This is a genomic window from Paenibacillus sp. MMO-58, from assembly GCF_037146255.1.
Classification (GTDB): domain Bacteria; phylum Bacillota; class Bacilli; order Paenibacillales; family Paenibacillaceae; genus Pristimantibacillus.
Genome location: NZ_JBBCVY010000004.1, coordinates 1 through 115,343, shown reverse-complemented (window position 1 = coordinate 115,343; position 115,343 = coordinate 1). Strand labels below are relative to the sequence as shown.

Here is a 115,343-nt window from a genome sequence, read left to right as displayed (position 1 = left end):
GCCGTGATCATCGATCAGGGAACGGATAATCATACACGTAAATGTAATGATCAGACCGATACCGCCTACAACGAATCCTGCTTCAATACCTGCGATTTTACCCCATTCGCCATGCGAGTACATGAGACCAAGACCTGTAATAAACAAGCCGATCGCCATAAACAATGGCAGAATAGACGGGGATGGCATATGGATCGAACCGATCGGTTCAGCCGGTGTCATTTCTTTATGACCATCCATTTTTTCTTTCCAATATGCATCATAACCGCGTACAAGCGGAGTTTGCTTGAAGTTGTATTCCGGAGCCGGCGAAGGGATCGTCCACTCCAATGTACGGCCGTCTTCCCATGGATCATTTGCTGCATTTTTGGGTTTGAACGCCGTAATGACAACATTCAGAAGGAAGAAGATCGTACCCAGACCCATCAGCATTGCTCCGATTGTACTGATCAAGTTCAGTTCGTTAAAGCCCAGACCGTCCAGATAAGTCCAGATCCGGCGTGGCATACCCATGAGACCAAGGAAATGCTGTACGAAGAATGTCAGATGGAAGCCGATAAAGAATGTCCAGAACGTCAGCTTTGCCAATCCTTCGTTCAGCATGCGGCCAAACATCTTAGGCCACCAGTAATGAAGACCGGCAAAGAGACCCAATACAAGACCGCCAACGATAACGTAGTGGAAATGCGCTACGACGAAGTAGGAATCGTGGTACTGGAAGTCGGCAGGAGCCGCAGCCAGCATGACACCGGTTACACCGCCCATAACGAACGTTGGTATAAATCCTACGGCAAACAGGTTTGCTGCCGTGAATTTAATCGAACCGCCCCACAGCGTGAACAGCCAGTTAAAGATTTTGATACCTGTCGGTACCGCGATCAGCATCGTTGCGATGGAGAACAAACCGTTCGCAACCGGTCCAAGACCTGTCGTGAACATGTGATGCGCCCATACCATGAAGCCCAAGAAACCGATCAAGATCGTAGCGAAGACCATTGAGCTGTAACCGAACAACCGTTTACGCGAGAACGTGCTGACAACCTCGGAGATAACACCGAATGCCGGCAGGATCAGGATATAAACTTCAGGATGCCCGAAGATCCAGAAAATATGCTCCCAGAGAACGGCATTACCGCCGCCGGAAGGATCAAAGAAGTTAGCGTCGAATATGCGGTCGAACATGAGGGCCGCAAGGCCAACCGTCAGTGCAGGGAATGCGAACAGGATCAGTGCCGAAGTAATGAATACGGACCAAGTAAACATCGGCATGCGCATGAAGGTCATTCCCGGAGCGCGCATATTAATAATTGTTACCAAGAAGTTGATACCGCCGACCAGCGTACCGATACCCGCAATCTGCAAGCCAAGCACATAGTAGTCAAAACCGTGGTCGCCGTTAAATGTAGTGCCCGAAAGCGGTGCGTAAGCCGTCCAGCCGCCATCCGGTGCAGCGCCAGTAAACCAGCTGACATTCAGCAGGACTGCGCCAAAGAAGAAAGTCCAGAAACCAATTGCGTTTACGAATGGGTACGCAACGTCGCGTGCGCCAATCTGCAGCGGTACAATCGCGTTCATCAATGCGAAGATGACTGGCATCGCTGCAAGGAAGATCATTGTAGTACCGTGCATCGTAAGCAGCTCGTTATATGTATCCGCGCTAACGAAATCGTTAAGCGGTTTCCACAGCTGAATCCGAATGAGAAGTGCTTCCAACCCGCCGACCAGGAAGAAAAAACCGCCGGCGATTAAATACAAAATACCGATTTTTTTGTGGTCAACCGTTGTCAGCCAGTCCATCAGGCCGGAATAACGTTTAACCGCATGTCCATGAGCCAAGGTAGGTACCTCCTTTAATCACCGATGATTATTGTTGATAGTCGAGAGTCAATTCCGATAAATATTTAGAAATTCCGTCAAGCTCTTGTTGAGTAAGATCAACCTTAGGCATCAGCGTGCCAGGTTTTACAGCCGACGGATCTTCAATCCAGCGATGCAGGTTGTCGTAAGTCGAACCTTCGTTGGAATATTTCGGATCATCAGTGTTAACGAGAATACCACCGACAGTCTCACGGCTGCCGATACCAGTCAGGTTAGGGAATGCCGGACCGCCTTGATCGCCTACAGCGTGGCAAGTCAGACATTTGCTGACAAATGCTTCTTTAATAGCTGGGTCGCTTGGAAGCGCAACCGGAGCTTGCAAAGCAGCAGTCCAACGGTCAAACGAAGCCTCGTCCACCGATTTCACTTTAAAGTCCATTAAGCCGTGCGAAGGTCCGCAAAGCTCGGCGCATTTACCTAAGTAAACGCCTTCTTTTGGAGCCGAGAAGTACATGATGTTTACGTTAGCTCCAGGGTTAGCATCGATTTTACCGGCAAGAGACGGAATCCAGAACGAGTGAAGAACGTCTGCTGATTTCGCTTCGATGGAGATCGTCTTGCCTTTAGGAATTACCAATTCCTGTGCAGTCTTAATTCCGAGTTCAGGATACTCGAATTCCCACCAATATTGGTGAGCGGTTACAACAACCTTAACCGCCTCCGGATCTTTTGTGTGATCCTTTGAGAGGTTAAATACCGATTGGATAGTTGGTACGCCCAGGATGATCAACAGGATAATCGGAATGACTGTCCAGATAATCTCCAGCTTATGGTTACCTTCCACTTGTTTCGGAATGGTGTTGTCGCCGGGACGTCTGCGGAAACGAATAATTACATAGAAAGAAATCGCAAACACGACCACAATCACGATGAGCATGATTGAAATCGCCAGCTTCATCAGTCCGAACTGCTCTTCCGCTACAGGACCTTGGGGCCTCAGCGTGGACAAGTCACTTCGTCCGCATGCCGACAGCACGAGCACCATCAAGGCCAGAAGCGGTGCAAGCTTTCTAAAAAACTGCCACCGATTCATCAATAATCAACCCCACTTTTGACGTTTTCGCAGATGCTAACATCTTAGTAATAATGCGGCAAACTGCGTGTTTCACAGATGTTATGACAACTACTGGAACTAAATCACTTAATTAAATATAAAGTTGCTGTACTTATTTGTCAATGTTCCACAGAGAGTTCACAAATTGTTCTCAAAGCTGTCAAAAACTCAGGTTTTTCACGGTTTCGCGGCTTTGACAAAGTGATTATAAACGTGCTACCAAACACGGTTTCCCTACCCTACATTGTGCACCAAACCCATGGTCAATTATGTATGGAGGCCAAAGTGTATATTTCATCGTTCCCTACAAACCCTATTCCTATAACTGCCCGAATGGAGGCTGATTACCCATGAACAAACGAGTATCCGGATTATTGATGATTTCTTGTTTATTGATAAGCATGACTGCAGCCTGCGGTTACCAGAAGAACATCCAAAGCAGCGACCACGATTATGGAAGCCGGAAAACCGGCGACGCCAAAATGCTCGGCGGCAAAATGTACGGCACTTCTTCCGCCAACAATCCGCGCCAGCACGACAATGCCTTTTTCGAATACAGCAACAAACTCTCTAATGAAGTATCCAAGCTTGGGGGGGTCGGCTCGGCGATCGTCATGCTGACCGACAAGAACGCTTATGTAGGCCTTGCTCTCGATTGGTCGGCCGTTGGCACCAAAAGCGCTGGGCATACCGACGAACAGGACCGCAGCGGTTCAAGCGAGGGCGTATACAATCATGACACCGGCAGTCAACGCTGGGATAACCGGCACCTGGTGACGCCGTATAACTCCCTCTTCACCGTTAATGACCACAGCATGCTGTCAGAAGAACTGAAGCAGACCGTAGCCGTGAAGGTCAGGGAGCTTGCTCCGGCTGTCCAGGAAGTGCATATCTCGGCCAACATGGACTTTGTGAATGAGCTTAACGAATACGCAAAAGAAGCCTGGATGAATCATTCCCTTACTCCATGGCTGCAGGACTTCAACACTCTGGTGAAATACCAGTTTGCGGGCGGAGATATCATGCCGCAGAAGATTAAGGATTACGACAATATGCGCGCCAAACAAAAAAACGGACAATCCATTATTCCTACCCATTAAAGGATTTCCAAAAAAATCTCTTCTATTATATATGCAAAAAGGATCAGGTTACCCTGATCCTTTTCATTTGATTCACATTCCGCTGGATAAGCAGTCCGCAGCAAGCCCCGATAAACGACAAAGCCGACATGCACGCGTATAAAGCAGGCCCCCCTATCCAGTCAAAGAGCCAGCCCCCCACCGTCGAGGAAATAATACTCGATATCCCAAACAGCAGCATTGCGAGTATAGTTTGTCCGGTCGCTTTCCACTGCTCCGGAATTAAGGTGTACAGATATTGAATGGATGCCGCATAGAACAGGACAAACGAAACGCCTTGCAGAAGCTGCAGCCACACAATCGCAACCGGATTATCCCACCAAGCCGATAGGGCAAACCGCAGCACATAAAAAAACGCCGCTATGGAGATGACCTGCAGCTCCTTGCCCGGCTTGATGAACCGGTTGATTAGAGCGAAGAATACGACTTCAGCCAGTGTCATAATAAACCAGGCTAATCCAACCATCCCTACCCCGCCGCCAAGGCTTTGCACGTACAACCCGACGTAACTGTCATTCATGCGGTGCGGAATAGCGATCAGAAGCACAAGCAGCAGAAACTGTACGGTGCGCTTGTCCTTTAAGAAGGGCTTCATATCCCGCCAAGCCACCGGTTTAACGGCTGCCGGAGTTTCGGGCAGCATGGCGCAAAGCACAAAGGCAAGAACGCCATAGGCGGCAAACAAGTACTTAAAGCTGCCCATTCCGTACCGGTCGCCAACATACCCTAGTATAAAGGAAGCGACAGCATAACCAAGCGCGCCGTACATCCGGACGGTACCAAAGCCAACCCCCGCTTTTTCCGCCAAGCGGTAATTCATGCTCTCGGTTAACGGATCGGCCGGCATCAGGAAGAAGTACATCGCCGCCGTAAGCGCAAATGCGGCTGGCATAAGCGATATCGAGAATAGCGCCATTCCAAGTCCCATAGAAGCAATGAGCAGGATCAAGAGCACAGCCTTGACCGTTTTATATTTATCGCTGATCATTCCCCAGAGGGGCTGCGAGACCACTCCGACGATGCTTCCCGTCCCTAGAATAACCCCGATCTCCGATGCCGTAATGCCTTTTGCTGCAAAGTATAACGGCAGGAACGACAGAAACATCGCAAACATCGAGAAATAGAAGAAGTTATATCCCTTAAGCAAAACAAGCTTCATATCTTATCTTTCATCCCTTCATTAAACCTGAACCCATCATACCCTATTTAAATGAAGGAATACATTCGAAACTTGCTTAGCGAAGCGGAGCAAACCCTTCAATCTCGGAAAGAATTTCATCTGCGCGAGCAAGCACCTCGTCCGTTAGCACCAGATCGACGGCTTTGAGGTTCTCTTCGATTTGCGACGGGCGGCTTGAACCGATGATTGCGGAGCTTACACCCGGCTGGCGCAGCACCCAGGCTAACGCAAATTGCGATAAGGTACCGCCGATTTCGCCCGCTAGCTGCTCCAGCTTTTGAACGCAGGCCAATACATCCTCCCGCATATAGCTATTGATGACAAAGTTCGTGCGGTCATTCGCCGCGCGGCTGCCTGACGGGGCAGCTTGTCCCGGTTTGTATTTCCCCGTTAATACGCCCTGCGCCAATGGAGAGAACACGACTTGCCCGAGTCCCTCTCTTTCGCTTACCGGCAGCACTTCCTTCTCGATATAACGCTCAATCATATTGTAGATCGGCTGGTTGGAGACTAAAGGGCGAAGACCAAGGCGTTTGCCGATTCCAACCGCATCGGTGATTTGCGCGCCAGTCCACTCGCTGATGCCCGCATAGAGAACTTTGCCGGAAGCAACCAGATCGTCCAATGCACGGAGAGTCTCTTCCACCGGGGTCTCCGGATCATAGCGGTGGCACTGGTATAGGTCAATGTAATCCGCGCCGAGACGCTTTAAGCTGGCATCGCATTGCTCCATTATATGTTTGCGCGACAGACCGCGGTCATTAGGGCCGGCGTCCATCGGAAAATAAACCTTGGTAGCCAGCACGTAGCTGCTGCGCCGGAATTCCTTAAGCGCTTCGCCCATTACTTTTTCGGCCTCTCCCCGGTTATAGGCATTTGCCGTATCAAAAAAGTTAATTCCGTTCTCATACGCATACCGGATGCATTCTCTTGCCGTATCTTTCTCCGTTGCGTCGCCATAAGTAAGCCAACTTCCAAGACCAATCTCGCTTACCTTTAATCCGCTGCTACCGAGTCTTCTGTATTTCATCCTTTGACTCCTCCTCGCCTGATCTCTATCAAGGCTAAGTGTAAGGCAGGCCGTATTCTTTTTAAAGTAGTGAATGTTTTTTTAATTTATTATTTCTATTATATATACTATACTGGAGGTAACTTTGGCTCGTTAAGAAAGAAAGGAGCTTTAATGATCATGAATGCGAATAATTACATTCCGAAGGAACCAGAAACGATTGAATGCAATATCGAGAAAACGCTGGACGTTATAGGCGGCAAATGGGCATTTCTTGTGATCAGAGAGTTATTCTGCGGTACAAAAAGATTCGGCGAGCTTCAGCGTCTGATTCCGGCGGTTAGTCCGCGGGCACTGACCAGCACGCTTCGCCATCTGGAGGAAAAAGGCGTGCTTGAACGGCAGGTTTTCCCTACCGTACCCGTGACGGTTGAATATACGCTTACGCCAAAAGGTGAAGACCTGCATGCGATTCTGAAGCAAATGAAGCTTTGGGCAGCCAAATGGACCTAACATTTTCTTACTTTTACTTGCTTTTTCTGGCGAGTGATTGTATACTTTAAAAGTTGTGTTATATTTAACCCCTGTATATCCCTCCAAAAAAACAGAAAAATTCATGATTTCCTCGAATTTCGATTTTTCTTTTTCTGTTAATTCCAATCCTTACGAACAGTAAGAACTTTGATTCACACTGGCGCGGTCTAGGAGCCGCAAGGACGGAAGAGAGGCAGGGCTTTCGTTGTTTTAAAGTATGCTTACAAGCTGCTTTGTCCGTTACACAAAGCAACCCAGAGTATGCGCAAGATGAACATCTCACACAAATCTTGTTGCAATTAACAAGGGATATGAACCACGCGGTCAGCATCATGCTGCAAGAAAGTATAAGCCGCCGAGGTTAAATATAAGGTACACAAGCCAACGGCACCCACTTATGGGTGCCGTTATCCATTTCTAGCCGTTTTTTTCTCTTGCCGCAAACCCTTTGCTGTACTCCTTGAAGCTCAGAAAGACGCATAACACAAGGAAGCAAATAAACAAGGTGGCACCAATATCGCCATAAATCCCCCGCACATTGCCAACCATCGTACCCGCAAGCACAGAGATGATCGCGCCGGCCAGCGTCAGCCATACCCCTATTCCGTAACCGGATATTTTCATATCGGGCGGCATACTCTTTTTCTTCCGGACGGCAAGTCCGATAAACAGGCTTCCAAGGAACAGGATCTGTACGCCAAACGATAACGGCAGCATGCCAAAAGCGTAAAATAACGAAACTTCATCCGTATTATCGAATGAAATGGCCGCCAGTATCGTAATGACGATCCCCATTGGCAAATTGATAAAATCGAATTTCTTTTTCTTCGTGTAGGACGCAATTCCTGTCAGGATGGCTATGTAGAGCGCGGCGTATTTGATCAGCAGGACCGGCACGTATAGCGATATAAGGAACAAGTCGATCCTGTCCAGGAAATCGGTAATGTGAATCTGCTGCACCAGAATCCAGCCTATGTAGAGAACCCTTGAGGAAAGAATCGGGCTTACGACGCTAACGACGCAAAATAGCCAGATCGTTAACATCATAGAGGAGTAAATGACGCCCATTTTCATCGCTATGTAGATATCGCGAGGCTTCCTTACATGATGCAGGAAGGAGCCGAATATGATCAAATCCGTGAAGGAGCCTAAGGCGAGCACTCCCCCTTTTAAAGGCTGGGCAATGCCGCCGCTTAGAAATGGCTTCAGCTTCTGCATATCAATCTCGTTCAACAGCAGCAGCGGCGTCAACACATAGAGGGAAAGAAATAACGTGATGAACACAACGTTCGTCCGGAACAAATGCTCCATGGACCCCCCAGCATAATAGGCCAATAGAAGCATCGTCATGAGCAATATGTAAATTTGCGGCGTTCGCAGCAGGATGGAAGAGCTGAAAAAGTCGCTGTATATGCGCAGCTGGCTAATTAAATCGAGCGTCAGATACGCAATTAATATCCCGTTCAGCAACCCTCCAAGCCATTTGCCGCAGGAATACTGCATCATTTCGTACATATTTTTTTCCGGGTTGAAGCGCATCAGCCTCCACAGCAAATACGCCATAAAGATGCCGTACGGAATCGGAAATAAATAGGCGTACCAAGCATCCTGTTCGGAAGCCATCGTAATAGCTGTTGGCATCGTATTCATATTGGAAGCAATCAGCAATGATCCAACAAGCATTGACATTTGTAAGGTCGTAACTTTCATCCGGTCCTGCATTCTAGACCCCCTGCCCTCTCATCAGAACGTAAATGCCCATGACCATTGCCCGCATGAAGGTAATGTTCATAATGGAGTATATTTTGTGGTTGACGCAGAAAACGATTAACAGGGCGATGACACCCACCACTGTGAAAAACATCGCCTTGCTTGATCCGTTTTTCATGTTTTTCCATTTCACCATCGCCGTGCCAATCACTAGAAAGATCACAAAAACGATAAACCCTAAATCCATTTATTGATCCTTCCTTCCCAGATTCTCGCTGGTCATCCCGAACCTGTACAGGTTCGCCGTTGCAGAAACTTCGAATTTAACCTTTGGGAAAATCGTATCCCAATTGTTGCGGTATTGCTTAGTCCATATTTGAGGATAAGCACGGTATACGTGAAGTCCAAATCCGACGGCATCGCAATTGGCATGCTGCATGCTATCCAACGCGAGCTTGATGTCTTCCACCACCCGCTTGGACACCAGTTGCTCGATCTGCTTGCGCTGCTCGTAATCGTCATAGTTTCTGTTCAGGTTCCTGTCTTCGTTAACGCTGACTTTCACTTTCGAATGAATACGAAAGGTAATATTGTCATTCTGAATGATTGGATTAATAGAAATCTTAGCTTCATTGATGGCTAATGTAAGGTAATTTCCTTGGTCGCTAAAGGTCTCGTCGTATTTACGGAATTGTTGATTGAGCAGCCTGAGGCCAATAGCCGTGCTCCCTTTTGCTACCCCTGTCATTTTGCCGTCATTCGTTAACGCAAAACCTTCGATGAGAACATCCTCCGCCTCGGAGCCTTTAATCCTTGTCTTTACTTTCTCTACATAAGGGAAAAAGGCATCCTCGCCAACCGCGATAATTTTGCTGATGATGTCCTTCACGGATATCCGTACGCTCGCCTCGGATTGAAGCAGCTCCCGCATCGATTCCGCGGAGAAGCGTTCAAGACGCGTATCGGCATTCAATACATCAACCGCTTTGCCTTTTGTTATGGCTATAAAGGCGGTTAGCCGATTTTCCGGCGTACGGGTCAAGGCATCGATAACCGTTTTTACCCCTTCGGTCCTTGCCAGGTCCTCACCAATAATAATGACGCGCCGATGACCGAAAAACAGATGTCTTGGCAGGCGGAACTGGAGCTTCGAGACCGCTTCGCGAACCGTTTTGCCGGTTTCGGTCTTGATGGCGAACGGCTTTTGCCCGCCGGAGCCGCCTCCGCCACCCATACTTCCCATATTGCCTGGAAGCGGAATAAGGACGCTAACCCTGAAGCTGTCGCCTTCTTTATCGATGGCGCTAGCCAACACAAAAGCGACGTCGTTGATTTCACGCCGATCCCAACAGCCCGTCAGCGTGAGGAGCATGCCTATACACACACTGATGGAAACCAAACGCCATAATCGGATTATTTTCATACGGATATAGGACACTCCTCTCCTGCTTATTCGGGCTGAGGACGCTGGCGTTGAAGATTGTCGGGAGTCAAATATTTCGGACGCCTCCGCATCTTCCACCAAGGCGCGCGAACCATGACATCTTTCATATCGCTTAGATCAACCGGCGTAACCGGGGCCAGATAAGGAATGCCAAACGTCGTCAGCTTTGCCAAGTGACCAACAACAACCATTGCCGCGATCATGACCCCAAGCAAGCCAAAGACCGAAGCGAGCAGCATGATTGGAAAACGGAGCATCCGAATGGCGATCGCCGCATTGTAGCGGGGCAAAGTAAAGGAAGCGATACCTGTCATCGAGACCACGATAACCATTGCGGCAGACACGATACCGGCCTGAACCGCCGCCTGGCCAACCACAAGCGCTCCCAGGATACTGACGGCCTGACCGACAATTCGGGGCAGCCGTACGCCCGCTTCGCGAAGCGCCTCGAAGGCGATCTCCATAATTAACGCTTCCACGACGGCGGGGAAAGGAATCGCTTCGCGCGAGGCCGCGATGCTTAGCAGCAGGTTGGTCGGAATCATCTCCGGATGATAGGTAGAAACCGCGATATACAATGCCGGGGAAAACAAGGCGACAAACAAACTGAATAATCTCAGCCACCGCAATAAAGTGCCTACCATAAACCGCTCATAATAATCCTCGCTTGCCTGCAGCCACTGCCAGAAGCCAAACGGAGCGATCAAGGCAAAAGGCGTGCCGTCTACAAGGATGGCAACCCGGCCTTCCAGAAGCGATGCCGCCACCGTGTCCGGACGTTCCGTCGTTTGCACTTGAGGGAACGGAGAGAAGCCTTGATCCTGGATAAACTCCTCGATATAACCGCTCTCCAATATGCCGTCGATATGAATCCGGCTTAAGCGGTCTTCCACTTCTTGCAGCAGCTTGGGGTTAACGATTCCGGCCATATAGGTAAGGATTACGTTCGTATTCGTCTCGGTTCCGATAACGAAGGACTTCATCTTGAGCCGCGGCGACTTGATCTTGCTTCGCACAAGCGATGTATTCGTACGGAGATGCTCATTAAAGCCTTCGCGCGGACCACGAACGACGGTTTCCGTCTCGGGTTCGGCTACGCTGCGGCGGATGCCGCCTCTGAGGCCTAGGCAGACCGCAGTATCTTGCCCGTCAACGAACAGCACGCTGTCACCCGACAACAGGTTGGTAAGCAGCTCTTTGTAGAACTGAATCTTGGAGGCTTGGGCAACCGGAAGCGTATGCTCGGTTATCAAGTCAATGGTAAACTCGCCGCCCTCAAGGATCATAAGCGCCTTCATCGCCGCATCCACGGCACTGGTCGTAACCATCCCGTCCACATAGCAGAGCAGAGCCTTGGGACCATTTTCGATCTCGAATTCGCGCATGACGATATCCGAGCTGTCTTTAAAGAGCTCCTCCATAATTTTGCCGTTCGCTTCAAGAGTTGGCCGGATGGGCACATCCTGGAACTTGTTAATCGCGTGATGATCCAATTTTCCTTCGGGTAAGCTTCTGACTTTGGTTTTCGTCGGCACTGTTGTCACCACCGTTCATTAATATAGGTTATGATTACCTATTTCGCCTAAATTATGATGAGCGTTCTCTTCTGCATGATTCGGCGCCCAAAGCGCAACCTATTGCTTAGGAAGGGAGGGAATGAACCATGACATCGCCAAAAAACCGCCGCGAGAACGCTTGGAAGCAGCGTAAGCATACGCAGCATCCAACGCATGGCAAAGTGAAATCCTTCGATGAATTAAGCAAGGAAGTTGGACGGACTAATCCTAATGATGTAGAGATTTACTAAGGTGAGGTTGCTGCGCAGTTTGTGAAATACCGTTAGGATAAAGGTATACAGCCGCTGCACGGAAATAACGTTCTCCAATCGCTGTTGCCCCCGAATTTCTTCGATTATAATCCGCTTATTGCGGATGAAATTCGGGGGCAAAGGCGAACACTCTGTTTCTCCAGTACGTTATTTCCGCTTCGCTCCCTCACCTTTTCTTTTTTTGGGCCGTGTCGGCAGTCAGCTCACCCTGACTACCGATCTTACATAATGCTCAGTAAGCTTGTAACTGAGCTCCCCACCTTTTCTCAACACATATGGTTAAAAGGCAGACGGAGCATTTCGAATGATTCTGGAGAAGTGTAACGTTCGCTTTTGCTCGAGGATTCCCACCTTACCGTTGATTCAAGGAATCCTCGAGCAATGGCGATCGGAAGAACATTCGAATGCGCAGTTCGCCTCTTTTAACTTGAATAGCGCTCAATGCGCAGTCGCCTCTTTAACCACGACAAAAAAGACCACCCTTTAGGGCAATGCCCCTTAGGATGGTCTTTTTGTCGTGCGGTTATTCTTTTACGCCGCCGAGCTGCATGCCTACAACGAAGTATTTCTGCAGGAACGGATAGACAACTAGAATCGGCAAGGAAGCGACGATTGTAATGGCAGCGCGGATCGATAAAGGCGTAACCATTGCCTTTGCCGCGCTGGCATCGCCACCGTTTTGCAGAGCCGGATTGCTGTTGGAGTTCATGGCCGATGAGAGAAGCTTCATCAGCTCGTACTGAAGCGTGCTAAGCTCCTGCTTGGAAGAGGTGAACAGGAACGTATCGAACCAGGAGTTCCACTGTCCTACCGCCACGAACAAGGCTACCGTTGCGAGTACCGGCTGGCAAAGCGGCAGAATGACCTGCAGGAAGATGCGGAAGTCGCCAGCACCGTCTACTTTTGCCGATTCGATCAGGCTCTCCGACAGAGTCCCGATATAGGTACGGATCACGATCATGTTAAAAGCGCTGACCAGACCAGGAACAATGTAAACCAGGAAGTTATTGAGAAGGTGAAGGTCCTTAACCAAGAAGTAATACGGAATCAGACCCGCGTTAAAGTACATCGTCATTACGATAATAATCGTTATTGCCTTACGGAAAGCGTATTCCTTGCGGCTTACCGTATAAGCAAGCATCGTCGTAAGGAACAAGCTGAGCACGGTTGCCAATACGGTACGCGCGATCGAGATAAAGAAGGCATTAAACACGGTTCCCGTTACAAATACCGCTTTATAATTCTGAAGCGTCCATTCCCGCGGCCAGACGTAAATACCGCCCCGAATCGTATCAAGCCCCGCATTAAAGGATACGGCTAGCGTATTCAAGAAGGGGTAGAGCGTAACTACGGCCAGCAATATCATGATGATGGCATTGACTGTACCAAAAATCGCCGGCTCAAGCTGAAGTGTTCTTTTTCTCATTGTAATCCCCTCCTTATCAAATAAGCCTTTCTTCGCCGAATCGCTTCGCTATCGTATTGGCGGCGTAGATAAGCGTGATGCTGACAACCGTCTTGAATATACCTGCTGCGGTTGCAAGCGAATAGTTGCCCTGCTTGAGGCCATATTTTAGAACGAAGATATCTATTGTCTCCGACCAATCGACTACAACGCCATTGCCAAGCAAATATTGCACTTCAAAGCCAGCTTCCAGAATCCAGCCCAGGTTCATGATGAGCAAAATAATAACGATGGACTTGATGCCTGGCAGCGTTATATACCACATCTTATGGTAACGGTTAGCCCCGTCAATCTCCGCCGCCTCATACAGGGATGGATCAATCGAGGTAATCGCCGCCAAATAGATGATTGCATTCCAACCGACTTCTTTCCATACATGCGATGCGCCAACAATACCCCAGAAATATTTAGGCTCGCTAAGCCACATGATAGGCTCGTGAATAATCCCAAGCTTCATCAATACTTCATTGACGATACCGCCATCCACGGACAGCGAAGTTGCAACAATTCCAGTTACGATAATCCACGATAGAAAATGCGGCAAATACGAAATCGTCTGAATCGAACGCTTAAACAGCTTGTTCTTCACTTCATTTAACAGAATCGCGAAAATAATGGCCGTTACGAAGCCTAATACCATATTAATGGCACTCATGCCAATCGTATTGCGCAAAACGCGCAAGAAACTGTCATCGGTAAACAAGAATTTAAACTGCTTTAAGCCAACCCACTCTTGCTCGCCAAAAGATTTTGCCGGCTTGTAATTCTGGAAAGCCATTGTCCAGCCCCAAATCGGGTAATACGAGAAGAGCATGACATAAATGAGTACGGGCAGCGACATCCACATAAGCTGACCCTGGTTTTTGAACCGCTTGGATTTGCGGGTCTTCTTAGGCTGGATAGCAGCCTCTACAGCTATAGTATCTACGGGTTTCGCCATCTCTCTTCCTTCCTCCGCTCCAAAGATAAAGCGGAAGGGCTGAGGCAGTCTGCTTCATCCCTTCCGCTTTCTGCTGCCTTACATTAATTGCTGCTCCAATTTTTAATACGCCATTGAATTTGTTCGTTAATGCGGTCCTCGTAGGCTTTTACGTTGATTTTCTTATACTCGTTTACGTAATCCTGCCATACTTTATCGAATTGATCCGGTTTCGACATAATCGCTCTAGGCAGGAATTTCAACGAAGCATCCGTCATTTTCTTATTGGCAATCGAAGCATCGGAGCCGTCAATCAGGTCGATCTGCCAAGCCGGGTAGTAAACAGGGTTATCCGGCGGCTGCGTGAAGAATTCCGTCCATGTTTTGTGGCCGTAAGCATTCAATACTTCCTTGTCGACATCTTTCAAGCTGTCATAGAATTCTACAGGGTCTCCGCCCGGCGATGTTGCATTGCCGTCGCTCAAAGTACCTTCAATCTTAGGCAGGTATCCGTAAATGCCGTCTCCGAGGTTGGCAAGCTTCCAAGCCGGATCCTCGTAGTTTTTGCGTTGCTCAGGCGTTCTGGTGTATTTGCCGTCTGCGCCAACTTGATAGTCAACGCCTTCTTCGCCCCAAGTGAACATCTTCTGGTATTTCTCGTCCATCAGCTGTTCAAGCGCTTGAATAATGCGTTTCGGATCCTTCGCGTCTACCGAAATACCAAAGCCGTTGTTCAAGTTGATAACGGCGCGGTCGCGGTAGTAGTCCTTAATGCTTGTGTCATAAACAAGCGGGAAGCCTACATAAGTGCGGTCGGATTTGCCTTGCGTATTCAGGGAATCTTCCGCGGTTTGGAAGTTCCAGTGCTGGTCGAACATACCGAGGACATTGCCTTGAGTCAGCTTCGCCAGATACTGGTCGTAGTTTTGAGTGAAAGCTTCTTTATCCATCAGCCCTTCATTGTACAGGCCGTTCAATTCTTTGTAATAACGTTTCGAAATATCCTGTGTTGCGAAAACGCTTGCCACGCCATTGTCTACAACAACGCCGCCGTCGTTTGGATGCCCCGTCAAATGCTCAGGCGCATTCAGCAGGCCAAATGTCCGCCAGTCGGAAGCGAGTGTCGTAAAGCCGATTGTTTTCTGACCGTCGATTTCCGGGTATTTCGCCTGATATTCGCGGATCAGCTTCATATAATCATCAAGAGTTTGGAGTTTAGGATAACCGAATTCCTTCAGTACGGCTTTTTGAATCCAGAAGGCTGGACCGCTGTAGAACGTTTCGTTCACATTGCCTTGATAAGCGCCATAGTTAGGCAGCCAGTAAATGTGGCCGTCGGACGGATCCTTCATCCGGTTCCAGTATTTCGCGTAATGCTCTTTCAGTTTCGGAGCATACTGCTCAATAAGATCTTCGAGCGGAATAACGGCACCCGCCGATACAAGCTTAGGGTCCGCGGTAATCAAATCAGGATAGTCGCCGCCGGCAATCATAACGCCAAGCTTTTGCTCAAGGTCGCCTACCAGGAATTCCGTCTTAAACGTAATGCCTAGATCTTCTTTAATTTTTTTGAACAGCTTGTTGTCCGGTGTTGGCGATTGGCCAGGAGCCCCGATAAAAGCGGAGATCTCAATTGGCTTCAATGCCTCATCCGTTGCATTTGTGCCCGAATTGCCTGCGTTCGCAGATGCAGATGGCGCAGTGGACGCGTCGCTGTTACTATTTTTGCCACCGTTATTGCCGTTACTGCACGCTGCAACCGTTAAACTCAAGGCAACCGCGACTGCCATAGTTGTCAATAATGGCTTTTTTGCTTTAACCCCCATTTGCTTCTCCTCCTACGGATTGTGTGCTTACCTCTACATTATGAAGCATTTGAATGCGTTTACATCATAATCAGAGTTAAGCATTATACCCCTACGATTTAAGGTGGGGTATTGTTTTTTTATACTCGGCAAGCTTCATGCCGAAACGCTTCTCGAACTGCTTCAAGAAATGCTGATAGCTGCAATAACCAAGCCTCTCTGCCAGCGCTGCCCCCGAAATATCCTGGTCATGGAGCAGTTTCTTCGCATCGTTCATCCGCAGATGGTGAATATATTCATGAATGCTGACGCCGTATTTTCTCGAAAAAGCCTGCCCCAGGTAGACCGGATTCATATAAAAGATTTCCGCTATCTCCTTCACCGTAACGGATTCGCAGTAGTGCTGGCGCAAATATTCCTCTACCTTGGCGATGGTCCCCCCCTGCTGCCGGTTTCGACACAATGACAACTCCTCCCGGCACAACAGGCAAAAGCTCAGTAAAAACGCATGCAGCTTCAGCAAGGAATGTTCATTCGCCCCAACAAGCGGATACCCGGTTTTCTCCAGCAGCTGGTCCGCGTCCCCGCCAAGCTCTTTGTAGATGCCGGAGCATTGCACCATAATGTGGGTAGAAAAGGCGGAGATCAAGGAAGGCATCGTCCTTTTGCCGGCAAAATGATCAAAGATCTGCTGCAAACGCTCTACAATCCGACCTTCATCATTGGTTTCAACCGCCTCTATGATTTTTTCGGCTGCCTCCCATAGATGCGAATCATAGCCAAAGCCCTGCTCCTTGATCTCGTCATAGTACAGAGGTCTCTCTCTACGGTCATAAAAGAGATAGGCACCCGCTTCCTCCGCATGCCGGTAAGAGATGCCAAGCTCCGCCGGCTCCTTCACCAGACTGCCGACTACCATGCTGAGGCTTCCGCGAACCGCTCCCCGGAGCGCTTTGTAAAGAAGCTCTGCCATATCCTGCATGGCCGACTTGCTGTCGTCCCGGAGTATGCAGGCCATCCCGATAGAGTTCGGCTCTTGATCCACGATGCTGCCTCCGACTCTCCCTTCGCCTTGCCTCTTCTCAAGCCATTCCTCGACGGTTTCCGCCGCGGATGCTAATTCCGATTCGTCCACCGCAACGCGTATGCATGTCCATCCGGCAGCATCCGCGGAGATGCGTTTAATCGAAGATTGGTCGGCATCGGACAATTCTTCGCCCCGAAGCAATGCGGTTAACGCGCGTCGCTGTGCGCAGCGCTCCGTATAGCGGGCAGCCTTCTGCCTGCGGGTCTCTTCCCCCAATACTTTATTCAAACATTCCAGTACTTCATCGGCTTCATCGCTCATAATCGGCTTCGTCAAATAATGCGAGACGCCCAGATGCAAAGCGCGCCTTGCATATTCGAAATCGCTGTAGCCGCTCATCACGACAAATTTAGTCTGCTTATGGCCCTCCAGCCTCATCTGGGAAATAAGCTCCAATCCGTCCATGATCGGCATGCGAATATCCGTAACGACTAAATCGGGCTTGGATTCCCGGATCAGGCGGGCTGCTTCTTCACCGTCTCCGCAGACCGATTCCACCTCGAATCCGTTCTTCTCCCAATCGATTAATAATTGAAGACCCTCTATTGCAAACGGCTCATCATCAACAAGCAGGACACGGTACATATTGCTCCCCCTTTCCAATTACGAAGCCGCACCCGGCTTTGTCTGGTTATTCTCAAGCTGCTGGAGCGGAATTTGATAGCTCACGGTCAGCCCGCCTTCCGGGCCGTTCATCATCCGGAATTGTACGCTTTCATGGTAAAAGAGCTCCAGCCTCCGGTACACGTTGCGCAGACCAACATGTCCTTCCATCGCATGCTCCGAACGGACCGCCTGCTGAATCCGGTCCAGTGCCTCCTGCTCCATGCCGATTCCGTTATCGGCTACGGAGACTGTTAACCCCCGTTCGGACATGCGGGCTTCGATTCTGACGGCTCCTCCGCCTTTAATCGCCTGCAGCCCATGCTTGCAGGCATTCTCCGCCAGCGGCTGAATGCTCATGATCGGTACCCGGACGTCATTCGCAAGCGGATCGATATCGACAACATAATCAAACCGATCGCCGAAACGGAATTTCTCAATCTGCAGGTACATCAGGGTGAACTGCAGCTCCTCCTTCAGCGGAACCAGATCGTCTGCCCGCCGGAGCAGCCTCCGGAGAAGAAGCGACAGGCTTTTTATGATCTCGGTCACATCCTTGTAACCGTTTTTCGTCGCCACAACAAGAAGGGCATTTAAAGTGTTGAACAGGAAATGCGGATTCATCTGGCTCTGAAGCATATTCATCTCCATCCGCACCCGCTCGACCTCCAGACTTTTCTGATGAATTTCGAGTTTGTAGACGTCGTTAATCAGCGTATTGATCTTCCTGGTCATCATATTGTAGGTGTTAATAAGACCGCCAATCTCGTCTTTCCCTTCCGGGAGAGTGACCTGATCAAACCGCTCGTTGCGTACGCGGTCCATATGCCGGGCCAACTTCTTGATCCGATAATGGTAGGAACGGAGCATAACGAATATTAACAGCGAAGGAATAAGCGTGCTTATGACCGCAAGCCACAGAATGGAACGCCGCGCTTCATCCAGAAGAGTCGTAATCCGGTCGTTGTTAGCCCTGCCAACCAATTTCCATCCTTGCACGTAACTGACTGTGCCTAGCTTGGATACAAAAACGTCTCCCTTTGTCCAATCCGACATATCGGCATCATAAACCGACTTGCCGCGGCCGCCCGTCTCCGCCACAACCTGATTCTGCTCGTTTACCAGCTCCAGCTGCAGGCTGTCGCTTTCCCTGCTCAAAATATCGTAGATTTTATCTACGTTCAAATCGATCCTTAGAAATTTGCGGTATTGCGGCTTTACAATGCTGAAGCCTTGATCCATGTCGCTGATGACGCTTATTTTCTTTGCCAGGCCTGTTGTTCCCGATGCCTCTGAATAGGCAATGACACGGAAAGCGTGGCCCGGCTGGCTTAACAATGGCCCCAGCCAAGGACTTTTTTCTTCCGGGGCATTAATGACATAATAATTGTTACCGGTCTGAATGGTATGGTTGTACGTATAAATCCGGATTTCCAAAATGTTCGGGTAAACGGGCATGTAACGCTTCAACTTATTGCGAAGAACGCTGTCATAGCTCTCGTAAGAGGAGACAGGGCTGTCGTAGGTTTTGTCGAGCACCTCGTTCAGGGAATCATCGCCTTCGATGGAATGGCTTACCGCAACGCTTTCGTCAATCATGCTGTGCAGCTCCGCCGCGGCCCGGTCCATCGATTTGCGAAGGTTCTCCTGTTCGCGGATCCGGATATTGTCCGAGTTCTGCTGGTAGAAAAAAACGTTAATGCCGATAATGGGGATGAGGATGCACAACACGTAAATCATTAGAAACTTCAGATTCAGGGGAATATCGTTGATTTTATTCGAAAACAGCCTGTTCATCACTCAAGACAATCCCCTTTTTGGTTTGATTTATAAGCCGAGGGCGATACTTTCGTCAGGGACTTGAAGACGGAGCCAAAGTATTCCGTGCTGTGATAGCCAAGCTCGTTCGCAATTGTGGACACCTTCAGATCCGTTCGAAGCAGCAGCTTCTTCGCTTCCTTGATCCTCAGAAGATGCATATAGTCGTTAAAGCAATAACCGGTTACCCTCTTGAACTGCTGGCCCATATAGACCGGATTTAGGCGGAACAGCTCCGCAAGGTCCTTCAGCTGCAGCTTCTCCCGGTAATGACCGGTAACGTATGCAACGGCCTCCTGGAGCCTGCCTTCCGGCCTCTTGCCGTTCAGCTCGTCGATCTGCCTGGCTGCCTGCAGGCACGCTGCCGACAACTGTTCCCGCACATTCCCCAGCATGCCGTATGAAGGCAGAATCCATTCCGGCGGATTCGCCGGATCCCCGCCGGCTTTATGATAAGCGCGGAGCAGTCCGCCCTGCAGATAAGAGAGAGATGCCGTCAAGCTGCTTGCCGGTTTATGGGTTCTTTCAACAAATTCAACGAGTGCGCTGGCAGCTTGTTCGATTTCAGTAACCTTGTTACGTTCTACCGCCGCCAATAAAGCCTCAGCCCGGCTCGCCGCCTCCTCCCACCGCCAATGCGTATGCTCATCCCTGTGCTCATACCAAAAAACACCCGCCCGTCCCTTGTGCAAGCCCCTGCTTCGGAGCTCCTGAAGTTGCGTATACAGCTGCCTTAGCTGCCGCCAGCCCCGCGTTTCTCCACTAACATAAATCGAGCAAAAAGGCCACCGGCCGGAAAGCCTATCCGCCATCCGCTTAACGCCCGAGTCTAGTCCCTCTTCCTGGCCATCCTGCTGCAGGGACCATACCAGCAGCCCGATTGAACCCGATGGCTCCTCCATGCATCCGCAGCCAGCCGGCAGTCCCGACAATTCAGCTTCCACTTCTTCCATAGTTGGGCCAGGCTTCCCGCCCGCTGCGTCTAAAATAATCAGTCTCCCCGCCGCCTCCGGCAAGCACCCCAGATGGGAGGTCAAGGCTGTCCGAGCCTCCTCGTTCTCCTCCTGCAGCGCTCTGGCAAATACGATGGACAACGATTCGCTGGCCGATGCCTCCATGCTGTTCCGCTGATCCATGTCTACCCGAAGCGAATCGAGCAATTCATGAATCTCTTCCTCGATAAGCGGCTTTAACAGGTACTGCTCAATCTGATGACGGATCGCAAACTGCGCGGCATCAAACCGCGAATACCCGCTCACGATCACCGTTTTTATCTCTTTCAGCCCTTGGCTTTGCTTCATTTGCCGGATCAGCTCAAGCCCATCCATAACCGGCATCTGCAGATCGGTAAATACAAGATCGGGCACTTCCCGCTCCATAACCTCAAGCGCTTCCCTGCCGTCCGATACCGCCCAGCAAAGCCGGAACCCATGCGATTCCCAATCCACCATGGTTTTCCAGCCCTCCAGCATAAACGGTTCATCATCTACAACAAGTACGTTGTACATGCGAGCACCACCTTTCAGGCGTTTATCTTCGTCGTCAATACCTAAACTCAGTGTCACATAGGGTTAAATCATCAGCAATGTTAAAAAGTTAAGATTTATTGGATTATTTTAAGATAAAATGTAAGCGTTTACGATTTATTTTGCAAGAAAACTTCACAACCCCGGTTACCCGGGGTACTGAGGCGTTCGCCCGAATCCGTTAAAATGACTGCTCGGACAGACGGTATTTCGCGGGGCTGACCCCCACCGTCAATTTGAATAAACGGCTGAAGTAGGCATGATCGGCATAACCGACAAGCTCGCCGACCTGATATATTTTTAAATTCGTCTCTCTCATAAGCCGGATGGCCTGATGGATCCGAATGCTCGTCAAATGATGAGTAAACGTAGCGCCGGTCTGCGAGCTGAACTGATTGCTTAAATAATTGGGCGTTACGCCAAGCCGCTTCGCCAGACTGACGAGAGACAGCCCTTTGTCCCCGTACTCGGCCTCCATAATCTTCATCGCCGAACGGATAATGCGGCTCACGAACTCGTAACGGAGCAGCTTCCCGTCCGTTTCCTCCGAATGCCCCAGCTGCCGCAGACTGTTGAGGTACAAGGAACGGAGCTCCGACACCGCCGCGGTAATCCCGCCAAAACCCAGCTTGATCGTAATGCCCAGGCGCTCTTCAAGCTCTCTCTTTTTCTTGAGCACGATCTCTTCCATATTCGGAACCGCATGCCTCAAGGTCAGAACGGCTGCATTCATAAAGGGAGGATCGTCGACAACAACGACTGTCCCAAGCTCCTTCATATCCTCGGTCAACTGTTCCTTCATCCAGAAACGGTCCGTCGACTGCCAGAACGGCTTGTCCTCCATTTGAAACGTAAACACTCCCGCCCAGCGGAAGGAAGGCAGGGTTGCCTCATCCCTCTGAACCTCGCGCATGTACGGCTCGGAGAACAAGGTCTGAACCTTCTTCTCCAGGGAGCTTTGCTCGCGGTGGCGCAACAAGGGAACGGAGGATTCGCCCTGCGGCCTTCCGGCAATTCCCGTATGGGGCTCAGTCAGGTTTCTGGCCTCCATAGTTAGAATGAGCAGAATCTGCATGACCTTCACCCGGATATCCAGCCGCCTAACGGGATCATTTTCCGGTTCAGCCGAGCAGATCTCCATTAGTTCTTCGATATGAGGCATCAGCTGCTGCACGGCTCGTGATTCCGCCCGGAACAAATGCTGCTCGATCCGGCTCAGCAAGCAGAACAAATCCGGGTCGTCCACATCCAGGTGCATCGAAAAATAGGTCATCGGTTCATCCGACGCATTACGGCTGTGATGAACCTCATCCGGCCGGATCAGAAGCAGATCCCCTGCCCGCTGGATATATTCCTTGCCGGAGATCACGGTCGACTGGCTCCCCTGAAGCACGATATTGAGCTCCAGCAGCGGATGCTGATGCTCCTTGTAGGACCAGCCCTTTCCGACGGTGCGCCAATGCGTGCCTAACAGCTGAAAGGCAAGCCGAAAGCTTTCAAGTATGATTTCATGAATGACCTCCGGCACTTCCCCGTCCCGATTCGTCTGCCAAGTCACGCGATCTCACCGCTTCCTGTGCTTTTTCTTGAATTATATCACAGGAACTACAGGGATGTGACGCACTCATAATATGGAATGCCGCTACTGCTCCGGACAACCGCTGACCAGATGACCGGAACGGTTGATCTTCGTCTGCAAATACTTCTCGTTATACTCGGACACATCTCCCCAAAGCGGGATACGGTCAGATACGTCAAGCCCGGCATTGCGCAGCGCGTCGAGCTTGCGCGGGTTGTTCGTTATGAGGGTAACCGGCTTATCCTTCGGCCGCAAGGAGCGCAGCACCCGGATGGCATCGCCGTAGTTGCGGGCATCATCCACAAAGCCGAGGTTCAAATTCGCCTCGACCGTATCATAGCCCTGCTCCTGAAGCAAATAAGCCATCGCTTTGCTGAACAGCCCGATCCCGCGTCCTTCATGATTCGCCAGGTAAAAAAGCGCTCCCGTCCCATGCGCCACGATCATCTTCATCGACTGATGGAGCTGGTAACCGCAGTCGCAGCGCTTGCTGCCGAATATGTCTCCCGTATGGCAGATGCTGTGCATCCGTATAAACGCCTCGTCCGCATGCTCGAAATCGCCGTAGACAAGCACGCTCGACTGCTGCATCTCCGCGAGATTGGCGCCGGACAGCTTATCTATAATATCCTCGAGCTTATTTACTTCCTCCTTGCATAACAGCCAGCAATACCAATGAAATATAGCCGTTTGATCATCCAGATTAACCGGCAGCTTGATGGGGCCAACCAAATAAATCTCCCCGTCCTCGCTGTCGATATGCCGGATTCTCCCTTCGAGAATCGAAATAACCTTATCATTCATGGTTCTCTAGACCATCCCTTCGCTTCCATTATTGACCTAGGTTGCGCAAGGACAAGGGCTGCTATGCTTATTCGCCGACTTTTATCGTATAGGAAGCGGTAAATTGATCGCCGTGGCGCTGGAACTGACCCCATACCTTATAAAGCCCCGGAGCAGGGAACGTCGCCGCGAATAAAGCTTCCGGTCCCGCCGTCTGCCCTTCCTTCGGATGAACATGCAAATAATGCTTAAGATCCGAGCTGATGATTACCACATGTCCGGCAGCACCGAGGTAGGGCTCCATATCCTGCACCGGTTTGCCCGTCTTGGCATCCTTGAAGGAGAAAGCGAGCGTTGTTTCTTTCCCCGCTTTCCGCTCGCCGGTTTGCAGCGTTGTCACCGTATTTTCGGCCGTCTTAACAAGCTTCTTGTCCGGTACAAGCGGAACGGCTGCCGCTGTTTTGCCCGCAACTGTCACTTCCGTCTGAGCAACCTGATGAGTGCCTCCCACAGGGACAAAATCCGCAAAAAGCTTATAAGCTCCGCCTTTCGGGAAGACGGTTTCTACCGTAAAATGACCCTGTCCTTCATCAACCGGATGAAGATGCTGAAATTCGCTTAAATCGCTGCTGACCGCAATGAGATGGATCTCCCTCTCGTGGTTAAGAGCAAAGCTTTGAACCGGGCGGCCGTGCGCATCCTTGAAATTAAGCTGGATAGCTGCGCTATTGCCGGCCTCCGGCTGGCTTGGCAAAAAGCTCCATTGCACGGATGTGCTCCGGTTATGCCCTTCCTCATGAGCATGGTGATGCTCATGACCGGAAGAAGTGTCGCCCGTTAGCCCCGCGTCGGCTTGATTGAAGGTTACCCCGGATGCGGACGCAGCAGCTGCTGCTGCGGAACCGGAAGCGGCCCAGCCTGTTTGGCTGGATGTATAAGCAGCCGACAAAAGAACGGCCATAAGTCCGATATGTAACGTGCGATTTCGATTTTTCCGATTGCGTTTATGCATCATGCGCTATATTCGCCCCTTCCATTTATCCCTAACAATATACCCATAGCCGGTATAAGCTAATCACCTAGGGAGAAGGCAAAAAGCCCCCAATCCCGCATAGATAAGGGGCTTGAGGGCTTTTAAAATGATTGAATCCGCACGCGCTGCCGGATGTTGGGGGATGTACCTCTCTTGCCTGACTGCTGACCGGAAAAGTAATATTGTACGAAATGCAGGATATTAGCCCAAATCAATGAAACAGGCGTGTTATGCTGCACAGAATGCAGGATATTGCCCCTATTGGAGTCATTTCGGGCCATTTTTCTTTGATATGCTGCATTCCGTGCAACGTAGAACCTTGCGTCGACCAAAGATGCCTCATTATCCTGCATAAAGTACAACGTAAGGGCAGCTCATCCAGACCGAACTAACAAAACAAAAAGCGCTGCCTGGCTCCGTCGGAGCTGGCAGCGCCTCTTTACAGCGGGTTAAACGACATCGTAGCCTTGATCCTCAATCGCTTCCTTGATCGCGTCAAGCGAAACCTTTTTCTCGTCGTACTGAACGGTTACTTTGCCCGCAGCCAAATCCACGGAGCCGCTTGCGCCTGCTCCGGTAACGGCCTTTTCCACCGCGCTTACGCAATGTCCGCAAGACATGCCTTCAACCTTCAACGTAACGTTCGCCATAATACAAATCCCTCCCGATCTTATTTCATTAATTTATTTACGGTAACGAGCAGCTCGTCAATAACTTCACTTTCTCCCGCCTGAATGCGCTCGATCACGCAGCTTTTCAGATGACCTTCCAGCAGAAGCTTCCCAACACTGTTCAGCGCAGACTGCACCGCGGCAATCTGGTTCAGCACATCATCGCAATACGTATCCTTCTCGATCATCGCCTTAACGCCGCGGATTTGACCTTCAATCCGGTTCAGGCGCGAAACGAGATTGGATTTCATCTTATCGGAATGATGGCTCTTCCGCTCGGCACCTTGTTGTTCCGGTTCGTTAGAATGGCAATGCTCGGTCTTCTCTTGTTCAATCATCTTAAATACCTCCAGGGGGTATGGCATAGTTTTATCATATCATACCCCCTAGGGGTATGCAATCCGCAATTTGAGCATAAACATCATTAAGATTAATATGCCGCAAACAAATCGGAAGTAAAGTTAAATCAATTCAATTTTATGATAGAGATGGGAGTGGAAGAACGGTTATGACTACGCTTGTGAATTATGCGCACCGGGGAGCCTCCGGCAATTATCCGGAGAACACGATGATCGCCTTCGAGAAGGCAATCGAGCTTGGCGCAACGGGAATCGAGACCGATGTGCAGATGACCAAGGACGGCAAGCTGGTGCTCATCCACGATGAATTGCTGAAGCGGACAACCGGCGTGAACAGTCTTGTTGCGGATACGTTGTCCGATGACCTGCTGCAGCTGGACGCCGGCAGCTGGTTCTCTCCGCATTTCAAGGACGCAACAATTCCCACATTGGAACAGCTTCTGGACCTCGCCAAGCAGACCGGGGCGATCATCAACATCGAACTAAAAAACGGCATCGTACCTTACCCCGGATTGGAGCAAAAGGTCATCGAAACCGTTCGTGCTTGCGGCTTGGAGAATCAGGTGATTATCTCCAGCTTTAATCATTATTCGCTTATCGAATGCAAGCGGCTGGCTCCGGAAATTCGGACTGGCATCTTGTACATGGAAGGCTTATACCGTCCGTGGAAATACGCCTTGTCGATTGGAGCTTCCGCCCTGCATGCCTCGCATTTTGCCGTGCTGCCGGGCTGGGTTGCGGAAGCCGCCCAGCATGGCGTTATCTATAACGTGTTTACGGTCAATGAACCGGCCGAGATGAAACGTCTGATCCAGGCGGGAGTCGCAGGGATCATTACCGATTACCCGGAACGGCTCACTGCTCTGCTAAACAAGCTTTAATCCGTTTAGTGGATGCTTTTCTTCGTAAAGCCGCCGCCTTGTACGTCGGCAACATTTTCAATCGCGATAAACGCTCTTGTATCAATATCGTGCACGATCGCTTTCAGCTTCGCCACTTCCAGACGGCTGACTACGCAATAAACCATTTGCGTCTCTTCTCTGGAGTAACCGCCGCGTGCCTGAATATAAGTCGTGCTGCGTCCCAGGCGGGTCATAATGGTCTCGGCGATTTCTTCGTACGCGCTGGAAATAATCGTGACGGATTTGGATTCCTCGATACCTTCAACAACAATGTCCATAACCTTGGTTGCGAGATAATAAGTGACCATCGAATACATCGCGGAATTCCATTCAAACACGAATCCAGCGAGGACGAAAATAAAGACGTTGACGATCATGATAATCTGTCCGACCGGCATGCCGAATTTTTTCGACGCCAGAATCGCAAGAATCTCCGTGCCGTCGAGGGAACCGCCGAACCGGATAACCAGACCAACGCCGGCTCCAAGAATGATCCCGCCGAACAGGACGGCCAGCAGTTTTTCTTCGGTAAATGCGTGTACATGGTGAAGCAGCTGAGTGGTAATCGACATAACGGCGATACCGTAGAGAGTGGATACGGCAAACGTTTTGCCGATTTGCTTGAACCCGATGAACAGGAACGGAATGTTCAGGATGAAGATGAATAGACCAAGGGGCAAGTGGGTTAATTCGGATACCATAATGGAGATACCGGTGATACCACCGTCGATTACATCATTCGGTACGAGGAATAATTCCAGTGATACACCCATTAATACGGAACCTATCGTGATAAAAACGGCCCTTTTAAAAATCTCTAATGCAGATATTTTTTTGTGCTCTTTTGCCATCGTGACCTCCAGCCTTTTCTTTTTAGGGTAACACAATCCTCAGGTCTTTTCAAAAAAATGCGGTCAAAAAATAGCAGCCGGCGTCATCTTATATGACACCCGACTGCTATTATGTTCCACTATTTTACTGCTTATTCGTATAGTACCGCTTTAATTTCATCGCTGTCGATATTGGACTTATCGTAGTAATAGAAGCCCGTATCGATGGTGGACTCTACCTTCTCGCCGCGAATCGCTTCGACGGCTGCCTTAACCGTCTCGTAACCGATGCCGACCGGATTTTGCGTAATGGCTCCGGCCATAACGCCGCTCTTGATCGCGTCGATTTGCGCTTTGCCCGAGTCGAAGCCGATTACGGTAATTTGGCCTTCCTTCTTCAGCTCGGTTACGGCGTTGATCACGCCAACCGCGGAGCCTTCGTTCGAGCCAAAGAAGCCTTTAATATTCGGATGCGCCTGAATCATCGCTTTCGCGAGGTCCGTCGATTTCAGATGGTCGCCGCCGCCGTATTGAATGTCGACAATCTTAATATTCGGATATTTTTCTTTGATCCGGTTCACGAAGCCGTCGCGGCGGTCAACGCCGGTAACGGAGGTCTGGTCATGCACAATGACGCCAATCTCACCTTCTCCGCCGATTAACTCCGCCATTTTGTCGGCAGCAAGAGCAGCGGCGGCTACGTTATTGGTTGAAGCGGTTGTGATCGGAATATCGCTGTCTACGCCGGAGTCGAAGGCGATAACCGGAATGCCGGCATCCTTCGCTTTTTGCAGGAGAGGAACGGAAGCCTGGCTGTCGAGAGCGGCAAAACCAATCGCGCTAGGCTTCTTGTCTAGAGCCGCCTGCAGCATTTCGATCTGTTTGTCGACCTGCGCTTCGGTCTCCGGTCCTTCGAAGGTGATCTCCACGTTGAACTCCGTGGCGGCTTTCTCCGCGCCGGCTTTAACCGCCTGCCAGAATTGATGCTGGAAGCCCTTCGATATAATCGGAATATAAATTTTGTCTCCGCTTGCCTTGGTCCCCCCGTTGTTCGCGCTGGGTTTGCTGCCCGTATTGCCCGTGTTCTTCGAGCTGTCCGAGTTATTCGACCCGCACGCGCTAAGCATAACAACCGTCATTAACGCAACTGCCAGCAATGCCGTAACCTTTTTCACCGAAATCTCCCCTTTGATTTTGAATTCAATCAGATCTTTGGATTCAATAAGATCTTTGGACTCAATCATCCTATATAGAATCACTGGCTCTTCGGTCCGCAAGACTTGCGAAGGCGCCAGCGTTTCTAGCGTGAACCGGAATTACGCTTTGCGGCGGCGCAGAATGTCCGCGTAGACCGCAAGCAAGATGACGATGCCGACCACAACGGTCTGCCATTCCTGCGGAACGGACAAGATGCGAAGGCCGTTCGTCAGCACGCTCATAATCAGAGCGCCGATAACCGTACCGACGATCGTCCCCTTCCCCCCGCTAAGCGAGGTGCCGCCAATCACAACCGCCGCTATAGCCTCAAGCTCGTAACCGGCCCCAAGCGCAGGCTGCGCGGAGTTGAGCCGGGAAGCAATCAGAATGCCCGCCAGACCGGTGAAGACACCGGTAAGAGTGTAGATTACGATTTTCCAATAGTTCACGTTAACGCCGGACAGCCTGGTTGCTTCCTCATTGCTGCCGAGGGCAAAGTTATAACGGCCGACGATTGTCCTGGACAACAGAATGCTTCCGATAATGGCGGCGATGAAGAAGATGACAACCGCATTCGGGATGGCAAAGCCCGGGATAAGCTTGTCGAAGAACGAGCCCTGCGACACCTCGCTGAATACCGGATGATCGTTGAAGTAGATCGGCTTCGTGCCGGAGATGACAAGGGCAAGGCCCTTGGCGATCATCATCATGGCAAGGGTGGCGATAAACGGCGGGATCTTAAGCCTGGCAACCATCACGCCGGAGAGCAGCCCGCAAACGGCGCCCGTCAGGATGCCCCCGATAATGCCAATCGGAACCGGCAGCCCCCAGTACGTAATAAACACCCCTGTCATTACCGCGCTTAAAGTCATCACCGTTCCGACCGACAAATCAATGCCGCCCGTAATAATGACAAACGTAGAGCCCAGCGCCAGAACACCGGTCACCGCGGTTGAGAGCAGAATCCCTACGATATTGGAGAATTGAAAAAAGTTGCTGGACGAAAAGGTGAATACGAGAATAAGGACGATCAGACTGGCAAAAGCAAGCACCTGCTGCAGAACGCCCGGCTTCAGAATAATCGCGGTCTGCTTGCCGCCAAGCTGCGCCATTTCGGCTTTTGGCTGCATTTTCATTGAGATTCCCCCTAAACTCCGTTGTTAAGCTCTTAAAGTCGCATACCGCATAATCTGCTCCTGCGTGGCTTCCTCGCGGTCCAGCTCGCCCGTGATGCGCCCTTCGCACATGACGATAATGCGATGGCTCATCCGCAAAATCTCGGGAAGCTCCGAGGAGATCATGATGATCGATTTACCCTTATCGGCAAGATCGTTCAGCAGCTTGTAGATTTCGCTTTTTGCGCCAACATCGATCCCGCGGGTCGGCTCATCAAAGATCAGAATGTCGCAACCCTGGGTCAGCCATTTGCCGATAACAACCTTCTGCTGATTACCACCCGAAAGGAATTTGACGTCCTGATCGATATGAGGCGTCTTCACCTTCAGCATCTCGACAATCTGTTCGGCTGCCTTCGCAATCTTGCTCCGGTTCACCCAGCCTACCCCATTCACGTATTGCCGAAGCGAGGCAACGGCCACGTTTGTCTTCACGTCCATCTCCACGATGCAGCCGTACCGCTTGCGGTCCTCCGACAAGTAGCCGATTCCCGCCCGCACCGCATCATAAGGCTGCTTCATCACAACCTTGCGGCCATGTACCGTAATCTCACCCGCATCGATCGAATCGGCGCCAAAAATCGCTCTTGCCACCTCGGTCCGTCCCGCTCCAATCAGTCCAGCGAAGCCGATGATTTCTCCTTTGCGGAGCTTAAAGCTGATATTGTCCAGCGCTCCCTTGCGGCTTAGCCCTTTCACCTCAAGAACCGTCTCGCTATTCTCCGCTATCCGGTTCTGCTTGGTACTGTCATAGATCTCGCGTCCAACCATCATCGCAATGATCTGCTCGTTCGTAACGGAAGCCGTCGGCACCGTATCGATGTATCGACCGTCCCGCATGACGGTGATCCGGTCGGTAATCCGCTTCAGCTCATCCATCCGGTGCGAAATATAGACGATGCCAACTCCACTCGTTCTAAGCTGGTTTATAATAACGAACAGATCATCGATCTCCGTATCGCTCAGCGCCGCGGTTGGTTCGTCCATGATGAGCACCTTGGCGTCGTAAGACAACGCTTTGGCGATCTCCACCATCTGCTGCTTCGCTACGGTCAGATTGGCGACCGGTTCATCCGGATCCAGCTCCATGTTCAGCCGGTCAAACAAACGCTCGACCTTCCGCTTCAGCTCCCGCTCGTTCAGAAACAGCCGAAATCCCCGCCGAGGCTCGCGTCCGATATAAATGTTCTGTGCCACCGTCAGATCAGGCGCCAGGTTCAGCTCCTGGTGAATGATCGAAATGCCCAGGTTTTGAGCGGTTTTCGAATTGGGAATCTCGACTTCGGATCCGTCGTATACGATGCTTCCCCCATCCTTCTGATAGACGCCGGTCAGCACCTTCATCATGGTAGACTTGCCCGCCCCGTTCTCTCCGACCAGCGCGTGCACCTCGCCCCTCCTTAATTCGAAGCGGCAGTCCTGCAAGGCTTGAACGCCCGGAAAATACTTGCTGATCCCTTCCATCTGAACGAGTATGTCCTTCATGCCTCCATCACTCCATCCCGCTGTAACTAAGCTCATTCTAAAGCGCTTTCGCTTTTGCCAGAATGGAATAATGTATTTGAATAGTTGAAAAAAATCTGTTCCTTATAAACAGAAAAAAGCTACTCTCCCACAAAGGGGAAGAGCAGCTTCTGATTTTGTTCCGTATACATATTGTCTTTGTTGATAATGACCGATTCCGTATCGATCAGCTTCGGCACCTTCTTGCCTCGCACCGCTTCGATGGCCGTCTTTACGCTGAGGTAGCCCATATTGTAAGGCTTCTGAACAATGGTTGCCTGCAGCACGCCGCTTTCAATCAGCTTTACTTCGTCCACCGAGCTGTCGAAGCCTACAAGCTTCACTTTCCCGCTGAGCCCAAGCTCCTCAATGGCCCGTCCGGCGCCAACGGTAGAAGGCTCATTTAGCCCAACAATTCCTTCGATGCCGGGGTTTTCGGTGAGAAGCTCTTTGGTCAGCTCATAGGCCTTCTCGAGCCGGCCCTCACTGTAGAACGTATTCGCCACCTTAACCTGTGAATGATCTTCCAGCCACTGGCGCACGCCCTTTTCCCGTTCAAGCTGCGACGAGGTTCCGTAAACGTAACTCATAATGGCGATTTTCGAGGAAGCGGACTCCGGCAGCAGCTTGGCCATCTCTTCTCCGGCCTTCTCCCCGGCTGCAATATTGTCCGTTGCGATAAAGCTGAGCGCATCATCGCTGTTAATGCGGGAATCCACCGTAATAAGCTTGATGCCCGCCTTAACGATCTGCTGGGCAACCGGAACGAGCCGGTTATAATCGGTTGCGGCCATCACGATCGCATCCGGCTTCTGCCGGATGGCCTGCTCCAGCTGCTCCATCTGAATATCGATCTCCGTCTCGGACGGAGGTCCAATAACCTGAACATTGGCGCCAAATTCATTGGCCGCGTCCTCAACTCCGGTGATCAGCACCTTCCAGAAATCAATCGCCGAGCTTTTTGCTTTTACCGTAACGATGATATCGACGGGCTTCTCCGTACGCTGGCTTGCCGCCCATTTATAGATGCCAACGACAGCAATTACGATAATAATCGCGGCAATGGCGACGGAGGCCGATCTGCGTCTGTACTCGCTCATGCGCCAACACCTCCCGCCAATTCATCGCCTTCAATGGCGGCAATCCGTACCGTTACGGTTGTCCCTTCATCCGGTGCGCTTTTGTACGTCAAGCCATACTCCTTGCCGAAATAAAGCTGGATCCGCTCGTGGACGTTCACCACACCAACCCCTTTGCTTTCCCGGTCGCTTCTCCTCGGCTCCAGAATGGTTCGGAGCGCCTCCGCCTCCATCCCAACGCCGTTATCGCTCACTTCCAGCCAAATATAACCGTCCCTTTTGCCGCCGGTAACCTGAATCGTACCCGTCCCGATTCTGTTCTTGATGCCGTGGTAGATCGCATTCTCGAGCAGCGGCTGGAGCAGCACCTTCAGGGTGCGGTACGCGTAGATATCCGGATCAATATCAATATGGAAATCCAGCTTGTCCTTGTACCGGATTTTCTGGATCGTCAGGTAGTTGGCGACATGCTCAATCTCCGTCCGGATCGGGACCAGCTCCTGTCCCCGGCTGATGGACGAGCGGAACAGCCGCGCAAGCGCGGAGGTCATCAGAACCACCTCGTCCGTCTTTTTCCCCTCGGCCATCCAGATGATCGAATCCAGCGTATTGTACAAAAAATGCGGGTTAATCTGCGCCTGCAGCGCCGTCAGCTCGCTCTTCCGCTTAATCTCCTGCTCCCGGACGACCTGGCTCATCAGCTCCTCGATTTTGACGACCATCAGGTTAAACGTGCGGGCAAGAGAAGCGATTTCCCTCGAATTGCCGATAGGCACCCGGATATTAAAGATCCCCTTCTCCACCTTCTTCATATGCTCCTGCAGCTGCTTGATTGGACGGGACAGATTACGAGAAATAAAGACGGCAAGCAATAGGCCTACAATTAAGCAAAAGACTCCCGCCGCCACCATCGACAGCTGCATTTCGCGTTTGTTGCCGATTAACTCATTGACGTAAGACACGCCAACGATTTTCCAGCCGAAGCCGGTATCCTGAATCGTATAGATCCGGCTTGTCTTCCCTTCCTCGGTCGTAAAGCTGCCGCTGCCCTTCGCCAGCACCTCGTCGATTTTCTCCGACTTCAGATTGCTGTAGATCAACTGCTGCTGCGGGTGGTAGACGATATTGCCGTTCTCATCCACGATAAATACATACCCGCGTTTGCTTAAGTCAATGTTGTTCAGTGTGTCGTTGATAACGCTGAAGTTCAAGTCGACAAGCAGCACGCCGCGCGGCTCCGTCTGATCCTTGCTCCACAGCTCCCGGCTGAGCGATACGACCCAGTCGTATTCATTCTTGAACATATGCTGGACATGGGAGGAAGACACGACGATCCGGCCCGATGCTTCCTGCGCGCTGGTGTACCAGGGCTGTTCCGCCAGCTTGACGCTTGGATTCAGCTCGACATGCTCGCGGTCCGAGACGAACCGGCCGTTATAGCCAATCACGTTAATCGAAGCGATGTCTTTGCGAGAAGCGATAATGGAGTGAAAATACGCCGAGATCCGCTGCTCGCGCGCCAGCTCCTCCGGGCTTGTCCCGTTATTCCCCGCTTCGTTTACAAGCTCGCGGACATCTTCGTTGCTGAGCGCGAGCATCGATATATTTTCCATGCTGGTAATGTAGGTCTGAATGTTGGCATTCACCTGGCGGATCAGCTCCGCCGTATAGTCCTGGGCCGTCTCGCGGACGGATGAGGCCGACAGCTGGTAAGAGATGACGCCAAGCAGGATAGCCGTTAGCAGAATAAGACAGGCAGAGGCGGCGGCGATATTCGTCTGAATGCTTTTGAATTTAAATAATTCCATAAGCGCGCCTCATGCCTGTTCCGCCGCCGTCCGATGACGGTAATCCGTTGGGGACTCCCCCGTGTGCTTCTTGAACAAAACGCTGAAATACTGCGCATCGCTATAGCCGGTTCTAGCGGCAATCTCGTAGGTTCGCAGGCCGGTAAATTTCAGCAGCTCCTTCGCTTTGTCCATCCGTACGGCAGTCAGGTACTCGATAAAGGTTCTGCCGGTGTGGGCTTTAAAGGCCGCGCTGAAATAGCTGACGCTCATATGAACCTGCTTGCAGACGGCTTTCACCGATAGATTCTCGTCCTCATAATTGGACTCCAGATAGACGATCGCTTCAGCAATCTGTGACCGGCACTGATCATGGCGTGTTGCCGTTACGCTATGAACGGCTTGCCGGCAGGCTGTCTTCAGCCAGTCCCCAATCTCTTCCATTGTCCTGAACCGATAGATTTCGGTCATTGGGTTAATGCCTTCTCCGAACACCACGGATTCCTTGCAGCCAATATCGCCAAGCGCCTGCATGACGGCAAGAATCGTTCTTTGAATACGCAAATAGCAGTGGTCGATGCTGGCCAGTTCTGCTTTGTTATATCGGATCAGCGCTTCGATCGCACGCTCTACTTCATCCGCCGTACCCGTCTTGATTCCCGCTATTAATTCACGGTCGAACTCGGCCGGATGCCCGGCCGGCGAGCTTCGGCGTTTCTCCATATCCAGAATGCTGATGACGCTGTTGTCGCCAAGCACAAGCCGATAGTCTAACGCTGCCGCCGCAGCCTTGCAGGTCTCTCTGATTCTCGTATAGCTATGGACGGTCATGCCGATTCCGACCGAAACGGTCAGCTTCAGGAATTGCACCGCCGATTGCCGGATACGCTCAGCCAGCTCCTGCGCCTTTTCTTGCAGCAGGTCCTCTCGCTCACCGCCAAGGACGGCCATCACCCGTTCCTCTCTGCTGCGGAACACAACGGCCCCCGGCTCCCCGCTAATGATCTCCTGAGCGATATTGTACACGGCAAACCTGAGCAGCTCCCGGTCCGTATCCGCCCCGCCTTGCTCTTCGAGCCGGTCCGTGTCGATCGCCAGCCCCAGATAGCAAGGTCCCGTCAGTTGAATCTGAAAATACTGCAGGCGCGAAGCAATCTCCTTCTCGCTTAAGGCCATCGTCGACATCCGCTCGAGGAAGCGTTCCTTGAGGAGCGGCATGCTCTCATGCAGCTGGCTTTGCAGCCGGGCCAGATCCTCCCGCTCCCTTTTCTCCTCGTCCAGCTCCAGCCGGAGCTTATGCAGCATCGCCGAGAACTCGGCTGCCGTTACCGGCTTCAGGATAAAATCCTTTACCTTCAGCTTCAGCGCCTGCTGCGCGTATTCGAAATCATCGTATCCGGTCAGAATGACGACCTTAGTCCCCGGATACCGTTCCATGACTTCACGGGACAAGGCCAGTCCGTCCATAAACGGCATATTAATATCCGTCAGCACGATATGCGGCCGCAGCCGTTCGATCTCTTCCAGCGCCTGCACGCCGTTCTCGCAATCCGCCACGCACCGAAAGCCAAGCTCCTCCCATGGTATGCGCTCCCTGATGCCTTCCCTTACGACCGCTTCATCATCCACCAGCAATATCGTATACAAGGTCGTTCCCCCTATTGCCTATCAGGATTGGAATTGTATGCGCTTTTATTATAGTCAGCGAAATAGAATTCCGGCAACGAGGAAAAAGAACAACGCAAAGAACCTCACTGTCAGTGAGGTTCCGCATTGCTCATCCGGGGTCTCCTCTAGCGTCCGAGGAAATGCTCCACAAATGCGCGATAAGGCGATCGCTCGGGTATCGCTTGCGCGATTTGACGCAGGCTTGCCTGAAACTGCCGCATTTGCTGCTTTCCTGTCCAATCGTCCGGAAGCAGCGGATCCGGAAGCATAGGATCGCGCAATCCAAGCTCCGCAATGATCTCGCCTAGTTCGAGAAAAAGGACAAATAATTGCAGTCCGTCCTCATCTCCCGTATGTTCAAGCCCCGCCAGAGCAGGCACCAGGCGCTCCTGTAACCATCGGTCTTTATCCCGATACAATTCCTGCAGCTCCTTAAGCGGCCATAGACGGAAGGAGTGCTCCTGCGTAATGTGGTTATGCACAATCCTTGTACTCGTAACCGTTATATATCCTGCAACTTCGCACTGCCGGCTGAGCCGGGTGACCTCGTCCCGGTAATCCCATGGCGAGACATAGACGCTTTTATAAAGCGAACCAAAACCTAGCTGCAGCAGCTCCGATCGGAAGCTATCCCTTCTGCGGCGCTCCGATTCCGGAATCTCGAACATAACCATGCACCATTGCCCGTCCCATTCCTTTTCGTACAAACCGGGCTTAGCGTTAATGATCCGAATGAATTCCTCGCCAAGAGGCGTTGCCTTGTACCGGGAACGTTCCGCCGATTCGGCGTAGCCTTCCTTCTTCAGCCTGGAAAGAGCGTTGCGTACAATCTGATGGGAGATGCCTCGCGCTTCATACACCTCGATAAGCCTGCTGACGGCTGCGCCCGATCCGGCTCCATCCCCGCTAGTTAGGAGATACAGCAGCTGTTTCTCTAACGATAACAAAGGCCCCACGGCTCCTTTGACAAAAATAAACAAAAAAAAGATTGACATTTATTCACTGCCAATAATATAACATAAATATAAACGTTCGTATATAAATTGGTTATAAAAATTCGTTTTGAAAGCGAGGCATTACCTATGCGCATTGTTTATCACGGACATTCCTGTATCCAAGTGACCCATGATGCCGTTTCCGTCATCATTGACCCTTTCTTGACCGGCAATCCGCTCGCCGTCTCCAAGAGTCTGGAACAGATTAAGACGCAGTACATCATCCTGACCCATGGTCATTCCGATCATATCACCGATGCCATTCCGCTGGCAAAACAAAACCATGCCCCCATTATTGCCGTTGAAGAGCTGGCCGTCCATCTGGGGAGGCATGGCGCTCAGGTCGAGCCGATGCATGTCGGCGGAGCTTGGGACTTTCCGTTTGGGCGCGTCCATCTGACGCCAGCCCTTCATACCTCATCCGCCCAATCCGAGGATGGTCAGATTGTCTATACCGGATCTCCGGTCGGGATTATTCTCCAAATGGGCGGCATTACTCTCTATCATGCGGGAGATACGGGATTGTTCGGCGATATGCGTCTGATTGGGGAACGTTTCGATATCGACATCGCATTCCTGCCGATTGGCGGACGTTTTACGATGGGGCCGGAGGACGCCGCAATTGCCGCGTCTTGGATTAAAGCGCGCCGCGTCATTCCCATTCATTACAATACATTCCCCGTCATTAAGCAGGATGCCTCTCTTTTCGTACAGATGCTTCTGCAGCAAGGGCTTGCCGGTCAAGTACTTGCACCCGGCGAGCAAGTGGTCATTCACTCAAGCTAATCAAAGGAGATGCTCTCATGAATATATGGCATACATTCCTCTACATTATCGTTCCGATCCTTATTCCGCTGGCCATCGGCGCATGGCTTCACCGCAAATTCAAGTTCGAGCTTGGCGGCTTCTCCAAGATGCTCATGTATTACTACATTCCCGCGCTTGCCTTCGTAAAAGTATACGAAGCCGAGCTGACCGCTTCCTTGGTAGGTACCATTTTCCTGTTCCTCGCCGCGCAGTTCATCCTAATTGTCCTACTCGGTCATGGCGTAAGCCGGATGCTTCGCCATCCCAAGCCACTTGCTGCGAGCTTCTCCAACAGTATCGCGTTAACGAATAATGGCAATATCGGTATCCCCGTTAATGCCATGGCGTTCAAACATGATCCGTTTGCGATGTCGATACAGATGATGGTCGTGACCTTTGAGCTGTTCGCCACCTTTACCTTTGGTCTGCTTAATGCCAGCAGAGCGGCAAGCGGTCTTAAGAACTCATTGCTTCAGTTTGTCAAAACACCTGTCTTGTATGCCATTATCGCAGGTTCTCTTCTGCGGCTCGCCCACATTCCTATGCCGGAACCGCTTCTGACGCCTTTATCGACCATTGCCGACGGGATGCTCAGCTTCGCTTTGCTCACGATTGGCGCACAAATGGCTTCCACGATGCTGTCACTCCATACGATTACCGTCTTATGGAGCAGCCTCATCCGGCTTGCGGCAGCTCCATTTATAGCCTGGCTGCTTCTTGAACTCATACATGTACAAGGCATTACGGCTCAGGCGCTCTTCATCGCAAGCGCAATTCCGACAAGCCGCAACAGTGCCGCACTTGCCCTTGAGTACAACAATGAGCCTGGTTTTGCCGCCCAGGCCGTGCTGTTCTCCACCCTGCTCAGCAGCGTGACGCTAACGATCATCATCCAGCTGTCGGGTACGCTGTTCCCGGCGTAACATGCTATTCCTATTCCATTGGTGCCACTGCCAGCTGGAGCTCGCGCTCCAGCTGCTCCGCATAAGCCGTGCTGACGCCCGCCGACCAACCGAACAGCTCCGCCATATAACTTTGCACGCCGTCCTTACAGCGGATAACACGGCTGCGGTCGAACAGGAGACTGCCGCTGCGGCGGATCCAGAAGTCGACCGGCTTGCAGGCCATTTCATAGCGGATCGCATACAGCAGCTCCAGCAAAAGCGTAACCGGAAGCTTTCGGCGAATCGCTTCCTCGTGCGCTTCGGGCATAAGGCTGAGCACGGTATCGATGTTGGACCCGAACCGGCGGACAAGCCGTTCCGCATCCGGGCCGGCGAGCCCCGCTTTGACGGCTGCCGCCTTTTTATCCGAGACAAATCGCTCATATCCTTCCGAGCCGCCAACATCGCCGCCCGAGATCGTAAGCGTCTTCGTCCGGCTCTCGCCTATACCGCCCCGTCCGGCTTTGGCAAGCTGCTCTGCGGCCTGATCCATAACGGTCTCGGCCATCTTCCGGTAGCCGGTCAGCTTGCCTCCTGCCATGGAGAGAAGGCCGGAAGGCGATACAAGCACCTCGTCGCGCCGCGAAATCTCGGACGGGTCTTTCCCTTCCTGATGAATAAGCGGCCTTACGCCTGCCCAGCTCGATTCCACGTCCTCGGCTTTCAGCCCAAGCGTAGGGAACATATCGTTAGCCGCCTTCAAAATATACTGCCGGTCCGCAGCCGTCATCCTCGGATGGACAAGGTCCTCCTTGTAATCCGTATCGGTTGTGCCGATATACGTCTTTCCGTCGCGGGGAATCGCAAACAGCATCCGGCCGTCTTCCGAGTCGAAGTAGATGGCCTGACCAAGCGGGAAACGTCTCTGGTCGAATACGAGATGGACGCCTTTCGTATGATGGAGCGTCTTCCCCTTCTTGGATCCATCCTTCTCCCGTATCGCGTCTACCCAAGGACCTGCGGCATTGATCGTAACCTTTGCCTTCACTTGTCCCGTATTTCCCGTCAGCCGGTCCCTCACGTCCGCGCCAACGATCCGCCCGTTCTCGTACAGCAGCGATTCGGCCTTCACGTATGAGATCGCGCAAGCTCCGAGCTCTACGGCTTTTTTCATCACTTCTATCGTTAATCGGGCATCGTCGGTGCGGTACTCGACATAATAGCCGCCGCCCTTCAAGCCCTCCCGCTTCAGCAGCGGCTCGCGCGTGACCGTCTCGTCTTTTCCAAGCATTTTCCGCCGCTCGGCGCGTTTAACCCCTGCCAGAAAGTCATACAATCGAAGCCCTAGCGAAGTACTGAACATCCCGAAGGTACCGCCTTTATAGATCGGGAGCAGCATCCATTCCGGCGTGGTCACATGCGGCCCGTTCTCGTACACAATCGCGCGTTCCTTGCCAACCTCGGCCACAACTCCGATCTCGAGCTGCTTCAAGTAACGCAGACCACCATGCACCAGCTTGGTCGAACGGCTTGACGTCCCTCCGGCAAAATCCTGCATCTCCACCAGCGCCGTCTTTAGTCCCCGCGTAACCGCATCAAGCGCGATCCCCGCCCCGGTAATGCCTCCGCCGATAATAAGCAGATCATATTCCTCCGCCTGCAGCCGCCCGAACTGCTCCTCTCTCTTTAGAGCGTTAAATAAAGCTGGTCCTCCCCCATGTCCGTTCCCGCTTGCCATTACGAACCGCTCCTATCGCAAATTCTTTATTTATGTGTAAAAAAGAAAACCGCGAACATTTCTCCATTATGCTATTACGCATCATGAAGAACTGCCACGGTCTATCTCCTTATCGAAAAGCCATTGCCGCCTGCACGGCCTTCTGCCATCCGGCATACAGCTGATCCACCCGCTCCTGTGCCATCGCCGGCTCAAAAACGAGATCCAGCCGTCGCTGCTCCAGAATCTCCCCGCGCCCCTGCCAATAGCCAACCGCAAGCCCCGCCAAATAAGCGGCGCCAAGCGCCGTTGTCTCGCTGATGACCGGCCGTTCGACCGGCACGCCAAGCAGATCGCTCTGGAACTGCATGAGCAGATTATTGCGGATTGCGCCGCCGTCCACGCAAAGCGTTTGCAGCGGAATGCCAGCCGACTGCTCCATCGCGTCCAGCACATCCTTCGTCTGATACGCGATCGACTCGAGCGTCGCCCGGACAAAATGCTCGCGCCGCGTCCCGCGCGTCATGCCGAATGCCGCGCCGCGGACCTCGCTGTCCCAATAAGGCGTCCCCAGCCCAACAAAGGCCGGAACAACGTAAACGCCTTCCGTCGAATCCACCGAAGAAGCTAGTTTTTCGCTCTCCTCCGAGGACTCGATCAATTCCATGCCGTCGCGAAGCCACTGCACCGCCGAACCCGCTACGAAGACGCTGCCTTCAAGCGCGTATTCCACCTGGCCGTCAAAGCCCCAAGCGATGGTCGTAAGCAAGCCATGCTCCGAACGGATCGGCTCCGTGCCGGTATTCATCAGCATAAAGCAGCCGGTGCCGTACGTATTTTTCGCTTCGCCCTTCTCAAAGCATCCATGCCCAAACAAAGCTGCCTGCTGGTCGCCCGCAGCGCCCGCGATAGCAATAGGCCCGCCAAACAACGATGCCTCCGTTGTGCCGTACACCTCGGAAGACGAGCGCACCTCCGGCAGCATGGAAGCCGGAATGTCCAGCCATTCGAGCAAGTCGGCATCCCACTTCAGCTCATGGATGTTGTACAGCAGCGTCCGCGACGCATTCGAATAGTCCGTCACGTGAACCGCTCCGCCGGTCAGCTTCCAGATCAGCCAGCTGTCCACGGTGCCGAATAACAGCTCGCCTGCCGCGGCTTTGTCACGCGCTCCCGCCACCTCGTCGAGCACCCATTTCGCTTTTGTTCCGGAGAAATACGGGTCGATCAAGAGCCCTGTTTTCTCCCGAATCGGCATCTCATGGCCAGCTTCCTTCAGCGCTTCGCAAATGCCCGAAGTCTGGCGCGATTGCCAGACGACGGCGTTATAGACGGGCTTGCCCGTCGTTTTGTCCCAGATGATCGTCGTCTCCCGCTGATTCGAGATGCCGATTGCGGCGATGCGCTTCGCCTTCAGACCTTCCTTCTCAAGCAGCTCGCGTATAACCTTCAGCGAGGTTTCCCACAGCTGCTCGGCGTCCTGCTCCACCCAGCCCGGATGCGGGAACGTGCAGTCCACTGCCGTCTGGGCAACCGCACGCGGGTTCCCCGCTTTATCGAATAAAATCGCACGTGTGCTCGTTGTCCCTTGGTCCAGCGCGATGATATAGGTTTCCTGCTGCGTCATAATGATCGATCCCCTTTATCCATAAATCCTGCATTTCCAAGTACCCGCTTCCACTATTGTATTCTATTCGCGGCGCTGAGCCAAACTCCCTTTGCTTGACGCTTACATTCCTTTAATATCTTTCCGATACGATCTTCGCCTGCGTGAACAGGAGCAGGTAATCGCGGCCGCCCGCCTTCGAATCCGTACCCGACATATTGAACCCGCCAAACGGATGCGCGCCCACAAGCGCACCCGTGCATTTGCGGTTTAAATACAAATTGCCTGCCATAAACTCGCGCCGAGCCTGCTCCAGATGCGCCCGGTTTCTCGAAATAACGGCTCCCGTCAAGCCAAACTCCGTATTGTTCGCGATCTCAAGTGCATTCTCGAACGATTTCGCTCTCGTAAAAGCAAGCACCGGACCAAAAATCTCCTCCAGCGAGATTCGGGCGTTCGCGTCTACATCGGCAAAGATCGTAGGCTCGATAAAATAACCGACCGAATCATCGGATGTTCCCCCGGCGACCAATCGGCCTTCTCCCTTGCCGATCTCGATATACTCCTGGATTTTGCGGAAAGCCTTGTCATCGATAACAGCTCCTACATTCGTGGTAGCATCCGCAGGATCGCCTACCGTAAGCCGGTTGGTCCGGTCCAGAACCTTCGCCAGCACCTCGTCGTACACGGCTTCGTGGACGATCGCTCTGGAGCAGGCGGAGCATTTTTGCCCGGAAAAGCCAAAGGCCGCAGCTACAATCGAATCCGCGGCCAGATCCAGATCCGCCTCCGCATCCACGATGATGGCGTCTTTTCCGCCCATTTCGGCAATGACGCGCTTGATCCATTTTTGCCCCGGCTGCGTCTTTGCCGCCCGTTCGTTGATCCTTAGTCCAACCTCGCGGGAACCGGTAAAGCTGACGAACCGCGTCAGCGGATGATCCACCAGATAATCGCCAACCTCGCTGCCCGGCCCCGGCAAATAATTGACGACGCCCGCAGGGACGCCGGCTTCTTCAAGCAGCTCGAAAAACTGCGCCGCAATAACCGACGTTGGGCTTGCCGGCTTCAGGACAACCGTGTTGCCGCATACGAGAGCGGCTGTAGTCATGCCCGCCATAATAGCTAGAGGGAAATTCCAAGGCGGAATGACAATACCGACGCCAAGCGGAATATAATAAAGTTGATTCTCCTCATCGTCAAGAGGAGTCAGAGGCTGCGGCTTGCTTATGCGCTGCAGCTCGCGCGCGTAAAATTCCATAAAATCAATCGCTTCCGCCGTATCCGCATCGGCCTCGGCGCGGGTTTTGCCCGCTTCAAATGTCATCCATGCGGAGAATTCATGCTTGCGCCGCCGCAGCAATGCCGCTGCTTTATATAAATACCTGGCCCGTTCGCTTGGCTCGGTATGCTTCCAGCTGTCGAAGGTGCGAGCCGCTGTCTGAATGGCCTCTTCCGCAAGACTGGCATCCGCTTGGGAGACTACGCCGATCACCTGATTTTTGGAGGCTGGATTCGTGGACGGCAATGTCCGCGTTGTCGTAATCCGGCGGCTTCCGATCACAAGCGGATACTCCCTGCCCAGCCTGGATCTCACCAATTCAAGCGCCGCATCGTACGCCTTGTTATTTGCTTCCAACTGAAAGTTCGTAAAAGGCTCATTCTTAAATGTTGCCCTCATACCCGCATCCCCCTTCGATACATGCTCACTATTCCATTTATAGTTCATCCGGCAGGACGTTATGTTTTTTACTTTGAAAGGAGCGATAGACAATGGGTGCAGGCCTTTACCGCCGAACACTGCTAGGCATCACCGGCAACAAGCTTGTGGAGCATCTATCCATCCGCTACGGCCGCAAGCTCGCTTCCAAATTCATCGCCGGCGACAATCTGGAAGAAGCGATGGATCGAACGGAGGAGCTGAACAGTCAGGGCATTATGGTGACGCTGGACCATCTTGGAGAAGGGATCAAGGACTTGAAGGAAGCCGAGGGTTACAGGGATGAGTATTTGAAGATCGTCCGCGAGATCGCGAGGCGCAAAGTGAACGCCAACGTCTCGCTCAAGCCGACCCAATTCGGCCTCGCGCTGGATAAGGAGCAATGCCATTCCAATGTCCGGGCGGTTGTGTCGGAGGCGAAGTACAGCCGGATTTTTGTCCGGCTCGATATGGAGGATACGCCGTATACGCAGGCGACCATCGATTTGGTGAGGAGACTGCATGCCGGCTGGATGACGAATGTCGGTACCGTCATTCAAGCGTATTTGCACCGGTCCGAGGATGATGTGAAGGCGCTTAGCAAGGAAAAGGTTAATCTGCGGCTGGTGAAGGGTGCTTACAAAGAGCCCCCCGAGGTGGCGTACCAGAATGCGGGGCAAGTGCTCGACAACTTCAAGAGGTTGATTGAGCACCGTCTGAATAACGGAGTGTATACGGCCGTTGCCTCCCATGATGATAAGGTCATCAATTTCACCAAGGCTTTCGCCGCGGCGAACAATATTTCGAAGGACGCGTTCGAGTTCCAGATGCTCTACGGCCTTCGCATGGGCAAGCAAGCCGAGCTAGCCCAGGAAGGCTACCGCGTCCGCTGCTACGTGCCTTACGGCACGATGTGGTACCCGTACTACACCCGCCGTTTGGCCGAAAAGCCGGCGAACCTGGTGTTGGTTTTGAGGAATATGTTTAAGTAAAGCGTTTGATTAACCAGGACGAAGGCCCTCCCCCTTCCACGCCTTGCAAATTCGCATAAAAAAGAAATCCCTGCGGGTGCGCAGGGATTTCTTTTTTGTCGGCTTCAGGGGCCGAGGACGTAAGGAGTCAAGTGGGCTGCAGGCGGGCTCAAAGCCAACGTCCCCCCCATCCCGGCTAACGAAACGTAGTATCGTTATTTCCGTTAAAATGGTCGTTTTCTAAATCTAACGAAACCTGGTATCGCTATTAGGTCGTGTTCAAGCCAAATGTAGCTCATTCGAACCAAATAAAGTTACACAGTTTCGTTAGAAATCATAGCGCCGCCAAAAACGCCAAATAAGGTGCTGTAGTTTCGTTAGCGCTGGCGACGCGAAGACCATTCCCGCCGTGCGCCACGCTACTCTACTAATTACCCAGCAAAATCAGCTCTTTCGGATAGCTGGTCAGCACGCGGACGGAACCGTCTGCTTGAATGTACACGTCATCCTCAATCCGGACGCCGCCAATCACCGGGTCATAAATGCCCGGTTCAATCGTAAACAGCAAGCCCGGCTCGATAATCGATTGATTCTGCCCCGAAACGGAAGGCTGCTCATGCACATCCATGCCAAAGCCATGGCCGAGACGATGCGTGAACAGCGGACCAAAGCCCTTCTGCTCAATTACGTCGCGGGCTGCTTTATCCACGGAGGCCAGCGTTACGCCGGCTCTCGACGCCGCGATTCCCGCCATGTTGGCGGCAAGCACCGTATCGTAGATGGCGCGCTGCTCTTTAGAAGCCTCGCCCATCACAAAGGTTCTCGTAATGTCGGAGCAATAGCCGCCTGCCTGAACGCCGATATCGATCAGCACAAAATCGCCATGCTTGATCGTGTCGTAACCCGGCGTACCATGCGGGAGCGCGGAACGTGCGCCGGTCAGCACAATCGACTCGAATGCCGGACGGTCTGCGCCAAGCTTGCGCATCTGATACTCAATCTCCGCCGTCAGCTCAAGCTCCGTCATGCCGATTTTGGCATGGGAAGCAGCGTGAGCAACAACCTTTTCCACCATAAGGACGGCATTCTGCACCTTGCTGATTTCTTCCTCGCTTTTTTTCGTGCGCAGGGACAGTATAAAGCCCTCGAGGTCAACAAAACGAGCGCCGCCCAAAGCCTCCTGAATCCGTTCAGCCTTGGCGATCGACACCGCTTCCTTCTCAATGCCCGCTGCCGCAACTCCTGATGCCGTATGCTGCTTCAGCACCTCGTAAGCATCCTGCGTATCCGAGATCGGCACAAGCTTGCCGTTCCCGCCAAAAGGCTCCGCCGCCGACAGGTCGAGAAGCGGCATGTACAGCGTCTCCTCCCCCGTCCGCGCATCAAGCGCCAACGCCAGGAACCGCTCATGAGGATTGCAGGAAAAGCCCGTAAAATAATATACATTCGTCGGAGACGTAATAAAGGCGATATCCATGCCGTTCTCTTGCAAATAGGCAGTCAGCTGCCCTTTTCTCTGTTGCCAAATGGATTCCATGCTTGTTCACTCCGTTTCTCATTAAAAACCTACCCTGCTATTATAACGCCGTCCCGCGCTGTAACCAAACCATCCGGCCTCCCCTCTACCATTTTGAAATTCCTCGAAAATAAGTTCATACTATAGCTATAGGATCCGCTGGAAACTATACTTATCGTTAACGAGAGAGGAATGAAGCCCCGTGCTGACTTTTGAGCAAAAATTAAACAACTATGCGGACATCATCGTAAAAATCGGAGCGAACATACAACAAGGGCAATCGGTCATGGTTAATGCGACAATTGACGCGCCAGAGCTCGTTCGACTCGTCGTGAAAAAAGCGTATGAAGCCGGTGCCTACCAAGTGAAGGTATTCTGGCATGACGACGCCGTATCCCGCATTCATTATGATCTTGCTTCGCTTGAATCGTTCCTTGAGGAGCCAAAATGGTCCGCCGGCGAAAAGCTCGAGATGGCGGAAAAAGGCGCTGCCTCCATTACGATCGGATCCGCCGATCCCGATCTGCTCCGCGGCGTGCCGCAGGAAAAAATCCGCAACGCGGACCGTACGGCGCGCAAAGCTAACGAGAAATACCGTCAAATGTCCCAGGCTTTCAAATTTACCTGGTCGCTGGCAACAGCCCCTTCCGCTGCATGGGCAGCCAAGGTCTTCCCGGATCTTCCGCAGGAAGAGCAAGTCGCAAAGCTGTGGGATACGATCTTCCAAATGGTGCGTGCCGACCAGCCGGATCCAATCGCCGCTTGGGAAGCGCATATTAAACAGCTGAAATCCAAGGCGCAATATTTGAACGATAAAGCTTATAAATATCTGCATTACGTTGCACCGGGCACCGATCTCACGCTCGAAATGCCAAAAGATCAAATCTGGCTTGGCGGCAGCAAGCAAAATGAACAAGGTACTTGGTTCGTTCCAAACCTGCCAACCGAAGAAGTATACTCGGCACCGCTTCGTACCGGCGTGAACGGTACCATCTCCAGCACGAAGCCGCTTAGCTATAACGGCAATATCGTCGACAACTTCTCGTTCACCTTCGAGAACGGCCGCGTTGTCGATTTCAAGGCGGAGCAAGGCGAGGAAGCCATTAAAGGCCTGCTCGATACCGATGACGCAGCGAAATTCCTCGGCGAAGTTGCTCTAGTGCCGCATACCTCGCCCATTTCGGATTCGAACATTCTGTTCTACAAAACAATCTTCGACGAAAATGCTTCCTGCCACTTGGCTCTGGGCAGCGCCTACGCGTCCTGCATCAAAGGCGGCGCCGGCCTGTCGCGCGAGGAGCTGCTCGAAAGAGGGCTGAACCAAAGCATGGCGCATACCGACTTCATGGTAGGCTCCGCCGAGCTCAACCTCTTCGGCATCACCGAAGACGGCACCCGCGAGCCCATCCTGGTTAACGGCAACTGGGCGTTTTAATCGATTATGATCCCGCTGAGAAAACATCTCCTTCCAGTTGCTGTTGAAATCGTGAGGGGCATAATCGACGGTGATCCCGCCGAGAAAACATCTCCTTCCAGTTGCTGTTGAAATCGTGAGGATTTGAATCAAGTTGTTCATTGTGATCTCACGATTTCAAAGGCAAGCGTTTCACTCTTCCAGGAGATGTTTTCTCTTCGGATCCTATCGATTATTTTTTGGTACAATGGGAGTGGAACTAGGCTTTAAGCCGGTTCCACTCTTTTTTTGTTTCCCCCCACACTGATTGATAAGTGGAGAAGGTAATCGACGATGATCCCGTCGAGAAAACATCTCCCTCCAGTTGCTGTTGAAATCGTGATATTCGAATAAATAGTTTATGGTTTTATCACGATTTCAAAGGCAAGCGTTACACTCTTCCGGGAGATGTTTTCTCTTCGGATCCTATCGATTATTTTTGAAATAAAGGGGTAGAACTGGATTTCAAAACCTGTTCTACCCCTTTTCTGCCCCCACACCGATTGATAGGTGGAGAAGGAAAAGTATCTCATGGAGGAGCGTTAGCGCTTGCCTTTGTTACTCTTGATATAACCGCTGAAAATTCGATCCGAATATCAAGATAACAACAGCAACCGGAAGGAGATACTTTCCTGCGTAACATCATCAATCTAATAATGCATAGCCGCGACCGAATCTACCTATCAATCATAGACTATACCAGTCTATCAGGAGGAGGCTCCCCCCTTGATTCATCAAAATGTGAAGACCTACCGCTACCGCGTCGGCCGCAACAACTACATCGTTATTAACATTTCTCAGACGGCCAAGGCATCGGCCGAAGCCGGCAACGTGCTCGCCAGCAACGCCGTTAACGTTCAAATTATGAAGCAGCTAGCGAAGCAAAAGAAACGCAAACGTTAATCCGCCTCTACAATCGTCTAAACAATGGCGAGGAGGTGATTCGAATGGGTCGTAAAAGAACAAAATCCGCTGACAAGAACATTGTCAAATGGAGCAAAGGAACAACCAACGTCCGCGTCGGCCAATCGGCGAACGCAACGATTAACCAAGGCGGCAACGCGTTTGCCATCAACGCTTCCGAGATTGGCGTCGTCCGCATCCGTCCTGGCGCGCAGGGCTAAGCAAATCCAAATGAAAAGCAGGGCTGTTTCGCGTGGAGGTTAAGCTCCGCGCGGCAGCTCTGCTTTTTTTACGATGATCCGCACGACATACAGCACGCTAACTACCGTCATCATATCGAAGCAGACGTTAAACAGGAATAAATGCTTGCCGAGATCCGCCTCCCCATCGCCAATGAGAGGTACGGTAAAGCCACACATCCCGATAAGCGCAAGAACAAACAAAGCCTCCAGATAGAGCCGTTGCTGCACCGATCTCCAACGCCTTATATACTCCACGGCAAGAACGAAGAGATACGCTGCCGCAAATGCCGCAACAAAGCCGAAGTTGTTGGGCATAACCTTCAGCTTGAACGTACTCCAGGTGCTATAGGCATAATTGACAGCCCCGTAAGGCTTGCCCGCCTCCTTCTCATAGCTGCCCAGATACAAAGGCCGGATACTCATTCCGTTCTTCGCAGCACGTTCCAGCTTCTGCAGGAATCTGTCCGGATGTTTCGCATAATACAGCAGCACATCTTTATGGCTGATCCCCTTCAGCGCCGCAAGAATGCGGGGGTCATTCTGCTTGATCACGGTGTCCTTCTGAAAATAATTCGTACCCGCATTCACCTTGAATTCTTCCGGCAAACCAAGCTCCCTAAGATCCGCCGCCGGGTCCGGCGAGCCCTTGAGTACACCAAAGAACACCGTTTGATACAAGTTAATATGCTTCAGTCCGCTTGGAGCAGCGGCATACATTGTAACGGTAGCAAGCAGCAGCACGGCTGACCAGATTCCGACCGTCCATCGCCATGCCCGGTCCGCCCGCAATTTCCAATAACGCAGACCAAGCAGCAAGAGCAGAAGTCCGATAGGGGCGTTTTGCAGCTTGGTGCCGACAAGACAGACTGCGGACAGATAAAAGGCCGTCAGAAGCCAGATAGAAGGCTTGTCCGTGCGTGGCAGGGCAAGAGCCAATCCGAAGGTGAACAGCATAAAGATCACGGTGACCGCTTCACCGAAGAACGAGTTGAAATAAGCCACGTACCCGATATCCAGAAACACAAGCGATAAGCTTGCGATAAGGACGGTATTAAAGATAACCGAACGTTGCTTATTGGATTTGACGATAATATACAAGGCCGCGACATACAGCACCGAATAAAGCATCGATAGGATCCGAATGTCAAACGTCTGCGAATTGACTGCTCTGCCGATTATTCCCGCAATAAAAACAGGGATGATCTGGGAGGAAATATATCTATCCGCCGAGAATGGCCCGTAATGATACAGCTTATGAAAATATCCGAAATACTTATCCCGGTACGATTCTCCGGGATCGGCAAAATCGATGCCGCCCGCAAGCATCATGCGGTAAAAGTCGCCATTATTCGCAACACCGACGGGGCTGAAGAATAACAGCGGCAATAATATAGCGGCTGCAATTAGAACGATCAGCCACTCCAATCGAATCCATCTTTTCAAGTGGGAACCTCCGACAAATCTCTACATTTTTGCATGTATGACCTGACTTCCGGACTAGGACTTTATGTGGACAGCCTCTGTTGTGGATATGTTATTAACTTTATGTAAAGTCTCACTATAATTGGGGATTACTCATGTTGATAATGTGGATAAGCCTGTGGATTAATTATATTTCCCGTACAGGAAAAATATATAATCCGTTGCAACGCCCGGATGCCCCTGTTGTCTTAGTATAGCCGTCACGTTCCCCCGGTGATACGTACCATGGTTAACAACATGCTGAATAATGCCGGATAAAGGTGCTGTCATAGACCCGAATCTCGGATGCGTAATCGTCGTCAGCTTGTCCAGATCTTCTACTCCGGCCATATAGGTTCGGAACCGGTCTGCAATCCGGTTGTAGCGTTCCTCCAACGATGCTGCCGTCATCCCCTTTACTTCCTCCGCCTTGCGGTTAACCAAATCAATCAGATCCGCCTCTGCCCCGAGCAGGACGGCAAGCCACAGCTCATCGCGGACATACAGATGCTCCAGTACCGCGGCTACGGACGGGAACACGCTTTGTACTTCTGCCGCATACACTTCTTCGGGAAGCTGCCTCAAATGCTCGAACAGCCGATTGTTGGCCCATGCATGATAGTCGAATTGGCGGATAATTTCATGACTCATTCCTGCTCATCTCCCTGAGTAAAATGAATTGATTTCTCGTCTATTTTACCAAAGTTTTCTAATTCCATTCAATGAAACCGGGGCACCACTTTTTCCCGAACTATCGAAATGAAACCTAATCGAGCGTATAATCGTATGTAGGTGTTATAAGCTCCAATATTGAAAATCGAAAATTCCGGGAGGATGTTTAAAATGTCTATTTTCAAACGACTTCGTGACCTTACTTTATCGAATGTGTACGCTCTGATTGAGAAAGCGGAAGATCCGATCAAGCTGACTGACCAATATATCCGTGACATGCAAGAAGATCTCGAGGATGCCGAAAAAGCCGTAGCTGCCCAAATCGCCCTCGAGAAAAAATTCAAGCAGCTGTATGAAGAGCAAGCTCAGTTAGTAGAAAAACGCGGCGAGCAAGCGCATATCGCGGCTCAAGCTCAGAACATCGACCTTGCCCGCCGTGCCCTGGAAGAGAAAAAATCGGCTGAAGCGAAGGCCGCCGAATACAAAACAAGCTTTGACAACAACAAAGCGATGGCGGATAACCTCCGCGCGAAGCTCGACGAAATGCGCAAACAGCTGACCGAGATGAAGAACAAACGCGAGACGCTGGTTGCCCGCTACCAAGCGGCCAAAGCGCAAGAGCACATCAACAAATCGCTTGCAGGCTTCAGCTCCGATTCCGCTTCCGCTGGCCTGAAGCGCATGGAAGAGAAAATGCTTCAAGCCGAAGCGCGCGCCGAGGCATCGAACGAACTTGCGCAGTCAAAAGGCAAATCGCTTGACGATGAGTTCGCCGCTCTTGGCAAGGACAAAGCGGTTGAAGACGAGCTTGCCGCTCTGATGAGACAGTACGAAAAGAAGGAATAGCTCCTGCACGCATGGAATAAAATGGACTGACGCAAACATGTCCGCCGGCGCCATAGCTTAACGGCAGCGCCGGCGGATTTTGCGGTTCTATTACTTTATTGGGGGAAAGATGGTCATGACTTGGACGGATTTGCTGCAAATTCCGGTGTGGACAGGCGCTGGGGCGCTGCTGCTTTTTATCCTCATGTATTTAGACTCATTGTCCACGAAATACCATGATTTTAAGGAAATGAAAGATGGTAATATTGCTGTAGCGGTCCGCTTCGTAATGAAGCTTGGCGCACAGGCATACATCCTTGCTTCGTCGATCGGACAGGCAACTTACATGTGGGAAGCTCTTGTGATCTCGCTTGTATCGTTTATCACCCTGCTGATTGTTGAAGCGATTTTCCGGATTATTTTTGGTGCTATTGCCGGCATTCAGCTGGACAAAGGCATTCACGAGGGCAAAGTCGGCTACGCGTTAATCGCCGGATCCCTTCACATTGCGGGTGCGCTGATTATTGCTTCGGTCTAACAGAACGATCGTACGAAGGAGTAAACCTTGATGAGCATTTTTAAACGAATTAAAAATATTATGGCAAAGCCTGAACCGGTGAAAGCGGAGAAAAGCATCTTGTCTCTTGCTCCCGGCGATGTATGCGAAGTCTCCCTGGTCACGTATCAAGTAACCGGCAGCAGCCGGAACCGCAGCCGCAACGCGGTTGTGCTGACGCTGCAGGACGGAAGCGATATCCGCTATCTGTCGATCGAAGAACGCGAAAGAACGGTTTTCGCGCTGTATGAACAAATCGATGGAAGACTAGATACCTTTGACGAAGTACCAACTACTCTTGAGCTGGATGACCGGGCCTATCACATGGAAGAGAACTTCTCGGGTATGATCGCGGCCAACGGCAAAACGCCGTTTATGCAAGGCGGCGAGCAATACGTATGGCAGTATCAGTCCGACGATATGAAGCTGCTCCGCGTGGAATGGCTTGACGGACGCTTCATGCTGTATGTAGGCGAATCGGTGCTGCCCGCGGATGTCCGCGTGATCCGGGGCGCATAAGGCGAAGCTATTCTTTTTAGGAGGAGCAAGATGAAGAAGTGGTGGCTTCATAGCATCAAAATTATTCTATTACTCAGCCTCGTCGTTCCCATGCTTGCTGCCTGCGCCATCTCCGACACCGTAAAGGAGCAGTATCCGCTTGAATCGGTGAACGGTTCGGGCAGCCAGACGTCTTACGTCTACCGGGCTGCGGACCAGACGGTTCCGGAGGTCGCCAAGCAGCTCGTCGATAAGAAGAAGCCGGAGCAGCAGTCTGCGGAAAGTACCGAGAGGATGTTCCTCGTCTACAGCGATGAGGTCATCCAGATCCAGCAGGCTCCCGATGATCCGTCGGACTCCCTGATCGAGATCGACTCCAAGGAATATGTCCGCAACAACTATAGCAGCAGCTTCCTGCAGGGTTATCTGCTCGCCAGCGTGCTGAGCGATTTGTTCGATAACGGCAGGTACGGTCATGGCAATTACCGCGGTTACTCCCAGAAGGATGTCTACAAACCGCAGACCACTTACCACAAGCCAACCGATCAGGATCTGAAAAAAGCGCCGCCGATGACGGTGAACCGAACCGGATCCATCTTGAAACGTTCGAAGAACGCCGACTCCACTGCAGTCGGGTCAGGCAGTAGCGGCTCTACCGGCAAGACCGGCAAGGTCATTACCGGCGGCTCGTCATCAAGCTCTTCGAAGAAGAGCTCGGTCTTCACCAAGCCGAAGAAATCGGCGCCGAAGATCCGGATGGGCTCCGGCCGCGTCTCGCGGCGACGGTGACGATGCGCATGATTACTGTGAATTGACCAATAAACATAAATAAACCGCCCGGGCGATCGGGCGGTTTATTTGTTTGGTCCTATTTTATCTTAGTAGCCAATGTCATTCCGTTCTGCGGCTTTTTGAGCGACAAACTGGGTCATTTCCTCGACACCGGCATCTTTGAACTTGTCTTGCGCTTTATGAAGGATTTTCAAAGCTTCATCATCCGATTTCGCGAAGTAGGCTTTCTGCAACTCCGCGTTAAAATCAAAGCTGCCTACCTTGTCGCGATATTGCTGATATTTCGGCCATTCTCTTTCCAGATAAGAGGCGCTTACTTTATCAATGATTTTAATCGGCATTTTCGCCGAGAAGCTTTCCTCCAGCTTATCCCATTGCGTTTTTTGATCATCCGTTTTCGGCCATGTCACCGTATCGGAGAATGCGCCAGTGAATCTGCCCGGCAGGAAGCTAAGTCCTTCGTCGCGCTTCAAGTCCGGATTGTCGTCGAATTGCTTCTTCACGTCCGGAATCCATTGCGGTCTTCCGTCCACCATCGTGTAATCCTTGCCTTCAATACCCCAGTACGCGAGCAGACGGCCTTCGTCGCTGTTTACGAAATCAATATAACGCAATGCCGCATCCGGGTCTTTGATCTTCGCGCTCAAGAAGATCGCAGGGAATCCGGATCGTCCCGGCTTCTCAACCTGCGTTGCGATTTCGCCATTTTTATTCTTCATTGGACCAAGCAGCTCGTATTGCATTTCCGGATTAGTCTTATACAGCGTTTTGGACAAATCACCAAGCATAGGCTGGGCTCCGAATACGGCAAGCTTGCCGGTGGTCAGCTTCTCCATCGCTGTCGTGTCGGTGTTGCTGAATGCTTCAGGATCGAACAGTCCGCCCTGGATCAACTTACGCAAATACATCATTTTGTCTTCTTCATCTTTGGATAAAGCCCAGAAGGTCAGCTTGCCGTCTTCCTCGCGGAAGTCCGAAATATTGTAACCCGTCCAGCCCTTCGTGAATTGGCTGGAATCCCAACCGTTGTGCAACGTTCCGGAAGGGATAACCGGCTTGCCGCTAATATCTTTGAAATTGCCGTTTTTGATCTTCTCCAGCAAATCGTACAGCTTATCCTGCGTATCGATATCCGCCGCATTTACATTCAGCGCCTTCAAAATATCGCCGCGGGCATAAAGGCCGTAATTCCAGTTATGAATGCTTTCGATCGAACCGTCCGGCGTTTCCGTCGGAATGATATATTGCTTGCCCTTCAGATCAGGGCTATTCATGTCAAACTCGGCAAAGTCCTTCGCTATGCCAGTCGTGACCAATCTCTTAATATTCGGATATTTATCGAGATAAGGCGTTAAGTCAAGAAGCTGGCCTTCCAGAGCGGCTTTTTTGATAACTTGGCCTTCACCGCCGGTTGTCGACCAGTACGGAGCGTTTACGATATCCGGAACCGTGCCGGAAGCGAACATGGTATTCAGCTTCTCGACTTCGCTTGTCGTGATGGATTCCATCTTGAGCGTGACGCCAGTCTTCTCTCTTATCGCTTTTGCTACCGGATTGTTCTCTTGATCTTGCGGGAAACCTGCTCCGCCGCCATTCCAGGCGCTCAGGAACGTTAACGTGACCTGCTTGGGTGCATCCGCTTCTTTTTGCCCCGTATTCGTTGCATTGCCTGCAGACGCAGACGCATCTGGTCCGTTGTTCCCCCCATTATCGCTGCACGCCGTCATCGACAATGCAAGCACCGGGACGGCAACAGCCAGGCCAAGCGAACCTTTTAATCTGGTTTTACGCATTTGACAAGCCCCTCTCATTTTTTAATTGTATATATAAAAGGCAATGCCTCTTATACCCCTCGCAACTACTCTTTGAGCGAGCCTACCAGCACACCCTTTACGAAGAACCGTTGAAGGAACGGATATACGCAAAGGATCGGAGTGGTAATGATGATGACAAACGTCATTCGGAGCGCTTCCGGCGTTACGCCCCGCAGCTCCATTTGGGATTGGCTCATGTTTTGGATGGACGATCCGCCGCTTGAACCCGTCATGGTCTGGAAGGACGCTTCGCTGATCATTTTGTTCAGGAACGTCGCCGCAGGCTGAAGGTTTTCTTTCGAGATGAAGAACTGCCCGGTAAACCAGTCGTTCCACACGCCAACCCCTACAAACAAAGCTATGGTTGCGAGTACCGGCATGGATAGCGGGAGAATGATGCGGGCGAACACCTGCAGCTCGCTTGCCCCGTCGATTCGTGCCGACTCCGACAAGCTGGGAGGGATCCCGTCGAAGAAGGTCTTCATCACAATCGCGTTAAAAAAGTCGTACAGCACGGGCAGCACAAGCACCCAATACGTATCGATAATATGAATTTGCCGGTACAAGATGAAAGTCGGAATCAATCCGCCGCTGAACAAAGTCGTAAAGAAGAAGAAAAAGACGATGTATTTCCTTCCCGGCAGACCCTTCCGAGAAAGACCGTAAGCGAGCAAGGAAGTCAGCATGACGGAGCATAGGGTAACGATTACCGTCCTTGAAACGGAAATCCAAAAGGCATTCAAGACCTGCGGATTATTAAATGCCTTGGAGTAGTTCTCAAGCGTAAATACGCGAGGGTATAAGTAAATGCCGCCTTTCATCGCGTCATAGCCGTCATTAAACGAAAGCGCCAAAAAATAAACAAAGGGGTAGAGTGCCGTCAGGCAAAATAGGAGCAGCACGGTATAATTCAAGGTCGAATATATTTTATCGGCTGCCGACATTCTTCTCGTGCCCATTCCCGCACCTCCTAAAATGAATTATCACCCTAATGGCCGTTCTGGCCATTGTGATGATTCATACTTCGAAAGCAAAATCCTAAAATGAATTGTGAAGCAATAGATTCATGCAGAGATTGTCTTTCTTCACCATAAAGACACGTCGCTTACTTTCTTGGCTATCTTGTTGACCGTTACAATGAGGATCAGCGAGATGGCCGATTTGAACAAGCCGATCGCCGTGGAATAAGCGAATTGTCCTTGCTGGATACCCGTCTTGAGCACGTAGGTGTCCAATATCTCAGAGACGCTTAAGGTAGCTGGCGTCTGCATTAGCCATATTTGGTCAAACCCGGCATTCAGAATGCCGCTTAAGGAGAAGATCAGCAGAATGCCGATCGTAGGCACCAAGGTTGGCAGCGTGATTTTGAACAATTTGCTCCAGCGGCCCGCCCCGTCCATTTCCGCGGCTTCATACAAGTGTGGATCAATGTTGGTCAGCGCGGCCAAATAAATGATCGATCCCCAGCCAATGCCCTTCCAGATATCGGAGGAAATAACGAGTGGATAAAACAAGGACGGCATTCCCATAAAAAAGATCGAATCGAGTCCCATTTTTTCACGGATGTCATTCACAAGACCAACGTTGGGAGAAAGAATCTTTTGCATCAGCGTTACGACAACGACCCAGGATACAAAGTGGGGCAGGTAAGAAATCGTTTGGAAGATCCGCTTTATTTTGCTGCGCATCACGGCGTTAAGCATTAAAGCGAGAACAAGCGGTGCCGGAAATCCGAACAGCAGCTTAAGACCGCTGATCGACAGCGTATTTTTGAGGACGGAATAAAAGTTGGAATCATTCAAGAACTGCTTGAAAAACCGCAGTCCTTCCCATGGACTTCCCATTATTCCGAGGTTGTACTTGAAATCTTTAAATGCGATCAAGACGCCATACATCGGATAATAGCTGAACACCAAATACCAAATAACAGCTGGAAGCATAAATAAGTACGCATGCCTGAAATACCAAACTCTAGACCAAGTCTGGTTCTTTTTTTTGGGTATCGGCATAACTTCGACTTTTGCCTCATTCACAATCATTGTCTCTTCCACCTCCTAAAATGGATAACACACAATCGCGGAATCGATAACTCTCCCTCACAAGGTGAAAGCGGTTTCATATATATTAATATAATATATTTAATATATACAATCAATACGACCAATGAACGAATTTAGGGGGAATTTGGGCAAAAAAGCCTGTTTTTCAAACAAAACACAGGTATTCCTTCTATTTTCTATCCCGCTTATTTCACATTAATCTATATAATATATTAAATATGTTTGTCGTATTGTGTAAGATCGTGGAGTATTTAGTCGCATTAACGCTAATCCTTGCTTTCGCCGGCGAGACTTTAGACATGGCCGCACGGCGGAAGCGCCATTCTCACAACCTATGTTCGTCCCCCTGTCCGAAGCGTAAGAAAGACAAACATGACCGTAACTTCGCCGTCACATGATTGGTATGCAAGCCCATATACTAGAAGTAACAACACATGGGATAAGGGGCTGTATAGGCATGAGAAGCAAGGCGCGCAAGGTAGCGATCGTCGGGGTTGGCAATGTGGGTTCAAGCTGCGCGTATTCCCTTATCAATCAGTCGATATGCGACGAGATCATGCTAGTTGGACGGACACCGGACCGCGCAGATGCACAAGCGCTCGACATGTCGCATGGCATGGATTTCATCCATTCGCGCACAAAAATCTATACCGGAACGTATGAGGATTGCTCGGATATGGACGTCGTTATTCTGTCGGCCGGCGGTTATCCGCCAAAAGGCCAGGACCGGATGGGAATGTTAAGCACGGTCGCCGACATCTATGGTCATGTCATTACGCGGATTATGGGCAGCGGGTTTAACGGTATTTTTCTCGCGGCGGCTAATCCGGTTGACGTGGTTACTTATGTCGTATGGAAGTTGTCGGGACTACCCCGCAGCCAAGTTATAGGCTCCGGCACATCCATTGACTCGGCCCGGCTCAAAACGCTGCTCTGCGAGCATTTCTCCGTTGATCCGCGCAGCGTGCACGGCTACGTGCTGGGCGAACACGGAGAATCCCAATTCCCCGCATGGTCGCATGTGACGATTGGCGGCAAGCCGATTCGGGATATTCTGACCCAGCATCCGGTCCGGTTCGGTCATCTCAAGCTGAATGAAATTGCCGAACAGACCAAAAATGCAGGCTGGGAAATTTACACCCGCATGGGCTCCACCCACTACGGCATCGGCAATGCGCTTGCCTATATCACCCGCTCCGTTCTGTACGATGAACACCGCATTATCGCCGTCTCCTCTATCCTCGAGCAGGAATACAACCAGACGGGCATTGCGGCGGGCGTTCCCGCCATCATTACACGCAGCGGCGTTAAAGAAATCATTGAGCTTAATTTGACGCCGGAGGAAGAGCGGCAGATGGCTCTTTCATGCCGTATCATTCGCGGGGCGATTGAGCAGTTGAAGCTGGGGTGATACAATGGAGGACATCCTTCTTATTCTTACTATCCGGGAGATAACCTACCTTATGTCTTTGAACCAGCTTACTGATCAACAGCTGCAGGAAGCAATCGCAAGCGGAGGCTCTGTGCTTGTTCTGTACCGCAGCACCTTCTGCACCCCTTGCCATACGATTGCCGGACAGCTAGAGGCCGCCATCCCTTCCCTTCGCGGAGAGATGACCGTTGCTTCGGTTAACATCGATCTGTTCCCGCAGACAGCCGCTCCGCTGGAGCTGCGCGCCGTTCCTGCCATGGCCTTGTATAAGGATGGCCAGCCGATTACGGTGATGCGGACTTTCGTGGCCTGCCAGTCGTTTATCCAAATTCTTAGCCATCGCATGAAACAATAGATTGATTATTCAGATAACATCAAGTATGATGGTCGTTATATAACATCGAGGAACGGGACAGTAGCAAGACGATGACCATGAGCAGCGAGCCGGGTTGGTGAAAGCCGGCGATGGCGCATTTTGCGAAGAGGACCCGGGAGATGGCTCGCCGAACCGATTTCATTTTCAGTAGGCCTGCCCGGTTCAGCACCGTTACAACGGCGAGATGCTTATTGCAGCGCGTTTATTTAACATTTCCGCCTGCTTATAAGCAACAAGAGTGGCACCGCGGGATTAACCCCCGTCTCTTACGAGACGGGGGTTTTTTATTTTAACACCATTTTTCAGGAGGAATACCCTTATGTTGAAAGAAATGATCGCCGCCAGCCTGGCGGAGCACTGTACCTTATCCAGTCAGCAGATTGCGGAGCTTCTGGAGTTCCCGCCTAACGAGCAGCTTGGAGACGTCGCTTTCCCCTGCTTTGCCTTGTCGAGGCTGATGAAGCAAAGCCCTGCGCAAATCGCCGGACAATTAGCCGCATCCCTGCCGGAGAGCAGCCGGTGGACGATATCCGCTGCCGGTCCCTACCTGAACTTCAAGTTCAACCGCCCCGTGGTAATAGAGCAATTCGTACGAAATGGCGGAGCGCAAATACCGGAGATTGGCGGAGGCAAACGCGTTATAATCGACATGTCCTCCCCCAATATCGCCAAGCCGTTTGGCATCGGGCATTTGCGCTCGACGATGATTGGCAACGCCCTTTACAACCTGCTCCGCAAGGTAGGCTACGATACGGTTAACGTTAATCATCTGGGCGACTGGGGCACCCAATTCGGCAAAATGATTACGGCTTACCTGAAATGGGGAGACCCCGCCGGCAAAGCCGAAGATCCGATTAAAGCCTACCTCGAGCTTTATGTCCGTTTCCATGAGGAAGCGGAGCGCCAGCCGGAGCTGGAGACGGAAGCACGGGAATGGTTCGTCAAGCTGGAGAGTGGCGACCCGGAAGCTAACCGCTATTGGCGCATGTTTATCGAGGATAGTCTGGCCGTCTTCAACAAGCTGTACGACCGCCTTGGCGTAGCTTTTGACCATTACCTTGGCGAGAGCTTTTATAACGACAAAATGGATGCGGTAGTCGATCAGCTGACCCGTCAAGGCTTGCTCGAGGAAAGCGAAGGCGCGTTAGTGGTACGGCTGGATGAAGAAGGACTGCCGCCTTGCATCATCAAAAAATCCGACGGCTCCTCAATCTACGCCACGCGTGATCTAGCCACCGCGATCTACCGGCACGAGCAGATGCAGGGCAATGAGCTGCTGTACGTGGTTGGCGCGGAGCAATCCTTGCATTTCCGCCAGCTCTTCCTGGTGCTCGAGCGGATGGGCTTCGATTGGGCGAAAGAATGCAAGCATATCCCGTTTGGTCTGATGCTGATGGACGGGCAGAAAATGTCTACCCGCAGAGGAAAGGTCGTCTTCCTGGAGGATGTTCTGGATGAAGCGGCCGCGCATGCTCTGCGCATTATCGAGGACAAGAATCCTACGCTCACGGGTAAAGCGGAAGTTGCGGAAGCCGTTGGCGTTGGCGCCGTTATCTTTGGCGACCTGCTCCACTCGCGGCTTCATGAAGTGAACTTCTCGCTGGAGGACGTCGTTAACTTCGAAGGAGAGACGGGTCCTTACGTGCAATACACTTACGCAAGAACGCAAAGCCTGCTGCGCAAAGCTGGCAGCGGCGGTCCTGTAGAACCTGGTCAAAATGCCGATGCTGCCGATTACCAATATACCGAAGGAGACCAATCCTGGCAGCTGGCGAAGGCCTTGATGCGCTATCCGGATGCGCTCGCGCAAGCCGCGCAGCGTTATGAGCCTTCCGTCGCCGCCCGTTATCTGATCGAGCTGGCCCAGACGTTCAACCGGTTCTATCACCACGAGAAAATTATTACCGGCAATGCTGCCGAACAAGCAGCAAAGCTGGCGCTTGTCCGCATGACGGCCGAAACTCTCGAGGACGGACTAAAGCTGCTGGGAGTCAAAGCGCTGAAGGAAATGTAAGAGCACAAAGGGGCAGTTCGCAATAGAGGACGCGCCCCTTCCCAAGCATAAAACGCGGTTTTTTATGGATTTATCCTATAAATGCGGTCTTCAGTACCTAATACGGTTATCTCCACCTTATAATAACGCTCAATATACGCGCACACAGCTGCGTAAATGTCTGGTTTACCGGTAATAAGCCGATGGTTAGGAGCTGAATGCTCATGAATTAGCAAATCTGAAATGATACGCGCGCTCTGTATGCCAATCTCCATATAACTTCTTATAGCTGACTTTAAATTTTCCGAAAGATAAAAAGGACCGTTCTGTGAAGTCGGGAGAGGCTCGTTCCAGCTGAATAAATCTCTTTCTGCTACTACAGCTGCTTGTTTGGGAGACGTTTTTTCTTCAAAAGTTAGTTTACTAGGGAGTATTCTGATCCGATTCTGTTTCAAGTGGCGTATTTGTTTTTCAAGCAGCGGAAGACCAAGCTTAATTTGTACGGCCACCGGCGTTGGAATACTATCCACTTGAAGCAACTCCGGATCCATGACCCATTTATTTCTCCACTTTGTTAGAAGCTCGTCCAATTCATAATCAATGGCATCAAACCCCTTTTTAACCGCAGCAACAGCAGCTGCTCCAATGCCTAAGTGTTCTTTTAAATGCTCTATTCCAAAAAACTTCGTTTCGCCAGTCGTTTTATTCTTTACCTGGTGCTGATATCTTAGCGGCCTGCCGCATTCGCACCGTAGATCCACTCTGACATGGCCACCATCGATATACCCCAGATAAATCCAGTCTTGCAGTAATCGTTCAATTTCTGCCGGATCAGAATCCTCCGGAATATGAAAGCCCTTCTCTTTGGCCATGACATTAGCAAATACAGTCCGGTGCCCGCGAACAAGATAGTCCGATAAATACTGCCGCTGCCGATCATTGAGTTGAGCTAATATCTGATCTCGTTCTTCAACGCTAAGTATCATGACCTGCCCTGCCCCTTCCGTTTTGATTATAACTTCCTTTGTTGGATCTCGTATTCCTCTACGTAATTGCGGTATTCTTTTCCCCGGCAGTAATTGACGATATCCTCCTGGATCTCCGGGTACAGCACAATGGAAGGCAGCTCCGAAATCGGGATCCATTTGACCCCGATCTGGGTGGGATCAGAAGTATTTCTCACGCTTCAACGCCGCCCGCCGGCAGGTTATAATGCACGCCGTCGTCATGATCGTTCTTGAACTCGATCAATAGAATCGCGTCGTTCTCCACAATTAATGCGCATGCCCGAAGACGAATCTTTTCCAAGGTATCCCCTGCCTTCGCTTATTATTGTTCCACTTGTTTGACCGGGACTTTAATGGGTTCATCGAAACTGGAAACCGTATGTACGGTGTTGAAGAGTAAAACGAGATGAATCAGCATCAGCAGCTTAAATACAATGGGGTATTTCTTTTGAATAAATCGAATAAGAAAGCATACGGCTAATGCAATTACAGCACCTACAATCATCATGACTCTAATAAAGGTAAAATTGATCTGAAATAAATAGGATATAAAGATTGAAATCCAGGTATAGCTTTGCATCCAATAAATAAAGAACAACAGGATGTAAAACAAAATATTAGTCAGTAATTTAATAACGCGCATCGTACCCTCCATACTCAAAAAAGCTTCTAACAGCCGCAGTTACCATTATAGCTGTTCCATATCGCTCAGTGCTTCATATTCTTTTCCGCGATCGCTACTTTCCTTGTTTTTCCAATGTATATAGTAATAGGTTTATACAGCGGATCATGAGACGGATTGAAAGCGGGGTGTGCGCATATTGAAGTGGACAAAAGCTTGGAAAATATCGGCGGGCGTTCTCGCCGTGGTTATTCTTTTTACCGCGGTGCAGCTAATCCAGCTCTACCATAACCGCAGTTCTGCGGTGTACCAGCGGATTATTAATCACAATGGATATAGCCTATCCCTAGTTAAGGAAAGCGTTGCGGTGGAGTTTTTTCTAAAGCCGGAATGGATTCCGAAGGAGATTGGCGAAACCAAGCTTAATCTTGTTGTAGCAAAGAAATTTGACTCTGACATTGTTTTGGAGAAGGTCGGCAAACGTGAAAAGGATATTTACATCCAGCTTAATGTTGTTCCCCATCCGAACCCGAAATCCGGGCAAATTCTAAATATTGCGCTAATTACCAACGACAGCTTCATCAATACAAACGGCCCGGAGTGGCAAATTACCGATACAACCGGGAAAGACCTGCTCGGAGGAACTTACGGGGGCGGCGAAGGTCCGGGAAATGCTATATCCGTTGATATCCCTGACACGGAGCTCTCAAAATTTACTCAAGGAGCTCATGTCCGCTTCTCTGGTTTTTATTTATACGGATATACAAAGCTTAACCAATCGACTATTGCTATTTGGCTGTCAGCTCTTATCCCCCTCCTCGTTATTGTCTGTCTGATTATGCTTTACCGCAAACGCTCGGAACCGGAGAAAAACCTGGGCTGGAAGCTTATCGGCCATATGCTGCTTGGCGGGTTTACATTTACCTTAAACGGTTTGCGGCTGCCGCTTGGTTTTGCCGTATACCTGTTATTTTTCCGAAAACCTAGGCCCAATCTCTCGATTAAGGATAAGGCTGCCCTGCTTGGTTTAACCGTGTATATCCTGCAAATCATTATGCCTCCTGTTATGAATCATTTCGATTCGGTACCTAAACAGAGCATTTTGCGTAATGTATCGGTCGAACAGCTTGGAATGGATGGCTTGTTGAAGATGGTTATCGGCCGCGCGCCGGTAAGCAATCAGGCCAGAGTTGAGAGCTTTGAGACTGTGCTTGCCGAGAATGGCGAGGTGAAGGAGCTAGTGTTTCAATTCGTTGATCCTGTTGCAAACGGCCGCTATACCCACATAAGCTCTGTCTACCATGCTTCAGAACAATCCGTTACACTGAAGCGCTACACATCGGATGAATGGCCGCAATTTTCTCAAACTGTCCTAGCCGATAACTTTATCATTAGGGTCAAGGAGCTTGAATTGTTGAAGCTAAAACCCGCAGGCGGCGATCACCGGTATGTAAAGATTGAGTTGGATCCGTTATTCGCGAGTTATGCGATGAAGAATGAGTCAAACTTTGGCGTGAACGAAAAAGGCGTCTACCCCATTGGAGATAATCAGCTCCCGGTGACGGCAACCCGCCTGATCGTATGTGCGCCGCAGTCTTTAGATAAAATGTCCGTGTGCGAGGACCAGATCAATTATTACTTTAACATCGTGGAAGGCGGAGCGCTGGAATAAATATCGTCTCGTAATCATCATAACGACAAACGGCTTCTGCCGGGGTGAATCGCAGTCCTTGAGGACGAGGGTTCACACTGGCAGAAGCCGTTTCATCATTTTTAGAAAGCTTAAGCTCTCATGGAAGCAGGAATAAAATCATGCTCATTCACTTGACGGTCGAACAGCTCTGCATTTTTCTCAAAGCAGCCGCAGTAGTAGTCTTTCATGCACAGCGGGCATGGAACGTTGAGCAGACGCGTTACGCCTGTCAGATGCCACTCTGGTTTGTTGCTGTAGAAAAGTCTTGCTCTGGAGCCGTCGGCAAGCGTCATAATGTACTGGAATAAACCGGATTTCAGGTCTTTGTCCGCTAAGGTTACGCTCTTAATTTGAAGTTTCGAATTCAAGATCTTCACCCTTACTTTTCGTATTCAAGCTTGTGTAATAATACCCTTTATAGCGCCTGAAGTCAATATTTGCGGCATGGGATGCGGCCCTAACGCCTACTGTACTAATTTTTGTAACAGTTCGCGAATTAGGGTATAATCAAGGTTGCACATACTTACATGCACAGGAGGTGCACCTCACTCATGATCAAACTGGGTATTCTCGACCAGTCGCATATTAACGAAGGACAGAATGCGGCTTCCACGTTGGCGGACACGACCCGTCTTGCACAAGAAGCGGAAAGACTAGGATACGGCCGTTACTGGATCTCCGAGCATCATGCCGGCAAAATGCTATCCTTCTCCAGCCCGGAGATTCTAATCGCCCATCTGGCGGCAGCAACCTCGCGCATCCGCGTAGGCTCCGGCGGCATCATGCTTCCGCATTACAGCTCCTACAAAGTTGCCGAGAACTTCAAGCTACTGGAAGCTCTTCATCCGGGCCGCATCGATGTTGGTCTCGGACGCGCCCCTGGCGGCATGCCAACGGCGACCCGTGCGCTGCAGGAAAACAAGTTTGTGGATATTAACAAGTATCCACAGCAAATTATCGATTTAATCGGTTACCTTCGAGGAAAAATGCCGGAAGGTCATCCTTTTGCGGGGCTGCATGCCGCCCCTTCAATCGAACAGGTACCCGAGGTCTGGCTGCTTGGCTCCAGCTATGAGAGCGCCCGGATTGCCGCTCAGCTCGGAACGAACTACGCGTTTGCGCAGTTTTTCGGTACGCCGGGCGGCGAGACCGCGATGAAGCATTACCATGAAAACTTCGAGCCGTCCGTGCTGTACGACAAGCCGCATTCGATGATCGCCGTGCTTGCCATTTGCGCGGATACGGAGGAAGAGGCTAACGAGCTTGCGCTCAGCACGGATCTATTCTTCCTTCTGCTGGAGAACGGCATAGACCAGCTTAGCTTCCCTTCCGTAAAGACAGCCTACGATTATCCGTATACGGAGTCCGACCTGTACCGGATTAACCGGGCTCGCGAGCGTCGCATTATCGGCACACCGGAACAGGTTAAAGCCGGTATCCTGAAGATGGCCGAGCAATACCAGGCCGATGAGGTGCTCGTCATGAGCTCGGTCCATAACTTCGAAGCACGCGTGAAGTCGTATCGCCTGATTGCCGAGGCTTTTGAACTCAAGGGATAAGCCCATTGAAAGGAAACTTGGCGTCCTTGGCGTCCCCACCACTTTTGCTGCGGTCCATTGGATTTTGTCCAGTAAAATAACCAGAAGAAGAGGCGAATTGAGGCTACGTTGGATTCCATCCAGCGTAATGCGCTCTATTCGCCTCTTTGCTTCTAGTGGATGAAATCCAACGTAGGAACATAAATCCCATTTTACGGCTGATTTCGTTGGATGAAATCCATTGTAGCTGCTACGCGGATTTCTAAGACGGTATCGGAAGTTGCTCCATTCAACCCACCAAGCTATATATTGCGATATTCCAGCATAAACGGCAGCCCAGAGGCTACTAGAGACTACTCCTCGTAGATCATTTTTCGCGTCATGCCGCCATCGACTATGAGATTGATACCTGTCACGAAATCATTCTCCGGATCCGTCAAATAGAAGCAAGCACGCACGATATCATCGGGTCTGCCTACTCGCCCCGCCGGATGCTGCGAATGATCTTCCTCGCGCAGCGCTTCGTAATCCCCGTTCTCGATCCAGCCCGGGCTGATTGCATTGACTCTCACACGATCGGGTCCCAGGGATACGGCCAGTGCATGCGTCAACGCAACGATGCCGCCTTTGGAAGCCGCGTACGCCTCGGAATTCGGCTCGGACATCAGCGCCCTCGTGGAAGCCAGATTTACAATGGAGCCTCCGCCGCTCTCTCGCATGCGTTTACCCGCTTCTTTCGAGCAGAGAAAAGTTCCCCGCAGGTTGGTGTTGAGCACATAATCCCACTCGTCCAGGCTCAAGTCAAAGGGTGATTTCCACTTCCCTAAGCCCGCATTATTAATCAACACGTCGATTCGTCCATATTGCTCGTCAATTGCCGCGAACGCGGCTTCAATCTCTTCAGGGCGGCTAACATCAACCGTAAATCCAATGGCATGACCGCCTGCTTCAACAATACGATCCACCGTCTGCTTCACCAGCCCGGCATCGCGGTCAACGGCCGCAACCTTGGCCCCTTCGACTGCATAGGCAACGGCCAGCGCTGCGCCGATTCCTTTGCCCGCACCCGTTATTACAGCAACTTCCCCTTCAAACTTCATCCCTATCGGACTCCTTTCTTAGTACAGTATCCGCCATAGATAAAAGGTCGCGTAAGATTCCCAGCCCTTCCAGCCTTCCGCCATTTGCCTGATCTCGCTGATGGCCGGCTTCGCCTCACTGCCCGTCAGAGCTTTAATCGAATTATGAAGACCCACATCCGCGATCGGAAAAGCATTCGGCAAGCGCAGGCAGCGCATAAGAACATAATTCGCCGTCCAAGGCCCAATGCCGCGGATCCCCGTCAGCTGTTTTTCGATTGACGCAAAATCTCCAAGCGCAAGCAAGCTTTGCTTGTCTAAAGAGCCCTCAGCCATAAGCTTGGCTACGCCAATGAGATACTCGGATTTTTTCGCGGTCATTTGCATGGACGCCATATCTTCCGGCTTTAACGTGGCAATAGTCTCGGGAACCGGAAACTGCCAGAATGTCCTGCCCTCCCGCTCCACGCTTTGCCCGTATGCCTCCACGAAGCGCCGCTTGAGCGTGTAAGCAAAAGCCAGATTGATCTGCTGCCCGATAATTCCCCAGCATAACGCCTCGAACAAATCCGAAATCCCGACGCTTCGCAGGCCATGAAAACGTCCAATCGTATGAACCAGCAGCGGGTCCTTCTCCGCCATTTCGTAAAAAGGCAGCAAATCCGTATCGAAATCAAACCACTCCCGGATATAAGCTTCGATCCCCCGCTGCCGTTCATCGCTAACCTGCTCCTCGCCAATGACCCGCACAAGCAGTCCGCCATTGCCCGACTCTTGAATCTCAACCGCCGCGGGCTCTTCCCCGCTGCCTGAAGGAATAAGCCGGTAAACGGCATCCCCCTCCACCTGATACAGCGGCTCGTTCGCCGATCTGCGCAAATAATTGACCGTCTCTTTATAGCTGAAGGGCTCCGGCGTTTCGATATGCAGCAGCAGTGACTCCGTCATGGACATCCTTCCCTTTTCCTCTATTCTTCTTACATTCTACTCCATTCATTGAACCATACCAAATCGCTCCGGCGCTTTCGTAATCTTGCGCTTTCATTCGTGTCCGCTTACGGTTTGGGGCCTAATCAAGGTATACTAAACCTGGAGGTGAGCGAAAATGGGAAATACGGAAACAGCCAGCATCCCGGAGGACAAATGGCTTGCCGTTCTGTCGAATGACGGCTCATATGATGGGCAATGGTATTATGGAGTGACCACGACGGGAATCTTTTGCCGGCCGTCCTGTAAGTCGAAGCCTCCAAACCGTTCGCATGTCCGGATCTTTCAGACATCAAGGGATGCCTTATCCGAGCGATTCCGCCCCTGCAAACGATGCAAGCCGGTCCAGCAGCAGCTGCCGGACGAGGAATGGGAAGCGCAGGCCCGCGCTTATATCGAGGCCCACTACCAGGAGCCGCTGACCTTATCCCATCTCGCTGACGTGCTGCATCTGAGCCCTTATCATCTTCAGCGGACTTTCAAAAGACTTACGGGCTTAACGCCCGCGGCCTATATTCAGCAGATCCGTATCCGGGAAGCGATGAAGCTTCTTGCCTCAACGCATCTTCCCGTGACCGATATTGCAGGGCAGGTTGGCTATACGAACGCCGCCCATTTTACGACAAGATTTCAGAACGTTACCGGCTTAACCCCAACTCAATACCGAGGAGTGAAACAACAGCCATGAGCAAAAACATATATTGGACTCTGCTTCAGCATGACGATTGGAACCTGCATTTGGCCGCGACGGATAACGGCCTTTGTTATGTCGGCTCCCAAGGAGCTTCCTTCGAGGAGCTGGCCGATTGGGCCGAAGCTCGCCTGCCCGGCTATGAGCTTATCCGTCATGACGCCGAGATGGAGCGTTATACGCATGAATTTACGAAGTATTTTCAAGGGAGTCTCGACGTCTTTACGCTGCCGCTTGATCTGGTAGGCACCGCGTTCCAGCAGAAAGTGTGGCAGGCCATGAATGCGGTGCAGTACGGCAGCACGGTTGCGTATTCCGATCTCGCCGAGACCATCGGGCGTCCGCAGGCCTCCCGGGCTGTAGGTGCCGCAGTTGGTGCCAACCCTCTCCTGATCGTCCTGCCCTGCCACCGCATTGTGGGCAAGACCGGCTCCATGACAGGCTACCGCGGAGGTCTTCCGATGAAGACCGCACTATTGGAATTAGAGCAAAAACGCGGCTAAGCAAAAACATATAGGCGCAACAAAAAGGCTGCTCCGAGCAAACCGAATGTAACATTCGGATTGTTCGAAGCAGCCTCTTTTTTTCGCGTCGATTACGCGTTGTAGAATTTCACGATTTCTTGAACGACCGCTTCCTGCGTGCCGTCCACTTCAGTTTGACGCTGCGGCTTATTGAAGAGCGCCTGAATTTGCGCAGGGAACTCTTGCTCAATGCCAACAAGCTCAATCGCTTCGTTGAATTTCGCCGGATGCGCCGTTGCCAGCGAGATCGTTACCGAGCCTCCTGCCGCCTGTTGGTCCGATGCCGCTACGCCGCATGCGGAGTGAGGATCCAGCAGATAGCCGGTTTCTTTATTGTAAGCTGCAATCGTATCCAGGCACTCGCGGCCGTCTACGCCATGCGCAGCGAACTCTTCCTGCACTTTGAGGAGCGCGTCGCCGGATACCACGATTTGCCCTTCCGACTTGAAGCCGTCCATAATGGAACGGATTTGCTCCGGATTTTCGTCCAGTACATAATAAAGGTAACGCTCGAAGTTGCTTGCCACTTGAATGTCCATCGATGGGCTGTACGTCGTGCGGAAGTCACCCGGCTTGTACACGCCTTCTTTGATGAAGCGCTCAAGGATGTTGTTTTCGTTCGTAGCGAGAATAAGCTTGTCAACCGGCAGACCCATACGTTTCGCCAGGTAACCCGCAAAAATATCGCCAAAGTTGCCTGTCGGCACGCTGAAGTTCACTTTTGCGTCTGACTTGCCCGTTTGCTTCGCCACTTGGAAGTAAGAATAGAAATAATAGACCGTTTGCGCCATAATACGCACGAAGTTGATCGAGTTAATCGCGCACAGATGGTTAGCCGCTTTAAACTCCAGATCAGCGAACAGGTCTTTAATGATGCGTTGGCAATCGTCGAAGTTGCCTTCCACGGACAGGTTCAGAACGTTGTCCTCTTGAACCGTCGTCATCTGCAGCTCCTGCACTTTACTTACTTTGCCGTTCGGATGCAGGATGCAGATTTTGATGCCTTCCTTGCCTTTGACGCCTTCGATTGCCGATGCGCCGGTGTCGCCGGAGGTAGCGCCAAGAATGTGGATCTTCTTGTTCTGCTTGCGGGACACGTACGTATATAATTGGCCCATGAACTGGAGCGCAATGTCCTTGAATGCAAAAGTAGGACCATGGAATAATTCCAGCAAATAGAGGTCATCCTTCAGCTTATGAACCGGCGTAACTTCCGGATGGCGGAACGTCGCGTAGCCGTCGTATACCATTTTCTTCAGATCTTCATAAGGAATTTCATCATTCGCATAAAGCGAGAAAATTTCAAGCACCAGCTCCTGATAGCTGAGCTCCTGCCATTCTTTCAGTTTAGCCGCGGAAACAACCGGAATTTCGTAAGGCACGAGAAGTCCGCCGTCGTCCGCAAGACCCATGAGGAAAGCGTCGACAAAGCCGATTTTGCCTACATTTCCGCGAGTACTGATATATTCCATTTGTAATTCCCTCCTACTATTGCCTAACCTTCCCCCTATTATAGAAAAAGACCGCCGTAACCACAAGACAATCTTGCTGGTTAATAGCGGTCATTCGAGGGATTTCGGCGATTATTTCGCCGTTTTCTTGATCAGGTCGATCAGTTGGGACAAAGCGTCCTTGCGGTCGTTTTTCTGCATGTTATCCACGTATTTATCTCGGTTCGCGTACAAGTCGGTTACATGGCTGACAAGCGTCTCCGGCGTCATGTCCTCCTCATAGAGCACCTCGCAGAAGCCTGCCGTCTGGAACGAGCGTGCGTTTAGAATCTGGTCGCCGCGGCTTGCTTCCTTCGTCAGGGGGATAAGCAGCATCGGCTTGCGCAGGTACAGGAACTCGAAGATCGAGTTGGAGCCGGCACGCGAGATGATCACATCCGACATAGCGAGAAGATCCGGAAGCTCCTCGTTTACGTACTCGAACTGTTTGTATTGCGGAGACTGCAGGGATGCCTCTACCTGGCCTTTGCCGCACAAGTGGATGATCTGGAATTTCTCCGTCAGCTTGCCAAGCGATGCGCGTACAGCCTGGTTAATCTTGCGCGCGCCAAGGCTGCCGCCCATGATGAGCAGCACCGGCTTGCTCGAAATAAAGCCGGCGAATTTGCGGCCGCGTGCCGCATCGCCTGCTTTGAGCTGGTCGCGGATAACCGCTCCCACATAATGCGATTTGCCTGCCGGCAAATGCTGCTGCGTCTCCGGGAAGGTGGTGCACACGCCCGCCGCGAAAGGAATCGCGATCTTGTTCGCGAGGCCTGGGGTTAAGTCGGACTCATGGATGAGCACCGGCACCTTGTTCAGCCGCGCGCCAATCACGACCGGAACGGATACGAAGCCGCCCTTCGAGAACAGGACGTCGGGCTTTTGCTTCTTAATAATGCGATATGCCTGAAAGGCGCCCTTGATGACCTTGAACGGGTCCTTCACGTTCTGCCAATCCAGATAACGGCGCAGCTTGCCCGTTGCGATGCCGTGATAGCGCACATTCTGAAGAGGCTCGATGAGCTGCTTCTCAATCCCAGCCTCCGAACCTATGTAGTCCACCGACCAGCCTTCTTGTATAAAATGGGGGATCAACGCCAGGTTAACCGTTACGTGCCCTGCCGATCCTCCGCCTGTAAACATGATTTTACGCAAAATTGCTCACTCCTAAAAAGAATTATCACCAGGACTGGCCTAATATAGGCCTGTCGTGATGATTCTTGCTTCGAAAGCATAATCTTAAAGAATTATCACCCAATCGGCCTCCAATGGTCGATTGTGATGATTCTTGCTTCGAAAGCAAAAGATTATCACCCGACCGGCCTAACCACCTTAAGCCGCTCACTTATCCCGTCTATTGTAAGCCAGCAGGCTTGTTGATTTCCAGTATGCAGCGAAAACTTTCCATAACGCGGCAGGCTTGAGAAGCGTGCCGGATCACCGGCTCCACTCCACCCTTAAGAATAGCGAGACCCGCCAACCAAGGCAACGAAAAAAAGCCGCGACCGGCCCGAGCCTAAGCTCGTCCAATCGCGGCTTCATTTATTCTTGGGGTTTGCCTTCAATCACCTTGAGCGGACCTGACGGCTCACCGGCCGGCATGTCTTCTTCGACAAAGCGCTTGAGCGCCTGCAGCTTGTTCTCCCAGAACCGCTCGTAGTAGCTGAGCCAGCGCTTCAGCTCAAGCAGCGGCTCCGGCTCCAGCCGGTATCGCGTCTCGCGCCCGACCTTGCGTTCCTTTACGAGGCCCGCTTCCGCCAGCACGCGTAGATGCTTCGACACGGCGGTCCGGCTCATGGAATAATGGGCGCTAATGACGTTGACCGGCATTTCCTGATCGACTAACAGCTGCAGCAGGCTGCGGCGGGTTGGATCGGCAATCGCTTGGAAGACGTCATGCTTGGGCTCGGAAGCGAGATTATTGTCCTTCGACATAGCTTGCGAACTTCTTCACGATGCCAGTCCAGCCGCCGGCCATATGCTCGCGTACTTGCGGATGCGGCTGGTTGAACTCGGTAACCTTGTCGGCATCCCAGCCGCCGTGAATCAGCGTAAATTCGGTTTTGCCGCCTTCCAGCTCCTTCAATTCAAAGGTCAGCGTCCAGTCCTTGCCCCAGTTGAAGGTCAAACGGTTCGGTGGGTCAACCTCCGTGACTTTGCAAGGGGATTGACCGAACTGGCCGGCTTCCAAATGGAACTCGCAGCCAACCTCCGGCTTAAAGCTTTCGCTTGGCGCCATAAACCAGGCCGAGACTCCCTCTCTCGTGGATACCGCATTCCACACCTTTTCAATAGGTGCATTCACTTGAACCGTCTGACGTACGTCAGGCAATGTATTAACTCCGTTACTCATGATCCATACCTCCGATTCTTTAATATCATGTCGTCATCACTAATTAGGAAACCATTTGGTTTCGTTTTTAATTATAGGAAACCAAATGGTTTCCTGTCAACAACCTTATTTCGCCAAAAGCAGCAGCCGGTCATCCTTATCAGATGGTGTCCCTCTTCCATCCGTATTATTCGTTATGACATAAATATCGCCGTTATGAACGCGCACATCCCGCAGCCTGCCTTCATTCTGAAGCACAACCGACATCTTTTTCGTCAGCGTATTGTACCTCAGGAGCTTCTCTCCCCGAAGGGTGGCCACCAGCAGATTATTGCCCGATTCCATCGCTATGCCCGAAGGAGCAATCGTATCCTCGCCCGTATGATAGACCGGGTCAATCATGCCCTCCCGGTGCTGCCCTCCAATCACAGCCGGCCAGCCGTAATTGCCACCTGGTACGATACTGTTAATCTCGTCATGTCCGCCGGGATTACCCGACGGGCCGTGCTCCGCGGCAAACAGCATGCCCGAGCTGCTCCACGCAAGACCTTGCGGATTCCGGTGCCCATAGGAGTACACATAGGAATCCGGAAAAGGATTGCCAGGCGGAATCGAACCGTCCAGCTTCATTCGGAGGATTTTGCCGGCGAGACTGTTCTTATCCTGCGCCAGCTCCTCCTGCCCGGCATCTCCGGTCGTTACGTACAGCAAACCGTCCGGCCCAATCGCCATCCGGCCGCCGTCATGATTAAACGAACCCGGAATCCCTTCAAGCAGCACCCTTGATTCTACCCAGGCATCCTTCTCCAGCTTAAGCACAATAATACGATTCAAGATTTTCCCGTTTTCCTCATAAGTGTGATAGGCAAATGCCTCCTTCGATGCCTGAAAATCCGGAGCTAGCACAAACCCGAGAAAACCGCCTTCCCCTTGGGCATGCACGTTCTTATTAAAATGGACCGGCAACCTCGTCGACTTGCCGTCAGCAACCCGCACGACATTCCCGTCCCTCTCGCTGATATAGATCACATCGCCGTCAAAAGCGATCACCCAAGGTGCCCGCAGCTTCTCAGCCACAACCTTATAGGCAGCCTCTTCCCCAGATACCTGCGCGCTGCCTGTTTTGACCGTTGATTTGCTGTCCTCGCAGGAGGCTAGCAAAAACGCGCTGACCGTTATAACAACAGCGGTTAGAATTCCTTTCCTCATCCCCATCTCTCCTCATCCCATAAGTTACAGAGGCTGACTGAGCTCGATGTACTTAATCTTATTGTGGTCAAAATAAAGATGGAATTTCAAATAGTCGCCAATTTTGTAGCTCCACTTGGAATCCAGCTGCAAATTCGGCTTTCCAAGCTTCTGCACAACCTCGTCTTTCGACATGCCGACGGCAAGACCGTCCTGTGTCGCATGATTGCTGTCCAGAAACACGATACTCCGGTTCAACTGCATAACCCCGTCGCTATATTCGGTTACACTGCCTACTGCCTGAACGGCATCCTCATAATAATGTCCGAGCAGAGTCGGCTGGACACTGCTTCTGAGTAGAAGCAGCTGCTCCCATTCGTTATAGGATTTGTCGGCTACGGCCAGTCTCTCCCCTTTGTAAGAGAAGCTTTCGTCAATCCCGCCTTCGTGGGCATCCATCTCCAGCCGGACCTGCTCGAACATCCGATCAAGCTCCGCCAGCTTCGAATCCGGCTGCAGGATGCCATGCGTCAGCAGCATGACCTGATCGTCCGCGTAATAACGGCGCCCGCCTAAAAGATACTCGTTTGTGTTCACATCATACGGGATTGTGTACACCGAATCAGCCGTTTCGAAACGGATTAAGCTCTCCTCGCTTAACGTCTTATCGTCCGAAGCTGCCTTCGTCATCTCTAGCCCGTTCAGATTTTGCAGGATAACATACATACGGTCTTGAGGAACCAGCGTTTCCTTCACCCAAATTTTCTTGACCTCTTCCGTCGAGAACGGCAAAGCATCCTTGAGGTAACCGTCCTGTTTGGATGGAATGACGACAATTTTCCCCTTCTCTGTTGGGGAGGGACTTGGCGAAACATCCGGCGATTGCGACACTATCGGACTCGGCTCCGGCGACATAACCGTTCCTTTCCCCCCGCTTCCTCCAGGTGCTCCAACTTCCTCCCGGAACGCAACGGCAACAATCACGGCTATAACAATAAAAGACACGGCAGCCCACGATAAACGAACCAGGCCAGGCCTTTTTCTCTTCTCCCCACGGTCGATCGCTTCCGCCTTGCGCACGATCGCTTCCTTCTTCTCCCTTGTAAAAGTCGACTGGACATGCGGTCCCCGCCGCAACTCACGATACCATTCCGGCTGCTTCTCATTCATACGCGGCACTCCCCTTCCAACTGCTGCTCATCCGCTTGCGCGCCCTCGACAGTCTCGTTTTGACTGTCCCCTCCGGGAGGCCAAGCGCGTCAGCGATTTCCTTAGTCGTCAGCTCGTATTTCGCATGGAGGACAAGCACCTCCCGCAGCTTAACGGGCAGCTCCAGAACGGCATTCCACAGCTCTGACGTGAATGCCAGCCTCATAACCTCCTGCTCCGCAGACGGGCTTTCCCCGTCATGGGCAGCGCCTCTCCCGACAAGCAGCACCCGGCGCATAAAGGCCGTTCTTTTATAATTAATAGCCGTATTCCTTGTCATCGCGAGCAGCCACGTGCGGATTGAGGAAGCACCGCGAAACGAGGCAATCGACTGATATACCTTCAGAAACACATCCTGCGTTATATCATCCGCCAGATCATGCCTTCGCGTGATGACATAAGCCAGATTCCATACATCCTGGCCGTACGAATCCATCAGCTCTCTTAATCCGGCGGTATCCATGCGGTCTATATAACGCCAGTATTTGTTTTCCAAATTTTTCACCTCTCACACATTAGACAATGCAAGCAGAGGATTAGTTTCATTCCGTACGAAAAAGAAAAAGACCGGAGCTCAGCTTAAGCTCCAGTCTCTATGTCCCTTACAGCACGGCCGACGTTTCCAGCCTCAATGCCGCTTCTTTCTCGCGGACAAGCGGGATTACCTTCTCGCCAAACGCCTGAATATCCTCTTCATAATGCAAGAAGCCGGTCAGGATTAGGTCAACGCCGATTTTTCGCAGCTCGATAATGCGGTCTGCCACCTGCTCCGCCGTTCCGATCAGTCCCGTCTTGAAGCCGTCATTGTACTGAACAAGGTCGGAAAAATCCGAATTCGCCCACATGCCGTCCCGTTCCGGAGAGGCTTTGCCCGCAAAGCCGACCTGGCTGCGGAACCCTTCCACCGCCTCCGGATTCGCATACTCCACAATGTCGCGCAGCACTTGGCGCGCTTCCTCTTCCGTGTCGCGCACGATAACAAACGCGTTTGCGCCATACTTCAGCTCGCGGCCATTCGCCGCCGCTGCGGCTTTCAGCTCGTCAATCTGCGCCTTGAAGCCCTCCGTCGTATTGCCGTTCATGAAATACCAATCCGATACCCTTGCCGCCATCCGGCGTGCCGCAGCCGAGTTGCCGCCTTGAAAGACCGGTGGGGCTGCCGCAGGCTTCGGCTTCAGGGGAGCCTGGTTCAACCGGTAAAAGTCGCCGCGGAAGCTTGCTTCGTGCTCCGTCCACATTTCTCTCAGAACGCGAATAAATTCCTCGGAGCGGCGGTAGCGTTCGTCATGATCGAGCCAAGGCTCGCCGTAGCTATGGAACTCTCCCTTGAACCAGCCGCTGACCACGTTAACCGCAGCGCGTCCATTGCTGATCTGATCGATGGTGGCCAGCATCTTCGCAACCGTCCCGGGATGCCATAGCCCAGGCAGGACAGCGGCAATCAGCTTGATTTTGCTGGTCACCGCAGCCAAAGCGGAAGCCAGCGTAATCGCCTCGAGCTGGTTCTCTGCGCCATAGCTTGCGACGAACCGCGTCTGAAGCAGGGCGAAGTCAAAGCCCGCTTCTTCCGCCGCCTTCGCGTAACGGGCATTATCTTCAAAGGACCAGCCCGTCTTTTGCGGAATTTCGGAAATGACAAGCCCTCCGCTTACGTTAGGTACCCAATAAGCAAATTGTAATGACATCACATGCACTCTCCTTCGAATGATAGCTGAAATCTCTATGTTCGAATCTAGCTGCCTAGTCTAGCCCTTTAGGAATAAAAACCGGGAACCGGTACCGTGCCGGTCAAATACCAATTGCCCACATTGCGAAGCTTGAACTCTGCCGGATTATGGAGCGTGTGGGTCCGCACGTTGCGCCAGAACCGGTCAAAGCCGAACTTTGACGCCGTTGCCCTTGCCCCCATCACTTCGAAAATCCGGCTGGTCACTTCAAGCGCCATCTTGCCGGCCTGCACATTCGCCGCAGCAACAAAGACCGCCAGCTCGCCGCGTTCAACCTCGCCCAATGCTTCTTCCTTGGCCCAAGCGGCATCAAGCAGACGGTCCGACTTCTCCACGAGACCAAGCGCCGCCTGATAGTCCGCCCACCACTCGCCGTAACGGCTTAAGGTTGAAGGCTCCTCCGAAGCCCGCTCTAGCCCGGAGGTATACCAAGGCCGCGCATGCTCCAGCGTATAAGCCCTCGCTTCCTCCAGCGCCCCCGCTGCGCTGCCTATAAAAATACTCGCCAGAATACTTTGGGACAGTTGCGGAACAAGCGTGGAGAACACCGTCTGGCCTGCATACGGCGTCTCGAGTATTTCATGAGGCTCGACCCGCACGTTGTGAAATTTCACGGTGCCGCTGCCGGTCTGGCGCTGGCCCATGTTGTCCCAATCGTCTATGATCTCAACGCCTTCGCGAACGGAAGGAATAATCCCCTCGTAATATTCGCCGGTCACGCTGTCGTTCCAGGAGATCGCAAGCAGATCCGAATCCGGCGAGCCGGAGCTGAAGCCCTTTGAACCGTTAACGATTACGCCATCCTCAGACTGCTCGCCGATAATGGTCTTCTGAAGCGGATTGGAGGAATTCCCCCAGAAGTAGTCGTTCGCCGCGGTTGTCTCGTAGAAATACCGCTTTTGCTCCTCCGTGCCGGCCAAATGAGGCGCGATCAGGCAGAGAAAGTGATAGCCGTATACATGCGCCAAAGCCGCATCCGTCCTCGCAAACTCTCGCACAACGCCAAGCACGTCGGACCATTGTCCGCCATACCCGCCGTATTCCGCCGGAATAAGCAGCTTCAGAAGTCCGCTATCCCGGATCCAGTCGCGCTGCAGCTTTGGCGTGCCGCCTTCCTTGTCGCGCTCAGCGGCGTCCTCGCGGAAGCGGTCCGCAAGCTCCCTTGCGGCAGTGAAATAATCCAGAGCCGTACTAGTTGTCATGCAGCATCCTCCTCAACGTCTACTCTCCGCCTTGCGTGAACAGCTCGGGAGGCTGGCCAACAAGCTCTTTGCCGACTAATTCGCGTGCCAGATGGTTGGACGGAGCAAGCACGAGACCTGCCCGCACGTCACGGTATAACCGCTCGATGGTGCCTTTTTTGTACCCGTATCCGCCCGTTACATCCATCGCAATGGAGACAACCTGGTTCGCGACCTCCGTGGCATGAATCTTGAACTCCGTTGCTTCATACCACAGCTCGCCAAGCGGCCGGCCCTCGGCTTCGTAACGGTTATATTTCTCGGCAAGCGACAGCTGCCAAGGCTTCAGCGCGCTAAGCCCAATCTTTGCGTTCGCCAGCTGCTGGCGGATGACCTGATAGTCCGCGAGACTTCGGTTGAAGTCGCGATGCACCGTTCTTTTTACTCGTTCTACCACGATAGACAGCGCCTCCGAAGCTACCCCGATCCACGCAGAACCGATACCTAGCAGATAGAGCGGATCTACGCCGTTAAACGCAATCTCAATCGCCCGGTTCTCTCCGACAAGCAGATCGGCACGCGGGACGCGGACATTGTCCAGCTTCAGCGGACCGCTCTGGTTGCCGCGTACGCCAAGCGCTTCCCAAGGCCCTGCCGTAATCCCGGGATCCTTGCCGTCGACGATAAAATAACTGAGATCCGTCGGCTGCTGCGCGCCCGGCGTACGGGTCTGCAGCACGTAGAAATCGGCATGGCCGCCGCTGGTCGTGAACGATTTTTCCAGGTCCAAAATATAATCCTCGCCGTCGCGTTTCGCTTCGCTTAGGTTGAACCAGGTATGCCCGCCCGTTGCCTTCTCGCTCATCGAATGAGTTCCGATCGCGCCCCGGCGGACCGGTTTCAACCAGCGTTGCTTCTGATCCTCCGATCCGTAATATACCAGCGTCTGCGCCGCGCCGACATGCATGACATAGATCAGGGAAGTGGAAGGGCAGCCTTTGCCGATCTCCTCCGCGGCCAGCGCAAAGGCGGCATAGTCCAGCCCTAGTCCGTCATATTCGGTCGGGATGATCAGGCTGTTCCAGCCTTTGTCCGCTAAAGCCTGCAAATTTTCCGAGGGAAATACGCCCTCTCTGTCAATCCGTTCCGCATTCGGGCGAATCACTTCGTCAACGGTTTCCCGGATGGAAGCCACAAGCTGCCCGTAATCCGGCTGTGCTGCAACAGTTGCCATACATTTACCCTCCTTAATAACTCGTCTTTACCCTTTTATATCGATGAAGCTTTCGCCTCGTATTCTCCGGATGGCTCGGCTGCGGCGCCAACGCGGGCAGGCAGCGAGGGATCGCGTTTTACCCGGAACCAGGCATAAGCCAAGCTGATGAGTACGATAGCAAAAATGACCCAAGGGAAGTAGCTGACCGGCTTCGGCTGTCCCGGCTGAATCATCGCCCAGATCGGAAGCGCGATGCTGATTACGCCAAGCACCGGAAGCACGTAGCGCTGGAACGCGTTTAGCTCTTCGTTCGGATACACGATAACCGCAATATTAAGCAGCGCATAAATAAGCAGCAGCGGAATCGTGCCGATCGTTCCGAGATACCCGAAGCCGGTTACCCATGTATCGCCGGCAAAACCGAACAGCAGCGCGAATACGATTCCTAGGCCGCTAAGCAGCGACAAGGCGCCGGCAGGGGTCTGCCATTTGGAGACCGCGCTGAGCTTTAAGGTAATCAGCCCTTCGCGTGCCGAGTTGAAGACGATCCGCGAGAAGCCGTTCAGGCAGGCGATCGTCATGCCGACGATACTCGTAAATCCGGCGATAACCGCCAGGAACGAGAAATCGCCCAAATAACGATCTGCCAGCGTTATGAACGGATTCGTGCTTTTCACGAGCTCATCGTTGTTGTTGCCAAAGCCCGCGATAACGGCATAGCTGACAAGCAGATAGAACACCGTCATAATCGCGATGCTGATCAGAACGGCGCGCTTGACGTTGCGCTTTGGATTTTGCGTTTCTTCCGCCAGAGCAGCCGAATTCTCGAAGCCGATGAACAGGTATATCGCCAGCGGGAAACCAAGCCCCACGCCTGCAAGACCGTCCGTTACCGAGGAAGGGACAAACGGCTTAGCCGATAAGCCGTTAGGCGGATCAAGCAGGATATAGACCGACACGCCAAGCAGCACTAGCACTTCGATGACAAGCGCAATGCTTGCGATTTTGGTCGAGCGGTCGATGCCGATAATCGTCAGCCCCCAGATCAGGACGCCAAGGACGACCGTCGGGATCGCCCAATGAATATGAATGCCGTATAACGCCAGCGAGTCCGCGGTCCAGCCGCCAAGCTCGATAAAAGCAGATGCGGCCAGGAACACCGTACCCGCGATAAACACGATAGAAGAAGCCGTGCCCGTCACTCCGCCAAACGACATGCCGATATATTTGATCAGCGAGCCGCTGGATGGATGTTTGGCCGAAAAACGGGTTAGGCTGAGCCCGACGATAATAATCGCCACGGCCGATAAGAGTAGCGTAAGCGGCGAACCGACGCCGGTCGCCAGGAAGATAACCGGAAGACCGTAATAAATAGCCGCCGCGGGCGCCATTTGCGCCAAGGTTGAACCAATGGCATCAACCAAAGTCAGCTTTCGCTTGGGCGAGAGTTTGACCGCCGTTGATTCCGGCTCTGTCAAACTCCGCCTTGGCTCTAACGCCCTCGAGGTTGACACCGTTTCTTTTTCCAATGAACTCATAAATTCCATTCCTCCCGATCGTTAATAGACAACAAAAAAAAGACTTCTCGCGTATTCCTGCAAAAGGATAGGAGAGAGCCTTCGGTCGTCCGATCGGATCTATCGTTATTCCATTGTTCACGCGCGCCGGTATTACCGGCCGATAGCGCTGACGCTCTCTTCCAGCTCGAGCTGACGCACAAGCGGGATGACTTGCTCCCCAAATAACGCCAGCTCTTCGTCGTAATGCAGGAAACCTGTCAGCACCAGGTTGATGCCGATCCGTTTCAGCTCGAGAATCCGCTTTGCCACTTGCTCTTTCGTCCCGATCAACCCGGTCTTGAAGCCGTCGTTGAACTGGATGAGATCCTCATACGTCGAGTTCGCCCACATGCCGTCGCGGTCGCCCGACGATTGTCCGGCATGCTTCACTTGCTCGCGGAAGGCCTCTACCGTTGCCGAATCGGCATTTGAAATAATGTCGCGCAGCGCCTGCCGTGCTTCCTCCTCCGTATCCCGCACGATGACGAAGGCATTTACGCCAAACTTGATCTTGCGGTTGTTATCAGCGGCATAACCTCTGACCTCATCGATCTGCTTCTTAAGCCCTTCGAGCGTATTGCCGTTCATAAAATAGTAATCCGATACGCGTCCGGCCATCTGCTTCGCCGCTTTAGAATTGCCGCCCTGGTAGATGGTTGGTCCCGGCACTTGCACGGGTCTTGGCTTGAAATCCGCCTGGCGAAGCCGGAAGAAATCTCCCGCGTAAGTTGCCTGATTTTCCGTCCACAACCCTCGCAGCACGCGGATGAACTCCTCTGAGCGGCGGTACCGCTCATCATGGTCCAGCCAAGGCTGGCCAAGCGCGATGTATTCATCCTTGAGCCAGCCGCTTACAACGTTAATGGCTGCCCGGCCGCCGCTTAGATGATCAATCGTTGTCATCATCTTCGCTACAATCGCCGGAGGGATAAGACCCGAGGCTACCGCAACAATCAGTCCCAGCTTCCGCGTCTTCACCGCCAGCGCCGCCGCGAAGGTAAGAGATTCCCACTGATTCTCCGAATCGCTGCTGGCTACGAACCTGGTCGGCAGCAGCATATGATCAAAGCCAGTGCGCTCCGCCTGCTCTGCGTACCGTATATTCGCCTCAAAGGAGGAGCTGGTCCGCTGCGGCAGCTTTGTCGCCAGCAGCCCGCCGTCCTCGAGGGGGGCCCAATAGCCAAATTCAATTGCGCTCATCTTCCAATCCCCTTTCGCTTATTTGCCGGAAACAGCCGCTTCTGCCTTCGGCGCGCGTCCGGGAAGCTCGTTGTTTGCGATCATTTCGCCAAACGGGCTGATGAAAGCTCGGTCGCCTTCGCCGCTCCGCTTCGCCAGCGGCAGCAATGGGAATAGCAGCTCGGCGGTCCGGTATGCCTCTTCCAGATGCGGGTAACCGGATAAAATAAACGTCTCGATACCCAGCTCCGCGTATTCCTTGATCCGCTCCGCAACCTGCTCGGCGCTGCCGACAAGAGCCGTCCCCGCTCCGCCTCGCACAAGACCGATGCCTGCCCACAGGTTCGGGCTGATTTCAAGCCGCGAACGATCGCCGTTATGCAGCTGGCTCATCCGTTTCTGGCCTTCCGAGTCCATGCGCGCGAATATCTTCTGCGCCGAAGCAATAGTCTCTTCATCCAGATTTTCAATAAGTTCATTGGCAGCCCGCCAAGCTTCCTCTTCAGTCGGACGAACAATGACATGCAGCCGGATACCGAATTTCAGCTGGCGTCCTTTGGCCGCTGCCAGCGCCCGCATCTTCTCGACCTTCTGCTTTACGGCTGCAGGAGGCTCGCCCCAGGTCAAGTAGACGTCCACATGATCGGCCGCCACGTCCATTGCCGCTTCGGACGAACCGCCGAAATAGAGCGGAGGATAAGGCTTCTGCACGGGCGGATAGAGCACCTTGCCGCCTTCTACCTTCAGATGTTCTCCTTCGAAGTCCACGCTTTCGCCTTCCAGCTCCTTGCGCCAGATATGAAGGAATTCATCCGTCAATTCATAACGCGTGTCGTGGTCAAGGAACAGACCGTCGCCAGCAAGTTCTACCGGATCGCCGCCCGCTACAACGTTAATGAGCAGTCTGCCTTTCGAGAAGCGGTCGAGCGTAGCGGACATCCGCGCCGCTACCGTCGGCAGCGTTAAACCTGGACGAACGGCAACCAGAAACTTCAGCCGTTCCGTTACGGGCACTAGCGTCGAAGCAACAATCCAGGCATCCTCGCAGGATTTGCCGGTTGGCAGCAGAACGCCGCCATAGCCCAGTTCATCGGCAGCTTGCGCGATTTGCTTGCAATAGCTGTACGTGACCGCTCTTGCTCCTTCGCTTGTACCGAGGTATCGTCCATCGCCATGCGTCGGAATAAACCAGAATAATTCCATTGTTTTCATCCTCCATCCATTCTCCAAACTCAAACCCTACACCAGCGTCTTGCCGTCCTTGCTTGCCTTCTTCAGCAAATCCCATACCGGTGCGGTGAGACGTTCCTTTTCAAAGCTAAGGAACTGATTGGCATAGCCGCGTACGGGATCGCCTGCGTAAAACCGTTCATACAGCTCATGACGCGATCCAAGCGGACTGCCGATCAGATCCCAGGCCAGCTTGAGCAGCTGCACTTTTTTCTCCGCGCTGACCGTCGCGCCTTCATAATATTTGTGCATCAAGTCCGCGAGCGGGCCATAGAAGTCTTCGATGCCGGAGGGCGCCTGAACGAAGCCTCCTCCGCCCACCTGCTGCAAAATCTCGATCGCGCGGGGATAAAATCTCGTCCCGATATTGCGTGCGGTATCGATATAGGACATCTCCGGCACAAGCACGCCCGATTTATCCGGCTTCGCCTGCGCCTCCGATGCAATAACAAGCGCTTTAATCACTTCGATCTGCGTCAGCAGCTCGCCTAGCTTTTCCTGTACATGCAGGAAGCCTTGCGCGCCAATCGATTCGGTAACGGCAAAGGCCACGCCGGTCACAAACTCCAGCTTGGCGACATAGCGGACGATGTTCTGATGGAACGCCAGCGCATTGGCTGTTTTGTTGGCCCGCAGAGTAAGCACCTTCTGCGCGTCGCCGTACAGCAGCACCCGTTCCCAAGGAATCAGCACGTCGTCGAAGAAGAGCACCGCGTCCATCTCGTCGTAATTCGCGCTCAGCGGATGATTCCGCTCGCTGGCGCTTGCGAAGGATTCCCTGCAAACGATATGCAGTCCCGGCGAATTGGCCGGCACGATCAGCACGTGCGCATGGCTCCGGTTCGCCGTTTCGAACTTCAGGAAGGACGAGATGATAAAGTCATGCGTATATGGCGCGCCTGTCGCAATCATCTTGGCGCCGCGGACGACGATTCCTTCGCTTGTTTCCTTAACGACATGCAGGAAGCGCTCGGCGATCCGGTCATCGTCCAAATTTTTGGAACGGTCGATCTGCGGATCGATAATCGCCGTCGTCAGGAACAGATCCTTGTCACGGGCTTCCTCGTAATAACGCGTAATTTTCTCCTTGAATAACGGATCCAGCTGAGCGAGTTCATCCCGGGCAGCGTACCAGCCGGTAACAAGCGATCTCGCATAGTCCGACAAGCGGCTCATCATGCCATGCGTTTCATGCGACCAGCGGTTGAAGGAGCCGCTGCGCTGCGCAAGCTGCTCCCTCGTGTAGGGAACCAGGAAGGAGCTGTGGGCATAACGCCCCGTGCTCTCCACTTTGTAACCGACGCTGCCTTGGACGGCCGGATCATCCAGCATATTGAACAGCTGCCTAATCGTATCGAGCGTTCCCTTGAATGCCGCATGCGCAGGCACGTTTTGCACCTGGATGCCCTCCAGCCATATTTTTCGGCCGTCATTTAAGCTCTGAAGAAAAGCCTCTCCTCGCAAGCGAACCTCCCCTTTTCATCGTGAGAATAAAAATTTAACTATCCCAATTGATTTAATCGGTTTTGTTTATTATGATAGCTAATAATCATTTTGCAGCAACCGTTATTTATGCCTGAAACGTTGTTAAATCAACACTTTCGACCATTTTGTAGGATTAGAAACCGATATCCGCACAAACCGCGTACAATTGTCCGGCCGACTTTAAGTAAGCTTCGAACCTCTCTTGCTTGCTCGGAAGTTGGATACCCAACACTTTTATAGAAAATGTCTGATTGGAGGGAAATGAGGCATGCCTGTCCAACAAAACCAATTGATCACGGACCGAAGAATCGCAAGGACCAAGCAATTTATTTCGGAGGCGTTTCTGGCCTTGCTGCTGGAGAAGGATATCGAGGGAATTGTCATCAAGGATATAACGGAGAGGGCCAACGTAAACCGCTCTACCTTTTACGCCTATTACAGCGATAAATTCGATTTGCTCGACCATATGGTGAAGGATAAATTAAATCAGCTAACCGCGCTTATTGATACTGACCGGGACGGAACTTACATACCGGATTTTAACGCGCCCGATCCTTTTTTCGTCCTTCTGTTCAGCCATATCGAAGAAAATGAAACGTTCTACCGGGTTCTTCTGACCAGGATTAATCCGGCAACAGCCAGTGCCGATTATGCGGCTTCCCTGCTCGGCGTCATCCGCGATACCTTCTACGCCCGCATTACGGCGCTCAGCATGGATCAAAAACAGTCCGTCCCGCTTGATCTGCTGCTTGATTATATCAGCTTCTCGACCTTCCATATGGCTCGCAAATGGCTGGAGCAGCGGATGGTCTACTCTTCCCGCCATATGGCGCTGCAGCTTACCCGCATGTCCATTCTTGGCGCGTATGATGCGATGGGTTTTTTGAAAAATTAGCATTAAAAATCATGATACAACTTTCGAATTGCATATAACTGTAAAAAAAGTTGGAGTGATGTTATGAGCGGACAAACAGGGCAAACGGGGCAGACGGGACTTACAGGGCTAACCGGTCTAACAGGGCCGGCAGGTCCTCCTGGTCCTCCAGGGCCGCAGGGTATTCAAGGGCCGGCAGGTCCTCCCGGAGCTGGATATAGCCCGGTATACGGTTCGTTATATTCCGGTACACACGAAGCTATTGCGGGAACTTTCCTCATTTTCGATACGATGGGTCCGTCATCCGGAACGGTTTTAGACTTGAGCAACAGCTTAATTAGAATAACTAGTCCGGGAGTTTACAACCTCACGTTTACTACGGATGCAGGGAATGACTCCGATGATGCTAGCGGGCTATTGCTTCGCTTTTCCGTTAACGGGGATACTTCACAAACTATTGGCCAGCTTCAGTATAGAGTTCCGAATCTGGGCAGCAGCCGGAGATTGAATTTATCTAGTTCCATTCAGGTATTTCTAGATGCAAATAGTACCGTTCAAATCTATATTGCTAGTGTTTTGGTTCAGTCTGATTATCGGAACAGCGTCCTCACCGTCACTAAAATCGGATAAATGATTACGACCATTTTCCTTTTTTAATTCTCTTTCAGGAGTGATGCCATGAGCGGGCAAACGGGGCAAACGGGACTTACAGGGCTAACCGGTCTAACAGGGCCGGCAGGACCGCCTGGTTCTCCAGGGCCGCAGGGTATTCAAGGGCCGGCGGGTCCTCCCGGAGCCGGATATAGCCCGGTATACGGTTCGTTATATGCCAACTCGTCACATGCGGCGCCAGCAGGAACCTTCCTTGCATTCGATACCTTAGGTTTTTCATCCGGAACATCTCTCAGCCTTAGCGATAATTCCATTACGGTAAATAGCGCAGGGGTATACGCTATTTCTTTTTCCAGTATTGTAAGTAATGGCAGCAGTGATGGAGGAGATATCTTGATTCGGTATTCCATTAATGGGAATACAACTTTAACGGTTGGGCAGCTGCAGTATCGCGTCCCGGAACTCGGTACCAGCCACGTTTTGACGCTGAGCAGCAACATTCTACTTTTGTTGAATACGAATGACTCGATACAGATGTATATCGTCAGCAATACCACCGGTGAAGTTAGAAATAGTTCAAGTTCTCTAACTGTGACCAAAATCGATTAAAATAAAAAACCGGAACTGAGATCTCAAGACAGTTCCGGTTTTATTTTGTTTGCGCGGATGACAGCCTCCCCCAGCAAAAGCAGCAGCACGATTGAACTGTATATGGAGATCGTGTAGCTCAACGTATAATCCATCCCGATGCCATTGTGCAGGGCTGCGGTAATCAGGTGGGTGAACAAATTGGTGAATACAAATACATAGCTTCGAATCATCCATTTGCGGTGCTCCACCGCTTTTCCTTTACGGATTTTCACAACCGCAATTACGGTGATAACAAGCCAAATCATGTTGATAAAATTAAACGCAATACTGTTGACTCTTCCGCCTGTAGAGGACGGAGCCATATAACCGGAGGTCAGATCAACAATGGCCACAGCCAGCACGTAAGTATAGCCGAGTATTCGATGCAGCTTGGCGCTGCGCTCTCTTATCCGTTTGGAGAAGTTAATAAGTCCGGCAATCATGGCCGCGCAAGCAGCCACAATGTGCACATCCATTATAGTTAACCATAGCGACACATGCTTCAATCCGGTCTTATGTCGCAGGAAGCGGCTCGCTTCGGGATCGTAGATAAAATTCGTAAAGGTCGTATATCCGATAAATCCGATAGATACGGCAATCGTGAGGATATACAGCGTTCTTCTATTTTTCAAGGGACTGCCTCTTTCATGCTTTCTCTTTAGGTAAGTTGGTTAAAAAAGATCAAGCTGCTCATATTGCGGCGGTTCCTCGCGCGGCTCCAGCGGATCCCGGCCGTCCGGCCTCAATTGTCCGAGCAGCGCCATCATCTGCTTCGCGTTATCCGCCGCATCGCCGCCGGAGTTATTGTTAAAGATCACGCAAATATGCTCGCTTTGCTGCTGCAGCTGTTGAAGGTATTCCGCCCATTGCCGCAGCTCGTCCGAATTGTAGCGATACAAATACCGGACATCCCGCCAGTTCGGCGCTCCGCCCTGGTTCCAGCCGCTGGCGTTACGGCCGTGGAACCGGACAACCGTCATGGCTTCATCCGTCGCTTCGAGCACGGTTGGTATCGACCCTAGACCCGCCTGCGGCTCGTCGCATACGCTATGCACCCAGCCCTCCTGGCGCATGAAGTCCAGCGTACGCTCCCGGTACTCCTCGGTGAACCAGCTTTGATGACGGAACTCGAGAGCGACGGGGATCCCTTCCATACGACGCTTCGTTTCCCGCAGAATACGCACGTTGTCCCGGGTACAGTCGAACCACGGCGGGTACTGGAACAAAGCCGCTCTGAGGCGCCCCGCTTCCATCACCGGCATAATCGAGTCGCAAAAGGCCGCAAACGTGCTGTCCGGATCATTCGCAGCAGCCGCTGCAGCAGGACCACGCTGATGTCCGGTCATACCTTGATACGCCTTGACGATAAAATGCAGCGACTCCGGCGTCTCCTCCGTCCACTTGGCGAACCTCTCCGGAGGCTGTATCGCATAGAAGCTGCTGTCCACCTCGACCAGCGGGAAATGCTTCGCGTATTCCTTCAAACGATCTTTTGCTTTTACGTTTGGGCCGTACAGCGCGTCCTGGTCTCCCCAGCCCGCAAGCCCGATATGGATAGGCATAGAATCACCAACTCTCCAACTAAACTATGTTTCTCCAACCTATCATACCTGCTCCGTATTCTGCAAATACCCGCTGCGATAGACGCAAAAACAGGTTATTCCGGCGAACCGGCCCAAGTGGACTCATTCGCCTGAACAACCTGTTTACTAGTGTACATAGACGCTGCCCGCACGCCGGCGGTCAATCCCCTATTGCACGTTTTGCAGTATATTGCTGCATTTTCGCTCGAAGGCCCGGGATATCCTGCACAATATGCAGGATATCCCGTCCGAAACGGCCTAAATGAGCCCATCGAGACCAATATACTGCATTCCGTGCAGCATACGGTGCTCCGGATCGCCATATCGGGCGTATATGCTGCATTCTGTGCAGTATATGGCACTCACTGCTTGAACTGGTCCGTATGTTGCATTCCGTGCAGCATACGGTGCTCCGGATCGCCATATCGGGCGTATATGCTGCATTCTATGCAATATACGGCGCTCACTGCTTGAACTGGTCCGTATGTTGCATTCCATGCAGCATACCACGCTCCGGAGCGCCATATCAGGCGCATATGCTGCATTCTATGCAATATACGGCGCTCACTGCTTGAACTGGTCCGTATGTTGCATTCCATGCAGCATACCACGCTCCGGAGTGCCATATCGGGCGCATATACTGCATGCGCCATATCAGGCGCATATGCTGCATCTAGTACAGCAACGTGCGCCCAATTAAAGACGCAAAACGTCAGGCTGGCCTATTGCCAGCCTGCCGCGCGAGAGACAGCCCGAGGCTCACGCTCTTTACATCACTGTCCGCATCCAGCGGCCGATGCGCTCCAGCGCCTCCGACAGATTCGATGTCGAGGAAGCATACGAGCAGCGGATAAAGCCTTCGCCGCCCCGGCCAAATACGGAGCCGGGCACTGCCGCTACCTTCGCTTCCTGCAGCAGCCGCGTAGCGAACTGCTCCGAGCTGAGCCCGGTTGCAGCTATGGACGGAAAAGCGTAGAACGCACCTTGCGGATCCCGGCAAGCGAGACCAAGCTCGCTTAAGCCTTTTACGAACATCCGCCGCCGCTGATTAAACGCCTCCACCATCTCGTCCTTATCCTCCATGCAGCTGCGCAGACATTCGATGGCGGCAACCTGGCCAACAATCGGTGCGCAGAGAGCGGTATACTGATGGATCTTGGTCATCGCCGCGATCAGCTCTTGACCGCCGCATGCGTAGCCAACCCGCATTCCCGTCATCGCAAAAGCTTTGGAGAAGCCGCTGATCACTACCGTCCGATCCTTCATCCCCGGCAAGGAAGCGAAGCTGACATGCTTGCCTTCGTAAGTCAGCTCCGCATAGATCTCATCGGACAATACGATGAGGTTATGCTCTTCCACAAGCTTCGTAATCGGCAGCCAGTCCTCGTAGGACATAACCGCTCCGGTCGGATTGCTAGGGAAGTTGACGAAGAGCACCTTGGAACGGGGAGTTATCGCCTGCTTCAGCGCATCTGCCGTCAGCTTGAACGACTGGGCGGCCGTCATCTCCAGTTCAACGGGCACCCCTCCGTTCAGCTTGCAGATCGGCGCATAAGCAATGTAACCGGGTACCGGAATAATCATTTCATCGCCGGGCTCAAGAAGCGCCCGCATCGCCAGGTCAATCGCTTCGCTGCCGCCTACCGTAACCAGCACTTCCGCGGCCGGTTCGTAGCTGACACCAAAGCTTTTGTCCAAGTACGCTGCAATCTCCTCCCGAAGCTCCATAAGGCCTTCGTTAGGCGTATACATCGTCCGGCCCCGCTCAAGCGCACGGATACAGGCCTCTCTGGCCGCCTTAGGCGTTGCGAAGTCGGGTTCCCCAACCCCTAGCGATATGATTTCCTTGTTTCCCTCAGCCGCGTTAAAAAATTTGCGAATGCCCGATGGCGGCAAATCGCGGACTAGCGGCGTCACCCATGTGCTCGTCGTCAACATGGTTAATCCTCTCCCTGGCCGATTATTTCTCTTTGCGTTCCTCAAGAGAATAATCGATGATGTAGTCAAGCAGCTCGTTGAACTTGATACCAGCCGCTTTAGCCGCCTTCGGCAGCAAGCTGTTCTTCGTCAGACCCGGCAGCGTGTTCGCTTCCAGAACGTACGGAACTCCGTCTTTAATGATCATATCGATACGCGAATACACGCTGCACTTCAGCGACTTGTAGCAGCCAAGCGCAGACGCTTCGACGCGGGCTTGCACATCAGCCGGCAATTCGATCACTTCTTCCGTCGCTCCGCCATCCTGGTACTTGGAGTCGAAATCGAAGAACTCCGAGTTGGCTTTAATCGATACGATTGGAAGCAGCTTGCCGTTCAGCACGGCGCACGTGATTTCTTCCCCGCCAACGAATTGCTCGATCATCACGGAGTCATCCCATTTCAGAGCTTCCTCTACCGCTTCCGCGATTTCTTCCTTCGTTTTGACCAGACGCGTAGCAATACTCGAGCCGCCCGAATTCGGCTTTACGACAACCGGCAGGCCAAGGCGCTCCACGTTTGCCGCGGCAAGCTCCTCCATGCTGGCGACATTAATCCAATCGGCCGTCAGGATGCCGTCAAAGCGGATCAGCTTTTTCGCAAGCTCTTTATCCATGCTTACGCTGCTCGACAACACGCCGCAGCCGGAGTAAGGAATGCCCAGCGATTCCAGCGTACCCTGCACCGTACCGTCTTCGCCGTATTTACCGTGAAGAGCGAGCAGCGCAAAATCGATACCGGCTGTTTTATCGATCAAGTCGCGTTTCGTGTTAATCTCGATCGGCACCACTTCGTATTTGCTGCGATCCAGATTCGCGATCATTTCTTGCCCCGTTAATAACGAAATTTCTCTTTCGGACGAGATGCCGCCCATAATAACGCCGATTTTCATCATGTTGTTAATAAGCCTCCTGAACATTTAATAACCATAATTGTTTATGAAAGAATTACTTCCCGAGCATAGCTTTCGCAGCGTCCCCGATCCTTTGGATCCCTATGACGATATTCTCGTCGGAGACGCGGGAGAAGCCGAGCCGCATCGTATGCCGGCCGCCGCCGTCCGTGTAGAAAATGTCGCCGGGAGTAAACAATACGCCCTGCTCCGTGCAGGCCTGCAGCAGCTCCCGTGTGGAGAAGTTCTTCTCGAACTCGACGAACAAATGAAGCCCGCCGTCGCCTGACAGCCTTTTCAGCGGCAGATACGTCTTGCAGCTCTCCACGGCCAGCTCGTATTTACGTTTGTATTCCGCCTTCGCACGCTTTAAATATTTCTCGAAGTTGCCATTATGAAGATATTGATAGAGCAGCGATTGATCAAGAGTTGATGTATGAATGGTGCGCGCGCGTTTGACGCTTTCCAGATAGTCGATCAGCTCCTTATCCGCCAGAATCCATCCGACGCGTAGGCCGGGGAACAGAATTTTGGAGAAGCTGCCCAAATAGATCGTTCCGTTATTGCGGTTGCCGCCGTAAGCGAGCAGAGGGGCCACATGAGCGCCTGAATAACGAAGCTCTTCATTAAAGCCGTCCTCGATAATCGGAATCCGGCGGTCGTTCAGCATCCGCACCGTTTCCGCCCGTTTCTCGTGGGACATCACGATCCCCGTCGGGTTATGGTACGAAGGAACAAGATAAGCGAGGTCGAATTCCTGCCCGCCAAGCTTCTCTTCCAGCTGTTCTAGGCTAATGCCGTCAGGCTCCATATCTACGCCCGTAATGGCGAATTGGTGCATCTTTAAATTTTTTATTGCGGTATGATGAGTCGGGTTCTCGCATAACGCGTGTCCGCTGCGCTTCCCAAGCGCCGACAGGACAAGGTCGAACCCTTCCGTAAAACCGTTTGTAATGAGCATATCCTTGCCGGCTAGATCGACGCCTTTGTTCTCCATGTAACGCATCAGGATATCGATCAGCGGCTTATACCCCTTAGCGTAGCCGTAATTCAGAATAATGTTGCCTTCCAGCGACATCCGATCAAGGAATGCACGCTTCACATTTTGCAGATCAAACAGCTTTTCGTCCGGAGCGATGCTCGTAAAAGAAATAGCTCCCCGCTTCGCGCGGATGCCATGCTTCATCAGATCATGCTCTTCCGCCGCGCGGGCCAGTTCATTGATTCTCTCGCTCCAGTCAAGCTGCTTGCCGGTGCCCTCTTCCGCCGCAACGCCGCCCGCCGATTGCGCGACGAAGTTGCCTTTGCCCTTCACCGCATATATAAATCCTTCATCCACCAGATCCGCGTAAGCGGTCACGATGGTGTTGCGGCCAACATTCATCAAGAGGCTTAACTCTCGCGTGGACGGTAGCTTCTGATTCGCCTGCAGCGCGCCCGATATCATCAGCCGTTTCATATAATCCTTAACCTGCATCGATACCGGCCGGTCGCTTGCGAATTGAATATCAGAATACACTCCGTCACCTCCATTTAGCGTCTTGCTCCGTAACCATAATCTTATCATGGCACAAAATAGCTCCAAGCAAAAGAACCACGCCGGGCGTTATTCGCCTTCAGCGTGGTTCTTAGACAAGATTCGCTTTGTTTTCTTTACTTCGCCGTCACGCCGCCGTCGACAGGCAATTCGATGCCGGTCAGGTACGACGCGTCATCCGACGCGAGGAACAGGACCGCCTTCGCAACCTCAACCGCTTGACCTACGCGCGGCAATGCGGTCTGGGACAGGAACCACGCGAGCATTTGCTCGTTGCCCACGAACTCCTTGCTCATAGGCGTCTCGATAAAGCCCGGGTGCACGGAATTGACGCGGATATTGTCCTTGCCGTAATCAACCGCAGCAGCCTTGCTCAGCATGCGGACAGCGCCCTTCGATGCCGTATAAGCGCCGGCTCCTTGGCTGCCGGTAATGCCGGCGATCGACGAGATATTCACAATCGATCCGCCGTTATTTTTCTGCATATGAGGTACAACATGCTTCATTCCGAGAAACACGCTAGATAGATTAATGTTCATGACTTTGTCCCATTGCTCGACCGTGGTATCCAGCATGCCGACAGCAAAGGAAATACCCGCATTGTTAACGAGGATATCGATTCGGCCATAAGCCTCTACCGCCGCTGCGACAACGCCGATCCACTGCTCCTCGGAAGCGACATTATGCGCGATTGCCATTGCTGCGCCGCCTTCCGCCTCAATCTCCTTCACAACGGCCGACACCGCTGCCTCATTAATGTCGGTAGCAACTACCTTCGCGCCTTCGCGGGCGAACAATAACGCTTCCTCCCGGCCCATGCCGCTTCCCGCGCCCGTAATAATAGCTACTTTATCTGCTAGACGACTCATTGATCATCTCTCCCCAAAAAATAAAATGATAGTGTGTATATCACTATGATATAAACTATATCACCATGTTTGGGCAAGCGCAACGCTTCTTGCCTAGAAGGAGTTGCCATCGTTATAATACCCATATAATTGATGGCTGATTAGCCCATGAAAGGTAACGACAAATGGATGCAAAAGAACGGTACGAGAAAGAACGAAACGACGGCAAACAGCAGAGACAGCTGGCGATTCTAGATGCTGCCGAAAGCGAGTTTATACGCCGGGGCATCGAGAAAACCACCATGCAGCATATCGCGGACGCGGCCAATATCGGCATCGCTACGCTGTTTCGGTATTTTCCGAAGAAGGAAAAGCTGATCGTTGCGGTGGCAACCATGCTGCTGCAGCCGATTCATGACGCCTTCATGGCGACCGCCGCCCTGCCGCTGACTTGTCTGGACAAGCTGGAACGGCTATTCGACTTCCTTATCGAGGAGCATAACCGCGCTAGCGCCAAATTTATGGTCGACTTCGACAGCTACGCTGCCCACTCGCAGGAGCCGGTCGAGGACATGGAGACGTTTGTAGCCCTGCATCGGCGGATCTCGTTGCATTTCGCGGCTATTGTACAGTCCGGCATCGAGGACCGCTCGGTCCGCCCGGATCTGCAGATCAAAGAAACGTTGACGACGATCATGAACACCTTTGGCCATTTTTCACGGCAGCTGTCGCTGCAGAACAACATTCTGCTCTTCGAATCGGATCTCGAATCAAGGCCGCAGCTGCTCATCCTCAAAGGGATGTTCCTGGAATACGTAAAGAACCCATCATGAAATCGCGCCAGAACAAAAAGAACGCTTGCCCGCACGGTACGGGAAGCGTTCTTTTATTGTTAATCAGGTAAATAAATAAGGGCATGAATCCATAAGCTAATTAAAATTTAGCCCATAGAACCTTTCGGCATTGCTGAGACTGGCGTAAATATCGGTGCTGGCTCCTCCCATGAACCAATAGGCAAGGCCAGCCAGATTATAATCCATCGCCTTTTTATATTTGGCGGCAAGCGAGCGTCCATCCTCGATCCAGAGCTGATGCTTAAGGCCGTTAAGCTGATACGAGGCGGTATATTGCGAAACCGATGCATCCCATGCCGGGAGCAGCGAACGGTTGCGGACGATGTTATTTTGCTCAATAAGCGTCAATTCTGTTGCCGTTACCTTCCCGGTCTTATCCGTGACCCAGTCTTGATTGTAATAAGGCAGCGCCAGAATAACCTTGCTTGCGGACACTTCCTTGAGGATCTTGGTGATGGCATAGTCCACAAAGGGCAGCGAAGCGACTGAGCCTGCAATTGGACTGGTGCTCCAATGCTCGTCGTAAGCCATCAACACCATGTAATCGGCCGAAGCGCCAAGCGCCTGATAATCAAAGCCTTCGGTCCAGTCGCTGCCAAGGTCGGGCGATACGCATACCGAGACCAAGGCGCCAATCTTGTGCAGCTTCGCGCTAAGCTCGCTAATAAAAGCGGTCAAATAAGCACGATCTCCGGGAGCGACGTTTTCGAAATCAATGTTCAGTCCCTTCAGTCCGTACTTCTGCACATAGCCCGTAAGCTGATCGACCACTTTACCGCGGTACGTCGCATTGGACAAATTCTGATGCGTCACTTCCTGGTTCGAGCGGTTACCGACCATCGCCCAGATTTGTCTTTTGTTTTTACTTGCCCAGTTGACGAGGGACTGATCCGTATAGTCGGCCACAGCTCCAGCCGGATCGAAGAAATACCAGCGCGGGGATAAACTCGTAACGTTTGCTTGGAGAACCGACAGCTCGTATTGGGCCGCCGTCTGGCCATATTGCCAGCCAAGCTGGATGCGCGTAGAAGACTGCGAATTCGCAAGCGCGGAGGCCCACTTTACATTTTGCAGCGCACGGTCAATGACAGCGGCTGTTTCCTGTCTGGTCATCCCGTTCGCGGGATTGAAATTTCCGTTAGCATCTCCGGCCATAAGGTTAAGCGCAAGCGCCGCGCCAACCGCCTTATCCGCCCAATCCGCAATCTTGTCAGCGTCGGCAAAAAACGAGGTATCGCCGGATACGCCGGATTGCTTGAATGCCCGAATAAGCATAATTGCCGCTTCTTGCCTTGTTACGGGCTTCGCCGGCTCGAAGGTATGCGCGCTTGTCCCATCCACGAGGCCAACCTGCACGGCAGCCGCAACCGCGTCGTAATACCAGTCTGTTGCCTTCATATCCTTAAATGGATTGATCTCGCCGTGAACGGTCTTGATCCCGAGTACGCGGTCCAGAATCGTAATGAATTCCGCCCGGGTAACGGGTTGTTTCGGCGAAAAGGTTCTAGCGGAAGTACCCGATAATATTTGTTTGTCGTATAAGCGAATGATAGAGTCCTTGGCAAAGCTGCCCGCAATATCGTCAAAAGGCAGCTTGTCCGTGCTGGCTGCATCAACGGTTGGAACGATTCCCATTAGGCAGGACAATGCTGCAGCTCCCGCGACCCATCTCTTAAACTTGCTAGCAATCAAGAGAATGTCCTCCTAAAAAATAATAGATTAGGTCATGATTCTCTAATGGTAACAAAGTTGCGGCGAGGGTTCATCGGCAAGAAAATGGCAATCGGCATCCGGTGCAGCCGTACTTCCGGTACAAGCGTCATAGAGCTGCATTTATAATTGGTCAAATGCCTCAGGAACAAACACCCAAGCACCTTCGAGAAAACCGTCATAAGTTATAGAGTACTCAAGACGTAAGGAGGTGCATGTAGAATGTCCGGTTACGTTGGTGGTGTTAACTCTACAGGTTTCATCCTGGTGCTTTTTATACTGTTGGTGATCATAATTTGCGGTTGTGGCTTTGGTAAATTTTATTAATCCCTAGCTTATCTGCACGAATCATCCCAGCAGCATACGAAGCTTAATCTGCAAGCAAAAGGCCCATTTCGATGGGCCTTTTGCGCGTTTTATGGAGGAAGCGGCTTAACGAACTGAACATGCCTTATGCCGGCGAGCCTAATGAGAGAACTTCTACCGTGGCTCCTTTTTGCACATGCCCATCATCCATTCGGAAGCCCATTGGAAGCCAGTCGGGACATGCTGGGGCTGCTGCATTCCCCTACCCCGGACGGGGGCAAGCGAATGTCGAACTATGCTACAATGGGACAATCCGAGTGTTTAGGAGCTTACATAATTGCGCATGCTAATAGATAGATTCATAGATTAAGAGAGAGAAACGGACAGCTGGAGAGGAGACGTTAAGAAATGCCCGAACCTTTGGCACGGCAGAATACGACCGTTGGCCGAATAGGTCAGCCGTATGTCAGGCCGGAACAGAAGCAGAAGCGAAGCCGGGTTATGACCTCGCTTGTTTTGGTTGCGATTATCGTGATGGGCTGGAGATGGATCCAATCCGTACAGGATCACCCCGCTCCTGCCCGGGAGCAAGCGCCGGCAAAAACCACGGCAATAGCCGGCCTTCACCCGATTGTTGCCGAGAAGGCAGATGAGCTTGTTGCCCTGACCGGCAAGCAGGGTATCAAGATTATGATCACCGACGATTTCCGCTCAAGCGAAGAGCAGAATGCCCTTTACAAGAAAGGCCGCTCCGAACCGGGACAAGTGGTCACCAATGTCAAAGGCGGCGCATCTTACCATAACTATGGCCTCGCGGTCGATTTCGCGCTGGTCAAGCCGGATGGCGATGTGATCTGGGATATGGAATATGACGGCAATGGCAACGGCAAGTCCGATTGGATGGAGGTCGTCTCGGCAGCCAAAAAGCTTGGCTTTGCCTGGGGCGGAGACTGGACAAGCTTCAAGGACTATCCCCACCTTCAAATGGACTTTGGCTACTCGATAAAAGATCTGCAGAACGGCAAACGTCCGCCTGCAACCGAATAAAGAAATGGCCCTGCGCTCATTATTCAGCGCAGGGCCATTCCTTTTTATGTGCTTAGCGATGCCGCGCATCGCTAAGACTCCCTAGTACTGCCCTTTCAACCTCCTTAACGATGTCCCGCATCGTTAAGCTTCCCGGGCCCCTCCTACTCGGCCAAGCGAAGCAGCTCGCTCACGGTAACCAACTGGTAACCGCTCGCCGTCAGCTCCTTCGTCAGCACGCGCACCGCTTCTACCGACTGCGAACGGTCGCCGAATCCGTCGTGGAAGATCAAGATGCTGCCATTTCGCACTTCCCTGCGCGTCGTTTCGAGGATATGGTCAACGCCCGGCATATCCCAATCCTTCGCGTCCATGTTCAAAGCGCCAATAGACGGATATCCATCGCGTTCAAGCATGGCATGCACTCTTTCGTCCCCCGCCAGATAAGGCAGACGCATCGTTGCAGCCCGCGCTCCCGTCACTTGATTGATAAGCTCTTCTGTCCGCGAAAGCTCGCTTTCGAATTCCTCATCGGACAGCTCGGTCATATTGGGATGCGTATACGAATGGTTGCCGATCTCATGCCCCTGTTCATGGACAAGCCTCGCTACCTCCGGATGAGCAGAGATTTGCTCGCCGATCATATAGAAGGTTGCTTTCCCCCCGGCTTCAGCGAAGATCTCCAGCAGCTCCGGCGTGTACACCGGATTGGGTCCATCATCAAACGTAAAAGCAACAGCCTTGCTGGACGTATTAACGGATTGAATTAACATAACGACTTAGTTCATCTCCTGTCAGCTGATCTCTTCCTAGTATAAATCTCTCTCTAGCGGCTTGTAACTAGATAAATGACGGGTCAAGCCATAACAATTAAAGGTTTATAGATAAACAACCCTACAAGTACTTATAATCCAGGAAGGTCGCGGCCTGTCCTCTGTATATCCCCTGCTCATCCACCAGATTCCACACCGTAGCGTTAACGATATAAAACCTCCGTCCCGATCTGGAGATCCGAATACCGGTATAGTTATCGACATAACCGTGTGCCGTAACCTGCGTAAAAAACCGATCCCGTTCCGCCCGTTCCATCGGCTCAGCCGTGAGCCGGGAAGGCGTGCTCGTAAGCTGTTCCCACGTCATCTCCCATAGCCCCAGAGCCATACGGTTGCCGTAATTCAGCACCGGATCGCTTTCCGTCCCATGCGACAAAACCACTCTCGGAGCCGTAAACAGCAGCTCCTCCAGTCCCTTCTCCTTACTATCCACGCCGGGCACCAATTCCTGCCCCGTCCATCTCCGGTAGCTGTCCGCGAGCAGCTTGCTATGCTCGTAAGTTGCACCCACGCCTGTCAGCGGCTTGTCCATCTTGATCCTCCTAAAAGCATCTGCTTCTTATCTCGCTTCGTTTTCCTTACTCTGCAGCAGCCACTGTTCAGCCGCTTTTAAATCATGGCATATATAATCCGGCTCAAGCCCTTGCGGCTGCCGCTTATTCAGGCGGTTCAGCCAGATCGTCCGAATCCCTAGCCTGCCTGCTCCGATAACATCACTGCTATAGGAGTCACCGATATGTACAATCTCCGAGGGCTTGAGACCGCAGCGCTTCATGCCCTCAAGGAACAACTCCGGACGCGGCTTATAAGCCCGTACATCCTCGCTAGTAATGATGTCCGTTACATTTATCCCATGAAACATAGCCGCAGCCGCAATATCCGCCGTATCGATATTGGATAAAATATAAATCGGAAGATGATTGAAAGTCGACAGAAAAGGCAACGTGTCCTCATATAATTCCGGCTTCATCCAATGCTCAAACTGCCTGCGGATAAGCTGCTCCGCCGAACACTCCGACCGGAAATGCGCCAGCGTCTCGGCAAGAGACAGAAGCCCCAGCTCCCGCTGCGGCTTAAACCGTTCTCCGAAGCTGGCATCAAACAAGCCCGACAGCGTTTTCCACCAATATTGACCGATCTCGCCCGGCTCGCTGGAGGTCTCCATGCTTGCCAGGATCTGATCGTAAATCTGCGGTAAAATATCGTCGTCTTCATGCACCAGCGTCCCGTAAAAATCAAGAAAAATAGCTTTTGCCCTCATCCAGACTATCTCCTTTCAAGCGCAGGCAAACATAAAAACACCTCCATACCTAATCGGGACGATTAAAACGGAGGTGTCTATTCATTGTAACGCCCTGCTACTTCTTCAAAAACTTGCGGATGCCGTCTACCGCCGCTTGATGGTCTTCTTCGCCGGTCAGACCGGATACGGTAATCGTGCCGACTTTGCCTTGGCCGCGGACGATAATCGGGAACGATCCGCCTTCGCCTTGATAGTCGGACAGCGGCAAGCCCGAGCTTTCCGGGAACGTTGTCCCTTGGTCACGGAACATCTCGCCAACATATAAAGAGCTGTGGCCAAAGTGGTTCAAAACATTTTTCTTCGTATTCACCCAATAAATATTGTCCTTCGAAGTACCCGCCATATAGTGGGTATAAAGCGGATGCTCATCGTTCTCGATATGTACGGCAATCCCTTTGCCAATCGCATCCTTCGCATGCTGGACCACGATATTGCCTAATTGCAGTGCGTCTTCATTGGTGAAAGAATCGAACTGAAGCTCCTCTTCCTGTGCAAGCAATGTCTTCATCAAATCGTTCATGGCTCTATCTCTCCCTGCATCCGAATCCTAACAAAACCATCTTACTATAAAAATAACCCCTTGGAAACCGCAACGCTTAGGCTCCAAGAGGTTCGTCCGTTACAGGTTTTTCACCCAATGCGGCTTCGTATAATGACTGACGCCGCCTGAGCCTAAAAACCTGTCTTTTATCGTATGCACGTCCCACGATTCGGCTTGGACATCTACTCCTGCGGAGCTATCGATTATGCTACTATGAGAGCAAACATATAGAGACTGCCAAGGGAAGGATGGAGACAGCATGATTGAACCTGTTGCATTAAATAAAGGAACACCAGGCGAGCCTTGTCCGATTGAAGCTGCGCTGGACGTCATAGGAACCAAATGGACCTTCCTTATTATCCGCGATCTGCTGATCGAGGGGACGTTACGCTTTAGCGATCTGCTGAAAGGAATGGAAGGCATCAGTCCCAAAACGCTGTCGCTCAGGCTGAAAGAGCTTGAAGCAAAAGGGATTATCGAGCGCAAGGTATACCCGGAGGTGCCGCCTAGAGTGGAGTATACGTTAACGGAGAGGGGCAGGCAGCTGGAAGGGATTTTTATCGAATTGAAACGGTTTGGCCTGACTCTGGCTGAAAAATAAAATAACCCGTTATCCTCGTTCCGGCACAATACTTACTTTTCGGTAACTATATGAATTAAATAACACTACTTCCCAAACGGAATTAATAGCGTTATGCTGTGCTCATTGCAAGAGTAAAGCGCTCATACATTCAAAATTGGGAGGAATCAAAACATGCTGCAGAATCAAAGAATCGCCATTATTGGAGGAAGCTCGGGGATTGGACTGGAGACGGCACGGCAGGTTATGGAGCAAGGAGCTGAAGTGGTTATTGCAAGCCGTTCGGAAGCTAAGCTGCAGGCGGCCGCCCGTCAATTGGGTCCTGCCGCATCCGCTTATGTGCTGGATACAACCGATGAGGAGCAGGTGAAGCTCTTTTTCGAGAAGGTTGGGAATCTGAATCATCTTGTAGTAAGCGCGGCCGAAACCTCGGGCGGCCCTTTTCTTCAGACCGAGTCTGCTCGTTCCCGCGAGCTGTTCGAGAATAAATTCTGGGGACAATACTATGCGGCCAAATATGGCGCTCCTAAGCTTGCGGATCGTGGATCCATTACCTTATTTTCAGGTGTTGTCGCTTATAAAGCGATGGCCGGTTCAGCTGCTCTAGGCGCGGTCAACGCAGCCGTCTCGAACCTGGGACAGACGCTTGCTCTTGAGCTGGCCCCGATTAGGGTCAACGTGGTCTCTCCCGGTATTATCGACACTCCTTCCCGAAGCAAAATGCCGGAGGAGGCGCGAAATCAGCTGTATCATACCGTGGCCGGGAAGCTTCCTGCCAAGCGGATTGGCTCAGCTTCGGATGTTGCGTTATGCGTGCTTTATCTGATCCAAAACTCGTTTGTTACCGGTACCGTCCAGCATGTGGACGGCGGGCATAGGCTCACCTAAGCTATTGGAATCGTTTGGTTAAAATTTGTAACATACTCGAAATGTAACGTTCATCTTTCTTTAATGAACATTGCCTATAATAGAACTCAACCCCCCTTTTAATAATATAAATACTTAGCCCCACAGCACCGTGCTGTGGGGCACTTTCTTTGTATGGAGTTACTTGATTTTGCTGACGATCTTCAGCACGGCGTCCCGCGTCAGTTTATTGCCGCCGACGGCAATCAGGTTAACGGTTGCATGGGCAAGGGACAACGGGATTTGGCAGAAAGTGCGCGCAGGACCCTTTTTCAAATCCGCGAGATATTCATCCGCCAGCTTCAGATTGCGCCGGGTGTAACGCAGCATGTCCTTGAGGTCCCAGCCATCCGGGAAGAAGTCAACGCCGCGTTCCATATCCTCCGACCGGTTGCGCATAATGTTAACCGCTTGCAAGCCGCGGCCAAATGCAACCGCTTTTACACGGTCGGTCTCCGTTCCGTCATACCAGCGCCAGATATCGGACAGCATTTCGCCTACCATGCCGGCAACGCTATAGGTGTACTTGTCCAGATCCTCTTCCGTACGGATATTCCACGAGGTTCCAACCCAATCCGCCATCTGTTCAGCCATCATCGTAATGTAGTTGTATACGGTAGGGGCAATGCCGGCCGGGCACAGCTTCGCCCATTCGGACATCCTTACCGTAACTTCCGGGAGCCTATCCCGGTGAGGCTGCCACACTTGATGAAGCGATTCCTCGATATTTTGCGATTTCATCGCTTGCGCTGCCCCAAGCAGCAGTTCTTTTTTGATTGGAGCCGGCAGCTTCTCGTCGTCTTCTACCTCGTCAATTGCTCTCATGCACAGGTAGGCGGACGACACGGCTTCTTTCAACTCCGGTATCAGCTTGCTGATGGGAATATAAAAGGTCCGGCTTGTCAGCTTGAGCATCGTCATTGCGTCGTTCAACATCATGTTCGTAATGGGAATTCCCTCCATACCACGGTAAAATCTCACGAAAAATTTCTTATGTATCCATCATACTTTAACATTTCACCAAAAGTAAAATTTTCGACCCAATTCGACCGATATGAGGGTTAAAACGGGCTGTTCATCGTCTGTCGGGGCACTTCAGGGGCGATGCGCTCCTCTGGGGGAGCTTAACGATCTGCCGTATCGTTAAGTATCGCAATCTTGTACGGATGCCGTAGGTAAGCGAAGTCCAAAAAACGTACGCCATCCTTAAAATCACTTACCTCGTATTCCCCATGCAAATGCTCCGTCTGTCCGATTGCCGGCAACCACACTTGCTCCAAGAATAACTTCTCCGCGTGTCCATGCTCTTTAAGCATACAAATCCTCCCCTGAAAATAAAATAACCGCCCCTTCCGTCACAAACGGAAAAGAGCGGTGTGCTTCACACGCTAATTTAATGCAATTATATACCAACTTTTGTATTTATAATAGACACTTTGATTAGTTCCGGATTAAGCAACCCTCTCCCCCTTACCCCTCTCCTCTAATATTCTTCACCGAAGAGGCGATCTGGGCGTACAGCTTAGGATTGGAATGATAGCGGAACAGCTGGAACTGCGGTTTCGTATTGGCCTCGAGCAGCCAGACGCGGTGCTCGGTATCGATCGCTACATCCAAGCCAAGCTCGGTAATGAGCGGAAAATGCTTTTTCATCCCGGACGCAACCTTAAACGCCATATCCCGAAGCTTCGTCTCCCATGGCTCGCATTCCTGCCTCGTAAGGCCAAGCGCCTGATGCAGCCGGATCGCTTTCCCCCCGCTGCTATGGTTCGTCACGAACCGGTTAGGCGCCGCTACCTTGCCCATAACGCCAAAGAACTTCCAGGTTTCATCCCGACGCAAATGCAGAAGGATACGAAAATCTATAGGGTTCCCGTTAATCTGGATCAGATCGATTCCCTGCTGCATGAGATACCGCTTGGTACCGATCAACTGCTTCAACTTGATAGCCGCGAATTTCGCGGATTGGAATGAATAACGGCTGTCCTCCGTCCGAACGACGATTCGGCCATCCTTATAATATACCTTCATGACGCCCTGTCCCTTCATGCCGAGATCCGGCTTCACGAACAGGACGGGGTAACGGTCAATCATGCTTATAAAGCCTTTTGGCGTAAATTGCTCCGTATCCGGCAAGTAATCACGGAGCTCTTCTTCACCCGACAGTGCTACATGCTTTAACCATTTTCGCCCCGGATATTTAATCATATAGCCTTTCATGGTGGAATCTCCTCCATTGATGTACAGCAGTTACATGTCCTTCTGCATGAGGCTAATCGCTTGCTCCATACTATTCCTTCAAGCCTCAAAAAGTACCTTCAACGGACGCCTGCCCCTTGAGGAATGGGCGTTTATCCCATGCCGGACAAATATCATTCTTCATATGATAATACACAGTTCCGACTACAGCTTAAGGCCACAGGACAGGAGAAACAAAGATGAGCGACATCTTAGGAATCATGACCCATCGATTCGGCCATCCGGGAAGCTTCGCAAGACATGCCAAATCTGCTCTCGCCGAGAAGTTCAGCGGCATTCTCGTTTACACCCCTAAAGATGTGAATCTGACAACCAGAAGAATAACTGGCCACGTATATAACGGCGGAACCTGGAGCAGGAAGACAATGCCTTTCCCCCGGATAAACATGGATATCGGATTTTACAAAGGATCGCAAGTCGCCAGAGCCACTCTGGTCAAAAAAGCACCCTCTTTCCCGTTTACCGGCTACGGCCTCGGCAACAAAATGCGAATCCAGAAGCATCTGCTTGCCTCCCCCGTTCTGAAGCCGTATCTTCTGCCTACTGAACTGGTGAAGGACCCTAGCAGCTTTTTAGCCTTTGTGAAAAAGTATAATAGCGTCATGCTGAAGCCGATTAACGGCTGGGGCGGCAGAGATATCGTACGCGTCACGCTGGAGCAAGGACAGTACAAAGTGCAGAAAAACGGTGAGCAAACGCGATTAACGAGCGCTCTGGGCATCCGTTCGTTAATTAGACGCGCGTTGAGCAAGGAACGTCAAATCATGCAGCAGTGGATCGATATCCGGAACAAGCAAGGAGTTATTTATGACATTCGCGCGCTGATTTTGAAGAAAAGCGAAGGGAACTGGGAGACAACGGGGATTGCCGTGCGGGAAGCGCAGCGCGGCCGGATTACGTCCAACCTGAAGAGCGGCGGCCATGCCTTTGAAGCAAGCTCCTATCTAAAAAAAGAATTTGGCGACGAGAAAGGCGAAGCTCTCGCCAAATCCGTCCGCGAGCTCGCGGAATATATTCCGACGTTTACGGAGAAATCCTATGGCGCCCGCCTTTGCGAGCTTGGCATTGACCTCGCGGTGGATGTTCATGGCAAGCTGTGGCTGCTTGAGATCAACATTAAGCCCGGTAAAACGATTATGCGGCAGGTATACGGAGTCAAAGCCTGGGAGCAAAGCCGGCATACGCATTTTCAATACGCCCGCAGCCTGCTTCCAATAAACAAATAAACGGAGATGAACTATGAGCACGGAAATAACGATAGCCGCGGTCGGGGATTTCCTGATGAAGACGCGTATTATTAACTCCTGCAAAGGGGATAAAGGTTATTCCTTCGACCATCTGTTCGAGCCGATCGCCCCTTATCTGCGTAATGCCGATCTAACGATCGGCAACCTGGAAACCGTATTTGCGGGTAAAACCTCCGAGGACGCTTACAGTGTGGTGAAACGGAATCCGCGTACGAACTGGCCTATGTTCAACTGCCCGGATGCTTTTGCCGATACCTTAAAAAATCTTGGCTTCGACTTTGTCTCGACAGCCAATAATCATTGCATGGACAACGGCATTAACGGTCTGAAGCGTACGCTCAGAATTTTGGATGCCAAAGGGATTGCCCACACCGGTACTTACCGAACGCAGAATGAAGCACAGCATCTGGTCGTCAAAGAAGTCAAAGGCATCAAGATCGGCTTCCTTGCTTATACGAAAACCACAAATAAAATCCCGGTTCCCTCAGACCATAAGTGGGCGGTAGACCTAATCAATCCGGCCAAAATGGTATCCGACCTGAAACGGATGAAAGCCAAAAACGTCGATCTGACTATCGTATGCCTGCATATGGGCAGAGAATACTCGAATTATCCGGTACAAATGCAAAAAGATATGGTGCAATTATTATTCAAAAATGGCGCTGACATTATACTCGGTGCTCACTCGCACACCATTCAGCCAGCCGTCTTCTACAAAAGCGGATCGGGTATCCGCAGATTCGCCATCTATTCCCTCGGCAATATCATTTCGACCCGCCTTTACTACAACGACCATACTTTAACCGGACTCATTACTCAGCTCCAGGTGCGCAAGCTTGATGATGGCACCATTCGCATCAAGAAGGTCGACTTTATCCCAACCTGGACGCGGATCAGCAAAACGGGAGGCCGAAGCGCTTTTAAAGTCTTCCCTCTTACCGCCCATTTAAAAAAGCTCGATCCGTCCAGCGCCGAAGCCGTCCGTATGAAAAAAATGATCCACCATGTCCGCCAGCATATCGTAAAGGACTCTGACTCCGTCAACGCAGAAATCATCTAACCACAAAAAAATGCCGTACGGATCACTCCGTACGGCATTTTCCTGTTCCTTTAAACAATTAAATATTGTCTTTCTTATCTTCAGTTTTAACTGATACGGAGTCAGTCGAATGTTCCTTGAGAAGCGAAGCGTACGCCTTTGTTCGGAGATTCCCACTTAAACCAATTGAATCATGGAATCTCCGAACAACAGCGGTCGAAAGAATATTCGAATGCGTAGTTTGCATCAAAACTAAGATAATAAGAACTAGTTAATCACGCGACGTCCCACGATGAAACGCTGCTTATAATAGCTCGAGTTAACATCCGAAATAATAACGTCTGCCGAAGGACTTGCGTTATGAATCATTTTGCCGTTGCCGATGTAGATGCCGACATGGCCTACGTCTTTATGGTTTTTCGAGCCGCTGTTCCAGAAGAACAGAAGATCGCCTTTTTTGAAGTTGCCGTAGCCGACTTTAGTGCCCACTTTTGCTTGAGCATCATCATCACGGTTAACCAGGGTAACGCCAACGTTAGCAAGTTTATATACAAGCGCCGTGTAACCGGAGCAGTCTGTTGCGTAAGGGGCTTTTTTTTCTTGACGGTCTTGCCAATGTACGTAATTGACTTTATTTTTTAAGTTTAATGCCGTTTGGACAACCTTCGCTCTTTTCGCGTCTGCTGACATCGCGGCATCCGCAGTCGTATGAAGAAGCGCTGTTACCGGTAATGCGATAGCCACCAATAGCATCGCGATTTTTGTCATGAATTTCATTTGTTGTTCACTCCCTATCAATCGTGATAGGGCTATTATAAATAACGCTCCGAACCCAAGAACACCCGCAAAAATTGGCAACGAGCGGTAAATGAAAGCGTTAAGAATGCTGTAATCTAGGCGTTTCTTGGGTCTTAACCACTTTCTGAGAATCCTATGAGTCTATGATGAGTATTTTCTTACTTGTTGCATCCTATCAACTATGCTATAATCCTGATTTTTCATTTTTTACACCGGGATTTAAGGATAAAAGCCCATTCTTCCATCAAGGAAGAACGGGCTTGGAAAAATGATCTCTTCTATTATAGTGCTTTCAAAGCATTTGCAATTTCGATACATAAATCCTCGGCCTGCGGCACAAAGCCCAGACGGTCGATAAAAGCATGCGTACAGCCTTTGTACCGGATGGTCTTGACCGGTACGCCGGCGGCCGCAAGCTGCCTGCTGTATACTTCCGACTGAATGCGCAGCCCATCAAATTCGGCTCCTACGCATAACGTACGCGGTAATCCGGTGCTGTCAGCCAGAAGCGGACTGACATAAGGATTACGGACATCCTCCTCATTCGGCAAATAATGCTCCCAAGCCTTTCTGCCTTCCGGGTCGGCTTCGGTAGGCCGTCCAATCCCCAGCATCGGATCAATCATCGCTCTTTGTTCATCCGCCATCTCGAATTGGGACAGCTCCCACCGATAACCGTTCACCCCGTTAAGGAAGGTCACGCACGGATAAATCAGCACCTGCTGGGCTACCATACGCGTACCTAAATCCCGGTCCTTGGTTGCTACGGCAGCAGACAGGTTGCCGCCGGCACTGTCGCCGCCTACGGCAATCCGGTTCCGGTCGATGCCGTATTCCTCGGCATGCTCGTAAATATATTGAACGGCATTAAAGCAATCGTCAAATCCGTTAGGGAACTTATGCTCCGGAGCTAATGAATAATCAATATTAAAGACAACGGCATCGGCCAGCTCGGCGATCAGCCGGCAAGGGTTCTCCACCGCAAACACGGTACCGCCGATCCAGCCGCCGCCATGAATATAAATGAGACAAGGCTTATTAGGCTTACGCATCGACTTGCGCGGGTAGTACCGCCATAGGCCAACCTCATTGTCGCCAAGCTTTACGCGTTCGTAACCGGTGTAAATCTCAACGGTATTCAAATTACGGTTCGGAAATCCCATGGAATCCCGAATAAGCTGCAGCTGCTCGGCTGGCGACGGAGGCTGGGCTGGGGCAGCCTTTTGTTCCCCGGCCCATTTCCTAATAATCTGAAGCTCGTAAGGATCCAGATAACCGGCCCTCGTCTCTTCCGGATTAACCTTCACAATAACCTGCGTATCGTTCAAGTTTACTTCTTCCTGCTGAGACTGCAGGGCGTTCACAATTTCCTGGCTGTATACTCTCATTGACAGAAGCCTCCCGGGATGCGAAATGGTATCCCTTCTTACTTCTCCTTGAGCTTGCGAACATCCTTTATTTGTTCTTGGCAGGCTGACCGGAAGGCAGATAGACCATATGATCGTCATGCTCCGACAGATCCTCCAGCCACGATGCTTCTGGAGGACAATCCAGCATGATAAAACGGCCTTTTCCTTCTTCTTGATAGTGATGATATTTCACGTAGGCTTTGCCGCCTTCTATATCCAACAATTCAACCTTGCCATAATCATGGGCCATCAAAAGCCTGATCCGCTTTCCAAGCTCCGCGGTTAGTTCTTTTGCTTGCTGAACGATAGAAAACTGCGTTTGAAGGGACAGACTAGACTCGGGATATGAAGGATTAGGACGGTTAATAATAAAGGAATATGGCGAAACCCCAGCCTGGGACAGCTGATCAATCAGCTTGCCTAATAGAAGAGGGTCATTATTAACGCCCTTGACAATAGGGGTTTGATTAAGAACGACAACTCCCGCCTGGTGAAGGGCATTAAATGCTTTCTTCGCTTCGGACGTTAGTTCTCTCGGATGGTTAATCGTAGTCATCAAATAGATCCGCTTCTCCGGACTCGAGAACCGGCTTAACATCTCTAATAGTTCATGGTCCTCATAAATTCGCATTGGATTATGAACCGGCATTCTGGAATCCAGCCTAATCGTGCCGATATGCTCGATATCCCGCAGCTGCTCGATAATTCTAGTCAGCTTGGCAATACCTAACATCAGGCTATCTCCCGTCAACACAACCTTATGAATCTCATTATGTTCTGCGATGTAAGCAATTCCTTCTGCTGCATGGGATACGGGGAGAAGAACCATCGATTGATAAATGTGCTTACAGCCGGCAGCTTCCCAAGTGAACTCCTGGATCACGTGAGGGGCTTCGCCCGCCGCAATCAGATGCTTGCGGATCGGATCCTTCGGATCATCCCAGTCAATCAGATTTAAGTAATAATCATTGACGCGAAAATGCTTCTTAAGCCGTTCTCTTTCCGCCTCCGACAGACCTGCCGATCTACCGTTATCGGCCATTGGTTGTACCATTTCGCATCCCTCCAAAAGGTTATTAAAAGCATCACCTATGCCGGGAAGTCCATCCCACCTCCACGAAAAATGAAAAAAAAGACCCCCGCAGCACAGAGCATGAACATGGTCTGCGTGCATTTTGGGCCTTTAAAACAGAAAAAGACCCAGCAAGGGTCTATCGTTTGCAATGTTATTCGCAAAAGACCCATCTCAAAGCTGACGAGGTTAGCTGACGGACTCGGGATAGATGGTTCCCTACAGCCGATAACCGGCTGATTCGCCCCAAAAGATTGGTTTCCCCGCTTCTCGGCAACGCCGAGAACTAAGCTTATTATAATTATCTCACAATTCTTAATATTGTCAACAATTAATCAATAATAATCCCCGCCCAATTTCCCAAGGGATGGTTGGACGGGGTTACGTTAACTCTCTGCGGTTACTTCTTATCCACTTGAAGAAGAAATAAGTGCTTAACCGAAAATGTATCCTTGATGGTATCTTCGGATATAACATTCAGCTTGATGAGACCGGCGATTTTGGAGGTATCGGGCTTCGAAAGCAACCGCCATACATCGGGATCGGGAAGAGCAGCATACAGCTTGCTCTCATCAAATTCCTTGCGCTCCTGAGAAACAATCTTCACCTTGTAGCTGCCTACCTCCAGTTCGGAGAGGTCCAGCTCGGCGCAATGCTGTATAATTTCACCGCGCAGCTCGGATAATTCCTGCTCGATTTCCTTCTGCTTTTGCTTAAGCTGATAATAACGCTTGACTTTGTTATCCTCCACCACATTCACGCTCCTCTTAATCAAATGTATGATCAGAGGTGTGAAATTAGGACTAGATCTTGTCCACTATCTGGCAACTAGCCCTCTCTTGCGGTATGCCCAATGATTCGTTGGGCCATGTCCGCTGCCGACGATAATGCCGTCTTCAATGGCGGCTTGTATATAGGCTTTTGCCTGGCGAACGGCTTCCTCGATTTCAAGCCCTTGAGCGAGGCCTGCAGTGAGCGCAGCCGAATACGTACAACCGGTGCCATGGGTGCGGGCCGTTTCGATCCGTCTGCCTGCCAGCTCGCTATAACAACTGCCGTCGAAGAGCAAATCCACCGCTTCAGCTCCTGCTTCATGCCCGCCCTTGATCAGGACATAACGGGCGCCGAGGCTGGACAGCTTTTTCGCCGCTTCGAGCTTGTCGGCCTTGTTGCGAACGGCCATCCCGGTCAGATGCTCGGCCTCCGGAATGTTTGGCGTAATAATCATCGTGAGCGGCAGCAGCTTGCGGCTTAAAGCCCGGACGGCTTCTACCTGCAGGAGCGACGCGCCGCCTTTGGCGATCATAACCGGGTCTACCACAACCTTCTTCCAGCCGAAGAAAGCAATCGCCTCGGCTACTTCCTCAATAATCTCGGCACTAAACAACATGCCGGTCTTCAAAGCATCAACGCCGATATCGCTGCCGACGGAGTGAATCTGCGCCTTTACCGCTTCCTTGGCGAGCGGGTATACGCCTTGCACGCCAAGCGTATTTTGCGCTGTAATCGCCGTTAAGGCCGACATCCCGTAAGCGCCAAGCTCCTGGAATGTTTTCAAATCCGCCTGAATGCCTGCTCCGCCGCCGCTGTCCGAGCCGGCAATCGTCAAAGCCCGGGCTACATTGCCGTTTATGTATTCCGCCATTTTTATTTCACCCCGTTTATCGTTTAGTAGGAAAACCGTTCCGGCGCAAACGCCGGCAGCCTGCTGCCGTTATCGATATAATCGGCCACAACCTGTGCCGTTACCGGGCTGAGAAGAATGCCGTTGCGGTAATGGCCCGCCGCCATAAGGACGCGGCCGCCCGATTCCTGCAGCGGTCCAAGCAAAGGGAAACCGTCCTGCGTGGATGGCCGGAGGCCTGCCCAGCGGTGGAACGGCTCCCGCCCCTCCAGAAACGGAAACGCCTGCTTGTTCCATTTGCGCAGCCGCTCGATTCCACGCTCCGTAACGGTTGTATCAAAGCCCGCCACATCCTCGGAAGCTCCGCATACGAGCGTACCGTTTTCTTTTGCAACCAGATAACCCTGATTGCAGAACACCATGTGCTGTACCGGCTTTACTTCCGCTTCATAAGCGCAAATCTGACCGCGGATCGGGTACACCGGAATACGGATGCCGAATACATCCTCAAGCTCCTGTGCCCAGGCGCCGGAGCAGACGACCAGGCGGTCGCCGGTAAAGCTCCAGCCGGTCTCGGCGGTAACAACGATATCCTCGCGCCACTTGTCGACGGTTACCGAGCCTAGCTGCTCGAAGATTCGAACACCGGTCAGGCGGCATGCTTGCTCGAGCGCCAACACGTAATCCGGCGCGTAGACATGGCTTTCCTCCGGCGTGTAAAGAGCGGCCTTCACCTCGCGGGACAACATCGGCTCCTGCCGGAACAGTTCATCCCCTTCCAGCACAATACCGCTTGATCCATGCTCGTTCTGCCAGAGGCGACGTCCCTCCAGAGCCAGACGGTCCGCTTCGTGATAGGCAATATAGAGACTGCCCGAATCGGTATATTCGAAGGTGCTGCCGGATACCTGCCGGACCTCGTCGCGCCAGGACGGATACAGCCGCAGGCTTTCCCGGCACAAGCGGAAGAATTCATCCGGCCCTTCCACATTTTCCGAGTAGGGGGCGAGCATTCCGGCCGCAGCCCCGGAGGCCTGCCCGCCGCAGCGGCCAATCTCTAAGACAATAGCTTGATGCCCCCGCTTCTGAAGCTCGAAAGCGCAGGAGAGACCAACTACGCCTCCGCCCATAATGACAATCGTTTCTCCCATGATTAGACCAGCTTTCTATCAAATAATCGGCCCGTTACTTCACAATAAATTGCTCGTGACCGCTGCTTGCCGATGCGTAACGTTTTTTCGAGATCCGTCCCGATAAATACGACAGACGACCCGCTTCAATAGCCAGCCTCATCGCCCGCGCCATGCCAACCGGATCCTTCGCTTTGGCAACCGGCGTATTCATTAAGACGCCCGTCACGCCAAGCTCCATCGCCTGCGCAACGTCGCTGACCGAACCAAGGCCCGCATCCACGATAATCGGCACCTTCGCTTCCTCCACGATCAGGCCGATATTATAAGGATTCAAAATGCCAAGCCCCGTACCGATAGGCGCCGCTCCCGGCATGACGGCCGCCGCTCCGGCTTCCTCCAGCCTTTTGCACAGAATCGGATCGTCCGATGTGTAAGGAAGGACCGTAAAGCCTTCCTTGACGAGAATTTCCGTTGCCTTCAGCGTCTCGAGCGGATCGGGCAGCAGCGTGCGCTCGTTGGCGCTAATCTCGACCTTGATCCAATCGCTCAGCCCCGAAGCCCTTGCGAGCCGGGCAATACGGACCGCTTCTTCGGCCGTGCTTGCGCCGGACGTATTCGGCAGGAAACGGAAGCTTTCCCCTTCCACATGCTGCAGAATCGAATCATCTTCGGTTGAAGCGAGATTAATCCGGCGGATCGCAAAGGTCAGCACCTCCGCCCCCGACTCCCGGATCGCTTCCTTCTGCACGTAAGGGCTTGGAAATAATCCCGTCCCGATAAAAAACCGCGAGGTGAGCTCATGTCCCCCGATATGCCATATATCCTTTTTCATCCTATTTTCAGCCTCCCCCGACAAAATGAACCAGCTCTATCCTCATCTGCGGCCTTACTTCCGTGTCCGGCCACTGTTCCTTCGCGATAATCTCGCCATCCGCTTCAACGACGACCGGACGCCCTTCCAGTCCGAAATGAAGAATGACATCCCCGATCGTGCGGGCATCCAGCTCTTGGGACTCGCCATTAACGATCAGCAGCATGCGACTCCCCCGCTCCTTCCAGCTTGCGGAGGAAGGCCTGGCAGGTGCCCGCGACATCGGCGCTTCCGACAATCTCGCTTACCGCGCAAATTCTTGTTGCTCCCGCCGCAAGCACTTCATCCACGTTGCCCAGCTTAATTCCGCCAATCGCGACAAAAGGAATGCGGACCTTTTCCGCTACCTGCCGAACGTATTCCACCGTTACAGGATCAACGACATCCACCTTCGTCTTTGTCGGGAATACAGGCCCAACGCCGATATAGTCGGCGCCTTGCTCTTCGGCAAGCAATGCCTCCTCAATGGCGTGCGTGGAAATGCCAATGATTTTATCTCCGACGCGTTGTCTTGCTTCCGTGAGCGAGACGTCGTTTTGCCCGAGATGGACGCCGTCGGCGTCTACTTCCAGCGCGATGTCGATATAATCGTTGACGATAAACGTCACGCCGTATTTCCGCGTCAGCTCCCGCAGTGCCTTCGCCTTGCGCAGCACCTCTTCCGGGCTGCCGTCCTTATCCCGCAGCTGAATAATATCCACGCCGCCTTTGATTGCTTCCTCCATCACTTCCAGCATGTCGCGGCCGGGATGGAATTGCTCTCCCGTGATCGCGTACAGACGAAAATCCTTCATCCTGCTCTCATCTCCTCTATGATCAATATCCGATATATCTCGCGTACAGCGTCTTGGCGCGGACAAGATCCTCCGTCCCCTGCACAAGCACCCTGCCGTCCGGGAACAGCACCAGCCGCTCTCCTTCCGGCAGCTCGGCTTTAAGCAAATAAGCGTTAAGCTCCACCTTCACCGCAGCCGGCTCCAGCCGTTTGCTCCATTGCCCCAAATCCAGCGGTCCATGTCCGCTGATCTGAACCGTACTGCGGCCGCATAAGGACACCGTGGAATCCGTTTCCGTCACCTGCAGTGCCGGATATTCCTTCAGCTGGCAGCAAGGGCAGACTTTCTTCGCCTCGCCAAGCTTCATTTCATAGTAATAGTTGCTCCACAAATCGAAGGTAACCAGACTATTCCGTCTGGCCTGATCCGCTTCAACCAAATATTTGAGCGCTTCTACCGCCTGGTAGGAAGCGACGATATCCACAACGGGCGCAATGACGCCAATCGTATCGCAGGTTTGGCCGCCGCTGTCCGCCGACGGGAGGAAGCAGCGCAGGCAAGGCGTTCTGCCGGGCACCAGAATCGCGCTCATGCCGCGCGAGCTGACCGCACCGCCATAGGTGAACGGAATGCCTTTACTGAAGCACGCATCGTTGAGCAGGAACCGGGTCTGGAAGTTATCCGTTCCGTCCAGCACGAGGTCCATGCCGTCCAGCAGCCCGTCAATGTTGTGAACGGTCACATCGGCCACAACCGCCTCGATCCGCACATCCGAATTAATCCGGCGGAGCTTGCGCTCCGCGGCAATCGCCTTCGGATAACCCTCGCGCACATCGTCCTCGTCATACAGCATCTGGCGCTGCAGATTGCTTTTCTCCACATAATCCCGATCCACGATGCGGACCCGTCCGACGCCGGCGCGAACCATATGATTCGCCAGCACGGTGCCAAGCGCGCCCATCCCGATCACGCATACCGAGCTCTCGCTCAGCTTCCGCTGACCTAACTCGCCGATTGGCGCAAACAGCATTTGTCTTGAATATCTCTCCAGTGTCTCATCCATCTGCCAAACCTCCTAAAAAGAATTGTCACACAAATGGACTCTTTAAGGCCATTGTGGCAATTCTTACTTCGTAAGCATTCACTTAAAGAATTGTCACACAAATGGACTTTTTAAGGCCATTGTGGCAATTCTTACTTCGTAAGCATTCACTTAAAGAATTGTCACACAAATGGACTCTTTAAGGCCATTGTGGCAATTCTTACTTCGTAAGCATTCACTTAAAGAATTGTCACACAAATGGACTTTTTAAGGCCATTGTGGCA

General features: G+C 52.0%; 111 protein-coding genes, 1 riboswitch and 1 other annotated feature (1 of these 113 running past the window's edge). Of the genes, 30 read left to right on the top strand and 81 right to left on the bottom strand.

Features of this window, described 5'->3' with window-relative positions; translation table 11 throughout:
• Together ctaD and coxB are read right to left on the bottom strand one after the other, a co-directional pair.
• Positions 1-1,797, bottom strand: partial view of a cytochrome c oxidase subunit I gene (gene ctaD, locus WFJ73_RS14180; RefSeq protein ID WP_336774013.1) — the 5' portion only. 48 nt of this gene lie to the left of the window's left edge; only the first 1,797 of its 1,845 coding nucleotides appear in the window; the start codon lies at positions 1,795-1,797; the stop codon falls past the left edge of the window.
• 67 nt (positions 1,798-1,864) lie between these two features.
• Entirely contained in the window at positions 1,865-2,911 is a 1,047-nt protein-coding gene (gene coxB / locus WFJ73_RS14175) for a cytochrome c oxidase subunit II (protein ID WP_015846853.1), read from the bottom strand.
• A 371-nt stretch (positions 2,912-3,282) separates the two neighbouring features.
• Between coxB and WFJ73_RS14170 the strand changes: the two genes are divergently transcribed.
• Positions 3,283-4,032 carry a hypothetical protein gene (locus tag WFJ73_RS14170; protein ID WP_336773685.1) on the top strand — a complete coding sequence of 250 codons (750 nt, stop codon included), beginning with the start codon at positions 3,283-3,285 and terminating at the stop codon, positions 4,030-4,032.
• Positions 4,033-4,075: 43 nt separating this feature from the next.
• Here the strand turns inward: WFJ73_RS14170 and WFJ73_RS14165 are convergent, their stop codons facing one another.
• Positions 4,076-5,230, bottom strand: coding sequence for an MFS transporter (locus tag WFJ73_RS14165; RefSeq protein WP_336773684.1), 1,155 nt, complete (start codon positions 5,228-5,230; stop codon positions 4,076-4,078).
• 76 nt (positions 5,231-5,306) lie between these two features.
• The gene (locus WFJ73_RS14160) at positions 5,307-6,281 is read right to left on the bottom strand and encodes an aldo/keto reductase family protein (protein WP_336773683.1); all 975 of its coding nucleotides are present in this window, start codon (positions 6,279-6,281) and stop codon (positions 5,307-5,309) included.
• Between the two features lie 153 nt (positions 6,282-6,434).
• Here WFJ73_RS14160 and WFJ73_RS14155 point away from each other — a divergent pair, with 153 nt between their 5' ends.
• Positions 6,435-6,773 carry a winged helix-turn-helix transcriptional regulator gene (locus tag WFJ73_RS14155; protein ID WP_127495365.1) on the top strand — a complete coding sequence of 113 codons (339 nt, stop codon included), beginning with the start codon at positions 6,435-6,437 and terminating at the stop codon, positions 6,771-6,773.
• A gap of 438 nt (positions 6,774-7,211) precedes the next feature.
• Here the strand turns inward: WFJ73_RS14155 and WFJ73_RS14150 are convergent, their stop codons facing one another.
• Genes WFJ73_RS14150 through WFJ73_RS14135 form a run of 4 tightly spaced genes read right to left on the bottom strand, consistent with a single transcriptional unit; the run spans position 7,212 to position 11,483 of the window.
• Positions 7,212-8,516, bottom strand: a complete 1,305-nt coding sequence (locus WFJ73_RS14150) for a GerAB/ArcD/ProY family transporter (protein ID WP_336773682.1) — start codon at positions 8,514-8,516, stop codon at positions 7,212-7,214.
• Between the two features lies 1 nt (position 8,517).
• The gene (locus tag WFJ73_RS14145) at positions 8,518-8,751 is read right to left on the bottom strand and encodes a hypothetical protein (protein ID WP_248757883.1); all 234 of its coding nucleotides are present in this window, start codon (positions 8,749-8,751) and stop codon (positions 8,518-8,520) included.
• A complete protein-coding gene (locus WFJ73_RS14140; protein WP_336773681.1) occupies positions 8,752-9,927 on the bottom strand; it encodes a Ger(x)C family spore germination protein in 1,176 nt (391 codons plus the stop codon). It lies immediately after the preceding gene.
• Between the two features lie 26 nt (positions 9,928-9,953).
• Positions 9,954-11,483 (bottom strand): spore germination protein, encoded by a 1,530-nt coding sequence (locus WFJ73_RS14135; RefSeq protein WP_336773680.1) that lies wholly within the window; start codon positions 11,481-11,483, stop codon positions 9,954-9,956.
• A 128-nt stretch (positions 11,484-11,611) separates the two neighbouring features.
• Between WFJ73_RS14135 and WFJ73_RS14130 the strand changes: the two genes are divergently transcribed.
• Complete coding sequence (locus WFJ73_RS14130) at positions 11,612-11,755, top strand: DUF6254 family protein (protein WP_164775478.1); 144 nt, start codon at positions 11,612-11,614, stop codon at positions 11,753-11,755.
• A gap of 544 nt (positions 11,756-12,299) precedes the next feature.
• Here WFJ73_RS14130 and WFJ73_RS14125 read toward each other — a convergent pair.
• The 11 genes from WFJ73_RS14125 to WFJ73_RS14075 form a co-directional block, all read right to left on the bottom strand.
• Entirely contained in the window at positions 12,300-13,202 is a 903-nt protein-coding gene (locus WFJ73_RS14125) for a carbohydrate ABC transporter permease (RefSeq protein WP_015846863.1), read from the bottom strand.
• Between the two features lie 16 nt (positions 13,203-13,218).
• Complete coding sequence (locus WFJ73_RS14120; protein WP_015846864.1) at positions 13,219-14,181, bottom strand: ABC transporter permease; 963 nt, start codon at positions 14,179-14,181, stop codon at positions 13,219-13,221.
• Positions 14,182-14,264: 83 nt separating this feature from the next.
• A complete protein-coding gene (locus WFJ73_RS14115) occupies positions 14,265-15,986 on the bottom strand; it encodes an ABC transporter substrate-binding protein (RefSeq protein WP_336773679.1) in 1,722 nt (573 codons plus the stop codon).
• Between the two features lie 91 nt (positions 15,987-16,077).
• Positions 16,078-17,637, bottom strand: coding sequence for a response regulator transcription factor (locus WFJ73_RS14110; protein ID WP_336773678.1), 1,560 nt, complete (start codon positions 17,635-17,637; stop codon positions 16,078-16,080).
• Positions 17,638-17,655: 18 nt separating this feature from the next.
• Complete coding sequence (locus tag WFJ73_RS14105) at positions 17,656-19,452, bottom strand: sensor histidine kinase (RefSeq protein WP_336773677.1); 1,797 nt, start codon at positions 19,450-19,452, stop codon at positions 17,656-17,658.
• Positions 19,452-20,981, bottom strand: a complete 1,530-nt coding sequence (locus tag WFJ73_RS14100; RefSeq protein ID WP_336773676.1) for a response regulator — start codon at positions 20,979-20,981, stop codon at positions 19,452-19,454. The genes WFJ73_RS14105 and WFJ73_RS14100 overlap by 1 nt, the downstream gene beginning before the upstream one ends.
• Before the next feature lie 199 nt (positions 20,982-21,180).
• Positions 21,181-22,557, bottom strand: coding sequence for an AraC family transcriptional regulator (locus tag WFJ73_RS14095; RefSeq protein ID WP_336773675.1), 1,377 nt, complete (start codon positions 22,555-22,557; stop codon positions 21,181-21,183).
• 84 nt (positions 22,558-22,641) lie between these two features.
• Positions 22,642-23,382 carry a GTP cyclohydrolase II gene (locus WFJ73_RS14090; protein WP_336773674.1) on the bottom strand — a complete coding sequence of 247 codons (741 nt, stop codon included), beginning with the start codon at positions 23,380-23,382 and terminating at the stop codon, positions 22,642-22,644.
• Between the two features lie 67 nt (positions 23,383-23,449).
• The gene (locus WFJ73_RS14085) at positions 23,450-24,376 is read right to left on the bottom strand and encodes a hypothetical protein (protein ID WP_336773673.1); all 927 of its coding nucleotides are present in this window, start codon (positions 24,374-24,376) and stop codon (positions 23,450-23,452) included.
• Positions 24,377-24,843: 467 nt separating this feature from the next.
• Positions 24,844-25,044, bottom strand: coding sequence for a copper ion binding protein (locus tag WFJ73_RS14080; RefSeq protein WP_127495379.1), 201 nt, complete (start codon positions 25,042-25,044; stop codon positions 24,844-24,846).
• Between the two features lie 20 nt (positions 25,045-25,064).
• Positions 25,065-25,403, bottom strand: coding sequence for a metal-sensitive transcriptional regulator (locus WFJ73_RS14075; protein ID WP_336773672.1), 339 nt, complete (start codon positions 25,401-25,403; stop codon positions 25,065-25,067).
• 170 nt (positions 25,404-25,573) lie between these two features.
• On the opposite strand from WFJ73_RS14075, the gene WFJ73_RS14070 reads away from it, so the two are divergent.
• Positions 25,574-26,305, top strand: coding sequence for a glycerophosphodiester phosphodiesterase (locus WFJ73_RS14070; protein WP_336773671.1), 732 nt, complete (start codon positions 25,574-25,576; stop codon positions 26,303-26,305).
• Positions 26,306-26,310: 5 nt separating this feature from the next.
• Here WFJ73_RS14070 and WFJ73_RS14065 read toward each other — a convergent pair whose 3' ends face one another.
• The 8 genes from WFJ73_RS14065 to WFJ73_RS14030 all read right to left on the bottom strand — a co-directional run bounded on the left by WFJ73_RS14065 (position 26,311) and on the right by WFJ73_RS14030 (position 36,512).
• Positions 26,311-27,177 (bottom strand): YitT family protein, encoded by an 867-nt coding sequence (locus WFJ73_RS14065; protein ID WP_336773670.1) that lies wholly within the window; start codon positions 27,175-27,177, stop codon positions 26,311-26,313.
• A 131-nt stretch (positions 27,178-27,308) separates the two neighbouring features.
• The gene (locus tag WFJ73_RS14060; RefSeq protein ID WP_442955955.1) at positions 27,309-28,295 is read right to left on the bottom strand and encodes an ABC transporter substrate-binding protein; all 987 of its coding nucleotides are present in this window, start codon (positions 28,293-28,295) and stop codon (positions 27,309-27,311) included.
• Between the two features lie 177 nt (positions 28,296-28,472).
• The gene (locus tag WFJ73_RS14055; RefSeq protein WP_336774011.1) at positions 28,473-29,465 is read right to left on the bottom strand and encodes an ABC transporter permease; all 993 of its coding nucleotides are present in this window, start codon (positions 29,463-29,465) and stop codon (positions 28,473-28,475) included.
• 48 nt (positions 29,466-29,513) lie between these two features.
• A complete protein-coding gene (locus WFJ73_RS14050) occupies positions 29,514-31,013 on the bottom strand; it encodes a sugar ABC transporter ATP-binding protein (RefSeq protein WP_336773669.1) in 1,500 nt (499 codons plus the stop codon).
• Between the two features lie 119 nt (positions 31,014-31,132).
• Entirely contained in the window at positions 31,133-32,131 is a 999-nt protein-coding gene (locus WFJ73_RS14045) for a substrate-binding domain-containing protein (RefSeq protein WP_336773668.1), read from the bottom strand.
• Positions 32,128-33,918 (bottom strand): sensor histidine kinase, encoded by a 1,791-nt coding sequence (locus WFJ73_RS14040; RefSeq protein WP_336773667.1) that lies wholly within the window; start codon positions 33,916-33,918, stop codon positions 32,128-32,130. The genes WFJ73_RS14045 and WFJ73_RS14040 overlap by 4 nt, the downstream gene beginning before the upstream one ends.
• A 9-nt stretch (positions 33,919-33,927) precedes the next feature.
• Complete coding sequence (locus WFJ73_RS14035; protein ID WP_336773666.1) at positions 33,928-35,544, bottom strand: response regulator; 1,617 nt, start codon at positions 35,542-35,544, stop codon at positions 33,928-33,930.
• A 146-nt stretch (positions 35,545-35,690) separates the two neighbouring features.
• Positions 35,691-36,512 carry a PaaX family transcriptional regulator C-terminal domain-containing protein gene (locus tag WFJ73_RS14030; RefSeq protein ID WP_336773665.1) on the bottom strand — a complete coding sequence of 274 codons (822 nt, stop codon included), beginning with the start codon at positions 36,510-36,512 and terminating at the stop codon, positions 35,691-35,693.
• A 135-nt stretch (positions 36,513-36,647) separates the two neighbouring features.
• On the opposite strand from WFJ73_RS14030, the gene WFJ73_RS14025 reads away from it, so the two are divergent.
• Entirely contained in the window at positions 36,648-37,346 is a 699-nt protein-coding gene (locus WFJ73_RS14025) for a metal-dependent hydrolase (protein WP_336773664.1), read from the top strand.
• A 17-nt stretch (positions 37,347-37,363) separates the two neighbouring features.
• Entirely contained in the window at positions 37,364-38,290 is a 927-nt protein-coding gene (locus WFJ73_RS14020; protein ID WP_336773663.1) for an AEC family transporter, read from the top strand.
• A gap of 10 nt (positions 38,291-38,300) precedes the next feature.
• On the opposite strand, the gene WFJ73_RS14015 is transcribed toward WFJ73_RS14020, so the two are convergent.
• The 3 genes from WFJ73_RS14015 to pruA all read right to left on the bottom strand — a co-directional run bounded on the left by WFJ73_RS14015 (position 38,301) and on the right by pruA (position 43,255).
• Positions 38,301-39,989 carry a glycerol-3-phosphate dehydrogenase/oxidase gene (locus WFJ73_RS14015; RefSeq protein ID WP_336773662.1) on the bottom strand — a complete coding sequence of 563 codons (1,689 nt, stop codon included), beginning with the start codon at positions 39,987-39,989 and terminating at the stop codon, positions 38,301-38,303.
• 109 nt (positions 39,990-40,098) lie between these two features.
• Positions 40,099-41,595, bottom strand: a complete 1,497-nt coding sequence (glpK, locus tag WFJ73_RS14010; protein ID WP_336773661.1) for a glycerol kinase GlpK — start codon at positions 41,593-41,595, stop codon at positions 40,099-40,101.
• Positions 41,596-41,707: 112 nt separating this feature from the next.
• Positions 41,708-43,255, bottom strand: a complete 1,548-nt coding sequence (pruA, locus tag WFJ73_RS14005) for an L-glutamate gamma-semialdehyde dehydrogenase (protein WP_336773660.1) — start codon at positions 43,253-43,255, stop codon at positions 41,708-41,710.
• 92 nt (positions 43,256-43,347) lie between these two features.
• Between pruA and WFJ73_RS14000 the strand changes: the two genes are divergently transcribed.
• Positions 43,348-44,265: a proline dehydrogenase family protein gene (locus WFJ73_RS14000; RefSeq protein WP_336773659.1), complete on the top strand. Its 918-nt coding sequence runs from the start codon at positions 43,348-43,350 to the stop codon at positions 44,263-44,265.
• Positions 44,266-44,671: 406 nt separating this feature from the next.
• On the opposite strand, the gene WFJ73_RS13995 is transcribed toward WFJ73_RS14000, so the two are convergent.
• Positions 44,672-45,781, bottom strand: coding sequence for a M24 family metallopeptidase (locus tag WFJ73_RS13995; RefSeq protein ID WP_336773658.1), 1,110 nt, complete (start codon positions 45,779-45,781; stop codon positions 44,672-44,674).
• Positions 45,782-45,962: 181 nt separating this feature from the next.
• Here WFJ73_RS13995 and WFJ73_RS13990 point away from each other — a divergent pair, with 181 nt between their 5' ends.
• The 3 genes from WFJ73_RS13990 (at position 45,963) to WFJ73_RS13980 (ending at position 48,337) form a co-directional block, all read left to right on the top strand.
• A complete protein-coding gene (locus WFJ73_RS13990) occupies positions 45,963-47,195 on the top strand; it encodes an aminopeptidase (RefSeq protein ID WP_336773657.1) in 1,233 nt (410 codons plus the stop codon).
• Positions 47,196-47,939: 744 nt separating this feature from the next.
• Positions 47,940-48,116 (top strand): hypothetical protein, encoded by a 177-nt coding sequence (locus WFJ73_RS13985; protein WP_336773656.1) that lies wholly within the window; start codon positions 47,940-47,942, stop codon positions 48,114-48,116.
• Positions 48,117-48,160: 44 nt separating this feature from the next.
• A complete protein-coding gene (locus tag WFJ73_RS13980; RefSeq protein WP_164775472.1) occupies positions 48,161-48,337 on the top strand; it encodes a hypothetical protein in 177 nt (58 codons plus the stop codon).
• Between the two features lie 39 nt (positions 48,338-48,376).
• On the opposite strand, the gene wsfD is transcribed toward WFJ73_RS13980, so the two are convergent.
• Together wsfD and WFJ73_RS13970 are read right to left on the bottom strand one after the other, a co-directional pair.
• The gene (gene wsfD / locus WFJ73_RS13975) at positions 48,377-49,801 is read right to left on the bottom strand and encodes a glycan biosynthesis hexose transferase WsfD (protein WP_336773655.1); all 1,425 of its coding nucleotides are present in this window, start codon (positions 49,799-49,801) and stop codon (positions 48,377-48,379) included.
• A 162-nt stretch (positions 49,802-49,963) separates the two neighbouring features.
• Positions 49,964-50,470 carry a DinB family protein gene (locus WFJ73_RS13970; protein WP_336773654.1) on the bottom strand — a complete coding sequence of 169 codons (507 nt, stop codon included), beginning with the start codon at positions 50,468-50,470 and terminating at the stop codon, positions 49,964-49,966.
• Between the two features lie 192 nt (positions 50,471-50,662).
• On the opposite strand from WFJ73_RS13970, the gene WFJ73_RS13965 reads away from it, so the two are divergent.
• The 4 genes from WFJ73_RS13965 (at position 50,663) to WFJ73_RS13950 (ending at position 53,159) form a co-directional block, all read left to right on the top strand.
• The gene (locus WFJ73_RS13965; RefSeq protein ID WP_127495396.1) at positions 50,663-51,337 is read left to right on the top strand and encodes a PspA/IM30 family protein; all 675 of its coding nucleotides are present in this window, start codon (positions 50,663-50,665) and stop codon (positions 51,335-51,337) included.
• Between the two features lie 115 nt (positions 51,338-51,452).
• Entirely contained in the window at positions 51,453-51,854 is a 402-nt protein-coding gene (locus tag WFJ73_RS13960) for a DUF350 domain-containing protein (protein WP_336773653.1), read from the top strand.
• A 30-nt stretch (positions 51,855-51,884) separates the two neighbouring features.
• Positions 51,885-52,391 carry a DUF4178 domain-containing protein gene (locus tag WFJ73_RS13955; RefSeq protein ID WP_201008341.1) on the top strand — a complete coding sequence of 169 codons (507 nt, stop codon included), beginning with the start codon at positions 51,885-51,887 and terminating at the stop codon, positions 52,389-52,391.
• Between the two features lie 30 nt (positions 52,392-52,421).
• Positions 52,422-53,159 (top strand): DUF4247 domain-containing protein, encoded by a 738-nt coding sequence (locus WFJ73_RS13950; protein ID WP_336773652.1) that lies wholly within the window; start codon positions 52,422-52,424, stop codon positions 53,157-53,159.
• Positions 53,160-53,248: 89 nt separating this feature from the next.
• Here WFJ73_RS13950 and WFJ73_RS13945 read toward each other — a convergent pair whose 3' ends face one another.
• The 3 genes from WFJ73_RS13945 to WFJ73_RS13935 form a co-directional block, all read right to left on the bottom strand.
• Positions 53,249-54,955, bottom strand: a complete 1,707-nt coding sequence (locus tag WFJ73_RS13945; protein WP_336773651.1) for an ABC transporter substrate-binding protein — start codon at positions 54,953-54,955, stop codon at positions 53,249-53,251.
• Positions 54,956-55,020: 65 nt separating this feature from the next.
• Complete coding sequence (locus tag WFJ73_RS13940; RefSeq protein ID WP_336773650.1) at positions 55,021-55,935, bottom strand: carbohydrate ABC transporter permease; 915 nt, start codon at positions 55,933-55,935, stop codon at positions 55,021-55,023.
• Between the two features lie 126 nt (positions 55,936-56,061).
• Positions 56,062-57,015, bottom strand: coding sequence for an ABC transporter permease (locus WFJ73_RS13935; protein ID WP_336773649.1), 954 nt, complete (start codon positions 57,013-57,015; stop codon positions 56,062-56,064).
• A gap of 478 nt (positions 57,016-57,493) precedes the next feature.
• Here WFJ73_RS13935 and WFJ73_RS13930 point away from each other — a divergent pair, with 478 nt between their 5' ends.
• The 3 genes from WFJ73_RS13930 (at position 57,494) to argS (ending at position 60,858) form a co-directional block, all read left to right on the top strand.
• Positions 57,494-58,447: an L-lactate dehydrogenase gene (locus WFJ73_RS13930; protein WP_336773648.1), complete on the top strand. Its 954-nt coding sequence runs from the start codon at positions 57,494-57,496 to the stop codon at positions 58,445-58,447.
• 52 nt (positions 58,448-58,499) lie between these two features.
• Complete coding sequence (locus WFJ73_RS13925) at positions 58,500-58,823, top strand: thioredoxin family protein (protein WP_336773647.1); 324 nt, start codon at positions 58,500-58,502, stop codon at positions 58,821-58,823.
• A 39-nt stretch (positions 58,824-58,862) separates the two neighbouring features.
• Positions 58,863-59,114 (top strand) — a binding site (T-box leader).
• A gap of 49 nt (positions 59,115-59,163) precedes the next feature.
• Positions 59,164-60,858, top strand: a complete 1,695-nt coding sequence (gene argS / locus WFJ73_RS13920; protein WP_336773646.1) for an arginine--tRNA ligase — start codon at positions 59,164-59,166, stop codon at positions 60,856-60,858.
• Between the two features lie 62 nt (positions 60,859-60,920).
• Here the strand turns inward: argS and WFJ73_RS13915 are convergent, their stop codons facing one another.
• From WFJ73_RS13915 to WFJ73_RS13900, 4 genes are read right to left on the bottom strand one after another with little or no spacing between them, the layout of a single operon-like run.
• Complete coding sequence (locus WFJ73_RS13915; protein WP_336773645.1) at positions 60,921-61,823, bottom strand: DUF3895 domain-containing protein; 903 nt, start codon at positions 61,821-61,823, stop codon at positions 60,921-60,923.
• Positions 61,824-61,849: 26 nt separating this feature from the next.
• Complete coding sequence (locus WFJ73_RS13910) at positions 61,850-62,020, bottom strand: hypothetical protein (protein ID WP_336773644.1); 171 nt, start codon at positions 62,018-62,020, stop codon at positions 61,850-61,852.
• Positions 62,017-62,145 carry a hypothetical protein gene (locus WFJ73_RS13905; RefSeq protein ID WP_336773643.1) on the bottom strand — a complete coding sequence of 43 codons (129 nt, stop codon included), beginning with the start codon at positions 62,143-62,145 and terminating at the stop codon, positions 62,017-62,019. The genes WFJ73_RS13910 and WFJ73_RS13905 overlap by 4 nt, the downstream gene beginning before the upstream one ends.
• A gap of 21 nt (positions 62,146-62,166) precedes the next feature.
• Positions 62,167-62,487 (bottom strand): hypothetical protein, encoded by a 321-nt coding sequence (locus WFJ73_RS13900; RefSeq protein ID WP_336773642.1) that lies wholly within the window; start codon positions 62,485-62,487, stop codon positions 62,167-62,169.
• 178 nt (positions 62,488-62,665) lie between these two features.
• Here WFJ73_RS13900 and WFJ73_RS13895 point away from each other — a divergent pair, with 178 nt between their 5' ends.
• Positions 62,666-64,138, top strand: a complete 1,473-nt coding sequence (locus WFJ73_RS13895) for a hypothetical protein (RefSeq protein WP_336773641.1) — start codon at positions 62,666-62,668, stop codon at positions 64,136-64,138.
• Between the two features lie 110 nt (positions 64,139-64,248).
• On the opposite strand, the gene WFJ73_RS13890 is transcribed toward WFJ73_RS13895, so the two are convergent.
• On the bottom strand, positions 64,249-64,527 hold the full coding sequence (locus tag WFJ73_RS13890) for a hypothetical protein (RefSeq protein ID WP_041613660.1): 279 nt from the start codon (positions 64,525-64,527) through the stop codon (positions 64,249-64,251).
• 183 nt (positions 64,528-64,710) lie between these two features.
• Here WFJ73_RS13890 and WFJ73_RS13885 point away from each other — a divergent pair, with 183 nt between their 5' ends.
• Positions 64,711-65,718, top strand: a complete 1,008-nt coding sequence (locus WFJ73_RS13885) for an LLM class flavin-dependent oxidoreductase (RefSeq protein WP_336773640.1) — start codon at positions 64,711-64,713, stop codon at positions 65,716-65,718.
• A gap of 332 nt (positions 65,719-66,050) precedes the next feature.
• On the opposite strand, the gene WFJ73_RS13880 is transcribed toward WFJ73_RS13885, so the two are convergent.
• A complete protein-coding gene (locus WFJ73_RS13880) occupies positions 66,051-66,797 on the bottom strand; it encodes an SDR family NAD(P)-dependent oxidoreductase (protein WP_336773639.1) in 747 nt (248 codons plus the stop codon).
• A gap of 18 nt (positions 66,798-66,815) precedes the next feature.
• On the bottom strand, positions 66,816-67,724 hold the full coding sequence (locus WFJ73_RS13875) for a DNA-3-methyladenine glycosylase family protein (protein WP_336773638.1): 909 nt from the start codon (positions 67,722-67,724) through the stop codon (positions 66,816-66,818).
• A gap of 157 nt (positions 67,725-67,881) precedes the next feature.
• Here WFJ73_RS13875 and WFJ73_RS13870 point away from each other — a divergent pair, with 157 nt between their 5' ends.
• Together WFJ73_RS13870 and WFJ73_RS13865 are read left to right on the top strand one after the other, a co-directional pair.
• On the top strand, positions 67,882-68,451 hold the full coding sequence (locus WFJ73_RS13870) for a bifunctional transcriptional activator/DNA repair enzyme AdaA (RefSeq protein WP_336773637.1): 570 nt from the start codon (positions 67,882-67,884) through the stop codon (positions 68,449-68,451).
• Positions 68,448-68,957 carry a methylated-DNA--[protein]-cysteine S-methyltransferase gene (locus WFJ73_RS13865; protein WP_336773636.1) on the top strand — a complete coding sequence of 170 codons (510 nt, stop codon included), beginning with the start codon at positions 68,448-68,450 and terminating at the stop codon, positions 68,955-68,957. Before WFJ73_RS13870 ends, WFJ73_RS13865 begins: the two co-directional genes overlap by 4 nt.
• 92 nt (positions 68,958-69,049) lie before the next feature.
• On the opposite strand, the gene thrC is transcribed toward WFJ73_RS13865, so the two are convergent.
• From thrC to WFJ73_RS13795, 14 genes are all read right to left on the bottom strand, one after another.
• Entirely contained in the window at positions 69,050-70,450 is a 1,401-nt protein-coding gene (gene thrC / locus WFJ73_RS13860; protein ID WP_336773635.1) for a threonine synthase, read from the bottom strand.
• A 111-nt stretch (positions 70,451-70,561) separates the two neighbouring features.
• Positions 70,562-71,629, bottom strand: a complete 1,068-nt coding sequence (locus WFJ73_RS13855) for an undecaprenyldiphospho-muramoylpentapeptide beta-N-acetylglucosaminyltransferase (RefSeq protein ID WP_336774010.1) — start codon at positions 71,627-71,629, stop codon at positions 70,562-70,564.
• A gap of 384 nt (positions 71,630-72,013) precedes the next feature.
• Entirely contained in the window at positions 72,014-72,406 is a 393-nt protein-coding gene (locus WFJ73_RS13850; RefSeq protein ID WP_015846915.1) for an ArsR/SmtB family transcription factor, read from the bottom strand.
• Positions 72,390-72,824 carry an SRPBCC family protein gene (locus WFJ73_RS13845; RefSeq protein WP_336773634.1) on the bottom strand — a complete coding sequence of 145 codons (435 nt, stop codon included), beginning with the start codon at positions 72,822-72,824 and terminating at the stop codon, positions 72,390-72,392. The genes WFJ73_RS13850 and WFJ73_RS13845 overlap by 17 nt, the downstream gene beginning before the upstream one ends.
• A gap of 105 nt (positions 72,825-72,929) precedes the next feature.
• Entirely contained in the window at positions 72,930-74,012 is a 1,083-nt protein-coding gene (locus WFJ73_RS13840) for a PQQ-dependent sugar dehydrogenase (RefSeq protein WP_336773633.1), read from the bottom strand.
• Positions 74,013-74,036: 24 nt separating this feature from the next.
• The gene (locus WFJ73_RS13835) at positions 74,037-75,161 is read right to left on the bottom strand and encodes a hypothetical protein (RefSeq protein ID WP_336773632.1); all 1,125 of its coding nucleotides are present in this window, start codon (positions 75,159-75,161) and stop codon (positions 74,037-74,039) included.
• Positions 75,154-75,696 carry an RNA polymerase sigma factor gene (locus tag WFJ73_RS13830; protein ID WP_336773631.1) on the bottom strand — a complete coding sequence of 181 codons (543 nt, stop codon included), beginning with the start codon at positions 75,694-75,696 and terminating at the stop codon, positions 75,154-75,156. The genes WFJ73_RS13835 and WFJ73_RS13830 overlap by 8 nt, the downstream gene beginning before the upstream one ends.
• Positions 75,697-75,802: 106 nt before the next feature.
• On the bottom strand, positions 75,803-76,885 hold the full coding sequence (gene sfnG / locus WFJ73_RS13825; protein WP_336773630.1) for a dimethylsulfone monooxygenase SfnG: 1,083 nt from the start codon (positions 76,883-76,885) through the stop codon (positions 75,803-75,805).
• Between the two features lie 68 nt (positions 76,886-76,953).
• Positions 76,954-78,129, bottom strand: a complete 1,176-nt coding sequence (locus WFJ73_RS13820) for an acyl-CoA dehydrogenase family protein (RefSeq protein WP_336773629.1) — start codon at positions 78,127-78,129, stop codon at positions 76,954-76,956.
• 19 nt (positions 78,130-78,148) lie between these two features.
• A complete protein-coding gene (locus WFJ73_RS13815; RefSeq protein WP_336773628.1) occupies positions 78,149-79,342 on the bottom strand; it encodes an acyl-CoA dehydrogenase family protein in 1,194 nt (397 codons plus the stop codon).
• Positions 79,343-79,377: 35 nt separating this feature from the next.
• Complete coding sequence (locus tag WFJ73_RS13810) at positions 79,378-80,862, bottom strand: APC family permease (RefSeq protein ID WP_336773627.1); 1,485 nt, start codon at positions 80,860-80,862, stop codon at positions 79,378-79,380.
• 132 nt (positions 80,863-80,994) lie between these two features.
• On the bottom strand, positions 80,995-82,083 hold the full coding sequence (sfnG, locus tag WFJ73_RS13805; protein ID WP_336773626.1) for a dimethylsulfone monooxygenase SfnG: 1,089 nt from the start codon (positions 82,081-82,083) through the stop codon (positions 80,995-80,997).
• Positions 82,084-82,101: 18 nt separating this feature from the next.
• Positions 82,102-83,265 (bottom strand): FMNH2-dependent alkanesulfonate monooxygenase, encoded by a 1,164-nt coding sequence (gene ssuD, locus WFJ73_RS13800; protein ID WP_336773625.1) that lies wholly within the window; start codon positions 83,263-83,265, stop codon positions 82,102-82,104.
• Between the two features lie 36 nt (positions 83,266-83,301).
• Entirely contained in the window at positions 83,302-84,756 is a 1,455-nt protein-coding gene (locus WFJ73_RS13795) for a 4-hydroxyphenylacetate 3-hydroxylase family protein (protein WP_336773624.1), read from the bottom strand.
• Positions 84,757-85,045: 289 nt separating this feature from the next.
• Here WFJ73_RS13795 and WFJ73_RS13790 point away from each other — a divergent pair, with 289 nt between their 5' ends.
• The 3 genes from WFJ73_RS13790 (at position 85,046) to WFJ73_RS13780 (ending at position 86,872) form a co-directional block, all read left to right on the top strand.
• Positions 85,046-85,672: a TetR/AcrR family transcriptional regulator gene (locus tag WFJ73_RS13790; protein WP_336773623.1), complete on the top strand. Its 627-nt coding sequence runs from the start codon at positions 85,046-85,048 to the stop codon at positions 85,670-85,672.
• Between the two features lie 63 nt (positions 85,673-85,735).
• The gene (locus WFJ73_RS13785; RefSeq protein ID WP_336773622.1) at positions 85,736-86,281 is read left to right on the top strand and encodes a hypothetical protein; all 546 of its coding nucleotides are present in this window, start codon (positions 85,736-85,738) and stop codon (positions 86,279-86,281) included.
• 48 nt (positions 86,282-86,329) lie between these two features.
• Entirely contained in the window at positions 86,330-86,872 is a 543-nt protein-coding gene (locus WFJ73_RS13780; protein ID WP_336773621.1) for a hypothetical protein, read from the top strand.
• 23 nt (positions 86,873-86,895) lie between these two features.
• On the opposite strand, the gene WFJ73_RS13775 is transcribed toward WFJ73_RS13780, so the two are convergent.
• The 6 genes from WFJ73_RS13775 to WFJ73_RS13750 all read right to left on the bottom strand — a co-directional run bounded on the left by WFJ73_RS13775 (position 86,896) and on the right by WFJ73_RS13750 (position 93,751).
• Positions 86,896-87,525, bottom strand: coding sequence for a DUF2306 domain-containing protein (locus WFJ73_RS13775; protein WP_336773620.1), 630 nt, complete (start codon positions 87,523-87,525; stop codon positions 86,896-86,898).
• 39 nt (positions 87,526-87,564) lie between these two features.
• Positions 87,565-88,455, bottom strand: coding sequence for a DUF72 domain-containing protein (locus WFJ73_RS13770; RefSeq protein WP_336773619.1), 891 nt, complete (start codon positions 88,453-88,455; stop codon positions 87,565-87,567).
• Positions 88,456-89,244: 789 nt separating this feature from the next.
• A complete protein-coding gene (locus tag WFJ73_RS13765; RefSeq protein WP_336773618.1) occupies positions 89,245-90,414 on the bottom strand; it encodes an aminotransferase class I/II-fold pyridoxal phosphate-dependent enzyme in 1,170 nt (389 codons plus the stop codon).
• Between the two features lie 22 nt (positions 90,415-90,436).
• Complete coding sequence (locus WFJ73_RS13760) at positions 90,437-91,345, bottom strand: D-alanine--D-alanine ligase (protein WP_336774009.1); 909 nt, start codon at positions 91,343-91,345, stop codon at positions 90,437-90,439.
• A gap of 55 nt (positions 91,346-91,400) precedes the next feature.
• A complete protein-coding gene (locus WFJ73_RS13755; RefSeq protein WP_336773617.1) occupies positions 91,401-92,864 on the bottom strand; it encodes an aminotransferase-like domain-containing protein in 1,464 nt (487 codons plus the stop codon).
• Positions 92,865-92,998: 134 nt separating this feature from the next.
• Positions 92,999-93,751: an SDR family NAD(P)-dependent oxidoreductase gene (locus WFJ73_RS13750; protein WP_336773616.1), complete on the bottom strand. Its 753-nt coding sequence runs from the start codon at positions 93,749-93,751 to the stop codon at positions 92,999-93,001.
• 164 nt (positions 93,752-93,915) lie between these two features.
• Here WFJ73_RS13750 and WFJ73_RS13745 point away from each other — a divergent pair, with 164 nt between their 5' ends.
• Positions 93,916-94,563 (top strand): TetR/AcrR family transcriptional regulator, encoded by a 648-nt coding sequence (locus tag WFJ73_RS13745; RefSeq protein WP_336773615.1) that lies wholly within the window; start codon positions 93,916-93,918, stop codon positions 94,561-94,563.
• Positions 94,564-94,659: 96 nt separating this feature from the next.
• Here WFJ73_RS13745 and WFJ73_RS13740 read toward each other — a convergent pair whose 3' ends face one another.
• Positions 94,660-96,276 carry an S-layer homology domain-containing protein gene (locus WFJ73_RS13740; RefSeq protein ID WP_336773614.1) on the bottom strand — a complete coding sequence of 539 codons (1,617 nt, stop codon included), beginning with the start codon at positions 96,274-96,276 and terminating at the stop codon, positions 94,660-94,662.
• Positions 96,277-97,008: 732 nt separating this feature from the next.
• Between WFJ73_RS13740 and WFJ73_RS13735 the strand changes: the two genes are divergently transcribed.
• Positions 97,009-97,647, top strand: a complete 639-nt coding sequence (locus tag WFJ73_RS13735) for a M15 family metallopeptidase (RefSeq protein ID WP_336773613.1) — start codon at positions 97,009-97,011, stop codon at positions 97,645-97,647.
• Between the two features lie 143 nt (positions 97,648-97,790).
• Here WFJ73_RS13735 and WFJ73_RS13730 read toward each other — a convergent pair whose 3' ends face one another.
• The 4 genes from WFJ73_RS13730 to WFJ73_RS13715 form a co-directional block, all read right to left on the bottom strand.
• The gene (locus WFJ73_RS13730) at positions 97,791-98,399 is read right to left on the bottom strand and encodes a polysaccharide deacetylase family protein (RefSeq protein ID WP_336773612.1); all 609 of its coding nucleotides are present in this window, start codon (positions 98,397-98,399) and stop codon (positions 97,791-97,793) included.
• 121 nt (positions 98,400-98,520) lie between these two features.
• Positions 98,521-98,991, bottom strand: coding sequence for an MEKHLA domain-containing protein (locus WFJ73_RS13725; protein WP_336773611.1), 471 nt, complete (start codon positions 98,989-98,991; stop codon positions 98,521-98,523).
• Between the two features lie 27 nt (positions 98,992-99,018).
• Entirely contained in the window at positions 99,019-99,720 is a 702-nt protein-coding gene (locus tag WFJ73_RS13720; protein ID WP_336773610.1) for an HAD family hydrolase, read from the bottom strand.
• 97 nt (positions 99,721-99,817) lie between these two features.
• Complete coding sequence (locus WFJ73_RS13715; protein ID WP_336773609.1) at positions 99,818-100,282, bottom strand: heme-degrading domain-containing protein; 465 nt, start codon at positions 100,280-100,282, stop codon at positions 99,818-99,820.
• Positions 100,283-100,562: 280 nt separating this feature from the next.
• Between WFJ73_RS13715 and WFJ73_RS13710 the strand changes: the two genes are divergently transcribed.
• Both WFJ73_RS13710 and WFJ73_RS13705 read left to right on the top strand, forming a co-directional pair.
• On the top strand, positions 100,563-100,904 hold the full coding sequence (locus WFJ73_RS13710; protein ID WP_336773608.1) for a winged helix-turn-helix transcriptional regulator: 342 nt from the start codon (positions 100,563-100,565) through the stop codon (positions 100,902-100,904).
• A gap of 153 nt (positions 100,905-101,057) precedes the next feature.
• Positions 101,058-101,771, top strand: a complete 714-nt coding sequence (locus WFJ73_RS13705; RefSeq protein WP_336773607.1) for an SDR family oxidoreductase — start codon at positions 101,058-101,060, stop codon at positions 101,769-101,771.
• A 159-nt stretch (positions 101,772-101,930) separates the two neighbouring features.
• Here WFJ73_RS13705 and WFJ73_RS13700 read toward each other — a convergent pair whose 3' ends face one another.
• The 3 genes from WFJ73_RS13700 to WFJ73_RS13690 form a co-directional block, all read right to left on the bottom strand.
• Positions 101,931-102,752, bottom strand: a complete 822-nt coding sequence (locus tag WFJ73_RS13700) for a phytoene/squalene synthase family protein (RefSeq protein WP_336774008.1) — start codon at positions 102,750-102,752, stop codon at positions 101,931-101,933.
• Positions 102,753-102,913: 161 nt separating this feature from the next.
• A complete protein-coding gene (locus tag WFJ73_RS13695) occupies positions 102,914-103,105 on the bottom strand; it encodes a hypothetical protein (protein WP_336773606.1) in 192 nt (63 codons plus the stop codon).
• Between the two features lie 154 nt (positions 103,106-103,259).
• On the bottom strand, positions 103,260-104,009 hold the full coding sequence (locus WFJ73_RS13690; protein WP_336773605.1) for a YheC/YheD family protein: 750 nt from the start codon (positions 104,007-104,009) through the stop codon (positions 103,260-103,262).
• A 218-nt stretch (positions 104,010-104,227) separates the two neighbouring features.
• Between WFJ73_RS13690 and WFJ73_RS13685 the strand changes: the two genes are divergently transcribed.
• On the top strand, positions 104,228-105,274 hold the full coding sequence (locus WFJ73_RS13685; protein WP_336773604.1) for a YheC/YheD family endospore coat-associated protein: 1,047 nt from the start codon (positions 104,228-104,230) through the stop codon (positions 105,272-105,274).
• Positions 105,275-105,287: 13 nt separating this feature from the next.
• The gene (locus WFJ73_RS13680) at positions 105,288-106,355 is read left to right on the top strand and encodes a CapA family protein (protein WP_336773603.1); all 1,068 of its coding nucleotides are present in this window, start codon (positions 105,288-105,290) and stop codon (positions 106,353-106,355) included.
• Positions 106,356-106,601: 246 nt separating this feature from the next.
• Here WFJ73_RS13680 and WFJ73_RS13675 read toward each other — a convergent pair whose 3' ends face one another.
• From WFJ73_RS13675 to WFJ73_RS13630, 10 genes are all read right to left on the bottom strand, one after another.
• Positions 106,602-107,111 carry a C40 family peptidase gene (locus WFJ73_RS13675; protein ID WP_336773602.1) on the bottom strand — a complete coding sequence of 170 codons (510 nt, stop codon included), beginning with the start codon at positions 107,109-107,111 and terminating at the stop codon, positions 106,602-106,604.
• Between the two features lie 302 nt (positions 107,112-107,413).
• Positions 107,414-108,520, bottom strand: a complete 1,107-nt coding sequence (locus WFJ73_RS13670) for an alpha/beta hydrolase (RefSeq protein WP_336773601.1) — start codon at positions 108,518-108,520, stop codon at positions 107,414-107,416.
• A gap of 67 nt (positions 108,521-108,587) precedes the next feature.
• Positions 108,588-109,595, bottom strand: a complete 1,008-nt coding sequence (locus tag WFJ73_RS13665) for a KamA family radical SAM protein (RefSeq protein ID WP_336773600.1) — start codon at positions 109,593-109,595, stop codon at positions 108,588-108,590.
• A gap of 182 nt (positions 109,596-109,777) precedes the next feature.
• Positions 109,778-109,916, bottom strand: a riboswitch (cyclic di-AMP (ydaO/yuaA leader).
• A 97-nt stretch (positions 109,917-110,013) separates the two neighbouring features.
• Positions 110,014-110,364, bottom strand: coding sequence for a hypothetical protein (locus tag WFJ73_RS13660; protein ID WP_336785282.1), 351 nt, complete (start codon positions 110,362-110,364; stop codon positions 110,014-110,016).
• Positions 110,365-110,430: 66 nt separating this feature from the next.
• Positions 110,431-111,258 (bottom strand): bifunctional hydroxymethylpyrimidine kinase/phosphomethylpyrimidine kinase, encoded by an 828-nt coding sequence (gene thiD, locus WFJ73_RS13655; RefSeq protein WP_336773598.1) that lies wholly within the window; start codon positions 111,256-111,258, stop codon positions 110,431-110,433.
• Positions 111,259-111,281: 23 nt separating this feature from the next.
• A complete protein-coding gene (thiO, locus tag WFJ73_RS13650; RefSeq protein WP_336773597.1) occupies positions 111,282-112,388 on the bottom strand; it encodes a glycine oxidase ThiO in 1,107 nt (368 codons plus the stop codon).
• Between the two features lie 34 nt (positions 112,389-112,422).
• Positions 112,423-113,202, bottom strand: coding sequence for a thiazole synthase (locus tag WFJ73_RS13645; RefSeq protein WP_336773596.1), 780 nt, complete (start codon positions 113,200-113,202; stop codon positions 112,423-112,425).
• Positions 113,203-113,209: 7 nt separating this feature from the next.
• The gene (gene thiS / locus WFJ73_RS13640) at positions 113,210-113,407 is read right to left on the bottom strand and encodes a sulfur carrier protein ThiS (RefSeq protein ID WP_336773595.1); all 198 of its coding nucleotides are present in this window, start codon (positions 113,405-113,407) and stop codon (positions 113,210-113,212) included.
• Complete coding sequence (thiE, locus tag WFJ73_RS13635; RefSeq protein WP_336773594.1) at positions 113,391-114,035, bottom strand: thiamine phosphate synthase; 645 nt, start codon at positions 114,033-114,035, stop codon at positions 113,391-113,393. The genes thiS and thiE overlap by 17 nt, the downstream gene beginning before the upstream one ends.
• Before the next feature lie 22 nt (positions 114,036-114,057).
• Complete coding sequence (locus WFJ73_RS13630; RefSeq protein ID WP_336773593.1) at positions 114,058-115,080, bottom strand: thiazole biosynthesis adenylyltransferase ThiF; 1,023 nt, start codon at positions 115,078-115,080, stop codon at positions 114,058-114,060.
• Positions 115,081-115,343 lie beyond the last annotated feature (263 nt).

What these genes read in the sequence shown, in the direction of transcription:
- WFJ73_RS14070 (WP_336773671.1), top strand. Translation starts at nt 25,574, where the DNA reads ATGACTACGCTTGTGAATTATGCGCACCGGGGAGCCTCCGGCAATTAT.
- thrC (WP_336773635.1), bottom strand. Translation starts at nt 70,450, where the DNA reads ATGGAATATATCAGTACTCGCGGAAATGTAGGCAAAATCGGCTTTGTC.
- WFJ73_RS13700 (WP_336774008.1), bottom strand. Translation starts at nt 102,752, where the DNA reads ATGGAGGGAATTCCCATTACGAACATGATGTTGAACGACGCAATGACG.
- WFJ73_RS13720 (WP_336773610.1), bottom strand. Translation starts at nt 99,720, where the DNA reads ATGAGGGCAAAAGCTATTTTTCTTGATTTTTACGGGACGCTGGTGCAT.
- WFJ73_RS14015 (WP_336773662.1), bottom strand. Translation starts at nt 39,989, where the DNA reads ATGGCAAGCGGGAACGGACATGGGGGAGGACCAGCTTTATTTAACGCT.
- argS (WP_336773646.1), top strand. Translation starts at nt 59,164, where the DNA reads ATGTTGAAAGAAATGATCGCCGCCAGCCTGGCGGAGCACTGTACCTTA.
- WFJ73_RS14145 (WP_248757883.1), bottom strand. Translation starts at nt 8,751, where the DNA reads ATGGATTTAGGGTTTATCGTTTTTGTGATCTTTCTAGTGATTGGCACG.
- WFJ73_RS13675 (WP_336773602.1), bottom strand. Translation starts at nt 107,111, where the DNA reads ATGAAATTCATGACAAAAATCGCGATGCTATTGGTGGCTATCGCATTA.
- WFJ73_RS13780 (WP_336773621.1), top strand. Translation starts at nt 86,330, where the DNA reads ATGAGCGGGCAAACGGGGCAAACGGGACTTACAGGGCTAACCGGTCTA.
- pruA (WP_336773660.1), bottom strand. Translation starts at nt 43,255, where the DNA reads ATGAGGGCAACATTTAAGAATGAGCCTTTTACGAACTTTCAGTTGGAA.
- WFJ73_RS13680 (WP_336773603.1), top strand. Translation starts at nt 105,288, where the DNA reads ATGAGCACGGAAATAACGATAGCCGCGGTCGGGGATTTCCTGATGAAG.
- WFJ73_RS13870 (WP_336773637.1), top strand. Translation starts at nt 67,882, where the DNA reads ATGGGAAATACGGAAACAGCCAGCATCCCGGAGGACAAATGGCTTGCC.
- WFJ73_RS14080 (WP_127495379.1), bottom strand. Translation starts at nt 25,044, where the DNA reads ATGGCGAACGTTACGTTGAAGGTTGAAGGCATGTCTTGCGGACATTGC.
- WFJ73_RS13875 (WP_336773638.1), bottom strand. Translation starts at nt 67,724, where the DNA reads ATGACGGAGTCACTGCTGCTGCATATCGAAACGCCGGAGCCCTTCAGC.
- WFJ73_RS13850 (WP_015846915.1), bottom strand. Translation starts at nt 72,406, where the DNA reads ATGTCGAAGGACAATAATCTCGCTTCCGAGCCCAAGCATGACGTCTTC.
- thiD (WP_336773598.1), bottom strand. Translation starts at nt 111,258, where the DNA reads ATGGCGGAATACATAAACGGCAATGTAGCCCGGGCTTTGACGATTGCC.
- WFJ73_RS14040 (WP_336773667.1), bottom strand. Translation starts at nt 33,918, where the DNA reads ATGGAATTATTTAAATTCAAAAGCATTCAGACGAATATCGCCGCCGCC.
- WFJ73_RS14065 (WP_336773670.1), bottom strand. Translation starts at nt 27,177, where the DNA reads ATGGCAAAAGAGCACAAAAAAATATCTGCATTAGAGATTTTTAAAAGG.
- WFJ73_RS13785 (WP_336773622.1), top strand. Translation starts at nt 85,736, where the DNA reads ATGAGCGGACAAACAGGGCAAACGGGGCAGACGGGACTTACAGGGCTA.
- WFJ73_RS13950 (WP_336773652.1), top strand. Translation starts at nt 52,422, where the DNA reads ATGAAGAAGTGGTGGCTTCATAGCATCAAAATTATTCTATTACTCAGC.
- WFJ73_RS13970 (WP_336773654.1), bottom strand. Translation starts at nt 50,470, where the DNA reads ATGAGTCATGAAATTATCCGCCAATTCGACTATCATGCATGGGCCAAC.
- WFJ73_RS14150 (WP_336773682.1), bottom strand. Translation starts at nt 8,516, where the DNA reads ATGCAGGACCGGATGAAAGTTACGACCTTACAAATGTCAATGCTTGTT.
- WFJ73_RS14105 (WP_336773677.1), bottom strand. Translation starts at nt 19,452, where the DNA reads ATGAACAGGCTGTTTTCGAATAAAATCAACGATATTCCCCTGAATCTG.
- WFJ73_RS13760 (WP_336774009.1), bottom strand. Translation starts at nt 91,345, where the DNA reads ATGAAAATCGGCGTTATTATGGGCGGCATCTCGTCCGAAAGAGAAATT.
- coxB (WP_015846853.1), bottom strand. Translation starts at nt 2,911, where the DNA reads ATGAATCGGTGGCAGTTTTTTAGAAAGCTTGCACCGCTTCTGGCCTTG.
- WFJ73_RS13710 (WP_336773608.1), top strand. Translation starts at nt 100,563, where the DNA reads ATGATTGAACCTGTTGCATTAAATAAAGGAACACCAGGCGAGCCTTGT.
- WFJ73_RS13835 (WP_336773632.1), bottom strand. Translation starts at nt 75,161, where the DNA reads ATGAATGAGAAGCAGCCGGAATGGTATCGTGAGTTGCGGCGGGGACCG.
- WFJ73_RS13815 (WP_336773628.1), bottom strand. Translation starts at nt 79,342, where the DNA reads ATGGCAACTGTTGCAGCACAGCCGGATTACGGGCAGCTTGTGGCTTCC.
- glpK (WP_336773661.1), bottom strand. Translation starts at nt 41,595, where the DNA reads ATGACGCAGCAGGAAACCTATATCATCGCGCTGGACCAAGGGACAACG.
- WFJ73_RS13955 (WP_201008341.1), top strand. Translation starts at nt 51,885, where the DNA reads ATGAGCATTTTTAAACGAATTAAAAATATTATGGCAAAGCCTGAACCG.
- WFJ73_RS14120 (WP_015846864.1), bottom strand. Translation starts at nt 14,181, where the DNA reads ATGGCGAAACCCGTAGATACTATAGCTGTAGAGGCTGCTATCCAGCCT.
- WFJ73_RS14055 (WP_336774011.1), bottom strand. Translation starts at nt 29,465, where the DNA reads ATGGCGCAGCTTGGCGGCAAGCAGACCGCGATTATTCTGAAGCCGGGC.
- sfnG (WP_336773626.1), bottom strand. Translation starts at nt 82,083, where the DNA reads ATGAGCGCAATTGAATTTGGCTATTGGGCCCCCCTCGAGGACGGCGGG.
- WFJ73_RS13715 (WP_336773609.1), bottom strand. Translation starts at nt 100,282, where the DNA reads ATGAACGATTTGATGAAGACATTGCTTGCACAGGAAGAGGAGCTTCAG.
- WFJ73_RS13845 (WP_336773634.1), bottom strand. Translation starts at nt 72,824, where the DNA reads ATGAGTAACGGAGTTAATACATTGCCTGACGTACGTCAGACGGTTCAA.
- WFJ73_RS13705 (WP_336773607.1), top strand. Translation starts at nt 101,058, where the DNA reads ATGCTGCAGAATCAAAGAATCGCCATTATTGGAGGAAGCTCGGGGATT.
- WFJ73_RS13820 (WP_336773629.1), bottom strand. Translation starts at nt 78,129, where the DNA reads ATGACAACTAGTACGGCTCTGGATTATTTCACTGCCGCAAGGGAGCTT.
- WFJ73_RS13665 (WP_336773600.1), bottom strand. Translation starts at nt 109,595, where the DNA reads ATGGTACAACCAATGGCCGATAACGGTAGATCGGCAGGTCTGTCGGAG.
- WFJ73_RS13695 (WP_336773606.1), bottom strand. Translation starts at nt 103,105, where the DNA reads ATGCTTAAAGAGCATGGACACGCGGAGAAGTTATTCTTGGAGCAAGTG.
- WFJ73_RS13765 (WP_336773618.1), bottom strand. Translation starts at nt 90,414, where the DNA reads ATGTTGACGACGAGCACATGGGTGACGCCGCTAGTCCGCGATTTGCCG.
- WFJ73_RS13770 (WP_336773619.1), bottom strand. Translation starts at nt 88,455, where the DNA reads ATGCCTATCCATATCGGGCTTGCGGGCTGGGGAGACCAGGACGCGCTG.
- WFJ73_RS13880 (WP_336773639.1), bottom strand. Translation starts at nt 66,797, where the DNA reads ATGAAGTTTGAAGGGGAAGTTGCTGTAATAACGGGTGCGGGCAAAGGA.
- WFJ73_RS14060 (WP_442955955.1), bottom strand. Translation starts at nt 28,295, where the DNA reads ATGACGGTTGTTATGCTTAGCGCGTGCGGGTCGAATAACTCGGACAGC.
- WFJ73_RS14020 (WP_336773663.1), top strand. Translation starts at nt 37,364, where the DNA reads ATGAATATATGGCATACATTCCTCTACATTATCGTTCCGATCCTTATT.
- WFJ73_RS13930 (WP_336773648.1), top strand. Translation starts at nt 57,494, where the DNA reads ATGAGAAGCAAGGCGCGCAAGGTAGCGATCGTCGGGGTTGGCAATGTG.
- WFJ73_RS14000 (WP_336773659.1), top strand. Translation starts at nt 43,348, where the DNA reads ATGGGTGCAGGCCTTTACCGCCGAACACTGCTAGGCATCACCGGCAAC.
- thiS (WP_336773595.1), bottom strand. Translation starts at nt 113,407, where the DNA reads ATGCTGCTGATCGTTAATGGCGAGTCCCAAGAGCTGGATGCCCGCACG.
- WFJ73_RS13645 (WP_336773596.1), bottom strand. Translation starts at nt 113,202, where the DNA reads ATGAAAAAGGATATATGGCATATCGGGGGACATGAGCTCACCTCGCGG.
- WFJ73_RS13790 (WP_336773623.1), top strand. Translation starts at nt 85,046, where the DNA reads ATGCCTGTCCAACAAAACCAATTGATCACGGACCGAAGAATCGCAAGG.
- WFJ73_RS13730 (WP_336773612.1), bottom strand. Translation starts at nt 98,399, where the DNA reads ATGTTAATTCAATCCGTTAATACGTCCAGCAAGGCTGTTGCTTTTACG.
- WFJ73_RS14050 (WP_336773669.1), bottom strand. Translation starts at nt 31,013, where the DNA reads ATGAAGGACATACTCGTTCAGATGGAAGGGATCAGCAAGTATTTTCCG.
- WFJ73_RS13690 (WP_336773605.1), bottom strand. Translation starts at nt 104,009, where the DNA reads ATGAAAGGCTATATGATTAAATATCCGGGGCGAAAATGGTTAAAGCAT.
- WFJ73_RS13915 (WP_336773645.1), bottom strand. Translation starts at nt 61,823, where the DNA reads ATGATACTTAGCGTTGAAGAACGAGATCAGATATTAGCTCAACTCAAT.
- WFJ73_RS13810 (WP_336773627.1), bottom strand. Translation starts at nt 80,862, where the DNA reads ATGAGTTCATTGGAAAAAGAAACGGTGTCAACCTCGAGGGCGTTAGAG.
- WFJ73_RS14110 (WP_336773678.1), bottom strand. Translation starts at nt 17,637, where the DNA reads ATGTACCGTGTCCTGCTTGTTGATGATGAGCCGTTTGCAATAGAGGGT.
- WFJ73_RS13750 (WP_336773616.1), bottom strand. Translation starts at nt 93,751, where the DNA reads ATGAGTCGTCTAGCAGATAAAGTAGCTATTATTACGGGCGCGGGAAGC.
- WFJ73_RS14170 (WP_336773685.1), top strand. Translation starts at nt 3,283, where the DNA reads ATGAACAAACGAGTATCCGGATTATTGATGATTTCTTGTTTATTGATA.
- WFJ73_RS13840 (WP_336773633.1), bottom strand. Translation starts at nt 74,012, where the DNA reads ATGAGGAAAGGAATTCTAACCGCTGTTGTTATAACGGTCAGCGCGTTT.
- WFJ73_RS14125 (WP_015846863.1), bottom strand. Translation starts at nt 13,202, where the DNA reads ATGAGAAAAAGAACACTTCAGCTTGAGCCGGCGATTTTTGGTACAGTC.
- WFJ73_RS13925 (WP_336773647.1), top strand. Translation starts at nt 58,500, where the DNA reads ATGTCTTTGAACCAGCTTACTGATCAACAGCTGCAGGAAGCAATCGCA.
- WFJ73_RS14155 (WP_127495365.1), top strand. Translation starts at nt 6,435, where the DNA reads ATGATCATGAATGCGAATAATTACATTCCGAAGGAACCAGAAACGATT.
- sfnG (WP_336773630.1), bottom strand. Translation starts at nt 76,885, where the DNA reads ATGTCATTACAATTTGCTTATTGGGTACCTAACGTAAGCGGAGGGCTT.
- WFJ73_RS13960 (WP_336773653.1), top strand. Translation starts at nt 51,453, where the DNA reads ATGACTTGGACGGATTTGCTGCAAATTCCGGTGTGGACAGGCGCTGGG.
- WFJ73_RS13865 (WP_336773636.1), top strand. Translation starts at nt 68,448, where the DNA reads ATGAGCAAAAACATATATTGGACTCTGCTTCAGCATGACGATTGGAAC.
- WFJ73_RS13995 (WP_336773658.1), bottom strand. Translation starts at nt 45,781, where the DNA reads ATGGAATCCATTTGGCAACAGAGAAAAGGGCAGCTGACTGCCTATTTG.
- WFJ73_RS14130 (WP_164775478.1), top strand. Translation starts at nt 11,612, where the DNA reads ATGACATCGCCAAAAAACCGCCGCGAGAACGCTTGGAAGCAGCGTAAG.
- WFJ73_RS13630 (WP_336773593.1), bottom strand. Translation starts at nt 115,080, where the DNA reads ATGGATGAGACACTGGAGAGATATTCAAGACAAATGCTGTTTGCGCCA.
- WFJ73_RS13685 (WP_336773604.1), top strand. Translation starts at nt 104,228, where the DNA reads ATGAGCGACATCTTAGGAATCATGACCCATCGATTCGGCCATCCGGGA.
- WFJ73_RS13965 (WP_127495396.1), top strand. Translation starts at nt 50,663, where the DNA reads ATGTCTATTTTCAAACGACTTCGTGACCTTACTTTATCGAATGTGTAC.
- WFJ73_RS13885 (WP_336773640.1), top strand. Translation starts at nt 64,711, where the DNA reads ATGATCAAACTGGGTATTCTCGACCAGTCGCATATTAACGAAGGACAG.
- WFJ73_RS13725 (WP_336773611.1), bottom strand. Translation starts at nt 98,991, where the DNA reads ATGGACAAGCCGCTGACAGGCGTGGGTGCAACTTACGAGCATAGCAAG.
- thiE (WP_336773594.1), bottom strand. Translation starts at nt 114,035, where the DNA reads ATGAAGGATTTTCGTCTGTACGCGATCACGGGAGAGCAATTCCATCCC.
- WFJ73_RS14140 (WP_336773681.1), bottom strand. Translation starts at nt 9,927, where the DNA reads ATGAAAATAATCCGATTATGGCGTTTGGTTTCCATCAGTGTGTGTATA.
- WFJ73_RS14100 (WP_336773676.1), bottom strand. Translation starts at nt 20,981, where the DNA reads ATGTACAACGTACTTGTTGTAGATGATGAACCGTTTATGCTGGAGGGC.
- WFJ73_RS13935 (WP_336773649.1), bottom strand. Translation starts at nt 57,015, where the DNA reads ATGATTGTGAATGAGGCAAAAGTCGAAGTTATGCCGATACCCAAAAAA.
- WFJ73_RS13980 (WP_164775472.1), top strand. Translation starts at nt 48,161, where the DNA reads ATGGGTCGTAAAAGAACAAAATCCGCTGACAAGAACATTGTCAAATGG.
- WFJ73_RS14045 (WP_336773668.1), bottom strand. Translation starts at nt 32,131, where the DNA reads ATGAGCGAGTACAGACGCAGATCGGCCTCCGTCGCCATTGCCGCGATT.
- WFJ73_RS14090 (WP_336773674.1), bottom strand. Translation starts at nt 23,382, where the DNA reads ATGAATGATAAGGTTATTTCGATTCTCGAAGGGAGAATCCGGCATATC.
- WFJ73_RS14075 (WP_336773672.1), bottom strand. Translation starts at nt 25,403, where the DNA reads ATGATTGAACAAGAGAAGACCGAGCATTGCCATTCTAACGAACCGGAA.
- WFJ73_RS13670 (WP_336773601.1), bottom strand. Translation starts at nt 108,520, where the DNA reads ATGAGAGTATACAGCCAGGAAATTGTGAACGCCCTGCAGTCTCAGCAG.
- WFJ73_RS14160 (WP_336773683.1), bottom strand. Translation starts at nt 6,281, where the DNA reads ATGAAATACAGAAGACTCGGTAGCAGCGGATTAAAGGTAAGCGAGATT.
- WFJ73_RS14085 (WP_336773673.1), bottom strand. Translation starts at nt 24,376, where the DNA reads ATGATGCATAAACGCAATCGGAAAAATCGAAATCGCACGTTACATATC.
- WFJ73_RS13735 (WP_336773613.1), top strand. Translation starts at nt 97,009, where the DNA reads ATGCCCGAACCTTTGGCACGGCAGAATACGACCGTTGGCCGAATAGGT.
- WFJ73_RS13945 (WP_336773651.1), bottom strand. Translation starts at nt 54,955, where the DNA reads ATGCGTAAAACCAGATTAAAAGGTTCGCTTGGCCTGGCTGTTGCCGTC.
- WFJ73_RS13940 (WP_336773650.1), bottom strand. Translation starts at nt 55,935, where the DNA reads ATGGGCACGAGAAGAATGTCGGCAGCCGATAAAATATATTCGACCTTG.
- WFJ73_RS13745 (WP_336773615.1), top strand. Translation starts at nt 93,916, where the DNA reads ATGGATGCAAAAGAACGGTACGAGAAAGAACGAAACGACGGCAAACAG.
- thiO (WP_336773597.1), bottom strand. Translation starts at nt 112,388, where the DNA reads ATGGGAGAAACGATTGTCATTATGGGCGGAGGCGTAGTTGGTCTCTCC.
- WFJ73_RS14115 (WP_336773679.1), bottom strand. Translation starts at nt 15,986, where the DNA reads ATGGGGGTTAAAGCAAAAAAGCCATTATTGACAACTATGGCAGTCGCG.
- ssuD (WP_336773625.1), bottom strand. Translation starts at nt 83,265, where the DNA reads ATGGAATTATTCTGGTTTATTCCGACGCATGGCGATGGACGATACCTC.
- WFJ73_RS14165 (WP_336773684.1), bottom strand. Translation starts at nt 5,230, where the DNA reads ATGAAGCTTGTTTTGCTTAAGGGATATAACTTCTTCTATTTCTCGATG.
- WFJ73_RS13900 (WP_336773642.1), bottom strand. Translation starts at nt 62,487, where the DNA reads ATGCGCGTTATTAAATTACTGACTAATATTTTGTTTTACATCCTGTTG.
- WFJ73_RS14025 (WP_336773664.1), top strand. Translation starts at nt 36,648, where the DNA reads ATGCGCATTGTTTATCACGGACATTCCTGTATCCAAGTGACCCATGAT.